Source organism: Chlamydiales bacterium (assembly GCA_016185065.1).
Classification (GTDB): domain Bacteria; phylum Chlamydiota; class Chlamydiia; order Chlamydiales; family Rhabdochlamydiaceae.
Map to the genome: position 1 here is coordinate 57,672 of JACPOL010000010.1, position 86,072 is coordinate 143,743.

The 86,072-nt window shown below is 48.7% G+C and carries 95 protein-coding genes, 1 tRNA gene, 1 other RNA gene and 1 pseudogene (1 of these 98 only partly in view); 72 read left to right on the forward strand and 26 right to left on the reverse strand.

What is annotated here, in order from left to right:
* The 4 genes from dnaE to HYX48_08070 form a co-directional block, all read left to right on the forward strand.
* Positions 1 to 2,431 carry the 3' portion of a DNA polymerase III subunit alpha gene (gene dnaE, locus HYX48_08055; protein MBI2743852.1) on the forward strand. The gene continues 1,283 nt to the left of window position 1, outside the view, so only the last 2,431 of its 3,714 coding nucleotides appear in the window; the start codon falls outside the window, past its left edge; the stop codon is at positions 2,429 to 2,431.
* 20 nt (positions 2,432 to 2,451) lie between these two features.
* A complete protein-coding gene (bamD, locus tag HYX48_08060; GenBank protein ID MBI2743853.1) occupies positions 2,452 to 3,429 on the forward strand; it encodes an outer membrane protein assembly factor BamD in 978 nt (325 codons plus the stop codon).
* Positions 3,426 to 4,016 (forward strand): hypothetical protein, encoded by a 591-nt coding sequence (locus HYX48_08065; GenBank protein MBI2743854.1) that lies wholly within the window; start codon positions 3,426 to 3,428, stop codon positions 4,014 to 4,016. Before bamD ends, HYX48_08065 begins: the two co-directional genes overlap by 4 nt.
* 164 nt (positions 4,017 to 4,180) lie before the next feature.
* Positions 4,181 to 4,597 (forward strand): ATP-binding protein, encoded by a 417-nt coding sequence (locus tag HYX48_08070; protein ID MBI2743855.1) that lies wholly within the window; start codon positions 4,181 to 4,183, stop codon positions 4,595 to 4,597.
* 24 nt (positions 4,598 to 4,621) lie between these two features.
* Here HYX48_08070 and HYX48_08075 read toward each other — a convergent pair whose 3' ends face one another.
* Entirely contained in the window at positions 4,622 to 4,909 is a 288-nt protein-coding gene (locus tag HYX48_08075; GenBank protein MBI2743856.1) for a hypothetical protein, read from the reverse strand.
* A gap of 83 nt (positions 4,910 to 4,992) precedes the next feature.
* On the opposite strand from HYX48_08075, the gene HYX48_08080 reads away from it, so the two are divergent.
* Positions 4,993 to 5,661, forward strand: a complete 669-nt coding sequence (locus HYX48_08080; GenBank protein ID MBI2743857.1) for a class I SAM-dependent methyltransferase — start codon at positions 4,993 to 4,995, stop codon at positions 5,659 to 5,661.
* Here the strand turns inward: HYX48_08080 and HYX48_08085 are convergent, their stop codons facing one another.
* On the reverse strand, positions 5,662 to 6,636 hold the full coding sequence (locus HYX48_08085) for a hypothetical protein (GenBank protein ID MBI2743858.1): 975 nt from the start codon (positions 6,634 to 6,636) through the stop codon (positions 5,662 to 5,664). It lies immediately after the preceding gene.
* A 313-nt stretch (positions 6,637 to 6,949) separates the two neighbouring features.
* Here HYX48_08085 and HYX48_08090 point away from each other — a divergent pair, with 313 nt between their 5' ends.
* The gene (locus HYX48_08090) at positions 6,950 to 8,245 is read left to right on the forward strand and encodes a DEAD/DEAH box helicase (protein ID MBI2743859.1); all 1,296 of its coding nucleotides are present in this window, start codon (positions 6,950 to 6,952) and stop codon (positions 8,243 to 8,245) included.
* A 646-nt stretch (positions 8,246 to 8,891) separates the two neighbouring features.
* Here the strand turns inward: HYX48_08090 and HYX48_08095 are convergent.
* Positions 8,892 to 9,323 (reverse strand): hypothetical protein, encoded by a 432-nt coding sequence (locus tag HYX48_08095; GenBank protein MBI2743860.1) that lies wholly within the window; start codon positions 9,321 to 9,323, stop codon positions 8,892 to 8,894.
* A gap of 191 nt (positions 9,324 to 9,514) precedes the next feature.
* Between HYX48_08095 and HYX48_08100 the strand changes: the two genes are divergently transcribed.
* Positions 9,515 to 10,846, forward strand: a complete 1,332-nt coding sequence (locus tag HYX48_08100; protein ID MBI2743861.1) for a D-alanyl-D-alanine carboxypeptidase — start codon at positions 9,515 to 9,517, stop codon at positions 10,844 to 10,846.
* Here the strand turns inward: HYX48_08100 and rsmA are convergent.
* Genes rsmA through HYX48_08115 form a run of 3 tightly spaced genes read right to left on the reverse strand, consistent with a single transcriptional unit; the run spans position 10,799 to position 13,894 of the window.
* Positions 10,799 to 11,662 (reverse strand): ribosomal RNA small subunit methyltransferase A, encoded by an 864-nt coding sequence (gene rsmA / locus HYX48_08105; GenBank protein MBI2743862.1) that lies wholly within the window; start codon positions 11,660 to 11,662, stop codon positions 10,799 to 10,801. The two genes, HYX48_08100 and rsmA, sit on opposite strands and share 48 nt — an antisense overlap.
* Complete coding sequence (locus HYX48_08110) at positions 11,659 to 12,720, reverse strand: SurA N-terminal domain-containing protein (GenBank protein MBI2743863.1); 1,062 nt, start codon at positions 12,718 to 12,720, stop codon at positions 11,659 to 11,661. The genes rsmA and HYX48_08110 overlap by 4 nt, the downstream gene beginning before the upstream one ends.
* A gap of 46 nt (positions 12,721 to 12,766) precedes the next feature.
* On the reverse strand, positions 12,767 to 13,894 hold the full coding sequence (locus HYX48_08115) for an RsmB/NOP family class I SAM-dependent RNA methyltransferase (protein ID MBI2743864.1): 1,128 nt from the start codon (positions 13,892 to 13,894) through the stop codon (positions 12,767 to 12,769).
* 268 nt (positions 13,895 to 14,162) lie between these two features.
* Here HYX48_08115 and HYX48_08120 point away from each other — a divergent pair, with 268 nt between their 5' ends.
* From HYX48_08120 to HYX48_08145, 6 genes are all read left to right on the forward strand, one after another.
* Positions 14,163 to 14,627 (forward strand): DoxX family protein, encoded by a 465-nt coding sequence (locus tag HYX48_08120; GenBank protein MBI2743865.1) that lies wholly within the window; start codon positions 14,163 to 14,165, stop codon positions 14,625 to 14,627.
* The gene (gene lnt, locus HYX48_08125) at positions 14,620 to 16,305 is read left to right on the forward strand and encodes an apolipoprotein N-acyltransferase (protein MBI2743866.1); all 1,686 of its coding nucleotides are present in this window, start codon (positions 14,620 to 14,622) and stop codon (positions 16,303 to 16,305) included. The genes HYX48_08120 and lnt overlap by 8 nt, the downstream gene beginning before the upstream one ends.
* A 136-nt stretch (positions 16,306 to 16,441) precedes the next feature.
* Entirely contained in the window at positions 16,442 to 17,317 is an 876-nt protein-coding gene (gene lpxC, locus HYX48_08130; GenBank protein MBI2743867.1) for a UDP-3-O-[3-hydroxymyristoyl] N-acetylglucosamine deacetylase, read from the forward strand.
* Complete coding sequence (fabZ, locus tag HYX48_08135; protein ID MBI2743868.1) at positions 17,317 to 17,784, forward strand: 3-hydroxyacyl-ACP dehydratase FabZ; 468 nt, start codon at positions 17,317 to 17,319, stop codon at positions 17,782 to 17,784. Before lpxC ends, fabZ begins: the two co-directional genes overlap by 1 nt.
* 24 nt (positions 17,785 to 17,808) lie before the next feature.
* Positions 17,809 to 18,654: an acyl-ACP--UDP-N-acetylglucosamine O-acyltransferase gene (gene lpxA, locus HYX48_08140; GenBank protein ID MBI2743869.1), complete on the forward strand. Its 846-nt coding sequence runs from the start codon at positions 17,809 to 17,811 to the stop codon at positions 18,652 to 18,654.
* A 7-nt stretch (positions 18,655 to 18,661) separates the two neighbouring features.
* Complete coding sequence (locus tag HYX48_08145; GenBank protein MBI2743870.1) at positions 18,662 to 19,603, forward strand: methionyl-tRNA formyltransferase; 942 nt, start codon at positions 18,662 to 18,664, stop codon at positions 19,601 to 19,603.
* A 442-nt stretch (positions 19,604 to 20,045) separates the two neighbouring features.
* Here HYX48_08145 and HYX48_08150 read toward each other — a convergent pair.
* A pseudogene (locus tag HYX48_08150) lies at positions 20,046 to 20,165 on the reverse strand (hypothetical protein).
* A 660-nt stretch (positions 20,166 to 20,825) separates the two neighbouring features.
* Here HYX48_08150 and HYX48_08155 point away from each other — a divergent pair.
* The 32 genes from HYX48_08155 to HYX48_08310 all read left to right on the forward strand — a co-directional run bounded on the left by HYX48_08155 (position 20,826) and on the right by HYX48_08310 (position 41,467).
* Positions 20,826 to 21,713 carry a hypothetical protein gene (locus HYX48_08155; protein MBI2743871.1) on the forward strand — a complete coding sequence of 296 codons (888 nt, stop codon included), beginning with the start codon at positions 20,826 to 20,828 and terminating at the stop codon, positions 21,711 to 21,713.
* 48 nt (positions 21,714 to 21,761) lie between these two features.
* Entirely contained in the window at positions 21,762 to 22,850 is a 1,089-nt protein-coding gene (locus tag HYX48_08160) for a hypothetical protein (protein MBI2743872.1), read from the forward strand.
* Positions 22,847 to 23,758: a hypothetical protein gene (locus tag HYX48_08165; GenBank protein ID MBI2743873.1), complete on the forward strand. Its 912-nt coding sequence runs from the start codon at positions 22,847 to 22,849 to the stop codon at positions 23,756 to 23,758. The genes HYX48_08160 and HYX48_08165 overlap by 4 nt, the downstream gene beginning before the upstream one ends.
* A 2-nt stretch (positions 23,759 to 23,760) precedes the next feature.
* Entirely contained in the window at positions 23,761 to 24,531 is a 771-nt protein-coding gene (locus HYX48_08170) for a hypothetical protein (protein ID MBI2743874.1), read from the forward strand.
* A 1-nt stretch (position 24,532) separates the two neighbouring features.
* On the forward strand, positions 24,533 to 25,162 hold the full coding sequence (locus tag HYX48_08175; protein MBI2743875.1) for a hypothetical protein: 630 nt from the start codon (positions 24,533 to 24,535) through the stop codon (positions 25,160 to 25,162).
* A gap of 596 nt (positions 25,163 to 25,758) precedes the next feature.
* Positions 25,759 to 26,397 (forward strand): 50S ribosomal protein L3, encoded by a 639-nt coding sequence (rplC, locus tag HYX48_08180; GenBank protein ID MBI2743876.1) that lies wholly within the window; start codon positions 25,759 to 25,761, stop codon positions 26,395 to 26,397.
* Positions 26,398 to 26,418: 21 nt separating this feature from the next.
* Positions 26,419 to 27,108 carry a 50S ribosomal protein L4 gene (gene rplD, locus HYX48_08185; protein ID MBI2743877.1) on the forward strand — a complete coding sequence of 230 codons (690 nt, stop codon included), beginning with the start codon at positions 26,419 to 26,421 and terminating at the stop codon, positions 27,106 to 27,108.
* Complete coding sequence (rplW, locus tag HYX48_08190; GenBank protein MBI2743878.1) at positions 27,101 to 27,439, forward strand: 50S ribosomal protein L23; 339 nt, start codon at positions 27,101 to 27,103, stop codon at positions 27,437 to 27,439. The genes rplD and rplW overlap by 8 nt, the downstream gene beginning before the upstream one ends.
* Before the next feature lie 18 nt (positions 27,440 to 27,457).
* Positions 27,458 to 28,294 carry a 50S ribosomal protein L2 gene (gene rplB / locus HYX48_08195; GenBank protein ID MBI2743879.1) on the forward strand — a complete coding sequence of 279 codons (837 nt, stop codon included), beginning with the start codon at positions 27,458 to 27,460 and terminating at the stop codon, positions 28,292 to 28,294.
* An 8-nt stretch (positions 28,295 to 28,302) separates the two neighbouring features.
* The gene (gene rpsS, locus HYX48_08200; protein MBI2743880.1) at positions 28,303 to 28,626 is read left to right on the forward strand and encodes a 30S ribosomal protein S19; all 324 of its coding nucleotides are present in this window, start codon (positions 28,303 to 28,305) and stop codon (positions 28,624 to 28,626) included.
* Between the two features lie 8 nt (positions 28,627 to 28,634).
* On the forward strand, positions 28,635 to 28,964 hold the full coding sequence (rplV, locus tag HYX48_08205) for a 50S ribosomal protein L22 (GenBank protein ID MBI2743881.1): 330 nt from the start codon (positions 28,635 to 28,637) through the stop codon (positions 28,962 to 28,964).
* An 8-nt stretch (positions 28,965 to 28,972) separates the two neighbouring features.
* Positions 28,973 to 29,617 carry a 30S ribosomal protein S3 gene (gene rpsC, locus HYX48_08210; GenBank protein MBI2743882.1) on the forward strand — a complete coding sequence of 215 codons (645 nt, stop codon included), beginning with the start codon at positions 28,973 to 28,975 and terminating at the stop codon, positions 29,615 to 29,617.
* Positions 29,618 to 29,623: 6 nt separating this feature from the next.
* Positions 29,624 to 30,043 carry a 50S ribosomal protein L16 gene (gene rplP, locus HYX48_08215; GenBank protein ID MBI2743883.1) on the forward strand — a complete coding sequence of 140 codons (420 nt, stop codon included), beginning with the start codon at positions 29,624 to 29,626 and terminating at the stop codon, positions 30,041 to 30,043.
* Between the two features lie 8 nt (positions 30,044 to 30,051).
* Complete coding sequence (gene rpmC / locus HYX48_08220; protein MBI2743884.1) at positions 30,052 to 30,264, forward strand: 50S ribosomal protein L29; 213 nt, start codon at positions 30,052 to 30,054, stop codon at positions 30,262 to 30,264.
* Complete coding sequence (gene rpsQ, locus HYX48_08225; protein ID MBI2743885.1) at positions 30,264 to 30,509, forward strand: 30S ribosomal protein S17; 246 nt, start codon at positions 30,264 to 30,266, stop codon at positions 30,507 to 30,509. The genes rpmC and rpsQ overlap by 1 nt, the downstream gene beginning before the upstream one ends.
* Before the next feature lie 25 nt (positions 30,510 to 30,534).
* Positions 30,535 to 30,903 carry a 50S ribosomal protein L14 gene (gene rplN, locus HYX48_08230; GenBank protein MBI2743886.1) on the forward strand — a complete coding sequence of 123 codons (369 nt, stop codon included), beginning with the start codon at positions 30,535 to 30,537 and terminating at the stop codon, positions 30,901 to 30,903.
* A gap of 12 nt (positions 30,904 to 30,915) precedes the next feature.
* Positions 30,916 to 31,254 carry a 50S ribosomal protein L24 gene (gene rplX, locus HYX48_08235; GenBank protein ID MBI2743887.1) on the forward strand — a complete coding sequence of 113 codons (339 nt, stop codon included), beginning with the start codon at positions 30,916 to 30,918 and terminating at the stop codon, positions 31,252 to 31,254.
* A gap of 11 nt (positions 31,255 to 31,265) precedes the next feature.
* The gene (gene rplE / locus HYX48_08240) at positions 31,266 to 31,808 is read left to right on the forward strand and encodes a 50S ribosomal protein L5 (GenBank protein ID MBI2743888.1); all 543 of its coding nucleotides are present in this window, start codon (positions 31,266 to 31,268) and stop codon (positions 31,806 to 31,808) included.
* 11 nt (positions 31,809 to 31,819) lie between these two features.
* Positions 31,820 to 32,212 (forward strand): 30S ribosomal protein S8, encoded by a 393-nt coding sequence (rpsH, locus tag HYX48_08245; protein ID MBI2743889.1) that lies wholly within the window; start codon positions 31,820 to 31,822, stop codon positions 32,210 to 32,212.
* Positions 32,213 to 32,236: 24 nt separating this feature from the next.
* On the forward strand, positions 32,237 to 32,791 hold the full coding sequence (rplF, locus tag HYX48_08250; protein MBI2743890.1) for a 50S ribosomal protein L6: 555 nt from the start codon (positions 32,237 to 32,239) through the stop codon (positions 32,789 to 32,791).
* 16 nt (positions 32,792 to 32,807) lie between these two features.
* Positions 32,808 to 33,182, forward strand: coding sequence for a 50S ribosomal protein L18 (locus tag HYX48_08255; protein ID MBI2743891.1), 375 nt, complete (start codon positions 32,808 to 32,810; stop codon positions 33,180 to 33,182).
* Between the two features lie 16 nt (positions 33,183 to 33,198).
* Positions 33,199 to 33,702 carry a 30S ribosomal protein S5 gene (rpsE, locus tag HYX48_08260; protein ID MBI2743892.1) on the forward strand — a complete coding sequence of 168 codons (504 nt, stop codon included), beginning with the start codon at positions 33,199 to 33,201 and terminating at the stop codon, positions 33,700 to 33,702.
* The gene (gene rplO / locus HYX48_08265; protein MBI2743893.1) at positions 33,699 to 34,178 is read left to right on the forward strand and encodes a 50S ribosomal protein L15; all 480 of its coding nucleotides are present in this window, start codon (positions 33,699 to 33,701) and stop codon (positions 34,176 to 34,178) included. Before rpsE ends, rplO begins: the two co-directional genes overlap by 4 nt.
* A gap of 92 nt (positions 34,179 to 34,270) precedes the next feature.
* Complete coding sequence (secY, locus tag HYX48_08270) at positions 34,271 to 35,644, forward strand: preprotein translocase subunit SecY (GenBank protein MBI2743894.1); 1,374 nt, start codon at positions 34,271 to 34,273, stop codon at positions 35,642 to 35,644.
* Positions 35,645 to 35,776: 132 nt separating this feature from the next.
* Positions 35,777 to 36,145, forward strand: a complete 369-nt coding sequence (rpsM, locus tag HYX48_08275) for a 30S ribosomal protein S13 (GenBank protein ID MBI2743895.1) — start codon at positions 35,777 to 35,779, stop codon at positions 36,143 to 36,145.
* A gap of 28 nt (positions 36,146 to 36,173) precedes the next feature.
* The gene (gene rpsK / locus HYX48_08280) at positions 36,174 to 36,593 is read left to right on the forward strand and encodes a 30S ribosomal protein S11 (protein MBI2743896.1); all 420 of its coding nucleotides are present in this window, start codon (positions 36,174 to 36,176) and stop codon (positions 36,591 to 36,593) included.
* 30 nt (positions 36,594 to 36,623) lie between these two features.
* The gene (locus HYX48_08285; GenBank protein MBI2743897.1) at positions 36,624 to 37,715 is read left to right on the forward strand and encodes a DNA-directed RNA polymerase subunit alpha; all 1,092 of its coding nucleotides are present in this window, start codon (positions 36,624 to 36,626) and stop codon (positions 37,713 to 37,715) included.
* Positions 37,712 to 38,140 (forward strand): 50S ribosomal protein L17, encoded by a 429-nt coding sequence (gene rplQ / locus HYX48_08290; GenBank protein MBI2743898.1) that lies wholly within the window; start codon positions 37,712 to 37,714, stop codon positions 38,138 to 38,140. Before HYX48_08285 ends, rplQ begins: the two co-directional genes overlap by 4 nt.
* A gap of 138 nt (positions 38,141 to 38,278) precedes the next feature.
* On the forward strand, positions 38,279 to 39,289 hold the full coding sequence (gap, locus tag HYX48_08295) for a type I glyceraldehyde-3-phosphate dehydrogenase (GenBank protein MBI2743899.1): 1,011 nt from the start codon (positions 38,279 to 38,281) through the stop codon (positions 39,287 to 39,289).
* 48 nt (positions 39,290 to 39,337) lie between these two features.
* A complete protein-coding gene (locus tag HYX48_08300; protein ID MBI2743900.1) occupies positions 39,338 to 40,204 on the forward strand; it encodes a hypothetical protein in 867 nt (288 codons plus the stop codon).
* 59 nt (positions 40,205 to 40,263) lie between these two features.
* A tRNA-Leu gene (locus tag HYX48_08305) sits at positions 40,264 to 40,346 on the forward strand.
* Between the two features lie 377 nt (positions 40,347 to 40,723).
* On the forward strand, positions 40,724 to 41,467 hold the full coding sequence (locus tag HYX48_08310; GenBank protein ID MBI2743901.1) for a hypothetical protein: 744 nt from the start codon (positions 40,724 to 40,726) through the stop codon (positions 41,465 to 41,467).
* Here the strand turns inward: HYX48_08310 and HYX48_08315 are convergent.
* Entirely contained in the window at positions 41,460 to 41,774 is a 315-nt protein-coding gene (locus HYX48_08315) for a hypothetical protein (GenBank protein ID MBI2743902.1), read from the reverse strand. The genes HYX48_08310 and HYX48_08315 overlap by 8 nt on opposite strands.
* Positions 41,775 to 41,886: 112 nt before the next feature.
* Between HYX48_08315 and HYX48_08320 the strand changes: the two genes are divergently transcribed.
* Entirely contained in the window at positions 41,887 to 43,254 is a 1,368-nt protein-coding gene (locus HYX48_08320) for a beta-propeller fold lactonase family protein (GenBank protein MBI2743903.1), read from the forward strand.
* Between the two features lie 203 nt (positions 43,255 to 43,457).
* Positions 43,458 to 43,946, forward strand: a complete 489-nt coding sequence (locus HYX48_08325; protein MBI2743904.1) for a DUF2127 domain-containing protein — start codon at positions 43,458 to 43,460, stop codon at positions 43,944 to 43,946.
* Here HYX48_08325 and HYX48_08330 read toward each other — a convergent pair.
* The gene (locus HYX48_08330; protein ID MBI2743905.1) at positions 43,920 to 44,450 is read right to left on the reverse strand and encodes a dihydrofolate reductase; all 531 of its coding nucleotides are present in this window, start codon (positions 44,448 to 44,450) and stop codon (positions 43,920 to 43,922) included. The two genes, HYX48_08325 and HYX48_08330, sit on opposite strands and share 27 nt — an antisense overlap.
* 167 nt (positions 44,451 to 44,617) lie before the next feature.
* Between HYX48_08330 and HYX48_08335 the strand changes: the two genes are divergently transcribed.
* From HYX48_08335 to sulP, 6 genes are all read left to right on the forward strand, one after another.
* The gene (locus HYX48_08335) at positions 44,618 to 45,241 is read left to right on the forward strand and encodes a hypothetical protein (GenBank protein ID MBI2743906.1); all 624 of its coding nucleotides are present in this window, start codon (positions 44,618 to 44,620) and stop codon (positions 45,239 to 45,241) included.
* Between the two features lie 65 nt (positions 45,242 to 45,306).
* The gene (locus HYX48_08340) at positions 45,307 to 45,945 is read left to right on the forward strand and encodes a CatB-related O-acetyltransferase (GenBank protein ID MBI2743907.1); all 639 of its coding nucleotides are present in this window, start codon (positions 45,307 to 45,309) and stop codon (positions 45,943 to 45,945) included.
* Positions 45,946 to 45,960: 15 nt separating this feature from the next.
* A complete protein-coding gene (locus tag HYX48_08345; GenBank protein ID MBI2743908.1) occupies positions 45,961 to 47,106 on the forward strand; it encodes a hypothetical protein in 1,146 nt (381 codons plus the stop codon).
* A complete protein-coding gene (locus tag HYX48_08350; protein ID MBI2743909.1) occupies positions 47,103 to 47,621 on the forward strand; it encodes a hypothetical protein in 519 nt (172 codons plus the stop codon). Before HYX48_08345 ends, HYX48_08350 begins: the two co-directional genes overlap by 4 nt.
* Positions 47,622 to 47,638: 17 nt before the next feature.
* Positions 47,639 to 48,301 (forward strand): hypothetical protein, encoded by a 663-nt coding sequence (locus HYX48_08355; GenBank protein ID MBI2743910.1) that lies wholly within the window; start codon positions 47,639 to 47,641, stop codon positions 48,299 to 48,301.
* 11 nt (positions 48,302 to 48,312) lie between these two features.
* Positions 48,313 to 50,007 carry a sulfate permease gene (gene sulP / locus HYX48_08360; protein ID MBI2743911.1) on the forward strand — a complete coding sequence of 565 codons (1,695 nt, stop codon included), beginning with the start codon at positions 48,313 to 48,315 and terminating at the stop codon, positions 50,005 to 50,007.
* Here the strand turns inward: sulP and msrA are convergent.
* A complete protein-coding gene (msrA, locus tag HYX48_08365; protein ID MBI2743912.1) occupies positions 50,004 to 50,594 on the reverse strand; it encodes a peptide-methionine (S)-S-oxide reductase MsrA in 591 nt (196 codons plus the stop codon). The genes sulP and msrA overlap by 4 nt on opposite strands.
* Before the next feature lie 55 nt (positions 50,595 to 50,649).
* Here msrA and msrB point away from each other — a divergent pair, with 55 nt between their 5' ends.
* Both msrB and HYX48_08375 read left to right on the forward strand, forming a co-directional pair.
* Positions 50,650 to 51,066: a peptide-methionine (R)-S-oxide reductase MsrB gene (gene msrB, locus HYX48_08370; protein MBI2743913.1), complete on the forward strand. Its 417-nt coding sequence runs from the start codon at positions 50,650 to 50,652 to the stop codon at positions 51,064 to 51,066.
* Complete coding sequence (locus HYX48_08375) at positions 51,063 to 52,175, forward strand: FAD-binding oxidoreductase (GenBank protein ID MBI2743914.1); 1,113 nt, start codon at positions 51,063 to 51,065, stop codon at positions 52,173 to 52,175. Before msrB ends, HYX48_08375 begins: the two co-directional genes overlap by 4 nt.
* 2 nt (positions 52,176 to 52,177) lie before the next feature.
* Here HYX48_08375 and HYX48_08380 read toward each other — a convergent pair whose 3' ends face one another.
* Positions 52,178 to 52,729, reverse strand: coding sequence for a hypothetical protein (locus tag HYX48_08380; protein MBI2743915.1), 552 nt, complete (start codon positions 52,727 to 52,729; stop codon positions 52,178 to 52,180).
* Positions 52,730 to 52,799: 70 nt separating this feature from the next.
* Here HYX48_08380 and HYX48_08385 point away from each other — a divergent pair, with 70 nt between their 5' ends.
* The 3 genes from HYX48_08385 to HYX48_08395 are packed head-to-tail and all read left to right on the forward strand — an operon-like array spanning position 52,800 to position 55,727.
* Positions 52,800 to 54,044: a glycosyltransferase gene (locus HYX48_08385; protein ID MBI2743916.1), complete on the forward strand. Its 1,245-nt coding sequence runs from the start codon at positions 52,800 to 52,802 to the stop codon at positions 54,042 to 54,044.
* The gene (locus HYX48_08390; protein MBI2743917.1) at positions 54,025 to 55,158 is read left to right on the forward strand and encodes a DegT/DnrJ/EryC1/StrS family aminotransferase; all 1,134 of its coding nucleotides are present in this window, start codon (positions 54,025 to 54,027) and stop codon (positions 55,156 to 55,158) included. The genes HYX48_08385 and HYX48_08390 overlap by 20 nt, the downstream gene beginning before the upstream one ends.
* Entirely contained in the window at positions 55,083 to 55,727 is a 645-nt protein-coding gene (locus HYX48_08395) for an acetyltransferase (protein ID MBI2743918.1), read from the forward strand. Before HYX48_08390 ends, HYX48_08395 begins: the two co-directional genes overlap by 76 nt.
* On the opposite strand, the gene HYX48_08400 is transcribed toward HYX48_08395, so the two are convergent.
* A complete protein-coding gene (locus HYX48_08400; protein MBI2743919.1) occupies positions 55,651 to 56,586 on the reverse strand; it encodes a hypothetical protein in 936 nt (311 codons plus the stop codon). The genes HYX48_08395 and HYX48_08400 overlap by 77 nt on opposite strands.
* Before the next feature lie 136 nt (positions 56,587 to 56,722).
* On the opposite strand from HYX48_08400, the gene HYX48_08405 reads away from it, so the two are divergent.
* Positions 56,723 to 58,504, forward strand: coding sequence for an ATP-binding cassette domain-containing protein (locus tag HYX48_08405; GenBank protein ID MBI2743920.1), 1,782 nt, complete (start codon positions 56,723 to 56,725; stop codon positions 58,502 to 58,504).
* On the opposite strand, the gene HYX48_08410 is transcribed toward HYX48_08405, so the two are convergent.
* Positions 58,501 to 59,109, reverse strand: coding sequence for a hypothetical protein (locus HYX48_08410; protein MBI2743921.1), 609 nt, complete (start codon positions 59,107 to 59,109; stop codon positions 58,501 to 58,503). The genes HYX48_08405 and HYX48_08410 overlap by 4 nt on opposite strands.
* 66 nt (positions 59,110 to 59,175) lie before the next feature.
* On the opposite strand from HYX48_08410, the gene HYX48_08415 reads away from it, so the two are divergent.
* Positions 59,176 to 59,856 carry a hypothetical protein gene (locus HYX48_08415; protein ID MBI2743922.1) on the forward strand — a complete coding sequence of 227 codons (681 nt, stop codon included), beginning with the start codon at positions 59,176 to 59,178 and terminating at the stop codon, positions 59,854 to 59,856.
* Here HYX48_08415 and HYX48_08420 read toward each other — a convergent pair.
* Positions 59,840 to 61,243 carry an FAD-dependent oxidoreductase gene (locus tag HYX48_08420; protein MBI2743923.1) on the reverse strand — a complete coding sequence of 468 codons (1,404 nt, stop codon included), beginning with the start codon at positions 61,241 to 61,243 and terminating at the stop codon, positions 59,840 to 59,842. The genes HYX48_08415 and HYX48_08420 overlap by 17 nt on opposite strands.
* A gap of 155 nt (positions 61,244 to 61,398) precedes the next feature.
* Here HYX48_08420 and HYX48_08425 point away from each other — a divergent pair, with 155 nt between their 5' ends.
* On the forward strand, positions 61,399 to 61,686 hold the full coding sequence (locus tag HYX48_08425; protein MBI2743924.1) for a hypothetical protein: 288 nt from the start codon (positions 61,399 to 61,401) through the stop codon (positions 61,684 to 61,686).
* Here the strand turns inward: HYX48_08425 and HYX48_08430 are convergent.
* Complete coding sequence (locus tag HYX48_08430) at positions 61,683 to 62,507, reverse strand: Fic family protein (protein ID MBI2743925.1); 825 nt, start codon at positions 62,505 to 62,507, stop codon at positions 61,683 to 61,685. The two genes, HYX48_08425 and HYX48_08430, sit on opposite strands and share 4 nt — an antisense overlap.
* Positions 62,508 to 62,671: 164 nt before the next feature.
* Here HYX48_08430 and HYX48_08435 point away from each other — a divergent pair, with 164 nt between their 5' ends.
* Entirely contained in the window at positions 62,672 to 63,571 is a 900-nt protein-coding gene (locus tag HYX48_08435; GenBank protein ID MBI2743926.1) for a DMT family transporter, read from the forward strand.
* Between the two features lie 175 nt (positions 63,572 to 63,746).
* Here HYX48_08435 and dnaJ read toward each other — a convergent pair whose 3' ends face one another.
* From dnaJ to tsaB, 3 genes are all read right to left on the reverse strand, one after another.
* Positions 63,747 to 64,898, reverse strand: a complete 1,152-nt coding sequence (gene dnaJ / locus HYX48_08440) for a molecular chaperone DnaJ (protein ID MBI2743927.1) — start codon at positions 64,896 to 64,898, stop codon at positions 63,747 to 63,749.
* A gap of 114 nt (positions 64,899 to 65,012) precedes the next feature.
* A complete protein-coding gene (locus HYX48_08445; protein ID MBI2743928.1) occupies positions 65,013 to 65,213 on the reverse strand; it encodes a 30S ribosomal protein S21 in 201 nt (66 codons plus the stop codon).
* 63 nt (positions 65,214 to 65,276) lie between these two features.
* Positions 65,277 to 65,897 (reverse strand): tRNA (adenosine(37)-N6)-threonylcarbamoyltransferase complex dimerization subunit type 1 TsaB, encoded by a 621-nt coding sequence (gene tsaB, locus HYX48_08450; GenBank protein ID MBI2743929.1) that lies wholly within the window; start codon positions 65,895 to 65,897, stop codon positions 65,277 to 65,279.
* 105 nt (positions 65,898 to 66,002) lie between these two features.
* Here tsaB and lon point away from each other — a divergent pair, with 105 nt between their 5' ends.
* From lon to HYX48_08470, 4 genes are read left to right on the forward strand one after another with little or no spacing between them, the layout of a single operon-like run.
* Entirely contained in the window at positions 66,003 to 68,468 is a 2,466-nt protein-coding gene (lon, locus tag HYX48_08455) for an endopeptidase La (protein MBI2743930.1), read from the forward strand.
* A 4-nt stretch (positions 68,469 to 68,472) separates the two neighbouring features.
* Positions 68,473 to 68,988, forward strand: a complete 516-nt coding sequence (locus HYX48_08460; GenBank protein ID MBI2743931.1) for an adenylyltransferase/cytidyltransferase family protein — start codon at positions 68,473 to 68,475, stop codon at positions 68,986 to 68,988.
* Positions 68,979 to 70,148: a rhomboid family intramembrane serine protease gene (locus HYX48_08465; GenBank protein MBI2743932.1), complete on the forward strand. Its 1,170-nt coding sequence runs from the start codon at positions 68,979 to 68,981 to the stop codon at positions 70,146 to 70,148. The genes HYX48_08460 and HYX48_08465 overlap by 10 nt, the downstream gene beginning before the upstream one ends.
* On the forward strand, positions 70,145 to 71,050 hold the full coding sequence (locus HYX48_08470; protein ID MBI2743933.1) for a ribonuclease Z: 906 nt from the start codon (positions 70,145 to 70,147) through the stop codon (positions 71,048 to 71,050). Before HYX48_08465 ends, HYX48_08470 begins: the two co-directional genes overlap by 4 nt.
* A 35-nt stretch (positions 71,051 to 71,085) precedes the next feature.
* Here the strand turns inward: HYX48_08470 and HYX48_08475 are convergent, their stop codons facing one another.
* Positions 71,086 to 71,886: a winged helix-turn-helix transcriptional regulator gene (locus tag HYX48_08475; protein MBI2743934.1), complete on the reverse strand. Its 801-nt coding sequence runs from the start codon at positions 71,884 to 71,886 to the stop codon at positions 71,086 to 71,088.
* A gap of 179 nt (positions 71,887 to 72,065) precedes the next feature.
* Between HYX48_08475 and HYX48_08480 the strand changes: the two genes are divergently transcribed.
* The 3 genes from HYX48_08480 to HYX48_08490 are packed head-to-tail and all read left to right on the forward strand — an operon-like array spanning position 72,066 to position 73,204.
* Positions 72,066 to 72,608, forward strand: coding sequence for a biotin transporter BioY (locus HYX48_08480; protein ID MBI2743935.1), 543 nt, complete (start codon positions 72,066 to 72,068; stop codon positions 72,606 to 72,608).
* A gap of 4 nt (positions 72,609 to 72,612) precedes the next feature.
* Positions 72,613 to 72,906, forward strand: a complete 294-nt coding sequence (locus HYX48_08485) for a hypothetical protein (GenBank protein ID MBI2743936.1) — start codon at positions 72,613 to 72,615, stop codon at positions 72,904 to 72,906.
* The gene (locus tag HYX48_08490; protein MBI2743937.1) at positions 72,884 to 73,204 is read left to right on the forward strand and encodes a hypothetical protein; all 321 of its coding nucleotides are present in this window, start codon (positions 72,884 to 72,886) and stop codon (positions 73,202 to 73,204) included. The genes HYX48_08485 and HYX48_08490 overlap by 23 nt, the downstream gene beginning before the upstream one ends.
* Here the strand turns inward: HYX48_08490 and der are convergent.
* The 7 genes from der to HYX48_08525 form a co-directional block, all read right to left on the reverse strand.
* Positions 73,201 to 74,640 carry a ribosome biogenesis GTPase Der gene (gene der, locus HYX48_08495; GenBank protein MBI2743938.1) on the reverse strand — a complete coding sequence of 480 codons (1,440 nt, stop codon included), beginning with the start codon at positions 74,638 to 74,640 and terminating at the stop codon, positions 73,201 to 73,203. The two genes, HYX48_08490 and der, sit on opposite strands and share 4 nt — an antisense overlap.
* A 292-nt stretch (positions 74,641 to 74,932) precedes the next feature.
* A complete protein-coding gene (locus HYX48_08500) occupies positions 74,933 to 78,658 on the reverse strand; it encodes a DEAD/DEAH box helicase (GenBank protein ID MBI2743939.1) in 3,726 nt (1,241 codons plus the stop codon).
* Positions 78,659 to 78,700: 42 nt separating this feature from the next.
* A complete protein-coding gene (gene ald / locus HYX48_08505; protein MBI2743940.1) occupies positions 78,701 to 79,813 on the reverse strand; it encodes an alanine dehydrogenase in 1,113 nt (370 codons plus the stop codon).
* Complete coding sequence (locus tag HYX48_08510) at positions 79,810 to 80,607, reverse strand: diaminopimelate epimerase (protein MBI2743941.1); 798 nt, start codon at positions 80,605 to 80,607, stop codon at positions 79,810 to 79,812. The genes ald and HYX48_08510 overlap by 4 nt, the downstream gene beginning before the upstream one ends.
* 5 nt (positions 80,608 to 80,612) lie before the next feature.
* Positions 80,613 to 81,215 (reverse strand): ATP-dependent Clp protease proteolytic subunit, encoded by a 603-nt coding sequence (locus HYX48_08515; GenBank protein MBI2743942.1) that lies wholly within the window; start codon positions 81,213 to 81,215, stop codon positions 80,613 to 80,615.
* A gap of 43 nt (positions 81,216 to 81,258) precedes the next feature.
* On the reverse strand, positions 81,259 to 82,740 hold the full coding sequence (locus tag HYX48_08520) for a glycine hydroxymethyltransferase (GenBank protein MBI2743943.1): 1,482 nt from the start codon (positions 82,738 to 82,740) through the stop codon (positions 81,259 to 81,261).
* 279 nt (positions 82,741 to 83,019) lie between these two features.
* Positions 83,020 to 83,328 carry a hypothetical protein gene (locus tag HYX48_08525; GenBank protein MBI2743944.1) on the reverse strand — a complete coding sequence of 103 codons (309 nt, stop codon included), beginning with the start codon at positions 83,326 to 83,328 and terminating at the stop codon, positions 83,020 to 83,022.
* A gap of 167 nt (positions 83,329 to 83,495) precedes the next feature.
* Here HYX48_08525 and HYX48_08530 point away from each other — a divergent pair, with 167 nt between their 5' ends.
* The 3 genes from HYX48_08530 (at position 83,496) to HYX48_08540 (ending at position 85,872) form a co-directional block, all read left to right on the forward strand.
* A complete protein-coding gene (locus HYX48_08530) occupies positions 83,496 to 84,263 on the forward strand; it encodes a zinc ribbon domain-containing protein (GenBank protein MBI2743945.1) in 768 nt (255 codons plus the stop codon).
* 11 nt (positions 84,264 to 84,274) lie between these two features.
* Positions 84,275 to 84,642: RNase P RNA component class A (rnpB, locus tag HYX48_08535), an RNA gene on the forward strand.
* A gap of 39 nt (positions 84,643 to 84,681) precedes the next feature.
* Positions 84,682 to 85,872, forward strand: coding sequence for a cyclic nucleotide-binding domain-containing protein (locus HYX48_08540; protein ID MBI2743946.1), 1,191 nt, complete (start codon positions 84,682 to 84,684; stop codon positions 85,870 to 85,872).
* Positions 85,873 to 86,072 lie beyond the last annotated feature (200 nt).

Consider the following 86,072-nt stretch of genomic DNA (forward strand, 5'->3'; position numbering starts at 1 on the left):
CGTCCTCTACTTGATCGAAATTACAGACATCGAACCTCTCCGTTTCAGCCTCTTCTTTGAGCGCTTCATCAACCCTGAACGACTCTCCTATCCCGATATCGACGTCGACATCTGCATGGACAGACGGGGCGAGGTGATCGACTACACCATTCGCAAGTATGGAAAAGATAAGGTCGCTCAGATCATGACCTTTGGCACGATGAAGGCCAAGATGGCGATCAAAGACGTCGGACGAGTTTTAAGCATCCCGCTTGCCAAGGTCAATGCGATTGCGAAGCTCGTGCCAGAAGATCCCAACATGACGCTGGAGAAAGCCTTCGAGCTCGATCCCCTACTTAGGCAGCAGTATGAGACAGATGAGGAGGTGCGCCGCTGCATCGACCTCGCGAAGATTTTAGAAGGATCGGTGCGCAATACGGGCATCCACGCCGCAGGGCTTATCATCTCTGCGGATCCGATCATGGAGCGCATCCCAGTCTGCGTCGCCAAAGATACCGACATCGTCGTGACCCAGTTTTCCATGAAGCCAGTAGAAACTGTCGGCATGCTTAAAATCGACTTTTTAGGATTAAAGACCCTGACATCGATCCAGATAGCTGTGGATTCGATTAAAGCGAACCATGGAATTTCAATCGACTGGGTCGATCTGCCGCTTGAAGATAAGAAGACCTTTGCTCTGCTCAACCAGGGTAAAACACTTGGGATCTTCCAGGTAGAGTCGGCTGGCATGCAAGACCTTGCAAAACAGCTGCATATCGACTGCTTTGAAGAGATTATTGCTGTCGGCGCTCTCTACCGTCCAGGTCCGATGGAGATGATCCCCTCTTTCGTGCAGCGCAAGCACGGAAAGGAGCAGATTGAGATCGATCACCCCCTCATGAAAGGGATCCTATCAGAAACTTATGGGATCATGGTCTATCAAGAGCAGGTGATGCAGATCGCCAGCCTTCTGGCCGGATACACACTCGGAGAGGGTGATGTTCTTAGAAGGGCGATGGGTAAAAAGGATAGAGAGGAGATGATGCGCCAGCGAGAGAAGTTCCGCTTGGGAGCTCTCAAGAATGGTATCGATGAGCAGACCTCTATGCGCATCTTCGATAAGGTCGAAAAGTTCGCCTCATACGGCTTTAACAAGTCGCACGCGGCAGCCTACGGCTTCTTAACCTACGTGACCAGCTACCTAAAGGCTAACTATCCGCGCGAGTGGATGGCGGCTCTTATGACTTCTGATCGCGATGATCTCACCAAAGTTGCGAAGGTTATAGGAGAGTGTCAGACGATGGGAATTGCGATACTCCCTCCGGATGTAAATATATCTGGAAAAGAGTTTGTCGCTACTGAAGAGGGGATTCGCTTTGCAATAACAGCTATTAAGGGAATAGGAGAAGGGGTTGTAGAGTCGATCGTGGAAGAGAGGAAGCAGAGAGGCAGTTTCAAATCTCTCGCTGACTTTTTTAAGCGCGTCGACACAAAAAAGGTGGGAAAAAAAGCCGTTGAACATCTCATCGAAGCCGGCTGTTTTGATTTCACAGGATGGTCTAGACAGTCGCTTATTGCAGCAGTAGATCCTCTTTTTGCTACTTCATCACGCGACCAGAAAGAGGCTGAGCGGGGAGTGATTAGTCTCTTTTCTCTAGTGGAGGAGGAGTCTGTCGATCTTCCGCCTGAGATTGAGGAGAGAGAGGATAAGCAGAAAATTCTTAGAAGAGAGAAAGAGCTCCTTGGATTCTACCTCACTGGGCATCCAATGGATGAGTTTAAGCCGCTTCTCCAGAGGCTCTCCTGTGTCCCGTTAAGTCGCTTTAATACTCTGGATAAGGGCGCTGTGGTTCGCTCCGCCTTTATTTTGGAGACGGTGAATGTCAAATTGGGACAGAAGAACCAGAGAAAATTTGCCATTTTGACCATCTCCGATGGGGTTGAGCGGCTTGAACTGCCCATCTGGTCCGATCTGTATGAGCAGCAGCAGGCGCTACTGGTCGAAAACCAGCTGATCTATGCCGTTCTAGTCGTTGACCGAGAGGACCATGAGACGATAAAGCTCCAGTGTCGCTGGATGGGTGATCTTACCCAAGCAAGTGAAGAGATGATATACGCTTGCGATCAGGCCTATGATCGCGCCAAAATGCAGGTAAAAATGACAGAGTTTCGCCAACGAGCTCCCGAGAAGACGCAACAAGCTGCAAAGAAAGAGGCGCCGAAGCCCCTGAAATTGACACTGAATGCCGACGCCGCACGACTCACTCACATTATCGAGCTAAAAAAACTCTTTAGAGCCCACTCGGGTTCAACCCCAGTTAAAATAGAATTTATAAGTGCAGACCGATCTGTGGGAAGGATAGAGATAGAGGCTGCCTGGGGGATCGAGCACGGTAAAACCTTGAACGAAGAGCTTAGAAAGATCAGTTGTGTCGTTGACATCTTTTCTTAAGTTATTAACAATACAAGCTCATGCGATTAACTACACTTCTCCTCATTCTTTTTCTGTTTCAGCCTTTTGCAGGCCACACCACCTATCTCTTAAAAGAGGGGAGGCTGGTTCCTGAAGAGGAAGCTGCAACCATGTCGGTTCAAGAGCACTACAGCGCTGCGATGACCGCTTACCAGAAGAAGAAGTGGGATGAGCTAGTTAAGCAAGCCATCATCGTTACTAAAAATTTTCCAGATAGTCCCTTTGCACAAGAAGCGCTCTTCTACCTTGGAGTGGGCTACTTCAATCAGAAAGAGTATGAGCTAGCAAATGAGGAGTTCTCCACCTATTTGAAGAAGCAGACCACCCCCAAGCACTTCGAAGAGGCGATCGAGTATAAGTTTGCCATTGCAGAGATGTTCCAGAAGGGTGCAAGAAAGCATCTTATGGGATGGAAGAGCATGCCCAAGTGGGTGCCTGCGCGTGAAGAGGCTCTTGCAATCTACGATGAGGTCATCACCGCCCTCCCCCATCACGACCTCGGCGCTAAAGCGCTTTATGGCAAAGCTAAGCTTCTGCTTAAGGATGAAGATTACAAAGTCTGTATTGAAACCTACCAGACTCTCATCCGCCGCTTTCCCAAAAATGCACTTGCAGCTCAGAGCTACCTAGGGATTGGCGAAGTCTATCTAACCCAATGTGAAAATCAATATCCCGATCCAGATTTTTTAGACCTGGCAGAGATCAACCTTCGCAAATTTAAACTCGACTTCCCTCAAAACGAGCAGGTTGAGCAAGCGGAAGAGATGCTCGCTAAGATGCAAGAGATCTATGCCAAAAACCTCTTCGAAACAGCTCAGTTTTTTGAGCGCACGAAAAAAATAGACGCTTCGATCATTTATTATAAAAAAATTGTAGCGAGCTATCCCAGCACGAGATGCGCAGAGCTCTCTCAGCAGCGTCTGCATAAATTACAGCCTAAGCCTCCGGTAGAGGCTCTTCAGGCAGAAGGCTCATGAGAGCCCCTCTCCTCTGCATCCTTCTCTTTCTAACAGCATGCGGGTATCGCTTTGAAGCAGACGAACCCGTTGCTAGCGTACGCACCATTACAGTTCCCTATGTCAGAGGCGACGCTGAAGGAAAGCTCACTTCCGAGCTTATCCATCAGCTCACCTCTTCAGGCTATTTTGAGTGTCGGCAAGGCGGAGGGGATCTGCTTTTAAATGCAGTTATCGTCTCCAGTAATCTCGACCAGATCGGCTACCGCCACGAACGCCACGGACCTACGGGGCATCTAAGGCACCGTTTAATCGGCACTGAAAATAGGCGGGAGGTTGTTGTGGAGATCTCTCTCATCGACACCCGAACAAATACGATACTCATTGAGCCCACAAAAGTAGTTGCTCATGCAGAGTATGACTACATCGATCCAGATTCGATCCGTGAACTTCTCTTCATCAATAATGAGGGAGTTCCCGAACGCACTATCACATTTTCTTTGGGTCAGTTAGACTCGGTTGAAGGAGGCCAGGACGATTCTGCGACTCCGCTCTATCGCCACCTCTCGCAAAAAATTGTAGACGGCCTCATTAATTTGAACATCTAATGAACCTATCTCACTATTTCCAAAATGTGCTTTTTGAGTCTTTTTCCGCATCTTTTAGAGTCACTTCTTGTCCTGCTTATTTAAGTATGTCCTGCGAAGTGACTCTAAAATCTGCGAAAAAAATCCTTAAAAAAATCATCATTTTAAAATAATGGGATAGGTTCATGAAGATAGAAGAGATCTGCTTTACTGCCTCTTTTGAACAGCTCTCTTCCATCCTCACATGGATTCAGACGCGGTGTGTAGAGGCTGGTTTCTCTTCATCAGAGGCAAGCAGGATACAGCTCGCTCTGGAAGAGGTTCTTGTGAATGTGATTCGCTATGCCTATCCCGAAAAAAAGGGAGAAGTGGTGCTTACTTGCAAGCTCTACCCAGAGGAAAAAATTCAATTTATCGTCCGGGATCAAGGTCGCGCTTTCAATCCTCTTCTTCAAAAACCAGCGGTTGATCTGCTTGAAGAGCTACATGAGAGAAAAGAGGGTGGGCTTGGAATCTTTTTCGCAGAACAGCTGATGGATGAGATTGCCTATGAGCGCCTCGAGCCCTTTAACCATCTCTTCCTCACAAAATTCTTAAATTAACCCCCTTTCGAAAGAGGTCTATTCTTAGCGGTGTCCACCGCCATGACCACCATGCCCGCCGCCGCCGCCGTGGCCGCCTTGTCTATGGTGCTCTCCGCCGTGATGTCCTTCGCCATGGTGTCCATCATGATGGTCATCGCCATGTCTGTTGTGACGATAGTTGTGGTAATAGTAGTCGTCATCATAGTCGTAGTAATAATACCTACCACCATATCCGCCATATCCCCCGCCGCACCCCGTAAGGAGCAGGCCTGAAAGAGCAGACACTAAGATTCCAAGAGATGCGAATCTAAAAAACACCCATAATAGCATAAAAATTCTGGGGTAAAAAGTTCTGTCTTCGTAAAGTTTTGTATTTAAAATCGAGGTATCACATGTTTGGCGTCAATTTGTCAATGTTCTCTCTGAGATCTGTCCTGAGTATCGCCCTACTTATGGCTCTCTTTGTTCCTTCGATAGAAGCAGCTCATAAACGGAAGCCACAAAAAAGCAGATCTGTTGAACACTTCTTAGCGGGGAGGATACCGATAGGAGATAAGAGACATGACACGCTTGCCTTTGCAATGCAGCTTATGCAGAGGAGAGGAGCCACAACGATTATTGAAACAGGAACATCGCGACTCGGAGCCAGCAATCCTTTGGGCGATGGCTGTTTTACAATCATTGTAGGAGACTATGTCAGAGAGATGGGAGGAGTGCTCTACTCTGTAGATATCGATCCACAAGCCATTGCCACTTGCGCCGCGGCACTCGGGCACTCTCGTAATTATGTACAGCTTTTCACTCAAGACTCTGTGGCATTTCTCGAAAATTTTAAAGATCCGATCGATTTTCTTTATTTGGACAGTTACGATTATGTCCTTGATAATCCCAATCCTTCGCAAGAGCATCATCTCAACGAGATCATCGCTGCTTATCCTAAACTTACTCGAAAGAGCGTCGTGATGATTGATGATTGCGGCCTGCCCGGTGGAGGCAAAGGAAAGCTTGCCATCGAGTTTCTTGTAAGCCGTGGATGGAAGATCTTGATGAATGGCTACCAAGTCATCCTTTCTCAAGAATGATCAAGTATGTCCTCGGTAATAGAAGAAGTGGATGGGCTGTTGAACTCCATTAGGAGGTTCAAAGGTTAGAACGTAGTCGTGACGCTTTTGTTTGCGTTTGTGTTTTTTAATGATTTTGTTGTGATGAACGTGGCCTTTCCAACCTTTAAAGGGATCCTGTCCAATGATCGCTGTAAGGACAAACTCTTCTGGAAAACAGGAGAGAAATGGTGTCCCCATAGAAACCAGCTCATAGTATGAGCGAATGAGCCTCTGTGCTAGCTCGGTATCCATCTTAAGGCCAAAAACGAGTGTGCGAACATAGGTTGTGTGGAAAACATCCACGCCTGTCTGTTCTTGTAGAACTTTTCGTGTAAATGGAAGAATATAGCGATTATTTTGAGAGATATCTTCTTCAAAAAGAAAGGCTCCATGGGATTCTATTATTTGAAATAGGAGATCTGGATTTCTTAGAGGTAGCATTGTGGAGTCGATCCATAGAACACTCGAAAAGCCTAGTTGATAGGCTTCTAACATAGTAAAAATTTTAAAGCAGTAGGGGACCCCAGCGTACTGAATCTCTTGTCCCGTGGGATTGGGGAATCCGCCTGCACGAAAATAGAAATATCCATTGAATCCGGTTTTTTCTAAGGCTTTAGCAAGTGACGTGACAAGGTTATAGTAGTTGCTGTCATAAGAAATACAACAGACGACACATCGACCCCCTCCTCGACCAATCTTAATGAGATCAGTAGTGGGTAAATGTCCCTGCTCGGGTTTAATCAGGGTCTGTCTCAATCCTTTGGTGCATCGATAGAAAAAATCTTGATAAGTAACATCTCCTTGAGACTTATACTCTTCATATAGCTCATCAATAAGCGGTTTTAAATCGATCGTTCTGAGCTGGGTTTGAACGTCTACGTAATCCTCGCGAGTTAATTCGAGCTTTGTTGGAAAATTTATTTGGAAAGGGCTCTCCGCGCCCAGGCTGGACAAGAGAGACAAAAGAAAAAGTAAAAAAGAAGATTTCATACGTTAATTTTTTACAGTTTTTCAAGATTTTTGACTACGAACCTATCTCAATAAAATATTCCTTCGATATTTCGGGGCTTTTGGACAGATTTTTAAAATTTTTCCTCGGCTGTAGTTTTTGCGACACTGCCTCGGAAAAATTAAAAAAATCTGTCTCAAAATCTCCCAAAATCTCATTGGGAATTTTATTGAGATAGGTTCATAGCTCCTAAATAGGGTGCTTTAATAGATGGGGTCTGATAAATTCTACCGATATTCATTACCCAAGAAGATACAAATGGAATTTAAAGATCTAGTTTCGAATTTAGAAGTTCTTAAAGCTATAGAAGAATTAGGGCATAAACAACCCACACCGATCCAGGAGCAGGCGATTCCTGAAATCATGAAAGGAACCGATATTCGCGGTTCCGCTCAAACTGGAACGGGAAAGACAGCAGCTTTTCTTCTTCCTGTACTTATGCGTCTGGCAGTTCCTTCGGCTCTTCCTGGGAAAGGACCCCGTGCGCTTATTCTGGTTCCAACACGCGAGCTCGCAGCGCAGGTGGCAAATGAAGCCAAAAAATATAGCAAGTACCTCTCTCGTGCAAAGACTGTCTGCATCTACGGCGGAACTCCCTATCCTCCCCAATATCGTGAACTCTCCCGCCCGTTCGATATTCTGATCGCAACGCCAGGTAGACTCATCGACCACTTTGAGCAAAAACGCATCGATTTCTCTCGCGTAGAGATGTTCATCTTAGATGAAGCTGACCGCATGTTAGACATGGGATTTATCGAACCGGTTGAGATGATCGCTGCAGCGCTCCCAGCTACTAGACAGACACTCCTCTTCTCTGCGACTCTTAAAGGAAGCGTAATGAACCTCTCCAGACGCCTTCTGAAAGATCCAGTTGAGATCTGCATTGAAGCTATGCAAGCCAATCACGAGAATATCGATCAAGTGATGCTAAGCGTCGACAGCCTCGACCACAAGTACCGCCTCCTAGAGCACATGTTAAAAGATCCTAAGGTGAGCCAAGCTGTCGTCTTTACAGCGACCAAACACCAAGCGGATCAGCTAGCGAATAAACTCTCTCAGACTGGTCTTCCAGTAGCCGCTCTCCATGGTGGCATGAAGCAGCGTCAGAGAACAAATACGATCATGCAACTCAGACGCAATCAAGTGAGCATTCTGATTGCTACAGACGTTGCAGCTAGAGGTATCGATATTCCTACAATTAGCCACGTCTTTAATTTCGACCTGCCGAATGGCATCGAAGATTACGTTCACCGTATTGGCAGAACAGGAAGAGCCGGCGCTTTAGGTACGGCATTCTCTTTTGTGAAGCCAAACGAGTTCTCTTTCATCAAGCGCGTTGAGCGTTACACGGGACAGAAGATCCGCACTCAGGTGACTCCAGGCTTTGAACCGCGCGAAAGACAACCTCAGCGCGAGCCATCGTCTGACAGGCCTAACTCTCCTTACCGCCAAAACAACAAGCGCCCCTTCAAACCGGCAGGAGCAGGTGGTCCCTTCAAGCCAGCAGGAGCAAGAAGAGACAACAACCGCTTCGCCCGCAAGCGCCCCCGCTAACCCCTCGCAGTTTTCCTCTCCAGGAAAACTGCATTTCATTTTTTATTGAAACTTTAGCGAAAGCTAACGATAGACATGTCGGTGGTCCAGGAGAAGTGCTTTTAGCCTTCTCTCGGGGACCCCCAGCTGCCCCTTTGGGCCTAACTATGGCTTTGATCAACGCTCACTGACGTGAGCTATCGCGTCTCGGGTTGCTCGCCGTGCGGAGCACTGCTCTTCGCAACTTCGACGCAATTGCTCTTTGCCCTAGCGGCCACGGCCTGCGCCTTACTGCGTGGCGCAGAAGTGATGCGGCTTCGCCGCAATGAAGAGAGAGACTGAAGAAAGAGGTTTTTACTCTTTTTAACTACAACTGCGACTGGACGCGAAAGGGACCCACGACGAAGGAAGTGGGATGAGCGCCTCGAGCAGCCGATCGATTCAGATCGCACAGCAAAATCGCACCCACAGGAGAAGCGCGGCGAGCGCGTCAGGGGTCGTACAGAGGTACGCCCCTTCTCCGAGGACGCGATTTGGCAAAGCGAGGTGAAGCGCAAGGTGGTCGCGGGAGGTGTGGCGCAAGCGCACACCATCCGACATGTCTATTCAACTAATCAGAAAACATTCAAAATACGCGGAGTTTTCCGTTAGGAAAACTCACTGAGGGTTACTGTTTTTTGCCGATGGCGGCGATGGTGGCTTCGGTGTCGATGACGTCGGTGAGGAAGTGCTGTAGAACTTTCAGGATGTATTTAGGGGAGTTGTAGACGCCTGTCGTCGAAAAAACGAGTTCTAGGTGGGGCTTATTTGCATTAAGAAGAGCAATAAAGGTAAGCGTCGAGGGAGCAGCCTCTTCCGATTTAGGAACGATCCAGATGGCGAACTGCTCATTGAAAAGGGTGATCTTGTCCGGCGTTTCGATTACATGAAAGAAGTTGCTTAAGTTTTCTGGGGTCCCCTGTTCAAGATGGTTGTTGTTCAACAGGCCCAGCTCGTTCAAAAGACCGATGTTTACAGAAATAATGCCATCCGGCACCCACTTCTGTAGATTTTGAGTAAACTCCAAGAATGACTCTTCTAACTTGATCGGATTGATCATTGTATACCCCTTGGCCGAGGAGAAAAATCCTCTCCCCCGGTTTTTTTAGTTTATCTTTCAAAAATCTACTTGTCAACCCCAATCGTCATGAACTGATTGCCTCTTTTCAGAACTTCAGCTATTTTTCTCTCTAGGTTGTGATAACTCGACCTCCGATGTAATATACTAATAGTCAACAACTTAGTTTAAAAATGAAACGCGTACGCCATCTCGCCTCCCTTTTTCTCCTAACCCCCTGCCTCCTCTTTTCCGAACAGCAGCCAGCTCAAGAGCTTCTAAAACCGAAAGTTCGGCTTTTAAAGTCCGATATTTCAGCTCCTTACGCCATATTAATGGATGCCGAGACGGGAAGGGTCTTGTACGCAAAAAACGCGCATACACCCGCATTTCCAGCGAGCACAACAAAGGTAGCAACAGCTATCTATGCGCTATCTAAGAAAGCTCAGGATTTAAATAAACTCATCACCGTATCTTCCGATGCCGTCGGCTGTGTTGCCCCCTCTGTTAGAAGAACGAAACATGCGCCCTATAGATTAGAGTATGGCGGCACACACATGGGCTTAAAAGTCGATGAGCAGGTACCACTCAGAGACCTGCTCTATGGGATGATGCTAATTTCAGGTAATGATGCTGCCAATGTCATTGCAGAATATGTCTCGGGGAGCATTCCCGCTTTCATAAGTGAGATGAATGCTTTTCTCCGTGCAAACGGCTGTCTTCAGACCACCTACTACAATCCTCACGGCCTTCCTACCAACGATCATAAAACAACGGCCTACGATCTTGCCAAGATGACTCAGGTTGGGATGAGAAATCCTCTTTTTAGGGAGATAGTAAAAACAGTCCGCTACACCAAGCCTGCGACCAATAAGCAGCCAGAAACGATCTTCGTGCAAACCAACGCCCTGCTTCGTTCGGGTGCTCATTTCTATCCCAAAGCAATTGGTGTAAAAACAGGATATACACAAAGCGCAGGCCACAATATTGTCGCCGCTGCCTCCGACGAGAATCGCTCTCTCATTGCCGTTCTAATGACATGCGAAGACTATCATCAGCGTTTTAAAGATGTGACCGCACTCTTTGAAGCCGCTTTTAATGAGAAGAAGGTCTCTAGAACAGTTTTTGCAAAAGGATTCGATCCTCTCACGATGAAGGTGAAGGGGGCAAGTACTCTTCTGAAGGCTGCGCTTGCAGAAGATTTTGTGCTCCAATACTACCCTTCCGAAGAGCCGAATATAAAAGCCTCTGTTCGATGGAAGGAGCTCTCTCTGCCCATCGAGAAGGGAGATGTGGTAGGGGAGATCCAGCTTATCGACAGCGAAGTGGGAAAGGTGTTGAAGAGCGCACCTATCTATGCTTCAGACGCGCTGAATAAAACGTTCGTCTATCAGATCATGGAGTGTCTGCAGGAGTGCAAGCAGATTCTAGGACACAAGATCTCAATCATCATTCTAGTTGCTCTCGCCTTCAGTTATCTAATCTGGCAGTTTACCCGTAGATCTAGAAAGTTCATTAAAGAGTAGAAGAAACTGATCTAGCGATAGCTCTTCGGGTCTCGCTTCTTCTATGTTGAGTTTTGCCAGGCAGGAGGCGATTACCTCTTTGCTGTAGAGCTCTTTAAGGGATGAGCGCAGCATCTTTCTTCTGTGCTGGAATGCTGTGCGCGTTATTTTAAAGAAGGCCTCCTCTTTTTCAAGGGGGAGGGGAGGCTCCTTTAAATTCATGGTAACGACAGCAGAATGAACCTTTGGCTGGGGAAAAAAGCAGGTGGGAGGAACGGTGAAACAGTAGTGAGGAGAGCAGTAGAACTGTGTAAAGAGGGAGAGGCTGCTGTAATCGGAAGAGCCCTGCTTAGCGCAAATTCGAAGAGCAACTTCGCGCTGGACCATGATTGTAATTGACTCGATCCAGGCGTGGAGAGGAAGCAGCTTTAGCGCGATAGGTGTGGTAATATGATAGGGGAGATTGGAGACAACTTTTACCTTTTTGCCCCCTTTACACTTCTCTTGTAGAAACTTCTCGATGGGAAAATCGAGAATATCCTCTTTAAATACAGAGAGAGTACCCGGCTCCTTTTCAAGGCGCATTAGAGCATCTGCAAACCCAGGATCTTTCTCCACTGCAGCAACGGAGCAGCCCTGAGCGAGAAGCGCCTCGGTGAGTGCCCCAGGACCGGGTCCAATTTCTAGGATGAGATCTCCCTTTTCAGCTCCTGCGGCATGCACGATTTTTCGTATGATGTTCCCATCAACCAGAAAATTCTGAGACCATTTTTTCTGAGGACGCATTCCCATCTCTTGGAGAAAATGCATCAGATAGGAGGGGCGGGAGAGGCTCATTTCAGGGCGAAAGGCTGAAAGTCAGCCGGAAGACTCTCTTGGAAGTGCTTCTCTTCAAAACTGAACTTCTGGCGCAGCTTTGCAAGATATTGAGCTGTCTCCCTATCAGCGGCTTTTCCGGCGAGCTCTTCAAAGAGGGTATCAGAGACCTTTTCAAAAGGAGGAGGCTCTTTTTTGATGTGATCTTTCAGGTGAAAAATTCTGTAGACAAGACTTCCATCCTTGCTGGGTTGGGCAAGAGGAGCGCTGATCGCTCCTGGAACAAGTTTAGAGAGGGTCTCTCTGTGGCTAGCCGATAGACTTTTATCAGCTACTTCATAAGGAGGAGAGAGTGTGAGAGTAATCGAAGGATCGACCCCTTCTTCTGTGGAGATTTTTTCGTAAACAGTTTGAAGCGAAGTGTCTGGGGTGTTCAGAAGCGCTTCTGCTTTTTGAGTGAGGGGAGCCAGGAGAGCGCTATCCACTGCGCGGATTGAAAGTACCTGATATTTCCACTCTTCGGCAGGAGGGTTTTTTTGACAGAACTCCTTATATGCCGCTTTAATGTCTTGAGGGCTGACGCTTAAGATCGCCTTCGAGTTAATTTTGAACCATTGCATCCGGCTTACAACTATTTCTGCATGGATCATTTCGCGAGCTTCTTCATATGTAATTCCGATGCTCTCTAAATTCGCCATGACGTTAGGCCCGAAGCGCTCTTGAAGGCTCTCACGCACCTCTCCATCGCTCACTTTTAGTTCAATTGTCTCGGCGTCTGCGAGCATCAGCTCATTATCAATCATCTGGGAGAGCGTGTTGCGCCACTGAGTAGTGTAGAACTGGTAGCGCGCTGCCTTTGAAGAGGCGTATTGTGGGTAAGCTCGATTTAAGAAGACATCCATCTTCTTGACGACATCGACGACCGAGATCGTCTTGCCGTTAATCTTTGCAAGGATTCTGTTGTTGATAACGAGATGCTGAGGCTCCTCGTAGGAGGTAGGCATTCCGAGCGGCTCAACCGCTTGGCTAGATAGCGACGCACCCAGAACAAATAGAGCGAGAAGAGATTTTTTCAACATGACAGCAAGATACCACAGACAGTTTTTTTGATCACATTTTGTTTGTTCACTTTCTTTTGAAGACGGCGCCGAAGAAGCCATCCATGCCGCCTCTCTCGGGATGGGAAGCGAAGACCGGCTTTTCAAGCTCAACGGGAAAGTGCTCTAGAAAAAAGGCGATCTGCTGCTCGTTTTCTTGGGGGAGGATGCTGCATGTCGAGTAGACGAGGCGCCCCTTCGGAGCTAAGAATTCAAGGGCTTCAGCGAAGATCTCTCTCTGCTCAAGGACGAGTCTCTCCACCTGCTCTGGGTCGAATCTCCACTTCATATCGGGGTTTCTGCGCAAAGTTCCCGTCCCGCTGCAAGGGACGTCGATGAGAACCCAGTCCATCTTTCCTTTTAACTTCTTCTTATAAGGATCGTCTGAAGGGAGGACCTGCGCATTCTGGATGCCAGCGCGTCTGAGTCTCTTTTTTGCTTCAAGAAGAGCGCGCGGACGAACATCATGGAGAAAGATCTGTCCCTTCGCCTTTGTTTGTGGCGCAAATGCGAGAGTCTTCCCGCCAGAGCCTGCACAGAAGTCGAGGATCTGCTCTCCTGGCGTTGGCTGCACGAGAGCGGCGATCAGCTGGCTCCCCTCATCCTGCACTTCAAATAGTCCCTCTTTGAACTCTTCCAATCCGAAAAAATTAATTTTTTTATGAAAGACGATTCCCGAAGGAGAAACTGGGCTTAAAGAGATGGAGTAGAGGCTTTTCCATTTTTCAAAAAGGGCGTCTCGCGAAATTTTTATCTCATTCACGCGCACAGTAGTGGGCGCAGTTGTATTGCTAATAAAGCAGAGCTCGTCGCATCTGGCATCTCCGTACGCTGCTCGAAAGATCTCATAGAGAGACTTTGGAAAACTAACCCGAATATGCGGGGGGATTTCACTCTTTCCTCGGAAGTCTAGCGGGTTGATCGAGTCAAAAAGAGAGAGGCGCGTCTGCCATGTGGCGGGCTTAGGAAGAAAGTGGTCGAGCAGTCCTCGCCAGCGGATCATTCCATAAATTGCTTCACAGATTGTGCGTCTATCATTTGCTCCCACGGCCTTATGCGCGCGGAAGTATCCAGACAGAAAGAGATCAAGAGGAAGCTGATGATCCTCAAACTTTTCTAAGATGGTAAAAAGATGGTGTCTCTGAAAGGTATTCATTAGATCTCTTGCGCAACCTCATTTATTTCACAAAATCGTTCTTTTTTCGCGGATTTTTATCGCTCTCTCTCGCCGACTCTTTAGAGTCGACTCGCTCGTTTGATCCGAAACTGCGAGCAGTTTCTAAAAATCGGCAAAAAAACCTCCGATTTTTTCAAACAAAGCAGGTTGCGCAAGAGATCTATCAGAGAAGAGTATATCCGCAAAGAAGGTTGATTTGTACGAAAAAAAACTTTATGACAGAGTGAAAAGAAACTTGGGAGTCGAGATGAAAACTTTATTTGCTGTTCTAGGTCGGATCTTGCTTAGTCTTATTTTTATACTATCGGGCATAGGTAAAATTTTTGACTGGCCGGGGACAGAGTCCTACCTAATTAATGCGCTATGCGACCTGCTCAACTACACGCAGAGCATCGTCTGGGCGCAAGATCTACTGCAGATGGCAATTCCGGTAACCCCTCAGCTGCTGATCGTCGCCACCATATTTGAACTCTTAGGCGGTGTTATGATGTTTTTTGGGATACAGGTTCGCTTCGCAGCTTTTCTGCTTTCAGCTTTCCTCATCCCCGTAACACTCACCTTCCACCACTTCTGGTTTTTAGAGGGCCCAGATCGCCAGCTTCAGATGATCATGTTCCTCAAGAATTTAAGTATCTTGGGAGGCCTCTTCTATATATTAGGAGTCGGTAAAGGCAGCTCTTCGTCCCCTAAAAAGGCGAAAGAAAGTGATTAGACCTTCTCAATGGGTTTTATCTTTTCTCAGCTTTCTGATCGTGGCATTTGGCCAGCCGAGCTGGATCCCCTGGCTTGCCCCTGTGGCAGCGGCAATCGGATTTGCTCTCTTCTGGAGAGTGTTAATCGGTTTCCAAACTAGGTTCGCCCGTTTTTGCGCGGCGTCGATCTGGTTCACTCTCGTCCAGTGCATCCAACTCTCTTGGATGACCTCTATCGATTTTCAGGGAGTCTACATCCTCTTCGCCTACTTCTGGCTCGCTACCTGGCTCGGTGTTCAGTTTGGCCTTCTCTCTCTCTTGATTCCTCGGGAAGGCCCAATCAGATCGATGAGGATTCTAGCAGTCGCCTCGCTCTGGGCTCTGATCGAATGGTCGCGCTTCTACTTCTTATGCGGCTTCTCGTGGAGCCCTTCCGGACTTGCTCTGACCTCTTGCCTCACCTCCCTGCAGTTTGCAACTGTTGGAGGCGTGTTGGGACTCTCTTTCTGGGTCATGCTCGTTAACGCGGCTGCGTATAATGTTCTAGATGCCTGTTTTAACAGGCGCCTACCTGCGCTAAAGGGCGCTGTTTTATGGATTGGACTCGCAGCTTTTCCCTATCTGTTTGGAGTGCTTCATCTGAATTATCACGAGGAGCAGCTCGCGGCACATCCCCCTGAAAAAGAGCTTACCGTGGCCCTCATTCAGACAGGTCTCTTGCCCCCAGAGAAGCTCGTTCTTCAAGAGCATCTCCACCACTTCATCTCTCCCTGGGAGCAGTGGAAGCGCATTCTCATTTTTTTAAAATCTGTTGAAAGCTCTTCACTAGACCTTATTGTCTTTCCGGAGGTCGCCGTTCCATTCCATTGCGATAAAACGATCTACCCCCTTGAAAGTGTGATTCAGATATTGAGGCAGGAGCTCGGAGAGGGGGTTCTCAAGACTCTCCCGCCCCTTCAATTTCCTTTTGCAGGGAAGAAGTGGATCGGGAGTGAAGAGAGGTGGATGGTTTCAAATAGCTACTGGACGCAGGCGATCTCTAACTACTTTGAGTCTGAGGTGGTGATCGGGTTAGAACATGAAGATCGGGATAGTAAAAAAAGTTATAATGCAGCCTTCTATTTCGCTCCCAATCAAACAGAGGTCGGACGTTATGAGAAGCAGATCCTCCTTCCTATGGCCGAATACCTGCCTTGCAGAAGTTTTCTTCCCTTCGTAGAGACCTATGGAATTAAAGATTTTTTTACAAAAGGAGAGGGGGCGAAGGTATTTGGAGAGGCTGCTGCTCTTTCTATTTCAATCTGTTATGAAGAGACCTTTCCAGATCTAATCCGTGAAAATCGTCTCAAGGGAGCAGAGATTCTAGTTAATGTCACCAATGACAACTGGTATCCCTCATCTAAGCTCCCTCAGCAGCACTACGATCTAGGCAGATTAAGAGCTGTCGAAAATGGGTTCCCTCTTTTTCGCGCGTGTAACACCGGGGTGAGCGCAGCGATCGACAGTCTTGGTCGTCCAGCCTGTATCATGTGCGAGCTGGGTGATGATAAGCAGTACCTCTCAGGACCCCTTGTTGCAACGCTTCCTATCTATCACTACAAGACCCTTTATACCTTCTCTGGCGACGGTGGCGTAGTAGGTCTTTCTCTTATTTTATTTGGGACTTTTTTGAGACTTAGAAAAAACCGTAATTGGTAATTTATTATTTTGAATATTTCAAAATCGCTTGCTGAAAATAGAGAGGTCGGATAAGTTTCTAGCGATTATATTGCTGTCATCGTAAATTAAGAAACTTGAGAGGTCTGGTTTGTCCTTTCCTTGTACGCTCCCTGAAATTCATAACACTCCGCATACATATACGCGGACCAAGCAGCGCACTCTGCAGCGCTCGGTCTCTATTTCTGGAGTTGGAGTTTTTACAGGAGAGAAGACCACCCTCCGCCTCTGCCCTGCAGAAGCCGATACAGGCATTCTTTTTCAGCGCCTAGATCTTCCTCACAAACCTTTTCTTCCTGCGACTTTAGACCATGTGCAAGGGACCCCGCGCTGCACAATGATTGGAATTCAAGGCGTGCTGGTTCAAACTGTCGAACACCTTCTCTCTGCTCTTAAAGCGTATCAGATCGATAACGTTTTAATTGAGATCAGAGGTCCCGAAGTGCCTATTCTAGATGGAAGCGCGCGCGGCTTTGTCGAGCTGATCGAGCAAGCTGGCGTCTGCGTATTAGGCGAAGAGCGGACTCAAGGCAAGCTCGAGGCTCCTGTCTTCTGGTCGCAAAAAGAGACTCACTTAGTAGCCATCCCTTCAGATGAGTATAGAGTTAGCTACACACTCCACTATCCGCACAGCGATTTTATCGGCTCTCAATTCTACTCCATAGTCGTCGATGAGACGCGTTACAAGGAGGAGATCGCCTCCTCTAGAACCTTCTCTCTGTACGAGGATGTCGCCCCGCTCATTGAAAAGGGCTTTTTAAAGGGTGGAAGTTTTGAAAGCGGAATTCTAATTAAAGACAACGCAGTGGCAAATCCAGGAGGGCTCCGTTTCAAAGATGAGATGGTGCGCCACAAGGTGCTCGATCTGATCGGAGATCTCTCTTTAATGGCTATCTCGTTTTCAGCCCATATTATCGCCATCCGCTCGGGTCATACGTCGAATATCGCCTTTGCAAAAGAGTTAGCAAAATATATCAAGATGGAGAACGCCTAATGTCTGTACGTACTTCACCTCGACCATTCGTTTTCGATGTGAAGCAGATCGCTCGTATTCTGCCCCATCGCTATCCGTTTCTTCTCGTCGATAGAATTCTCGAGATGAATCTCGAAGAGAATTTCATCATCGGACAGAAAAACGTCACCTCAAACGAGCAGTTTTTTCAGGGACACTTCCCCGGGGCCCCCATTATGCCCGGCGTGCTTGTATTAGAGGCTCTAGCTCAGACAGGTGGTATCCTCGTACACCAGAAGGGCAAGAGCGATAAGATCGCGGTTCTTTTAAATGTAAATAACGCCAAATTTAGACGTCCTGTCATGCCCGGAGATGTGCTTATCCTGCACGCTCAGGGGCTCCACGTGAGCAGCAAGGGCGGAAGAATCATGGCAAAGGCGCTAGTAAACGACCAGTTAGCGGTAGAAGCAGAAATAGGATTTGCTCTCATTGGTATAGAGCAGCTCTAAAAACTCAATAAAGATTGGATTCGCATGTCAAATATTCATCCTTACGCGGTCATTGAGCCAGGTGCAATCATCGGCGAGAATGTCACAGTCGAGGCCTATGCAGTGGTGAAAGGAACAGTTACTCTACACGACAATGTCGTGATTAAATCTCACGCCTACATCGATGGCAACACCACAATTGGCGAAGGAACTGTGATCTGGCCCTCTGCGAGCATCGGCACAAAAACTCAAGATCTGAAATTCCGCGGTGAGAAGACCTACGTCACCATTGGAAAAAACTGCGAAATCCGCGAGTTTGCGACAATCAACTCCTCTTGCCAAGAGGGCTCTGTTGTTAAGCTCGGCGATGGATGCCTCATCATGGCCTACTGCCACGTCGCACACAACTGCGAGATCGGCAACCGCGTTATCATGGCAAACAACGCCATGCTGGCGGGTCACGTTGTCGTAGAAGATTTTGCGATCATTGGTGGCATGACACCAGTCCACCAGTTCTCCCGCATCGGCTGCTACTCGATGGTCGGCGGGTTTAGCCGCATCACACACGACGTTCCTCCTTATACGCTAGGAGCTGGCGCTCCATATAAGCTCGGCGGATTAAATCTAATCGGTTTAAAACGCCACGGATTCCCCATCGAGGTGCGCAGAGCTCTAACAAAAGCGTTCAAGCTCACCTACCGCTCCGGTTTAAGAATTTCAGCAGCTCTCGAGATCATTGAAGATGAAGTGGAGATCAACTCGCACGTTCGTCACTGGATCGACTTCTGCCGCAATTCAAAACGCGGACTTATCGGCCTCCAAGGAAGCTCTAGCGAAGAAGAGTTTGAGTCGCTCGAAGAGCTCTTAGAGGAAGAGGAAGCTCAGGTTTAAATTCTAGATGCGTATTGTCTTTCTAGGAACAAGCTCCTTTGCGGCAAGTGTTCTAGAATATCTATTTCAAGAAAAAATTTCTGTTGTCGCTGTCGTCACAAGGCCCGATCGCCCGTTTGGTAGATCGCAGCGCGTCTCCTCTCCTCCCGTTAAAGAGTGTGTGCAGAGGCTCAAGCCCGAGATTCCTCTGTTTCAACCCGAAAAGGCCTCTACTCCCGAGTTTGCAGAGATTCTTGCCGCTTTTCAAGCCGACCTCTTTGTCGTTGTGGCCTACGGAGAGATTCTCAAAAAGAACATTCTCGACCTCCCGAAGATGGGAGCGATCAATATCCACACTAGCCTCCTGCCAAAGTACCGTGGAGCCGCTCCCATGCAGCGCTGTCTGATGGATGGATGCGCGGAAACTGGAGTGAGCATCATGGAGATGGTTCTGCAGATGGATGCTGGGGATCTTATCGAAGTTGTTAAGCTCCCTATCCCTGAAGAGATGACCCATGGAGAACTCGAAAAAAAACTTTGCGACCTCGCACGCCCTGCTCTCACCAAAGTCATCGAAGATTTTGAGAAGGGGAGAGTTAAAAAAACTCCTCAAGACCCCTCCCTAGTTACATTCGCTCCGAAAATCACCCCTGAAGAGGAGCAGATTCACTGGAATCTGCCAGCTAAAAAAATTCATAACCTCGTTCGAGCCCTCTCTCCCTTCCCTGGCGCCTGGTGCTTTGTGAAGATTGGAGAGGAGAAGAAGCGATTAAAAATTAAACGCGCACGTCTAATTACAGAAAAGAGTGGACAGCCAGGCGAGCTTCTCTCCTCGGGTAAAGAGGGGCTTATCGTCGCTTGTGGAGAGCAGGCTCTCCATCTCCTAGAAGTCCAACTGGAAGGTAAAAAACTGCTCTCTTCCCAAGAATTTCTACGCGGTCTACACACGCTTCCCTCCTTCCAATTCTAATATTTTTTCTTTAACTGCGCAGAGCAAAATCCCCGTCCAAGAGTAAAAAACAGTTTATTTGGCGTGCTTTTTAATTTCTGTTTATTTGGATTTTGTGTGTTTTTTTGTTTTTAATTTTATTAATAAACTAACGATTAATTATGCGTGTATTAAAGAGTTGAGTCGCTTTACTTAATTCCGCTCCTGGCGTATGCTATCCGCGAATCTTTAAAGTTTCTTAATAACGTACGCAAAATTGGAGGAATTTATGACTACAGCAGGAGCTACATTTGACGCCAGAAGCTCTCTTGGAACACAAGGGTGCGGATATGACTTTGGCCTTTGTGGTAAAGTTATGTGGTTAGGAGCGCAAGCTAACAACTACTTTACAGACAGCAACGCTGGCGTAAAGGATGCTGCAAAGCTTTTGAGAACTGGCCCTCAATGGGTTCAAGTATTTGATTCAAATGCAAGCCCAAGCTGGCACGCAGCGGATAAACTCTTTAAAGGTATAAAAAACTTTGCTGGCGGTACTCTTGAGCTCCCAGGAAAGATCTGGAACCTCATAGAAAGAGTTGTGCGACTTGAATCAAACCCGAGCCTTGAAACTGGCTATGAGATGGTTGCGGGAGTGAGAAATATGGTCTCTCCGATCCACGATACTGTTGAGCTCTTGCACGACAATCGCGTGATCAACTTCCCAGGCATGAAGGCTCTTGGCAACCTCAATGCAGCAGCTCTCTTCTGGACAATGACCGATCTCCTCGTCAGAGACACTAGCCTTTTGATGGGCAAGGTGGAGATCTACATGCAAGCTCCTGCGCCAGGTCAGACTAATGCTAACGATAGAGCCGAGTGGTCGCTCAGACAGATCGGCCTGATCACTGTCGACATGTTAAAAGAGATCTCCTACGTTGCGCTTGCAGCGTTTGCACTGATCTCCGCATTTTTCTTGACCATTCCACATGTTGGAACCTGGATTCTCGCTTGCGCGACAAGCGCTCTCTTCTTCACTCTTCTTGGAGAGTTCGCAGGAAGATCCTTTAAGGAGTATGCAGAACGCGTAGATGGAGCGCTCGTAGCGGCAAATCAGAACGCAGCTGCGAAGAAGCTTCCTGTTCCTGTCGCTGTTTAATAATTTCTTGCTGACTGTGCCAGCTGCAAGCTGGCACAGCTTTACTTAATTAGGGCTCTTCTTCTAAAATTTTTTGCTGAAAACTAATAAACTTCATTTCGAGGACATATGGGAACACCGACCCCTTCTACAGGCTGCTACGATCCGCTTTTCGACCTTATCGGCTATACAAGCGGCTTTGCTGCAACCCTTCCTGGAATAGAGGCTGGTGGAGAGGCTGCACGGCTTACACCTCTTCTCATGGCGCATTTCGGTGCGAAAGTTGCCCCTGAAGTCACAGCTCTTGGTGCGTTGGGAAAGAACGTGAGAGAGATCTCGAGCTTCCTTTCAAGCCCTGCCAAGATTCGCGCGATTGCGAAAAATGTGGAGACGCTTGTCGAAAAATCTGACGAAGATTGGGATGTTGTGGCGGGCGAGGCTTGGGATACTCTGGTCAGCGGCGCACGCCTGCTTCCCCCTCTCTGCGACGGAGCTCAAGTCCTTCATAATAACAAGATCTTTCAGTTCACTGCCCCTACGATGACCCTCTTTAGCCGCATTCATTCTGCGGCAACGGCCTTCTTCGCCTTGGACTGGATGCGCAGGGACGTTGTCGAATTTTGCAAAGGGTACTCTATGTGGATGAAAGAGGAGTATTCTCACCCTTTTAGCTCTGGTCAACATTATGAGTTAAGACAAGAGTGGGCGTTTCGTAAGATGGGCCTTGCCCTTGCAGACCTTGCAAAAGCGATCTCCTACGTTGCCATGGCAGCAATTACTCTTCTTGCGACCTTCTTTACTATGCCTAGCGCTCCTCTCTGGATTCTCGCCGCATCGACTAGCGCTCTCTTTTTCACGCTGATCACCGAGTTTGCAGAGAGATCTCTTATTGAGTATCTGCAGCCCGCTCTGGAGATAAATAATCATTATAACACCGCTAGAGACCAGGTTAAACAGGGTCTTCCCACGGTCTGCTTAAATGTCATAGGCGCAGACCGCTCTGGCTGGGCTCATTAAACCTCCAAAATTTTTATAGGAAATTAACAAACTTCATTTTAGGGAAATATGGCAACAGCAGCAGCTCCTACCAGCATCTTCGACTTTCCATTTGCGGTAACAAGATATGCAAGTGACTTCGCCACGACTACGTTTGGAGTGGAGACCTATGCAGAAGCTGCAAGGCTCACGCCGCTCTTGATGAAACACTTCAACCCAACAGCAAAAGTTGCTCCAGAGATTGAAACCATCGGCGGATTGGGAGAGAGCACCAGAAGGATCGCAAGCGCCCTCGCAATTCCAAGTAGGGTCGTCTCCATTGCAGGCAGAGTCCAGGAGTTTGCTAGAGCGCCTAATGGCGAGACAACTTGGGATCTCATGGTGAGCGGCGCGCGCCTCTTGCCTCCTCTCTACGATGGAGCTCAACTCATGCAGATGAACAAGATCTTCCAATTCTCTGCTCCCACGCTGGCTCTCTTTAGTCGTATCCAATCGGCAGCAATGGCCTTCTTTGCCTTCGACTGGATCCTTAGAGATTTCGTCGAAATCGGCAAAGGGCTCGATGCCATTGCAACAGAAGCAAAAGACATAAAGTGGGTCAAGCAAGAAACAGAGTATGTGAAGAAAGAGTGGACTGTGTGGAAAGAAGGAGCGACTAAATCTTGGGGAGGCGGAAAAACTTACGACCGAGTAAAAGATGTGCAAATCATGCATCTTGACCCGGTCGCAAACACAGTTGCGTCTCCAGCAGAAGGAGATCTGTTGACCAGGGTTATCAACACAAAATCTTTGGTCCCTGGAAACAAAGGTAACGAGATGAGAGAGGGGTGGGCCCTTAGAAAGATCGGGCTTGCGCTTGTCGATCTCTGTAAAGCTGTCTCCTACGTCGCGCTCGCCATGTTCGCGCTTCTCTCTGCTTCTGCTTTCTGGATTCTAGCTGCCTCTACAAGCGCCCTCTTTTTCACTCTCATTGGCGAATTTGCGGGTAGATCTTTTATAGAATATGCGAAAGATGTGCAGAAACTTTTGGAAGACCACACAAAAAAATCCGTAGTACAGCTTCAAAATGGAGTTTCTCCTATCTGCTTAAATATTCCTTACACAAATGCAGATGGTTGGACCGCGATCGATAACAATTATAAACCTGGAGTTTTATGACATCCTCTTCTTGCTGCGGCTATCTTGACGCTCCTCTATGGCTTGCTGATCAGGCAGTCGATTATGGAACTACCGCTTTAGGGATCGAACAGTATGCAAAAATTCCACAGCTCGTTGTGGAGTGTATGAAGTATGCGAATCCCAAGATTTCGGCCGAGGCCGCTACGGTCGGCGGGTTGGGAAAGAGCATCGGACAGACTGCAAGTCTCTTCCAAGGTCCTGCTAGAGCAGTTGGACTTATCAAGAATGTTCAAACTTTTCTCATTCAACCCGATGGAGAAAAGCTCTATCAGATCGCAGCTGGCGGCGCACGCTTTCTTCCCTCTTTCTGCGATGGGGTTGAGCTTCTCAATAGCTCTCGCATCATCCAGCTTCCAGCTGCCACCATGACGCTTTTTAGCCGCATCTACTCGGCTGCGACTGTTTTCTTTGCATTCGACTGGATATGCAGAGATGTTGTGGAGCTCTCCAAAGCGATCAGCGCTTATAGGAAGGAAGACACAGCGATAAGTTGGAAAGATGATAATGATGGTTCGATATATCACCCCAGTGATGAGGGTTACGCGATACAGCAGGAATTTGCACTGAAAAAGATTGGCCTTGTTCTTATCGACCTCTGCAAAGCCATCTCTTACGTCGCCATGGCAGCAATCGCCCTCCTTTCGGCCTTCTATGTAGTGCCCAATGCTGCTCTCTGGATTCTTGCCGCGTCTACAAGCGCTCTCTTTTTCACCCTGATTAGCGAGTTTGCAAGCAGGTCTTTCGTCCAGTATGCGCCAACTATACTTGGAGAGCTCTATGTGCAAGGCAAAGGGGAGCTTGAGAAGCAGCTTAAATCTGGGGTTCCTGCTGTTTCTCTGAATGTGCCCTACACGGACGTGAATGGCTGGAGCTTGGAGAGCAAATAAAAATGAGCTCTCCACCAGCTGCAGCGCCGCAAGGTTTTTTTTACCACCTCCCCACCTACTTTTCTACGCTGGAAGGTGGGACAGATTTTTTTGATGGGCTTGAGATCGGCTGCAGGTATGGCAGCTATCTGCCTCTAACCACAAGTCAGCACCAGCTGCTTGGCGAGGTAAGAGCTAGCGCTGCCGATGTCTGGGGGCTGCTCGCCATCCCTGCAACACTCATAGAGGCTGTGAAGTGGGGAGGGGAGCTGGGTAGATTTATCGAAGTAGCTGGCTCAGATTGTTCAAAAATTGAAGAAGCAACCAGAGGCCTCTTCCTTCAGAGCTCAAATCTCGTCTACTCCTCCACCAAGATGCTCTCCACCTTTCAGAACAAGCGCTGGATCGATCTCAGAAGCGCAACCCCTTGGGTAGGTGGAGGTAATTGCGTCGCTTCCCTGGCAGGTGATCTCGTCGATCTCTACGACCAGATCACTCGGATTGGAGAGATTGAACAGACAAAGAGAAGAGAGGGGGTTAATCTCGCCGAGGCAGGGGAGAGAGAGTGGCTTGCGATCGTAAAGATTGTAAAAGATTGCGCCTCAATTATCCTCTCTGCAATTCTTCTCGGGGCCCTTATCTTCGATATCGTCATCGAGAGCGTAGCGCTTCTTCCGCCTCTCCTTTTGGGTCTTTCAACGATCTTCCTCGTCTCTAAACTCTACGGCTATTTTTACGAGAGAATGCTCGACGATGCCAAAAACGCAGATCCGCACCTGCTAGGCGCGGTTTAAGATGACGCTCGCGCTTTCAGCCTCTCGGCCCATCTCTTTGATCGATTCCCAGCAGCTGGAGCCAGCGCATGAGGCAGATTCTTCTGGTGCAGGCCTCTCTGATTATCTGTTCGGAAGCATCTGGATCCTTCTCCTTGTAGATTCGCTTTTTAAGCTCATCAGCTCCCTTTACAGGGTGGCAAGTGGCGAAGAAGAGGTGGGAAGAGACCTCGCATTAACAGCAACGACATTCACCTGCATCTCAGCAAACTCCTTGCATTGGGCCGATTCGGTGCGGGTAATCTCTCTGGGTGCAGTAGCCCCTTTTGCAAGAGCGGTCGGTTATGGATCTTCTGCTCTTCTCTCTCTCTTTGCGATTTCAGACGCGTTATGCGTACTTTTAAGTGAGTCAAACGAGGCGAGAGAGCAAGAAAAAATTTTAGCACTATTTGATCTAGGCAACCGCATTTCGATGTTTGCCTGGTCGATCCTCGGGATCATCTCGCTCTTTGTCGAAGAGGCTCTACTCCCTTCGCTCTCGATCGCCCTCTTTCTAAGTAGCTTTCTTTTTTTGACCGCCTCATACATCTACCGCAATCAGTTCATGAGACCTGAAAGAGAGGCTCTCCCTGTCATCCCCCAGCCCGTCTAAACTTTATATTCGCGAATGGATCTCGATAGGCCTTGTAAGTGGGCTCATCCTGCTCCTGGCTCTCATTTCTTGGCCCTTTCAGCTCGCCAAAGAGGGAGATCTGAGAGCCCATCTGGCCGAGAGAGCTAGAGCTCCAAAAATTGAAATTTCTATTAAAGGCGCCGTCGAAAGGCCTGGTCTCTATCTTTTTTCTCCGGGAATCACCGCTAAGGAGGCACTAAAAGAGGCGGGCCTTCTAAAAACTGCAGACCGGAAGCAGATCTCTTTTAAAAAGGTTCTTCTCACCTCGCAAGATCTCGAAATCCCCTATAGGAATAGTGTCAAAAAGGGCTCGGGAAAAGGAAGGGGAAGCAGAAAAATCTTGAGGGAAATAGAGCAGACTCCTTAATCTATCCCATACTTCGTGCGAAGTCTGTCTTGAATTTTTGATTGTGAGAAAATCAAGAATTTTGCTAGCCTCTTCGCTTCAGTCCAGAAGACTGTCTTTAAATCGAAGCTGGCTAGGTTCGTGGGTCCTGAAAATGGCCCAGAGAAGGCCAGGGTAGTAAGCCGAAAATTTTTCTGAATAAGGCGTAATATTCGCCTCGGGAATCTGTATGACATTGAAAATGATGGGAAAGAAGATCGGGATGACCAGACTGTTCGACGCAGAGGGAAACCTCGTCGTCTGCAGCGTGATCTCCGCAGAGCCAAACGTTATTACGCAAGTTAAGACCAAAGAGACTGATGGCTACACTGCCGTTCAGCTCGGCGCGTTTAAACAGCACAAGAAGCAGAACGTCTCCAAGCCGCAGCAGGGCCACTTTGCGAAAGCAAATGTAGAGCCGCGCAAGCGCCTCAGAGAGACGCGCCTTGAAAGCGTCGACGGATACACAGTAGGTCAAGAGATCGATGTCAACCACTTTGCAGATGTGCGCTATGTCGACATCCGCGGCGTGTCAAAAGGAAAAGGGCACCAAGGGGTGATTAAGCGCCACCACTTTGCTGGCGGTCCAGCATCGCACGGTTCTGGCTTCCACAGACATGGCGGATCCACAGGTATGCGTACCTCTCCAGGACGCTGCTTGCCAGGTCAGAAAAAATCGGGGCACATGGGCGACGAGGTCGTTACAGTCCAGAATTTAGAAGTTGTCAAAGTCGATTCTGAGAAGCAGGTTATCATCGTTAAAGGCGCAATTCCTGGCGCACGCGGCGGACTGCTTTACATCATGAAAGCAAAAAAGATCACGAAGTAGAGACGGGTAAGGAGCAAGACAGTGGCGATTCTGAAAAAATATAATCTCGCGGGAGCCGAAATCGGAAAGGTGGAAATAGCAGACGATCTGCTTGAAACCTCCGCGAACTCGCAGATGGTCAAAGACTATCTTGTGGCTATCCGCAATAACGCAAGACAGTGGTCTGCGCATACAAAGACAAGATCGGAAGTAAACCATAGCGGTAAGAAGCCCCATCCTCAAAAGGGTACCGGTCGCGCAAGACAGGGTTATCTAGGCGCTCCTCAGTACAAGGGCGGGGGCAGAGTCCACGCACCACGCGCAAAGTTTGACCAGCACGTCAGCATTAATAAGAAAGAGAGAAGAGCAGCGATCCGCCAGCTCATTCAAGAAAAAATCCTCGATAACAAGCTTCATGTCCTCCAAGTTGCTCCCCTAAAAGAGCCTAAGACAAAAACTGTCGCTCAATTTCTTGAGACTTGCAAGTTCGAAGGAAAGCGCGTTCTCTTTCTCGCAGAGGGCTTCTTAGATGCAGCTCCAAAGAATGAGAAAGCAGTAGCTCCTTCAGAAAAATACGAGCTCTTCTTAAAAAGTCTGCGCAATATTCCTAAAGTAAATATGATGCTCTTCCCCAATGTAAGTGGGTATGACATTGCCGTGAACCACGAGCTAGTCATCTTAGAGCCTGCAATGGACGAACTAATGGTTATTCTCGGAGGAAGCGATGTCTAAGAGAAGTCCTTTCGATATCATCAAGTCGCGCTACGTCACAGAGAAAGCAAAAGTTCTCGAGCAGCTTAAGACAAACTCAAGCAATGCGTGCGTAAGAAAGTGCGAAACACCAAAGTATGTCTTCCTCGTCGACAAAAAAGCGAACAAGCAAGAAATTGCTGACGCTGTCGAAGAGATCTATGCTGAGAAAAAGATCAACGTCACCAAGGTTAACACGGTCACTGTAAAGCAGAAGCCAAGACGCATTAGAGGTCGTATCGGCCATAAAGCGGGCTTTAAGAAAGCGATCGTGTCTCTAAAACCTGGCGACTCACTAGACGAAAAAGTTTAAAGGGACAAGGGAAACGCAATGACAAAGAAGTTTCGTCCAAATACACCATCGCAGCGACACCTGGTGCTCACAAGCAACGCAGAGCTGACACGCGATGGAAGAGCCTCGATTGCACCAGAGAAGACTCTCTTGATGAGAGTCACTCGCACAAGCGGTCGTAACCACCATGGTCACATCACATGTCGCCACAAGGGAAGCGCTGCACACAAAAAAGTGATCCGCCTTGTCGATTTCAGAAGAGACAAAGAGAACGTCACTGCAAAGGTTGCCTCTGTTGAATACGATCCAAACAGAAGCGCGTTTATTGCACTTCTCCACTATGCTGACGGTGAGAAGCGCTACATTATCGCTACACAGGGCATGAAAGCAGGCGACACGGTCTCTACAAGCGATGAAGCTCCTTTTGATCCAGGCTACTGCATGCGCATGAAAGCGATGCCTCTTGGTTCTGTGATTCACAACATTGAACTCTACCCAGGTAGAGGTGGTAAATTAGTTCGCTCAGCAGGACTTTCGGCTCAGCTCATGGCGAGAAGCGGCGGTTACGTCACTCTCAAAATGCCATCTGGCGAGATCCGTATGGTTAACGAAGATTGCAGAGCGACATTCGGAGTTGTTTCTAACGCAGAGAGAAATCTTCGCGTAGAAGGTAAAGCGGGTCGTATGCGCTGGAAAGGCGTTCGCCCAACTGTTCGCGGAACTGCGATGAACCCAGTTGACCACCCACACGGCGGCGGCGAAGGAAAGCATAACGGCTACCTCCCACAGACCCCATGGGCTATGTGCACAAAGGGATACCGCACCCGTTCTAAACGTAAATCGAATAAGTGGATCGTTAAAGATCGAAGGAAATAGAGGCTAGTATGGGAAGATCGCTGAGAAAAGGTCCCTTTGTAGACCACCATCTCATGGACAAAGTAGTGAAGCTCAATGCTTCTGGGGCAAAAAAACCGATTAAAACATGGTCGCGTAGATCGATGATCATCCCAGACATGATCGGGCACACTTTTGAAGTGTACAACGGACGTAAATTTATCAACGTTTTTGTATCTGAGAATATGGTGGGACACCGCCTTGGCGAATTTTCACCAACGCGTATCTTTAAAGGCCACGGATCCAAGAAAATTGCCGAAGCTGGAGCTGCAGCTGCTGCTGCTCCCGCGGCCAAACCAGCTGAAGGAAAATAACTATGCAGATGGCTCGAGCAATCACAAAATACATAAGAATCCCTCCGAGAAAAGCGCGCCTAATGGCTGACGTAATCAGAGGAATGAAGGTTGATGCTGCGACAGTTCAGCTCACACTGAGCCCGATGAAAGCGGGTAAACTTCTTAAGAAGACTCTCGATAGCGCAGTTGCTAATGCTGAAACACAACTGAATGTTCAACGCAGAGACTTATTTGTTAAAGAGGTTAGAGTAGATGCGGGACCAGTCCTAAAGCGCGCTAAGTCAAAGAGCCGCGGCGGACGTGCACCCGTAATGAAACGAACAAGTCATTTTACCATCGTCGTGGCAGCTGAATAGGAGCAATAATGGGCCAAAAGACATCGCCGATAGGCTTTAGATTAATCCGCACCAAGAAGTGGCAGTCCGTCTGGTACGCAGACAAAGGTGAGTTTGGCAAACTCTTGGGCGAAGATAACATGATCCGCAAAATTCTTATGACTAAGGCGTGCTGCGCCGGAGCTTCCGAGCTCACAATCAAGAGAATGAGCGGTAAAATTGAAGTGACGATTCATACAGCTCGCCCTGGTCTTGTAATCGGGAAAAAAGGTGCTGAGATCGATGTGCTAAAACAGGATCTCAAAAGACTTACCGGCAAAGAGATCTGGATTGAAGTAGAAGAGATTAGGCGCCCAGACCTAGATGCGAAGCTCGTAGCGGATGGAGTTGCAAAACAACTAGAGCGAAGAGTTCCTTTTAGAAGGGTAATGAAAAAAGCGATTCAAGCTGCCCTGGCAGCTGGAGCTGCCGGTGTTAAGGTCCAAGTTTCTGGACGTATCGGCGGCGCAGAGATTGCACGCACAGAGTGGTATAAAGAGGGCCGAGTACCTCTTCACACGATCAGAGCTGACATTCGCTATGCGATGGGAAGAGCTGAAACCACATACGGTTCAATCGGTGTGAAAGTATGGATTAATATTGGTGAAGAGCAAACGAAGGCGGGAGGAGGCTAGTAATATATGTCGTTGATGCCCAAGCGTACTAAGTTTCGAAAGATGCAGAAAGGCAAGCATACTGGTTTAAGTAAGGCTGGCAACTTTCTCGATTTCGGCGAATTCGGAATGCAAGCCCTCGATCGCGGCCGTTTGACTAACCATCAGATTGAAGCCTGCAGGGTTGCAATTAACCGCTACTTCAACCGAAGAGGTAGAGTCTGGATCCGCGTTTTCCCAGACAAATCAGTAACTAAGAAGCCTGCTGAAACTCGTATGGGTAAAGGAAAAGGCGCCCCCGATCATTGGGTGGCTGTCATCAGACCCGGAAGAGTTTTATTTGAAGTAGGTGGCGTACCAAAAGAGATGGCTCAGAACGCTCTCCGAAGAGCAGCCGCAAAGATAGCGATCCGCACGCGTTTTGTCGAGCGGGTAGAGAGAGTTTAAGAGGACATATGTTGCAAGTAAAAGAATTGCGCGAAAAAGGCGAAAGCGAATTAAAGACACAGCTCGAAGAGCTCTCTAGAGAGATCTATCAGATGAACTGTGAGCTAAACATCTCAAGAAAGTTGGAAAAGCCCCATCTGGTCAAGCAGAAAAGACGCGACCGAGCAAAGCTTCTCACTATCCTTCGAGAGAAGAGCTCTTCTGACAACAGGAGACCCTAATGGAAAAGATGAAACAGAAAATTCGTGAAGGTGTTGTTGTCTCCAACAAGATGGCAAAGACAGTCACAGTGCAGGTAGTGAGAACATTCCGGCATCCCACTTTTAATAAAGTGATCACACGTGGAAAGAAGTATTACGCCCATGTTGAAGATCAGAAGATTGAAGTAGGGCAGGTAGTGAGGATTGTAGAGACAAGACCGCTATCTAAGCTGAAGAGATGGAGAGTTTTGAGCGTCGTATCTTAAACACAAGTAGTCGAGTAAACGGACCATGATTCAACAAGAAACCGACCTTTGGGTAGCTGATAATACTGGAGCCAAACGCGTGCGCTGCTTTAAAGTGCTAGGCGGCTCTAAGAGACGATATGCCCACGTAGGTGATGTGATTATCTGCTCGGTCAAAGAGGCCGATCCACAAGGAAGTGTAAAAAAAGGCGAAGTCGTACGCGCTGTGATCGTTAGAACGAAGAGTTATATCCGCAGAGGTGATGGCTCGTTCTTACGCTTCTACGACAATAGCTGCGTGATTATCGACGATAAAGATAATCCACGTGGTAGCCGTATATTTGGCCCAGTTGCAAGAGAGGTGCGTGAAAGCGGTTTCGTTAAAATTACCTCACTTGCCCCAGAAGTTATCTAAGCGAGATATAAGATGAATAAATGGATTAAAAAGGACGACACAGTAGTTGTCATCGCCGGAAACGAAAGAGGGAAGACAGGAAAAGTTCTCTCTAGAAAGGCCGAGCGAGTCGTTGTGCAAGGATTGAACATCCGTAAGAAGCACGTGAAGAGAAAGAGCAAGGTGCCAACTCCAGAAATCATGGAGTTCGAGATGTCTATGCATATCTCTAACGTCAGAATCTGCGGAGAAGATGGCAAGCCTCTCAAATTGAAAGCAAGAGTGTCATCGAAAGGAAAAAAAGAACTGATTTATTTAGATGGCAGCAAAGAGGTTGTCTATCGAGAAATTAGTGGAGCTGAGCAAAAATAATGCAAAAAACACTGCCTAGAGTGCTCAAGAAGTACAGAACAGAAGCCCGCAAAGGTCTGCAAGACAAGTTTTCGTATGAGAATGCGATGCTAGTTCCAGAGCTAAAGAAGATTGTCATTAGCATGGGGATTGCAGAGGCTACGAAAGATAAGAATGCGATGCAAGACTGCCTAAAGGAGATCGCTCTCCTTTCAGGACAGAAGCCGATTGTTACCAAAGCGAAGAAGTCGATTGCTAACTTCAAACTGCGCGAAGAGCAAGCGATTGGACTTAAAGTGACGCTACGCAGAAAGCGCATGTATGAGTTTCTCGACAGATTCTGCCACATTGTATCTCCTCGTATTCCCGACTTTCGCGGCTTTCCAATTAAGTGCGACGGTCAGGGGAACTACTCTATAGGTATACAAGAGCAGATCATCTTTCCTGAGATTAACTTAGATGACGTTAAGCGTACGCAAGGGATGAATATCACCTTTGTAACAACAGCTAAAAGTGATGAGGAGTGCCTGGAGCTCTTAAAAATGCTCGGCTTTCCTTTTAAAACGGAAGAATAGGGAACTAGAACATGGCAATTAACGACCCAATAGCTGATCTTTTAACAAGAATACGAAATGCGGCGCTAGCGCGTAACCGTTTCGTAGATCTCTATCATAGCCGCGAGAAGGCTAGCATTGTAAAAGTCTTGCAGGAGCAAGGTTTTGTCGACAATTTTCTCGTCGATGAAGCTGGCGGAAGAATGCGCATCTTCTTGAAATACGGCTTTGGAAGACAGCCTGTCATTCAAGGGTTGAAGAGAGTCTCTTCGCCTGGTCTGAGACGCTATGTAGGCTATCGCAATATCCCGAGAATCTTCGGAGGATTAGGCGTGGCTATTCTCTCTACTCCAAGCGGAATTTTAGATGGTAAAAAAGCCAGAGAGCAGAAAGTTGGCGGCGAGCTACTCTGCCTGGTTTGGTAATATAAGAATTAAGGGAATTTAATCATGTCAAGACTCGGCAAATCACCTATCGCTCTTCCAAAAGGCGTAGAGATTAAGACGGAAGGTGGCAAACTTCATGTAAAGGGGCCTAAAGGCGCAACTTCCTATCCACTAGAGCGTGGAATTACAGTTAAAGTTGAAGATTCTAAGGTCTTTGTTGAGAGAGATGAGAAAGTAGAGATGCCGCGCACAACACACGGTCTCTACCGCGCACTGATCAATAACATGATCATCGGTGTAAGCACAGGCTTTGAGAAGAAACTCTCCCTGATTGGCGTAGGATATAGAGCCGCTATCGCTGGCCATATGCTCGACCTTCAGCTCGGTTTTTCTCACCCAACAAAAATTGAGATCCCGAAGAGCGTAAAAGTAGAGATCGAAAAGAGTGTTGCGATCACAATTTCAGGAATCGACAAGCATGCTGTAGGGCAATTTGCAGCAGCCGTTCGTGCGATGAAGCCCCCAGAGCCTTATAAAGGCAAAGGGATCCGTTATGAAAATGAGTACGTTCGCAAGAAAGATGGCAAAGCAGCTAAAGGCAAGACAGCCGCAGCATAAGCGTTAGGAGCAGGTCATGGAAAGTAATTTAGTACAGCGCACTGAAAAGCGCATTAAACGCGTGATGAGAATCAGAAAACACCTAAGAGGTAGTTCTGTGAAACCGCGTTTTAGCGTTTATAAGAGCAATCAGCACATTGCAGCGCAGATCATTGACGATGAGACCGGAGTCACTCTGGCTGGAATCGGAACAATGAGCAAAGAGTTTAAGCAGAAAGGCAAGCAAGTTAGAAAGTCAAAAACAACTGCGAAAGAAGTTGGAACACGCATTGCGAAGCTCGCAAAAGAGAAGAACATCGATCGCGTGGTTTTTGATAGAGGTAGATTTAAATTTCATGGGCTTATCGCAGAGCTTGCAAATGCAGCTCGCGAAGCAGGACTTCAATTTTAAGCTATAGGACAACGTGATGTCGCGCGAGAGATACCAGTTTAAGCACGCAGATGACTTCGGAACAGAGTTCGAAGAGAAAGTTCTCTATATCAACCGCTGTTCAAAGGTTGTAAAGGGTGGACGTAAGTTTAGCTTTTCAGCTCTAGTGATTATTGGGGATGGGAACGGACACATCGGCTTTGGCTTTGCTAAAGCAAACGAGGTGTCTGATGCAATCCGCAAGGGCACAGAGGCGGCGCGAAAGAATGTGATGACCTTCGAGATGGAAGGCAGAACAATTCCTCACGAAGTTGATGTGATGTGGGATGGCTCAAGAGTTCTTCTGAAGCCCGCTCGTGAAGGAACAGGCGTTGTCGCTGGATCCAAAGTTAGATCAGTTTTAGAACTTGGCGGTTTAAAAGATATCGTAGCAAAGAGCTACGGATCTAACAACCCCTTGAACCAGGTAAGAGCAACAATCAGAGCTCTGCTTAGCCTGAAGAATAGAAAAGAGTGCTTATCAATAAGAGGCCTTGTATGAACTCCCTATCTCTATCTACACTCGCAAACACCGACAGACCACGACGAAAGGTCCAGCGCGTAGGACGCGGAATGGGCTCTAGAAGAGGTAAGACAAGCTGCCGTGGTATCAAAGGAGATAAGGCACGCAGAGGTTATGCCCGCAACTTCGGAAGAGAAGGGGGCGCAAGACCTCTCTATCGTATTCTTCCATGCCGCGGCTTTCCTAATGCACGCTTTCAGTCCGATGCATTCGAGCTCGATTTTGATCTTATCAACGAACACTTCAAAGATGGCGAAGTTGTGAATTATGAGACACTCAGAGCAAAAGGACTCATTCCTCGCAGACTTGGCGGAGGCATTAGAGTACTTTCAACAGGAGAGCTCACAAAGAAGTGCTCAATTGAAGCTCACCACTTTTCCAAAGCGGCAGTCGAGAAACTCGAAAAGAAATCAGTTTCTTACAAAGTTCTCACTTTAGGAAGAGCTGCAGAGTAACGACGCTTTAGAAAGCCTTTTAGGGCCTTCAGAGGTCTCTTTTTTAAATAAGAGCTCCGCGAAGGCCAAAAAAATAATGAGAATACAGGCGCATGATTGAGGGAATAAAACGGATTCTATCTGTTTCAGAGCTTAGAGCAAAGATTTTCTTTACGCTCTTGATGCTCGTCATCTGCCGAATTGGTGCACATATTCCCGTGCCCGGAATTAATGGCGATGCAGCCGTAGACCTCTTCCGCACAGCCACTGGGGGAGGGCAGAACCTCTTCCAACTTATGGACGTCTTTTCGGGTGGTGCATTCGCCCACATGACGATCATCGCACTTGGCGTTATGCCCTACATCTCTGCTTCGATCGTGATGCAAGTTCTCACTGCGGTTCTCCCTTCTATGCAGCGAGAGATGAAAGAGAATCAAGACTCAGGTCGCAGAAAGTTGGGAAAGTGGATTCGCATTGTGACCGTCTTTTTTGCTCTTTTTCAAGCATGTCTTTTTGCTAAGTACGCCTTCCAGTTAAACCTCCAGTCTCCTGGAATTATCGTCAGCGAGCTAGCAGATGTTCAAGCTTTTGGAATCCCTTGGCTCTTCTACCTGATCGTTATGACGACAATGACTGCTGGAACCATGTTCTTAATGTGGATTGGCGAGCAGATTTCAGAAAAGGGGATTGGTAATGGCATAAGCTTAATCATCACCATCGGTATCCTCTCCTCTCTTCCGACTACAATCGGATCGATCATTAAACAGCTAAATCTTGATTCACAAGAAGCTGGACAGCTCACATTCTCTTCTCTTGTCATTTTAAGCGCCGTCTTCGTGTCGATCATTGTAGGAACGATACTTATTATCCAAGGTCAGCGAAAAATTCCTTTACAGTATGCAAGACGCGTGATTGGAAAGCATGAAGCACAAGGGGGGAATGCTTTTATCCCTCTAAAGATTAACTATGCAGGTGTTGTTCCTGTTATTTTTGCTTCCTCGCTACTCATGTTTCCGGCGACTATTGGACAGTTCGTAGGGCAGGGCACATGGCTTGGCCGCATAACAATGGCTCTTGCTCCTGGCAACTGGATCTACACAACGCTCTATGTGCTGCTAATTCTTTTCTTTACCTATTTCTGGACCTCAACGCAGTTTCATCCCGAGCAGATCGCATCGGATATGAAAAAGAATGGCGCCTTTATTCCAGGAATCAGACAAGGAAAACCTACACAAGATTTTTTAGAAGAGACGATGAACCGCATCACCTTCGCCGGTGCGATCTTCCTCGCTCTCATCGCGATTCTGCCTACGATTATTGGAAAGCTGATCGGAGTAGACGCCAATATATCATATTTTTTTGGAGGAACCTCCCTGCTGATTTTGGTGGGAGTAGTCCTGGATACAACTAAGCAAATTGAGTCTCACCTCATTATGAAGCGCTACGAAGGCTTCATGAAGAGGGGAAGAAAAAATTTATTAACTTGATTTGCAGTGGAAAAAGTGAAGAAGAAGTGCTCGGGGCTTGTCATATTTTAAAACATATGGTAAAGTCGCTACATTTCTTCAACGACTAGCAACTTAAATGCGTAAACGCTCTCTTACATAAGGAATTTGTTCATGCCTCGTGTCATTGGAATAGACATCCCTGACAAAAAACGACTAGAAGTCAGCCTGACCTACATCTACGGAGTAGGCCGTCGTCTCTCTCTTGAGATTATTAACAAGCTGAAGTTGAACCCCAACATGAAGGCTAGCCAGCTGAGCGAAGAAGATATCGCTCGCTTGAACGCCACACTTCAGTCTGAGTACGCTGTAGAGGGAGATCTGCGCCGTCAGGTACAGAATAACATTAAGCGCCTCATTTCAATTCATGCCTATAGAGGTATGAGACACCGTTTGGGTCTGCCAGTACGTGGTCAAAGGACCCGCTCAAACTCTCGCACTAGAAAGGGCAAGAGAAAGACGGTTGCAGGAAAGAAAAAATAATTTCTAGAACTCTAAAGGAGATCGAGTCTTGGCTAAGCAAGAAGTTGAAAAGGCAGTCGTTAAAAAAGCTGCGACAAAAACTAAAAAGAAAGTGGCGAGAAACGTTCCAAGTGGGATTGTCTTTGTTAAATCCACTTTTAACAACACCATCGTCTCAATCACCGACCTCGCAGGCAACGTCGTCTCTTGGGCGTCCGCTGGAAAAGTTAACTTTTCTGGTTCGCGCAAATCTTCTGCTTACGCAGCTACCGTTGCAGCTCAAGATGCAGCAAAGACCGCGATGTCTCTTGGAATGAAAGAGGTAGAAGTGAATCTAAACGGACCTGGAGCAGGAAGAGAGTCTGCTGTAAGAGGTCTGCAAAGCACAGGGCTAATCATAACTGTGATTCGCGATACAACCCCTGTGCCGCATAACGGCTGTCGAGCACGTAAAAGACGCCGAGTATAACCTTCAAATATTCACGGGAGAGCAAGTAACATGGCAGTGAAGTATGGCAAGTTTGAATTGCCAACCAAGATTAAAGTCGATGAGGAAAAAGGGAATTTTGCACGTTTTATTGCAGAACCTTTTGAGCGTGGTTACGGGCACACAGTAGGGAATGCTCTACGACGCGTTCTCTTAACTTCGATGGAGTCGCCTGCTATCGTATCCGTACGGATCGAAGGCGTGCCCCATGAGTACATGGCTGTAGAAGGTATCATCGAAGATATGACGCACATCGTGCTTAATCTTAAAGGTGCTCTTCTCAGAAAACTCCCTTCAGATGATGAGCCTCGCTCAACTGATTATAAAGTCATTTCTAAAGTCATCGATATCGGCGGAGATCTCCTCGATAAAAATGGCGGCCAGTATTCCGTTACGTTGAAAGACCTAATGGGCGGCACAGACTACGATGTCGTCAACCCTGAGCTAGTGATCTTCACAGCGACGAAGCCGATGTCTCGTAAAGTCGACCTGAAAATCGGCATGGGCAGAGGTTACGTCTCTTCAGAGCGACACGGCCTAACTGAGAAGGGCGTAGATGAGATTATCGTCGATACAGCCTTCTCTCCTGTGAGACTGGTGAACTACTTTGTAGAGAACACACGTGTAGGCCAACATACAGACTACGACCGTCTCATTCTCGAAATCACTACAGATGGCAGAATCACTCCGCTCGAAGCTCTCTCGTTTGCTACGCAGATCAGCATCATGCACATGCAGGTGTTCGAACAGCTTCAGCAGAACCCGATCAGCTTCGAACAGAAGCGCGAAGAGCTCGATTCAGATCGCGATTCTCTTCTTGCGAAACTTGCGCTACGAATCAACGAGATTGAACTCTCTGTTCGTTCGACAAACTGTCTCGCAGGAGCTAACATCGATACGATTGCAGAACTCGTCATCATGCCAGAGTCTGAGATGCTCAAATTTAGAAACTTCGGCAAGAAGTCTCTGAATGAGATCAAATCTAAGCTGGAAGAGATGGGACTAAGCCTCGGGATGGATCTCTCGAGATTCGGCATCACACGCGATAACGTAAAACAGTACATTACCGACTATCTCAACTCCAAAGTCGAGGCAGAATCATGAGACACGGAAAACATACATTTAAAATTGGCAAGACCTCTTCTCACCGCAGATGTATGCTTGCCAATATGCTCAAGTCTCTTGTAGAGCACGAGCGCATTGAAACGACAGTTACTAAAGCGAAAGAGCTGAGACGTCATGCAGATCGTCTGATCAGTTTGGCGAAGAAGAATACACTGGCTAGCCGTCGCCAAGCGATTGCTGACCTGATGATTACCTTCAACACTCTCACTCCTAAAGAAGCGAAGCAAGCTAAGGCTGGCGACACTTCGGTATATAACGCCGACCGTCAAGTTATCCAGAAGCTCTTTGGAGACCTCTCCACACGCTTTGCGACAAGAAATGGCGGTTTTACTCGCATCATTAAGAAGTCTCAGCGTGTAGGCGATAATGCACACACCTGCCTGATCGAGTATCTACCTCAATAGTTTTTTCTTTTTTCACACCTCTAGCTCCTAGAGGTGTGTCTTTCTTTTTTTTGACCTCTTTACTTTCTTCAAAAACTCGTTTATGATGGACCTTCAACTAATGAAGGTTAGGCCCTTTTTGGGAGGCTAGACGTGCCGATTAGAGTAGCGATTAACGGATTTGGAAGAATAGGACGCTTAGTCTGTCGTATTGTAAGCGAAATATACAAAGATCTAGAGATCGTTGCCGTCAATGATGTCGTCCCCGCGAATAATCTCGCCTATCTTCTTAAACACGACTCCATCCATCGCAAAGCTAACCTTACAATCAAAGCCGAAGAGGACGCTATCGTCATCAACGGTAAGAGAGTACAGGTCTTTGCAGAGAAAGATCCAGCGAAGCTTCCGTGGAAGCAGCTGGGAATAGACTATGTTGTAGAATCCACCGGCCTATTTACAGAAAAGGCCGCTGCAAGAAAGCACATTGAAGCAGGCGCAAAAAGGGTGATCATCACAGCACCCGCAAAAGGAGAGGTGCCTACGTTTGTTATGGGAGTGAACGAAGAAAAGTACAATCCCAAGACAGACTTCATTGTCTCCAATGCTTCCTGCACCACTAACTGCCTAGCCCCTCTAACGAAAGTTCTATTGCAGAACTTTGGCATTGAAGAAGGTCTCATGACTACCGTCCACTCTCTCACAGCGACACAACCCAGTGTCGATGGTCCTTCTAAAAAGGACTGGAGAGGGGGAAGAGCCGCAAGTATCAATATCATCCCCTCTTCTACCGGAGCTGCCAAAGCAGTAGCCCAGTGTCTTCCTGAAGTGAAAGGTAAGCTCACTGGAATGGCTTTTCGAATTCCCACAACAGATGTCTCGGTGGTCGACCTCACCGTCAGGTTGAGCAAAGCCACCACCTATGAGGACATATGCAACGCCCTTCAAAAGGCTGCAGATGGTCCCATGAAGGGGATCATCGAATATTGTGATGAAGAAGTGGTCTCCTCGGATTTTATCGGCAATCCCGCCTCTTGTATTTTTGACAAGGGCGCTGGGATCGCTTTGAATCCACATTTTTATAAACTAATTGCTTGGTATGACAACGAAATGGGATATGCGCACCGTGTGGCTGACCTGTGTGAATACATGGCCTCAAAGGAGAATAAATGAGCCCCATTCGCATGCCAATAACTAAACGACTCAACCCTGGAATGATCAGTGAATTTTACAAGAGAACCCATCATAGAAACCATCATCACACCGAAGGAGGGGTTTAAGCTCCTCGTCCGCAATAGTAAGGGCGGTGGACAAGAAGAGTATCACGTCGATGCGATCGAAGTCGTCTCATTCGGCCACTCCTTTTTCTTTCGTTCGCTAGAGAAGCCGAAGAGCTTCCTGGTGCCGGTGAGTGATTATGAGATCGTAGAAGTGAAAGAGACACGCGTTGCGCTGAAAAATGTGAGCATCGAACGCGCCATTAAAATTGGCGGCGGAAGAGAAGCTCCTATGCGCAGCTCTCCAAAAGAGAGAGAGCATGTTGCCGAGAAACCCGAGGCTCTACCTGCTGCCCAAGAGGGCGAGGCTGCCGAAGAGGAGAGTTCGACAGCAGCAGGCCCTGGACGCACCGATAGACGCCGTGATCGACGCCGCCACCGCAGACGTCGAGGAGATCGCCCTGATAGCGCCGAAACCGCTGAGAAAGCCGGCAATGAGGGTGAACCCAGAGAGACAGCTCAGTCAGAAGCAGCTGTTCAAGGAGGTGGTGCAAATGATGAGACGCAAGTTTCATCATCGATGTTCACTACTCTATTTCCCCCCCCTCCCACACTCATCTCAGAAACCATTAGTCGTTATAAAGAAAAAGATTTCGAGCTTTCTGAAAGAGGTCTTCTTCCCAAGCCGGTAGAAGAGGAGAAAGACGAGACAGAAAAAGATGAGCAGAAGAGAGAGAAAGAGGACGATGATGATGAGAGCTCCTCCGACTCTTCTGGCGGCGAAAGCACACATCTCAGCCGTTCTTTTATGAATGAGACCTCCTTCAATACCAGCTTCACTCCTCCATTTTCAGGTGAAGAGTATCGCTAGAACTTGAAATCATTCTGCTTTGAACGCTAAACTCTCGTCTCCCCTGGCGAGAGTTTTTAGCTCGGATGGTGAAATGGTAGACACTGGAGACTTAAAATCTCCTCCCCGCAAGGGGGTGCAGGTTCGAGTCCTGTTCCGAGCAAGCAAAAGCCTGGCGTAAGCCAGGTTTTTTTTTGCTCGGAAGCAAGCTTCTTCAAGTCAATGATTTGCATGCTTTTTTTGATTCAATCTGTTCGGCAATTGCAAAATAGTAACAAGCTATGTTAAGATCTTTGCTGTGAAAACAATAAAATCGAAAAAACCTCTTTTTGAAGTGGTCAAGGACGCGGGGATCGCCTCTGCTCCTACGGCTTTTGTTTTCCGCAACATTTCTCTCTCTTCTGTGCTGCTGATCCGCCCCACGGCGGAATAATATTTAATCTTCTCACACTTTTTTGTTTCCGTAGCCCGACTTGAAAGTCGGTTATGTAAACACTCGTTTTATAAAAAATTTTTTAAATTATTTAAGGAGAAAAATATATGTCAGCAGCAACGTCTTCACCTGTCCAAAATGGACAGCCGTCAGGAGCGGTTTGGACAGCAGTAGCACCCTATGTAGTCCCCCCAATGGCAGCCTCAGCAGCAATTGTTCCTGTCTTCAGAGATATGATTGCTAAAAGCGCCCAGCAGAAGGGAGAGCCTATCCGTAAAATGTCACTTTATAGAGGAGTGATCGAGGGCATAAAGGCAGCGCCTACGGTTGGTGTCATTGTTGGAACGCAGATGATCGTTCAAAAAGCTGTAGAGAAGGCTCTTCTCGGAGATTCTGGCAAGGCGAGCTTCTCTTCGGCAATTGCGAGTTCAGCAATAGTTGGAGCAGTATCTGCACCGGTGCTTCTTGTATTTAATGGTCAAACGATGGGCTATAGCGTAACAGAGTCTATCCGAAGATTCTCTTTCAAGCAGTGCTTTGCAATCGTCCTTCAAGAAACAGCTTTTGTAGGGGGCTTAAGTGTTGCGGATCGGTTAGCAGTCGTAATGAAAAAGCAGTTTGGCGATAACAAAGGAGTCGAGTACGCCGCTGCTTTTACAACAGGGGCATTGGGTAGCCTTGCGGGGCATCCAGCAAACACTGTTGTGACTCGCGCCCAGAGTGGCATGAAGATCGATCACATCGGTCAGTTGATGTGGGGCGCTGCACGAAAAGCGCGTGCCATCGGATGTTTTTCGGTTTTTTACAAAGCTGGTAAAGAGCTCGGTCTTTACAGCGTGACCTTTAAATAGTAGATAACGGTTCACAGTCCATGCCTAAAACATGGACTGTGAATTTCACTTCAAGCCTCTTAAGAAAAATCTCCAAAAAGCACACAAGCGAATCTTGAGATACAACCTGTTGAGAACAAATGGCGAAGTAGTGTTGAGCTTGCGCAATCTCAGGCTTTCTCGGGTCGCCGTTTTGCGCGATGAGGTAGCAGGCAAAGCGCGAGAGGTAGTGAAATGGTAGACACTGGAGACTTAAAATCTCCTCCCCGCAAGGGGGTGCAGGTTCGAGTCCTGTTCCGAGCATCTTTTCAGTCAAAATGCTAGTCAAAAAGCTGCTTTATTGTTATTACGTAAAAAAGCGTTCCGCCTTACAAATAAATAGTGAAGGTTTTCGGTTGCGTTATTGATCCAGAATTTAACAAACAGAGGCCGAAGCGAAAATGAGAAGACTCTTTACGCTGATAGCGATCATAGCCCATTCGGCTGGCCTATTCGGAGCAACTGATAAGGCCTATGTTGCAAACTCGGGAAATAACAACGTAAGTGTAATCGACACGACGCTCAACACAGTTATCGCCACAGTGCCAGTAGGGAGCTTGCCTCTGTTTATCACGATCATTCCCGATGGCACAGAAGCTTACGTCTCAAACTTTAATGGTGCTAGCGTTTCTGTGATCGACACAGCTACGGATGCTGTCATTGCAACTGTCGGTGTGGGGAGTCATCCTGGTGCTATCGCAGCTTCTCCGAACAGCTCGACAGTTTATGTGATCAACCGCGGAAGTAACAGTGTGAGCGTAATTGACACGACGACACATGCGGTTGTGGCCACAGTGAATATCGTCCCATCCAATCCTCCAGGGGAGTGGATTGCTATTACTCCGAATGGTGACACTGTTTACGTGGCAGGTCCCAACGATAACGTCATCGATGCTATCGATACTACGACGAATACTGTTGTTGCAACGCCTACTCTGGGTGTAACGCCTGTTTTTTTCGCTATTACACCAAGCGGAAACAGAGTTTATGTAGCCAACGAGGATAGTGACAATGTCAGCGTGGTTTCTACTGTAAGCAATACGGTGATTGCAACTGTGGATGTAGGAACACTACCTATCTTTGTTAACGTCACGCCTCAGGGAAACAAGGTCTACGTTTCAAACCGTACCGACAGTAGCGTTAACGTCATTGATACCGCCACCAATCTGGTCATTGCAACAGTTGCCGTGGGTTCGGGGCCTGTTTATGGCGTGGTCACTCCAGATGGGACTAAACTCTTTATCCTAAATTCTTTTGGAACCACAGTGAGCGTAATCGATACAACACTCGATGCTGTTGGCGATACAGTTTCTATAGCTGGCAATCCTCAATATGGTGCTGTTACGCCCGATGGATCAAAAGTTCTTATCACTGCAAACGATGACAATACCTATGTCATCGATACGGCAACTGATGCAGTGATCGCGACGATCCCTGTTGGAAGCACCCCTCAGCAGGTTGCGATTATTCCCGCCTCTCAGAATACCGCTCCCGTTACACCAACGCTGATCAGTGCTAAGGCAAAAGCAAGCGTATTTCTCAGCGAGGCTGACTACTTTATCGTTCTTAAATGGAATCCTAGCGTGTCTGCTGGTGTTACGGAATATCGTATTTTAAGAGATGGAGTCCAGATTGGTACGGTCTCGAGCAGCGCGCCTCTGAAATTCGAAGACCATAACCGAAAAAAAGGAAAGAGCTATACGTATCAAGTCATCGCCGTCAGCAGCGGTGGAGAGAGCGCGCCTCTTTCGGTTACCATCAAAGCTTAGAAAAGCGCTTCCTTCTTTGACTGAACGAAGAGAGGTCCCTGGAGAGGTGATGGCAAAAATCCCGCTGGCCGCTTTTTTGCGCTTTAAAGAACTCCTTCCTAAAGAAAGGGGATTCTCTTCGGCTTAAGGATAAGAGAGAATAGGAATCCCGCTAAAGACTCGGCCCTGAAGAGCCGAGATTGTGGCGAGGGGCCGTTCAAAACATGGAAGTCTCATTGAAGCAGAATAGACGCCACCTCCTTTTTAATTTAGCAATCATACTCAAGGGGATAGATGGTCTTCTCGAATTTGTTGGAGGGCTTTTTTTTGTTTTCTTGAAAAAGCAGGGTGTCTTGGATTCTATCTCAAAAGTTCTTCACTATAACCTATTTAAAATATCGAACGAGAGTGTTTTGGATTTTGTTGATTACATGTCTCAAATGCTGTCGACAAGTACCTTCATTTTTATATCAGCTATTCTGATAGGAAATGGGGTTGTAAAAATGCTCGTTTCTGTTGGCCTGCTACTTCGAAAGTTTTTAGCTTTTATTGTAGCTATAGTGTTCTTAATGCTTCTATTGGTGTATCAAATCGTAGAGTGTTTTTATACCCCCTCTCTGGTCTTAGATATGTTTACACTCTTCGAAGCGCTAGTGATCTATGTAATTTGGAGAGAGTATCGCTACTTAAAGAGAACCAGAGGGTTTAGGTGATCGATAAGAGATTTTATATTTTGCTATCGATAGTTCTTCGAGGTGTTCACTGCTTTCTTGAAGTGCAGACTCTAAGAATTTGAGGGGAAAGAGGGTCTCTCCCGGATAGGACTTCTCCACATGCGTGATGAGGGCGTATTCGATCAGGCTCTCATTAAAGAAGAGATCGAATATCTCCGATCCGCCAATGACAAACTGAGTTTTTTCTAGGAGGTGCCTATTTTCAGAATAGGCCTTTGCAAGCTCCTCTAATCCCCCAACAGGTGTTGCGTGGGCTGGATCTACGCTGTTGCTTCTTGTGAATACAAAGCTCGTCCGCCCCTCAAAGGCGCGAGGGGGCATGGAGAGGTATGTCTTGTATCCCATGACCATCACATGACCCAGAGTCGACCTTCGGAAGTGGTGCAAATCCTCTGGGTAGTGCCACGGGAGGGTTCCGTCTCTCCCCATGATCCCATTTGGATCGCAGGCGGCAATGGCTGTAAATTTTGGCAACAAGGGCATGTGAAGTTTAGAGGGTGTCTGCAAAGGCAGCAACATGCTTTTTTAGTCTTTTCGGCAGACTTTAAATTGTCTTTCTTAGCCTACTTTCTCAAGTATGTCCTGCGAAAGACAATTTAAATTCTGCCAAAAACTCTTAAAAAATCAAAGTTTCTGACTTTGCAGCTGTGATGTATGTTGTCAGTTGCATACTCTCTGAGCCGATCAGCACTCTCAGAGCCTTCTTCGAATGGCTTATCTATGGCTGGGGAGGAGAGCCCCACTTCTCAGGGGTGAACCCAACAGCGATCACGGAAGAGCAGCGCCGCTTTAACCCGGTTCTCTGCCTGCATGGTAACTACAATAGTCCAGCGTCTTTCACGAGTATCGCTGCAGCTTTTCAAGAAGATCCCCACTACCATCCCGCTGTTTTTACGGTCAGCCTTCCGCATGGGGAAATAACCGCAGAAGATAGGAACATTATCAATACAAAAATGGCGCAGATTCGGGCTCTTTTTGGATCCCGGGTAGAGATAGACCTAATCGGCCACTCGCGTGGGGGTGCTCTTGCATACGAGAGAGATGGGCAGCTAGGAGTGGGCCGCGTGATACTTCTCGGCACTAGGGAGCATGGCAATTGGAATAGAGCTTTTTCCATTCACGGCACCTATGATAATCTCATTGGACAGCGAGATACACAGCTCCTTGCAAGAAGGGCGCTCTCAAATCCAGAACACATCCAGATGCTGCAGGTGGGCCACACAGGCCTGCTCTTCGCAGCTGGCCCTCAGATCATTAGGAATCTATCTAGTTAAATCCTCTTGTTGAAAATTTCCAAAAGAAGAAGACTATTTGTCTCTAAGTATAGGGCTGAAAAGAGATGGGTCCAGATCCTCGCACAATTTACCCCATAAAAGAGTACAAGGGCGCGGTGTTTTTAAAGCCTTTTGTGAAGGCTAGCAACATTCACGTCGGCGAATATACCTACTTCGACGATCGCAGGCATGGTCCTGAGAAGTTTGAGGAGTATAACGTCTTGTACAACTACGACTTTGCAAAAGTGAAGCTCGTCATCGGGAAGTTCTGTGCAATAGCTGCGGAGACGCGCTTCATCATGACAGGAGATCACAAGCTCGATGCGATCAGCACCTACCCATTTCCGATATTTGGAGAGGGTTGGGAGAGCGCCTTCAATGTCTACGATCTTCCTGTAAAAGGAGATATCTTGGTGGGCCACGACGTCTGGTTCGGTTACGATAGCCTAGTGAAAAATGGGGTGACAATTGGAAATGGGGCGATCATTGCAGCGCGCGCTGTCGTCGTTAAGGATGTGCCCGCCTACTCTATCGTCGCCGGAAACCCTGCGAAAGTTGTGAAGATGCGCTTTGATGAGAAGACGATCGCGCGCCTTCAAAAGATCGCCTGGTGGGATTGGGAGATCGAGAAGATTAATCAGAATTTAAAATTGATCTGCAATCTCGATGTAGATCGTTTAGAAGAAGCAAGTCTAAAAAAATAACACCCGCTTAAGTTTATGTTTCTCATTGCAACTGCTATTACTTTTATCGCCTGTCACGGCGGGCCGGCCGACCACTTCGCGACATTTGCGGAGAAGCTAAAAGAAGAGGGCCATCAGGTTCGGGTATACGCGTCGGGGCCTGCGTTAAAGAAGTTTGAGGAGCGTCATGTCGATGTTGCGCTCACCTTTAATGCCGAGGGGCTCTCAAAAGAAGAAGGGAGTCTTCTTGCAGCGCAGATCGCAAGAAGCTGCAATAAGACAGAGCTCGTCATTACCGATGTCGGCCACTCTTTTGATCTGACTCTTCAGAAGGCTCTAGCGGAAGAGGCTCCCAGTGCTACGCGCGCTGCCTACTATGACAATCCAGAGCCCTATGTACCGGGAGGCTATTCTAAAGTTGCGGCTGAAGTCGTGCTCGCTGCACAGAGAGTTCTATTTGCAAATGCGAATCTCGCATCTCAGCCTATCTACTCTGAGAGGGATCAAGAGGTGAAGCTGCCCCCGGAAAAGAGGATTGGCGTTGGCTACTATCCCACCGAGCAAGCTGAAAAGGTCGCGGCAAAACGTGCAGAGAGCGGGCGCAAAATGCGCGTTGAATTCTTTGCTCAAAATGCATTGAAAGAGAGGGGGCAGAAGCTGCTAGTCTACTTCGGAGGAAATAATGAGGAGTATTTTTCCCGCGCTCTTCCCGCACTTCTCCGTTTAATCGATGAAGGGATGGAGCAGAAAGACCTATCGAACATCGTGCTTGTACTTCAGCAGCACCCGGGAGCTAAGAGTAAAAATCTGGATAGGCGCGCATTTGAAGCTTGGATCGAACGGAGCGGCGCAAAGACGAGAGCTCCGAAGGTGATCATCTCCGATCGAAGCTCTGATGAGATGCAGCTGGTTGCAGATGCAGCACTCTACTATCAGACGAGCATGGGCCCCCTATTTGCGCTGGCTGGCATCCCCACAATTCAGGTGGGTCATGAGAGATACGAAGATATTCTTGTTCGAGGTGGAGTCTCTCCCTCAATTACAAATGCTGCAGAGCTAATCAAAGCCATTGCACAAGTAGATCCTCAGCCACTTTCAAATGAGAGGCGCAGAGGGCTTTTTGCAAGTTTAGGCATAAGAGATAACTGGAATGAAACAATCGCACTGGGAGAAGTGAGATGATAGGAGTAGGCGGAGTTACAGGAGCAGGTCAGCAGCCTTATGGATTTGGAGCTGGAGCAGGAGCAGGAGTCCAAGATGGCAAAGCAGCGGAAGGTAAAGATGATCTAAAAAACTATGTTTCCGTAAGCGATACCAACGATCTCCGTCTAGAAGATGGAGGCAGGTACAAGGGAGAGACTGAAATTGTTGGAGCAGCTCGTCTTCCTCACGGAAAAGGATTTTTAATCTATGCCAATGGAGATCAGTGTGATGGCGCTTTTATATATGGCAGAAAAGAGGGGTTTTGTAAATACACGTGGGTCATGACGGGGGATGTTTATGAGGGCCAGTTTTTTAATGATAAGCAGACCGAGGGAACCTTGACTTTTGAAGCAGGCAAGAAGAGGTTTGTAGGAACGTTCAAAAATGGAGACCCAGATGTAGGAGAGCTCTACCCAGATTTTAAAAATAAACCCACCCACAAAGTAAAATATGAGAAGAAGCCGCCAGAAGGCGCCGGCTGCATTCTGTGTTAACAAAAAAGGATACGAATATGAGAGCGATTTTTTTTCTGATTTCACTACTGATGGTTGGAAGCTCTTTTGCAGCGCCGGCTCCTCTTCCTACTTGGAGCGTTGTAAAAAGCACACATCCTTTTGGTTGGAGTGCAGAGTTTGAATGTACAGAGGGTGAGGTGCGCGTTGGGAAGGTGGTGCGATCTGGGCTTCTCTGCCCGCGCTACTACTATGACTTCTACAACTCGATGGGCGAACCAGAAGTTAGAGGAATCACAAGGGCCTTCTCTTGGGGGCTTCTCTTTCCTTGGGGCGTCGAGATCGATCTCTACGATGGAGATACGGGGATCGGGATGATTGGAGGCAAGTTTTATACGGGCTCTCGCGCCAAATTCGTCTTCTATAATGGTCAAGGAAGAGCGACAGCGGTGGCCTATCTAAATAGCGAAAAGCTGGAGTTTGTTATCAGCTCGGCAGAGAATGAGGGGATCATCTTGGCGGAACTCACCGGCAAGGCGTTTGGCGATGTCGGAGTATGGGAGATGAAGCCTTTGAAACCGATTCCGGGAGTCGATCCGCGTGCGCTTAGGATCTTTATCGCCTTCGCTTCCGACTTCCACAACTCTTTCATGCCGCCAAAACAGAACATTCAGTATAACAACAACAGCTACAACACCTACAACTCCGGCTCCTCTCGGTAGAATAGGGAAACATGAAACAGCACGCGGAAAATAAGAGCTCGTTTTGGGGGGAGTTTGTCCCTAAGTCCTGGCTCTTTTTGAATGGGAACTACTCCTGGAATCTATTCAGGAGCGATCTGCTCGCTGGCATCACTGTTGGAGTTGTTGCCCTTCCTCTTGCGATGGCATTTGCGATCGCCTCCGGCGTCTCTCCTGAAAAAGGCTTGTATACTGCGATCATCGCGGGTTTTTTGATTTCGCTGCTCGGAGGCAGCAGATTTCAGATTGGCGGGCCTACTGGTGCGTTCGTCGTGATTATTTATGGAATTATCGAGAGTAGCGGGTATGAGGGGCTTGTTATCGCCTCTCTCATCGCAGCCGTGATTCTTCTAATTGCGGCTTTTTCGCGTCTTGGGAGTCTAATTAAATACATCCCCTATCCGCTGGTTACAGGATTCACAACGGGGATTGCTGTCATCATCTTCTCGTCGCAGGTTAAGGATTTCTGCGGCCTTAAGATGGCTCAGGTGCCTGCTGATTTCATTCCCAAATGGCTTGCGATCTTCTCCGCTCTTCCGACGCTCGATTCTACCACCTTTTTAGTCGCATCGGGAACGCTTGCACTCATTGTTTTAATCAGGCGCCTCTTTCCAATTCTTCCCTGGGGAATCACGGCAGTAGCCATTGCGACCGCAGTTTCGATGGCTTTGAATCTTCCTCTTGAAACGATCGCTTCGCGCTTTGGAGAGATTAAACGCGCTCTTCCTCTTCCTGCACTGCCAGACTTTTCGCTACCTCTTTCGAACTGGCACACCCTCATTCCCGACGCCATTACGATCGCTTTTCTGGCCGGCATTGAATCTCTGCTCTCTGCAGTTGTCGCAGATGGGATGGCGGGCACAAGACACCGATCTAATTGCGAGCTGATGGCGCAGGGGGTAGCAAATATCGGCTCAATGCTTTTTGGTGGGATCCCCGCAACAGGAGCAATTGCGCGGACAGCAACAAATGTAAAAACAGGGGGTAAAACCCCCGTTGCGGGAATGATCCACGCGCTTACCTTGCTCGTGATCGTTCTACTCTTCGCACCGATCGTAAGCCAGATTCCTCTTGCAGCCCTTGCGGCCGTGCTGATGGTGGTTGCGTGGAATATGAGCGAGATCGAACACTTTCGTCACCTTTTCAAGGCTCCGGCGGGAGATGTCGCTGTCCTCTTAACAACATTTCTTTTAACTGTGCTGGTTGACTTGACCGTTGCGGTTGAAGCGGGGATGATTATAGCGCTTTTTCTTTTCATGCGTAGAATGGGAGAGGCCTCTCAGATCGTCTCTCTAACAGCTCTAGATAAAGAGTATTCTGCTACTAGTGAGAAGTATGATCTAGAAAAGCTGGAGAAAAAACACCTTCCCTCTGGTGTCGAAGTGTATGAGATCACCGGTCCATTTTTCTTTGGAGTGGCAGATAGCCTCAGAAATGTGCTTACAAACTTCGAGGCGCCACCAAAGGCTTTCATCTTACGCATGCGCAAAGTTCCTGCAATCGATGCATCTGGCATGCACGCCTTACGCGAATTCTACCACCATTGCAAACGCGACAACACAACTCTTCTCCTCTCCGGGATAAACCCCCGCCTGCTGAATAAACTTAAGAAGTTTGGCCTTCTAGATCTAATTGGCGAGCAGCATATTTTCTCGCACACCGCAGACGCTATCAAAAGCCTCCATTAAGTATCGTGGTTCCAGAGCTGCTTGAGCCTTTTTTCGCGCCCAGAGCCGCTGCTGTAGAACTTGTACTTTAGAGGGTCCTTCTTATAGTACTCCTGGTGGTACTTCTCTGCAGGATAGAAGGGTTTAGCAGGTAGAATCTCGACAAGGATGGGGCCCATCTTCTTCTCAGCGGTGAGCTTCTGCTTATAGTTTTCTGCAGCCTTCTGCTGATCTGAGTTTGCGTAGAAGATGACGGGGCGGTACTGGCTTCCAATGTCGCAGAACTGGCCATCATTTCGCGTCGGATCGATCTGGTGGAAGTAGATGTCTAGCAGCTTCTCGTAACTCACTTTTGCGGGATCGTAGACGAGTTGAATCGCCTCAACATGGCCCGTGTCGCCTGTTGAGACCTCTTCGTATGAGGGCTTAGCTTTTGATCCGCCGGTGTATCCCACCGTTGTCGAGATCACACCGGGAACAGAGTCGAAATCGTGCTGCGTGCACCAGAAGCAGCCGCCTGCAAAAATTGCCGTTTCGTGTTCTTCTTTCTTTTTGCTCATGCCTCTTCCTGATTTTTTTTTATTGATAGTTTTTTTAACGAGTCCCATATTCTGTAAAACTTTTGTATAAACCTATCTCGTATAAGGTTTCAAGGAGCCCCTTTTGGCAGAAGAGCGTTTTGATGGGAAAAAGGTGATCTTCACCGAGGCTGAATGGAAAGAGCGGCTCACGCCAGAGCAGTTCAAAGTGCTCAGAAAGGCGGGTACTGAGCGCGCCTACGATAACGCCTATTGCGATCAGAAGCAGAAAGGAACCTATGTGTGCGCCGGTTGTGGCCTTCCTCTTTACAGCTCTGAAGCGAAGTATGAGTCGGGAACTGGCTGGCCCAGTTTTTTCCGTCCTATCTATCCCGAGAATGTCTCCTACCGCGAAGATAGACACCTCTTTACCGTGCGCACAGAGGTGATCTGCAGCCGCTGCGACGGACATCTTGGGCACGTGTTTGATGATGGACCTCAACCAACTGGCAAGCGCTACTGCATGAACTCGGTCGCGCTGCGATTTTTACCCACGTTATGAGTATTGATTCAAAAAGCGAAACGCTTGTTCGATTAACCCCTCCAAAGCTCACAAGAGAGACTCTTTTTGGCGAGGTGAGATGCACGCGCCCGATGCGCGAAGGCTGCTTCAATCTCTCTACAGAAGTAAGCGCAGGTAAGAGAGTCGTCCACTGCTACGGCCATGGAGGGTCGGGATGGACTACTCTCTTCGGGTCGGTATCGCGCGCAATAGACCTGTTTATAAGAAGTGAGAAGAGATCTCTTCCTCTCCGCGTGGTGGGTGCGGGATGCATGGGCCTTGTTTCTGCAATTGAGCTGACAAGACGAGGGTATAAAGTCGCAGGCATCACTGCAAAGGAGCTCTACGATACCACCTCTTGGAAAGCTGCTGGATATTTCGCACTTGTTTCGGTCAAAACGTCTCCCGAAGAGCAGGAGAGTTTAAATGCGATCGGGATTGAAACTTTCAAAACATTTCAAGAGATTGCTTTAGGCAAGCACCCCTACCTCTCTTCCGACTGCGTTCGCTATCTTCCCGTCTACTGCAGCCAAGATACCGAGGCTGGAGTGGAGGAGCTCGAAATTCAAGGGCTCATCCCTCCGCGCGAAGAGGTGACGCTAGATTTTGGAGGCGGCGTGCGCCACCCTCGCTATCTGAAGTACATGACCTACTTCATGGATACAACAAAGCTCATGAAGCAGCTCTTTGCAGAGGTAAAAAGAGCTGGCATTCCGATTGAAACTAGAGAGCTCTCCTCGTTTGAAGAGGTGGAAGAAGAGGTCGTTTTTAACTGCAGCGGGCTTGGAGCGCGCCAGCTTGCAGGGGATCATAAACTTATTCCTGTGCGCGGACATTTTCTACTCTTGAATGAGCTCTCCGGTAGAGAGCACATGGAGTACATGATCTACACAGTAGTTGAGCAGGCAGGAAGAAAAGAGTATATCTACCTCTTTCCAAAAGCTGCCGCCGTCAGCGTCAGCGATCCCGAAGGAGCGCCCTGTTTTAGCGCGCTCGGCGGCACCTTCATCTCTCCTGTAGACCAGCTCTCTGAGCGAGAGCTTGCAGAGCTAGACGAGCGAGAGTTTGAGAAGCTACTCACCCGCAGCATTCGATTTTTTTACGGCTAGGGTTAGTGCATGCAGAAAATAAGAGCTCCTTTTCTAGGCATGGTTGCTGAAACGGCCGAATTGTTAAGTGGATCCAAATTCGTGCAATTAGCCTGCATGTCAGCTTCATCACCAAAATAAGATTCGATCGCCTTTTCAATATTTTTTACTGTTTTCTCGTCGTCCGTAGTGCAACTTCCTCCGCCGATAAGATAGAGATTCGCCTTTTTTAGGATCTTCTCGCCCGCTAAGAGCGCAGTTACTTGTCTTGTTGTTGTCCCTTGAGAAATACGGAAGGCGAAGAGGCGGTCCGTTTTGTCGGATACTCTTTCTAACCCAAAAAGAGTGATTGAGCGCTCCATTCCCTTCACCGTGATGGAGGGGCCCATGGTCGTGCCACTCGTTTCGATGATGCACACATCCTTATCGCCTTTTGCGTACGCCTTTTCAAACGCTTCGAAAGAGACTTCCTCGGCCATCGGTGTAGCCATATCGAATAGTGATAATCCTGCCCCAGCGGCGCCTGCTCCCGCGCCTGCTCCTGCGCCACCACCAACTCTGTATGTGGTCGTCATCTCGTTAACTCCATTTTGAGATTAAAAAAGGAAGAGAGTATATTGACCAGCTACAATAAGGGATAGGTTCATGAGAGTTGCGATTGTCGATCACGTCGTGAACTATGGCGGCGGAAGTAGAGTTTTGCGCTGCCTTCTACCCGCAATACGCGAGCTCCGCCCAGATTGGGAGCTCCACTTCTATGGAAATCGGGCGGCTCTCATGCGCGATGGCTTAGCAGAGGAGTTTGAAGCGCTAGGCATCAAGGTCAAGTTTTTAAAATCCGCAAAATTTGCCAACGCAAAGATCTTTTCAAAAGTTAGAGGAGGAAAGGCGCTTATTGCTCTCATGCAGAAGCGGTATGAGCGGGCGCTCTCTCTTCTTCCCCTATATTTTTCAGGGGCGATCCATAAAGAGTATGAGCAGATCGCAAAAGAGTATGATCTTCTCTTCTGTACATGGCCCTATTTTGCACGAGCTCCTCAGGTTAAAATCCCCGTAGTTGCGATCTTCCACGACTTCAACTTCCGCTACTACTTTAATGGCACCGCGCTGCACCCCTCGCATTTTAAGTTTCTTCAAGAGGAGATTCCGCGCTGGCTGAGGGTCGCAAATCCGGTTGTATCAACCCACTTCATGAAGGCGGAGCTCGAGAAGTTCTATCCTGAATTTAGTGGTAGAGCAGAGGTCATACACCTCTCTTCTCTGGGAGCTGAAACAGAGATCTCGCAGTCCGAGGCGGAAAAAGTGGTGAAAGAGATGGGAATCTCCGGTCCCTACCTGCTCTATCCAACAAATACCAGTCCGCACAAGAATCTCGGAAGCCTGATTGGCGCATTCCATCTTCTTCATCAGAAGCATCCCGAGCTAAAGCTCGTGTTTGCGGGCTATGGAACTGAGAGTGTAAACGGAAGAGCGGGCCTTCTGGGCTTAGAGGTGGGGGATGAGAATCGGAATGTGATCGGGTTTGGCTACGTCTCCAATCTGCAGATGGATGCGCTCATCCAGTGCGCAACTCTTGTGGTGTCGACCTCTCTTTATGAGGCGGGCTGCGGACCGGGTCTCGATGCGTGGCAGCGCGCAGTTCCCGTTGCGATGTCCGATATTCCTCCTTTTACGGAGCACATGGAGGTGCAGGGTGTAAAAGCCGCTCTCTTCAATCCCCGCTCCTCACCCGATATCGCAGAAAAGATAGACGCACTTCTCAGCAATCCCCAGAAGGCTGCAGAAGAGGCGCTTCTCTCGCAAGCTAGACTCTCAGCATACGACTGGAAGAGCGTTGCGCAGAAATACATCAATCTATTTGAGAAGTCCTATGCACATTCCCGTTTATAAGCCCTACTTCTGCGGGAGAGAGCGCGTCTACGTAAATGAGTGTTTAGATTCGACCTGGATCTCCTCAAAAGGGGTCTTTATCGAAAGGTTCGAAGAGCAGTTTCGTAAGTTTGTCGATGCGCGCTACGCCGCATCTGTTTGCAATGGAACGGTGGCTCTTCACCTCGCTCTCCTCGCTTTAGGAATAGGCCCAGGTGATGAGGTGATCGTCCCCACGCTTACTTATGTCGCTTCTGTCAATGCGATCTCCTACGTCGGAGCGACTCCCGTCTTTGTCGACTCACGCGCGAGCGACTGGCAGATCGACCCTGAAGATGTGAAGCGAAAGATCACCTCAAAGACGCGAGGGATCATCGCTGTTCACCTCTATGGCCATCCATGCGATCTCGATGCATTAAAAGAGATTGCAGATGAGCATGGTCTATTTCTGGTAGAGGATTGCGCAGAGGCATTTGGCACATTTTTTAAAGGATGCCACGTCGGCAGCCATGCGGACATGTCCACCTACAGCTTCTTTGGAAATAAGACGATTACAACCGGTGAAGGGGGAATGGTCACAACGAATGATGAGGCCCTCTTTCAGAAGATCGCAATGTTAAAGAATCAGGGAAATTCACGGGCTCGCACCTACTGGCACGAGATGGTTGGATACAACTACCGGATGACAAACCTCGCAGCTGCTGTGGGCCTTGCGCAGATTGAGAAGGCAGCAGAGATCCTTCGAAAGAAGAGAGCTCTTGCTGCAGCATATGCAGAGAAGCTAAAGGGCCTTCCTCTTCTCTTGCACGCAGAGAGTCCAGACTGCTTACACTCCTACTGGATGATCTCAATTCTAGTTGAAGAGCGGGGCCTTCGCGACCCTCTGCGCGATTTTCTCGCAGCTCAAGAGATAGAGACCCGCCCCTTCTTCCATCCCATTCACAAGCTTCCGATGTATGAGGGAGGCGGCAAGCAGTTTCCTGTTGCTGAAGATCTCTCTTCAAGAGGGATTAACCTACCCAGTTTCCCAGAACTTTCAACACAAGAGATGGAGTACATTTGCGCGCAGATCAAGAGTTTTTACTCCCAGACGAGATCCTCATTTTTGGTTGCGGCGGCCACGCACGAAGCGTAGCCGATATCATCCTGGCAGCTGCACCGCATACAAAAATTCTCTTCTTTGATGAGGGAGGAGAGCCCGGAGAGAGAGTCCTCGGTTTTCCCGTGCTCTCAACACTGCCCGGGGGAAGAGGAGCTTGTATTCTTGCACTTGGAGATAACAAGCGCCGGGAGGAGCTCTGGAAGAGCTTACAGGGAGAGTCGTGGATCCGTGTGATCGCACCATCCTCTCATAGAGGACACCTTTCAGAGATCGGCAGGGGATGTTTTGTTGGGAGCTTTGCGCATATCGGTCCCGAGGCCAGAATTGGCGAGAATACGATTATTAACACCGGAGCGATCATCGAGCATGAGGTTGTAATCGGCTCTCACTCGCACGTTGCGCCAAATGCCACAATTGCGGGGCGTTCGCAGATTGGCGACCGCGTTTTTATCGGAGCAGGAGCTACCGTAAGGGATTCTGTGAAGATAGGCTCCGATGTGATCATCGGAGCGGGAGCGGTTGTTGTTAAGAACCTGCTTGAGCCGGGGTGTTATGTAGGTCTTCCAGCACAAGCTCTGGAGAGGGTGCAGGTGCGACTGTAGTTGCAACTCTCTGTGAAGGAGAGGGAGAGCTGCCCGCACCGGCGCCCGCGCCTGCGAGTAGAGCTCGTCCATAGCCTGCTAGGCCTGTGAGCTCATTCACTGCATGAATGTAGCCAGATTTATCGATCGCGGCAGTCACCCTTTTTTCAAGAGGCATCTGCGCAGCTCCGGCGTCTCTTGTTCTTGCTACCCCTTTTGTCTGCATCTTTTGTCCGAAGCGAACCAGTTTGCCCTTGATAGAATCGAAACACTCTCTGCTTGCCCGTTTTAAGATGTAGCGCGGAACGCCGGTTACAGTTGTAGAAATTGCCGATGCAAGTGCGCACCCTGCGCTTTTTAACTGGTGGCCTCCAGCTACTGCAAGCCCTTCTGCAACTTGTCTACCTTTTTTGCTGTATCCTGCTCCTGTTCCCAAGACTGTAACAAGCGCCGCAGCTTCGAGCACGGCTGTATCGGCAACTGCGAGGCCGAGCCCCACGGGTTTCACGATGCCCACATCGACTACCCCTTCAACGAACCTAAATGCGGCTCCGCCGACCTTGCCGAGCTTTCCGCGCTTCTCTAATTTTGCCGCTGTTCTTTCTGTCCATGATTCGGCGCTTTTATTCAGTGCGGCTACAGATCTCGTGCGAAATAGTCTCTCTGGAGGCTTCTGACTCGCTACCCGTTCAGCTCGAGCTCTGATCATCTCTTCAGCGGTTCGAGAAGTCGTGCTGGAAGCTCCACTGGATACTGTGGTGAGATTCAGGCGAGGCACCTTCTCTGAAGTGGATCCAGCGCCGCCGCTGCTGCTGCCACTATCGCTAGATGGGCTTAATACTACCTCTGGAATTTTATAAACATCACTAACTGTTGTCATATAATCACCTTAATTTTATGTTTTATTATAATAAAAATTATATTATTAATCAATAAATTAGTTTAAAAAACAAGACTTTGTAACGCTCTAATTTTCAGTGGATTAAAGAAGGCAAAAAAAGTAAAATGTCGTCATGATTCAAGTCGACAATTTAAGCGTCTCCTTTGATGGAGAAACGGTGTTTGAACAGGCCTCTTTTACAATAGGCCCAGGGGAGAGGTGCGGCTTTGTAGGGCGAAATGGCTCTGGAAAGACCACTCTTTTGCGTATGCTTGTGGGTCAGGAGACCCCAGATCGAGGGAGCATCTCTCTATCTAAAGGCTACAGATTAGGCTACCTCGATCAGCACATCCGTTTTACAGCTCCTTCTGTGATCGAAGAGGCGTGCCTAGGCCTGCCTGAAGCGGAGAGGGATAGCGTCTATAAAGCTGAAAAGATGCTTCTGGGCCTTGGCTTTAATGAGGAGCAGCTAGACCTCTCCACATCGCTTCTTTCTGGCGGCTACCAGCTTCGCCTGCACCTCGTTAAGGTCCTCCTCTCCGAACCCGATTGCCTCCTTCTCGATGAACCTACAAACTACTTAGATATTCTCTCACTCCGCTTCCTGACCCGCTTCCTTCAGCGCTGGCAGGGAGAGCTAATCATCATCTCGCACGATCGCGAGTTCATGGATAGCATCGCAACACACACGCTTGGTATCCACCGTAATAAGGTGCGTAAAGTCGAGGGTGGTACAACCGAATTTTTCAACCTGATCATGATGCAGGAAGAGCAGCATGAGAAGACGCGCATGAATCAAGAGAAGAAGCGGGAGCATCTCGAATCATTTATCGAGCGTTTCGGAGCCAAAGCATCAAAGGCGACTCAAGCCCAATCGAAGCAGAAGATGCTCGATAGAATTCCCGTTTTAGAGCAGCTCAAAAACCTCTACCATCTCGATTTCAACTTCCACGAGAGCCCCTTTCACGGCAGAAAGATGATCGAAGCGAAAGATGTCAACTTTTCCTACGAGGAGAAGAAGCCCCTTATTCAAGAGCTCTCTCTTGCTGTGGAAAGGGGAGAGCGCGTTGCGATCATCGGTAAGAACGGATATGGCAAGTCGACGATCCTCCGACTGCTCATTCAAGAGCTCTCGCCAAAATCAGGCGAGGTGACACTTTCGGATCAAGCTCACATTGGCTATTTTGGACAGACGAATATCCAGAGACTTGAGGGCTCAAGAAGCATTGAAGAGGAGATCGGCTCCGCCAATTCGCGCCTCAGTTTTTCCGATGTTCGACGCATCTGCGGCCAGATGATGTTTAGCGGCGACAAGGCTAAAAAGAAGATCTCCGTCCTCTCTGGAGGAGAAAAGAGCCGTGTGCTGCTAGGAAAGATTCTCGCTAAGCCCTGCAATATCCTTCTTCTCGATGAACCGACCCACCACCTCGATATCGAATCGATCGAAGCGCTTATCGATGCCGTTGAGGAGTTCTCTGGCGCATGCATTCTCGTCACTCACAGCGAACTGATTTTGAAGCGCCTCAATCTGCATAAGATCCTCGTCTGCCATGAGGCGAAACAGGAGCTCTTTCTGGGAACTTATGAGGAGTTCCTGGAAACAGTGGGCTGGGAAGAAGAGGGCGGGCCAGCAAAGAAGAGCAAGAAGGCTCCTCCAAAAGATGCGCGCGCATCTAATCAGCAGGAGAGAGAGAATGCAATTCGGTCTCTAAAAAAAGAGATTCAGCGCCTTGAAAAAGAGCTTTCGGATTTAGAAGCTGAGCATGCGAAAGAGCATCTTCTGGCTAGTGAAGCCTCGCAAAGGGGAGAGACGCAGAAGCTCCAAGAGCTCTTAAAGAAGAGCGGCGTCCGGGAGAAAGAGATCGCACGCCGCTACCAGAAACTCATTCAACTCACTGAGCAGCTTGAGACGAGCTAGCCGTCGAGAGAAAACTCATCAACACTAGCTGCAGAACCTGCACTACCTGCGCCAGCACCAGCGGATGCTGTAGTTTTTGCAGCCTCGAGCTTTTCTTGAAGCTTTCTCTGCTCAGCGATAAAGCGCACATGGGATTCGGCTGACGAGAAGACAGATCTACCAGCTTGGATATTTTCATGCAGAGGAGCTGCAAGCGCAGCGGCTTTAGCTTGAGCGCTCTCTTCTAATACCGCTAGAAGCGCGGAAGGGGGAGCGGCTGAGATGGTCGAGTGGGAGTAGACTTGCCGTTGAGTAATCGATATTGATATTGCAGGCCCCTCTTCTTCCTTTTTTTCTTCTTTAACTTCTTGTGCTATAGAGCCTGGAGCCGCAGCTTGTGTCCCCATTTCAACTTGAACATAAGAGGGATCAGAAAAGCCTGGAATCTGATCTCCAGAAGGCTTACTTGCTGGCAAGGAAGGGATTGAAGGCATAGCTCTTTCATCACTTCTTATCGTAGCTCCTCTTGGCGCAGCAGGAGTCTGCGGCGGCAGCTGCTCCACAGGTTTTGAAGATGAACAGCAGGAAGAAAAACATGAAGATAGGCAAGACAAGATACAGCTCATAAGATAACACCTCTTAGTTTGTTTTGAGTACAATATTGTTAATTAAAAATAAAATTAACAGTCATTATGACATCTATTGCTGCATCTCCTCCTGTATCCACTGCTGGTAAAGGAGTTAAGCGAAAAAGAGAGGAAGAGGATGAAGGCTCCATGCCCTCCGCAAAGAGAGGCAGAGTCGAGGTGCGTCCGCTCTCTACAAAGAGTAAGAAAGAAACCCCAGAGCTTCTTTTAAAAACCTTTAAAACCTCTGCCACTGCTTCAAGGCTTTTTGAGGTCGCCTCTATGGTTCAAAAGAGGATCTCCTCTCTTCCGCTTATGGTCGAATTTATCCCCGATGGAGAGTTTCCATTCAGTGGAAGATACACTTTTAGCACGGGAACGATCGGGATTCTATCTTCAGAATCATTCGAGATGAAGCTTGGAGTTCTGCTTTTTGAGCTCGTCAATGTCTGCCAAAGAAGAGAGATTGAAGCACTCTATAACGAGATTGATCAGGGGCTGATCCTCGATGGCACTGCATTCGCGATGAAGGTAGAAGCTATCGAATATAATAATATCAAAATTGCTGCGGCTATTACTGAGATGTGCCGAAAAGAGGGGCTCTCGATTGGCTGGCTCTTTGGTGAGGAGCTCGTTCCGTTCGAAGAGCACTGGAAGACACAATGTGCTTCTGGCCATGCTCAGCTCTATATCGATATGTTTAACCGGCATCTAGCAGCTCAAAAGGCGGCTATCGAACCCGCTTGAAGTCGACGGTGTCAGCAGTGTTTAGCTCGCGCAGGCGCGATTCAATGTAAGCGATCTGCTTGGTTCCCTCTTCTTGACGCACCAGCTTTCCATTTTTATCTAAGATCACAAGGCTTGGAATCGCCATGATCTGGTAGCGGGAGTTGATGTCGTGCGCATCTAGAACGTTTACCTTTAAAAAGCGGACTTTTGTCCCATACGCTTTAGCCCATTTTTCATAGACCTGTCCGAATGTGCGGCAGGGAATGCAGCGAGGGGAGAAGAAGTAGACAAAAACAGTAGTTCCCGCTTTGTCTATCTCTTCCTGAAACTGTTTGGAAGATTTAACAAAAACAATGTCCGATTCTGGGGAGGCGATCTCTTCAGCTCCTTTGCGCATTGGAGAGTAGCGCGTCAGCCATTTTTGCGCTTGCAAGGCAGCTTTTGCGCCATCGCCTGCGGCTGTGACTGCTTGCTTGAACTCGCGATCTACGACATCGCCTAAGGCGAATATACCATCAACAGAGGTCTGCTGGTGCTGTTTTAGCTGGATGTAACCCTGTGGATCGAGGGCGAGCTGATCTGTAAAGAGAGAAGTATTTGGCTGAGAACCAATAGCTAGAAAGAGTGCGTCGACGGGTAGATCTACTTTCTCTTTTCCATCTTTTTGTAAAGTAAGCGAGGTCACTCTTTCTCCGTTGCCTTTCACCTCTTCCACTGTTGTCTTCATAAGAAGCTCAATGTTTGGACGAGCCAGGATTTCGCGCTTTCTCTGCTCTTCAACAGTCTTGAACTGCTCTTTGCGGACGATGAGGTAGACCTTTTTGGCAATATTGGAAAGATAGTGCGCTTCAGTCAGAGCGCTATCGCCTCCACCTACAATTGCCACAACCTTGTCTTTGTAAAAGCCGCCATCGCATACTGCGCAGTTGTAGACGCCTTTAAGCCAGTAAGTTTTTTCGCCACTCACCCCAAGCATGTTCGGCACTGCGCCAAGAGCGATAATCGCTGCCTGAGCGTGGATCCTTTTAATCTCGCCGCTTGGATCTCTTGTTGTAATCGTAAAGGGTCGCTTCGAGAAGTCGACGTGGATCACCTCGTCACCGCGCAGCTCCGCGCCATTTGTCTCTGCTTGGACCTGCATCTTTTCAACGAGATCTAAACCCGAGATATCGAGCTCTCCTGGCCAGTTCTGAACAGAGTGCGACTGTACCAGCGCGCCTCCAGGAAGTGGGCCAGTGAGCACAAGTGGAGGAATTCCGGCACGTGCGAGATAGGTAGCCGAGGTGAGTGCGCCCACTCCACCGCCAAGAACTACAACTGCACGCTCTTCAGATTTTTCTTCTGCATGCACATTTTGCAAGAGCGCGAGGCAGCTAAGAGTTAGAAGGCTCAAGAATTTTTTCATGACTCTCTCCATTGAAAGATCGGTAAATACACATTCTAACCCTTTTCCTTTTTCACAAACAGTATTGAATAAAATTTTTAATAATGAGAGTGTGTGCACATGAACAAGAGTTTCCCTATCCGAGGCTCTTAGATAAAACAAAAAACGGAGTGAACATGGCTAAGAAAGCAAAGAAGAAAAGAGCGCCAGCAAAGCGTAAAAAAACTGCAAGAAAAGCAGTTAGAAGAACAGTAAAACGCGCAAAGAAACGCGCTACAAAAAGAAGACCAGCGAGAAAAGCTGCAAAGCGCCGCGTTGCGAAGAGAAAGCCAGCTAAAAGAGCTGCAAAAAGAAAAGTTGCTAAGAAGAAAACTGCTAGAAGAAAAGCAAGACCTGCTGTGAAAGTGATGAAACAGAGCGCAACAGGTGGAGAGATGATGGGCTCGAGCGGAATTGCCGTTTAAGCTCTTTTGCGTAACTTGAGAAGAGGCGGAGAGATCCGCCTCTTTTCTTTTTTCACTAATAGCTGCTTGCAGCTCCACTCTCCTTGTTCAATTACTCCCTTTAAAAAGAATTCGATCCAGCCTCTCCAGTCTTTATTTTCAGAAACGGAGTAGAGAGTTTTAAAATAGGTAATGCGATTCATTTTTATGTAACGGCTCATGAAAAAAAGAGGCGAGGAGAGAAGCTTTTTCTTGTAGAAGAGAAGTGGAATGAGCACTCGAGCAACTCGCCCATTTCCATCCATGAAGGGGTGGACGATGAGAAGTTGCGCAGTAAAGATGGCGATCTGCAGGAGCTTATCATCCTTGGATATGCGCAGATAGTGGATCAGATTTTTCATCGAGGGAAGCAGGAGGTCGGGAGAGGGGGGTAAAAAGTAGGCGCTCTCGATTGTTTTACCGATAGGCCCGATCCAGTTCTGACGCGTGCGAAAGCGTCCGATATCGCGCGGCTCTCCGAGATCTTTTTTTACAATTCCGTGAATCTCACGCATGAGAGTTAGCGAGATCGTTCTGTGGCTGATCTGACGCATCGCTCTCGACAGAGCTTTTTCATAACTCTTCAACTGCATGACTTTTTTTTGGGCCGCATGTGAGTGGATGCTACCCAGCGCCTCCTCTCTAACGAGATGTGAGAGGATAATTTTTTTCGCCTCAGGAGTAGCAGAGAGAGCTTCGAACTTTCCAAGCGTAAGATAGGCCTCACCTAGGAGCTTATCCAGCCCCTTCCACTCAATCTTCCGCCGGAGCGGCAGCTTTTCTGGCCTGTTTGGTCTGATCATATTTCTGAGACATACTCTTTTTTCTCAGATTCTGCAAGACTGCAGAAAAAGACCTCTTTCGAAATTCGCTTTGCTTGGAAAAATTTTGCGGCAAAAATGCCAAAAAGGCCAATTTTAACAAGCAAATGGAGTTTCGAAAGAGGTCTAAAGGAAGAGTATTCAAAATGCGGCCTAAAACTGATCTTCGCTTTGCAATACCTTGTGTGCTGATCGCCTCGTTTTTTAGTGCAGCAACAGGAGCTGTGGCTAAATACGCCTCTCCGACCTTATCGATCGAGCTGATGGTCTTTGGAAGGATGCTGCTTTCGCTTATTGTCATAGGTCTATGGATCGAATTTTCAAGGCCTGTGAGCTGGAAGGAGAAGCTCAAGACGCGCGAGTGGCCTGTTCATACGGTGCGAGGGATCTTTGGGTTAGGGAGCGTCTTTTTCTACTACTACTCGCTGAAACACCTCTTCTTAACGGATGCAACGCTGCTCTTCAATGTCATGCCTATTTTTGTTCCCTTCGTCGCTTTTGTTTGGAGACGTATTCCGATGCCGCACCAGATCTTCTGGGGGATTGGAGTTGCATTTATCGGTTTGATCATTGTGTTAAAGCCTGGAGTTGGCGTTTTCCAGCCAGCTGCGGGATATGCGCTCCTTGCGGGTCTCTGCGGAGCTGTCGCCTCCGTTGCGCTGCGTTTTGCTCACTACACTGAGCCGTTTGAGCGCACACTCTTTTACTTCTTTCTAGTGGGTGCAATTGGCAGTGGAATCGGAGTCTTTTTGAATGCAGAGGCTAACTGGAAGGCTCTAGATCTGCAAGCTCTCTGGTATCTAGCACTTATCGGACTTTTTGGCGTCGCCTTCCAGATTCTCTACACGCTTGCAAGCAAGCATGCGCCTGTTCGACTGATTAGCGTCTTTCTCTATGCGGGTGTGATTTTTAGTATGATCTTCGACTGGTGGCTCTGGGGCAACCCTCTTTCTCTCTCGACGTTTGCAGGCTTTGCTCTGATCGTGCTAGGAGCCTGGCTCATGGTCTACCTCTTCCCCAAAGATCCCGATCCCGAAAAAAAATAGAAGAGAGGATCGGGCGCGGGCACGCACACGGGCACGTTCACGAAAGAGAGAAGAACGGGAAGAGGGAGAGGGAGGGGTTCTTTTTTTCCCTCCTTCGTGAACGTGCCCGTGTGCGTGCCCGCGCCCGATTCTTTTTCTATCTGTGTCGTAAACGCGCCCGTTCTTCTGCCCCTTCTTAGGAGAAGAAGCCGGTGATCTTGTCGAGGAAGCCCTGTTTTCGAGGAGAGTTGTTCTCCTTCTCGAGTTCGCCAAAAGTCTTCAGAAGGTCCTTCTGCTTTTCTGTAAGGCGGACGGGGGTTTCCACGATGATTTTGGTGAGCAGATCGCCTCTTCCCTGGCCGTGCACGTTGGGAATTCCCTCGTTTTTGACGCGGAGGACCTTCCCCGACTGAGTTCCTTCAGGAATGGTGATGCGGCAAGACTTTCCAAGAGGAGAGGGGATCTCCTTTTTGCAGCCGAGAGCTGCTTCTGTGAAGTTGATGGGCACTTCGAGGATGACATCGTCGCCCTCTCTCTCGAAGACCTCGTGCGGCTCAACAGTGATGAAAACATAGAGGTCGCCTGGAGGGCCGCCGCCTTCGCCTGCGTCTCCATATCCCGACATCCTGAGGCGCATCCCATTGTCGATGCCGGCAGGCACCTTAATTTTTACGCGCTGCTTCTCTTTTACCCTGCCTTCGCCCTGGCATGTTGAGCACGCTTCAGTGATCACTTTGCCGCGTCCGTAGCACTGAGAGCAGGTCGCTGCCATGCTGAAGAAGCCGCGAGACTGGTGGACTTGGCCCGACCCTTGGCAGCGAGGACATCTTTTGATCTTATCTGGGGAAGAAGCTCCATTACCATCGCAAGTCGTGCAGCTCTGGTAGGTAGTAAGTGAGACCTCTTTTTCGACGCCGCGAACGGCCTCTTCAAAAGAGATTGTTAAATTCATCTTCTTGCTAGCTCCTGCACGGCTTCCCGAATCGGGACTATCAGAATCGAAGCCGAACATAGAACCGAAGATATTGTCCGATCCGGCAGAGCCTCCAAAAGCTCCCATGAAAGTGCGAAGAGCCTCTTCCATAGAAGAGAAGCCGCCGTGACCTCCGCCGCCCATGCCAGCTGCACCTTTCAATGCATCTGCGCCGTACTGGTCGTAGATCTGACGCTTCTTCTCGTCGCTTAGTACTTCGTAAGCTTCCGAGATCTCTTTAAATTTGGCTTCAGCCTTGGGATCGTCAGGATTCTTGTCGGGGTGGTATTTGAGTGCGTTTTTACGGTAAGCTTTTTTGATCTCGTCTGGAGTTGCACCGCGCTGGACACCTAAAGTTTGATAGAAATCTGTCATAAAATCTCTCTATAAGTGTACCGAATTTAGCATGCCCAGCGAGTTTTTTTCAATAGAACATTTAGCACAAGAAAAAGGTGAGTGCTAACGCCGAAAGAGTAGCCCGAATTAGGGCTACATCATGCGAGGAGGACCGGACTTGATCTTCTTATACTTAAGAGCAGCTTTTGACTTAGCACGGCTTTTTACCGAAGGCTTGTCGTAGAAGCGATGAGCTTTAGCAGCTTTCATCACGCCTTCTTTATCAAGTTTTTTCTTGAGAACGCGAAGGGCTTTGTCGAGTGGTTCGCCTGGACGTAGTTTGACACTTGTCATGAGTCGTAAAACCTAACTGTTATAAAATTGCTCTACCATCCTAACTCAGCCCAAGGATATCGATCAATTAAAAATCAGAGGATTGAAATAGAGTAGATCGGTCCCTTCTTCGGAGTCATACTCTTTTTTTTGCCATTTTGCATGGATGTAGGGGGCAAGAGAGGCGAGGTGAAGGGTGGGTTTAATGTGTTTTGCGCACAGGTTTAAATCGCTTTCGCAGATGACAAAGGAGACCCCTTCGAGTTCGGAGGCGAGCGCAGAAGCAGGGACATACTTGTGGGGAAAGATCGAATAAAGAGAGCCGCCCCTCTTTTCTCCCAAGATGGTGAAGTAGTCTCCGCCTTTTCTTTCGAGAAGGCTGGCAAAGGTCCCCTCTTCAAAAGAGAGGAAGGCGAGAGGAGAAGAGAAGCTGATGATTGGAATGTTAAGAGCGAAACTTAAAGTTTTTGCAATCGTTGCGCCCACGCGCGTTCCGGTGTAGGAGCCGGGTCCAATCCCCAGTCCGATATAGGTCAGCTGGCGCAGATCGAGATCGCATTCGCGAATGAGATCTTGGATGGAGAGAAAAATAATTTTTGAGAGAGTGCTATCTCCTGCAAGAGGGCGCTGAGCGATGAGCTCTCCATTTTTGCAGAGGGCAATACCTGCGGATTTTGAGCTTGTTTCAATGAGAATAGCTGTCATAAGTTTGCATAGGATAGCAGAGAGAGGGAAAAATCGGAAGAAGCGATCCTTGCGGCTTTTTGAATAAGGTGGTAAATTTTTACGCCTATACTAGTGGGGAAAAATATTTTGAACTACGAAGAGAACAAAGACTCGTTCAACGAAGAGGAGTCTATCGTCGAGACTGTCAAAGAGTCGATCAAAGAAGATCAGCAGCGAGAGAAGGCGGAATCCGACTCTCCCGAGCAGGTCTTTGTCATTCCTCTGAATAGGCGCCCTTTTTTCCCTGGCATGGCAGCGCCTCTTGTAATCGAACCCGGCGCCTACTATGAGATTCTCAAGACAGTAGCCAAATCTAAACACAAGTGCATGGGTCTCTTTCTAACGAAGAAAGAGGATGTAAACATCTACAAGATCGGTTTCGACGATCTCTACTCGGTGGGTGTGCTTGCGCGTATCCTGCGCATTATTCCAATGGAGCAGGGCGGAGCTCAAGTCGTTCTCAACATGGAGAAGCGGATCAGCATCGCAAAGCCGCTCAAGGGAAAGAATTTAAGAGCGCAGGTCTCCTATCACGAGGAGGTCTCTGGCAAGCTCTCGAAAGAGCTCAAGGCCTACTCGATCAGCATCATCACGACAATCAAAGAGCTTCTTAAACTCAACCCTCTCTTCAAAGAGGAGCTTCAGATCTTTCTCGGACACTCCGACTTCACCGAGCCCGGTAAGCTTGCAGATTTTGCAGTTGCACTCACAACAGCCAGCAGAGAGGAGCTGCAAGAGGTTCTTGAAACGTTCGATCTTCAAGGCAGAATTGATAAAGCGCTCGTTCTTCTGAAGAAGGAGCTCGACCTCAGCAAGCTGCAGAATAGCATCAACCAGAAGATCGAATCTTCGATTTCTAAGACGCAGCGCGAATTCTTTTTAAGAGAGCAGCTAAAGACGATTAAAAAGGAGCTGGGTCTAGAGAAGGATGATAAGACGTGCGACATCGAGAAGTTCGAAGGACGCTTGAAAAAGCGCACAGTTCCCACAGATGTCATGACGGTGATCAAGGATGAGCTTGAAAAGTTAAACGTTCTTGAAGTGCAATCGGCCGAGTATGCCGTCTGCAGAAACTATCTAGATTGGCTCACGATTATCCCTTGGGGCATCTATAGCGAAGAGCATCACAACCTGAGGATGGCGAAGAAGGTGCTTGAAGAGGACCATTACGGCCTCAACGACATCAAAGAGCGCATCCTCGAGTTCATCAGCGTAGGGAAGCTCAGCGGTGGAGTGAAGGGGAGTATCATTGGCCTTGTCGGACCTCCAGGGGTGGGAAAGACGAGCATTGGCAAGAGCATCGCACGCGCATTAAATCGCCAGTTCTACCGATTCTCGGTAGGAGGCATGCGCGACGAGGCGGAGATCAAAGGGCACCGACGTACCTACATCGGGGCGATGCCCGGAAAGCTCATTCAAGCGCTGAAGTTCACTCAAGCGATGAATCCGATCATCATGCTCGACGAGGTGGATAAGATGGGCTCAAGCTACCATGGAGATCCAGCCTCTGCACTTCTCGAAGTATTGGATCCGGAACAGAACAAGGACTTTTTAGACCACTACCTCGACGTCCGATGCGATCTTTCAAACGTCCTCTTTCTTGTGACAGCGAACGTTCTGGATACGATTCCAGATCCGCTGAGAGACCGCATGGATGTGCTCAGACTGTCCGGGTACATTCTTGAAGAGAAGGTTGAGATCGCTAAAAAATATCTCATTCCACGCAATCGTAAAGCGATGGGCTTAAAAGTATCTGACGCTGAGTTTACGAGAGGAGTTCTGAAGCAGATCATCAATGGATACGCACGCGAAGCTGGAGTGAGAAACTTAGAGAACAATCTCAAGAAGATCTTGCGCAAGGTCGCTGTAAAAATCGTTAAAGAGCTTGAGAGAAAGAAGTCAAAAACAGCCAAGAAAGTAGGTCATAACCATCAGATCACAGAAGGCAATCTCAAAGATTACCTCGGAAAACCGATCTTTACTTCTGATCGCTTTTATGCGAAGACTCCAGTAGGGGTCTGCATGGGACTCGCATGGACCTCTCATGGAGGTGCAACGCTCTATGTCGAAACGATAAAAGTCCCTGCCGAGAAGGTGGAGATGAAGCTGACGGGTCAAGCTGGAGATGTGATGAAAGAGTCTGCACAGATCGCCTGGTCCTATCTGAGTAGTCAGGTGAAAAAATATGCGCCTGAGGTCACCTTTTTTGAGAAGTGTCAGGTGCATGTGCACATTCCCGAAGGCGCAACACCAAAAGATGGGCCATCTGCGGGCATTACCATGGTAACGGCGCTCCTGTCGCTACTCAAAGGCGTTCCTGCAAGGCAGAACTTGGGGATGACTGGAGAGGTAACTTTGACTGGAAAGGTGCTTCCAATCGGCGGCTTGAAAGAGAAACTGATTGCAGCGCGAAGATCCCAGGTTGAAGTCCTGATCTTCCCAAAGGACAATGCGAGGGATTACGATGAGCTTCCAGCCTACTTGAAGAAGGGGCTCAAGGTCCACTTTGTTGAACATTATGATGAGGTCTTCCGTGTCGCATTCCCCTGATTCGATGACAGCTTCAACTCCTTATGCAGAGTTCTACTTAAGTAAAGTAATTGCTCCGGATGAGCTCTCTGCAAAGGCGGAGGAGATCAGAAGTAGTGGAAAGACCATTGCGACACTGAACGGCTCTTTTGATCTTCTGCATGCTGGCCACCTGGAGATGATCTTTCAAGCTTCTCAGCAAGCGGACGTTCTTATCGTCGCATTAAATAGCGATGCATCGATTAAGCAGTACAAGAGTCCCGACCGTCCTATCATTCCTCTTGAATACCGCCTGCGCATGATGGCAGCGCTCGGATTCGTAACTTACGTCACCTGGTTTGAAGAGACAGACCCTAGAGCTCTCCTCTCAAAAATCCGTCCGCACGTTCATGTGAATGGGGCCGAGTATGGCGCGCAGTGCATCGAAGCAGAGACTGTGCTCTCTCATGGCGGACGCGTGCACATCGTCGACCTGGTTCCGGGCCTTTCAACCTCTACGATCATTGCAAAGATTCTGAAGAAAGAGGCTCCATGCGCTTAATTGGCACTTTCGGTGAAGAGAAGGAGGCTCACCTCTTCTGCGACTTTTTAGCAAATAAAGAGGGGATCGCCTGCTCTTACGAGGCCTACTCAGATACCGAGAGTGGAAAGCACGCTGTGCGCGTCTGGATAGAAGATGATGAGCAGTTTGCCGCTGCAACCGCCTGGTATGAGCGGTTCAAAAAATCGCCTGAAGACTTTCTTATTGGCGAAGAGGCTCCCATTGCAGCAGTCCACCCGGTTGTTGAGGAGATCGCTCCCGAAGTGCCTCTCAAACAGAAGCGCTTCCACATTCGCGTCCTGTTGAGGCCAAAAGTGCCTTTTGCAATGAGTATGACCAACCTCTTTCTTTCAATCTGCGTCTTCTTCTTTTTCTGGAGTGGATTTCAAGCGCGCGTAATGGAGAAGGAGCAGGGGCCAATCCCTCTTGAAATCGGCGTCTTCACACCGATCTACCGCACGATGATGTTCGACTACCCTTGCGCTTTCCAGGCTCTTGAAGACGTATTAAAATCGATCCCCTTGCAATCTGTAAAGTCGCTAAAAGACCTGCCTGTGAGTGAGCAGAGAGAGATAAGAGAGGTTCAAAGGATTCCCTACTGGACAGGCTTTTATGATCTTCTCACAAAAAAGATACGAGGTGAAGAGATACCGGACTCCCTGCCTCCTCTTTTTGAGAAGATTCGCCAGGGAGAGTTCTGGCGCATGTTTTCTCCCTGTCTTCTCCACGGCGGATTTCTTCATATTTTATTTAACATGATCTGGCTCTGGATACTGGGCAGGCAGATTGAGGAGCGCACCGGCCGGTGGCATATGCTCATCCTTATTCTGATTACAGGGACCGTTTCAAATATCGCTCAATACCTCATGGGAGGACCCTTCTTTTTAGGCTTCTCGGGGGTCGTTGTGGGTCTTGCGGGCTTTATCTGGACGCGTCAGAAGATCGCCCCATGGGAGGGATACCCTCTTCAGAGAACCACCGTCTTCTTCTTGTTGATCTTTGTGATCGCAATGTGCGCGCTTGAGACCTTCTCTTTTGTCATGGAGCTCTTCCTCCACTCGCCCTTCTCTGCAAATATTGCCAACACGGCACACGTTGTGGGAGGAGCTGCGGGACTTCTTCTCGGCAGGCTGCCCTTTTTCTCTAGAGAGGCCGCATGAGTATTCGCGACCTAACAATTTTGGGCTGTTCAAGCCAGCAGCCGACGAGAAGGCGCAACCATGGAGCCTACCTCGTCAGATGGAATGATGAGGGTTTTCTATTCGACCCGGGCGAGGGGACTCAGAGGCAGTTCATTTTTGCCAATATTGCGCCTCCTACAGTCACGCGTATCTTCATCAGCCACTTTCATGGAGACCACTGCCTTGGCCTCGGTTCGATGCTCATGCGCCTAAATCTGGACAAGGTAACACACCCAATCCACTGCTACTATCCCGCTAGCGGGAAGGCCTACTTCGACAGGCTTCGCTACTGCTGCATCTACCACGAGATGATCACTGTGATCGAGCACCCTGTGAATGAAGAAGGGGTGGTTCATGACGATGGAAAGTTCTGCATCGAAGCTAAGTTTCTGCAGCACGGCGTCGAGAGCATTGGATGGAGAGTCACCGAGCGCAATACACGTAAGTTTGACAGAGAGAAGTTAGAAGCGCTTGGAGTGCACGGACCTCTCGTTAGAGAGATAGAGAGAGAAGGAAAAGTAACTATTGGTGGAAGCCTTGTTACCCTCGATGAGGTTAGCCAGGTGCGTAAGGGCGACTCTATTGCTGTTGTGATCGACACAGCATTCTGCCAAGAGGCGATCGACATCGCAAAAGGCGCCAAAATTCTTCTGTGCGAGAGCACCTACCTCGAGAGCCACCACGACCTCGCCGCCAAGCACAACCACCTCACAGCCAAACAGGCCGCTGAGATCGCAAAGAAAGCCGGTGTGAATCAGCTGATTCTCACCCACTTTTCCGCTCGCTACCAGGAGCTCGACGCATTCGCCTCCGAAGCGCGCACCATCTTCCCCAACACCTTCGTCGCCGAAGACTTCAAAAACTTCCCCTTCCCCAAATAATCAAAAGAGAGAAGATCCGCCCGGGCGGGCTCTTCTTAGGAGTAGTGGTAGGTGAGCTCGTCGTTCTTGTGGGGGCCGATGATTCTCCAGTGGAGCTGGATGGCATTTGGGCTCCAGACGATATTTCCGAGGTAGCAGTCGCCTGAGCAGAGGTGCGCATCGACCGACTCGAGCAGGAAGGGCTCTGTGGGAGCAAGGTGGAGCAGAAATACGGGGTGGGTGGCTCCATAGCGGAGGTGTTCTAGGGTGATGAGTGAGGCGCTCAGGTCGAGCGTCCAGCGGAAGCTGCTGCTGAAAGCCGTGGTAGGAATCTGATCGACGAGCCAGTATCCCTTCTCCTGAAAAACGAGGGTATTTGACGTGGGAGAGTTTACAACCACCTCCGCCTTGCCGACCTTTACCGACTGCTCCTCTCCATGGCGAGCTTTTGCTGAAAATGAGAGCAGATGCACAGATGTTAGCTTTTGCCAGAAGGCTGAGAGCTCGCTTCGTCTATCCCTCTCTCTCTTTCCCTCCTCTTCAAGGCGAAGTCTCGGCTTATGAATGAAGCAGTACCTCTTCTTTTCGAGGGAGGGGAGCAGCGTGTACGCCTTTTTAAGTAGCATCTCAAGTTCAGGGCGGATGGGGCAGGCTGCATTTAACTGGAAGATGCGCGTCTTTCCCTCATAGTAGCTGCTGACGATTCCCTCTTTTTCTAAACGGAGAAGCGCCTTCTGAATCGGTGTGAGTGGAACTCCCAAAAGAGATTGTAGCTGGGTGCCATAACACCTCTCATTCACGAAGAGAAATAGAAGAATTCTCTCGACGTTTCGGTTTCCAAAGAGGGCTTTAAGCATAAAAATCACCTCGTTTTAAGGTTATAAAACCCCATCCATTTGCGCTTGCTTCCACAAGAAACAGCTTCTGTTTTCTTCTTTATAAACTAGAAAGTAGTTTAAAAAGCGTGTTTTGTCCAGTTGCAACAGTAGCAGTCGGGGGTATAATGGCTGAAAATGATTAAAAAGTGGTGGTTTTTATGGAATTTTTGGCAATAAAGCAGAAAAAAGAGGTGTTTTTTCAACTTGTTAAACATCCTCTTCTGCAGATTTTTTATGGTTCATGTCTCATCGGCATCTGCGCTCAGATCTCTATTCCGCTCTACTTTACTCCCGTTCCGTTTACCGGACAGACTTGCGGGGTGATTCTCGTTGCTACACTTCTCGGTAGATCTAAGGGAGCACTTGCTGCGCTCCTCTATCTGATGGAGGGTGCGGCTGGAGTGCCGGTATTTGCGGGAGGTCGTGCGGGCATCCAGATCTTTTTTGGCACAACGGGCGGCTACCTGCTCGCCTACCCTGTGCAAGCCTATCTCATCGGGTGGGTGGTGCAAAGATATCAGAGTGGATTTGTGCGAGTTACCGGAGTCTCTCTCATCTGCCTTATGCAGCTTGCAGTCGGCTCTCTCTGGCTCGCGGGTTTTGTGGGCTTGAGTAGCGCGCTTGCCATGGGATTCTACCCATTTATATCAGTGGAACTAGCAAAAGTATTTCTCATTATCGGTCTAAAAAAAGGAGAGTAGGAAGATGACGATTGAAGTGACATACCCCCTAATCATGAAGGCGCAGGTGACCTCAACCATTACCATTGCAAAGGGTGCAACATTAAGCGACGTGCAAGATCAGATTTTAGAGTGCTTCTGGAGTGATTTTTTAAAAATATTTGCCTCATCGATTGGAAAGCACGGCTCTAAAGAGGATGTGATTTTAAAGGATAAAGATCTTGTGATCGATTCGGATAAGGTGCTTCAAGAGCGGCTTGCGCTTTCCACCTCTTTTCAAGCGACCTTTAAAGAACATGCGCTCTCAAAGAAGCAGTAAACAGGAGCACCCAACTGGGTGCGTGCACTACCACGGCCCATTAGATGTCATAGCGATTAAGTTTAAATGCTGTCTGCGCTACTGGGCCTGCTTCTACTGCCATGAGGCGGGTGCAGATCACCCAGCAGAGAGGTGGGACGCCAGCGAGTATGAGACTCTGGCGATTTTATGCACCTGCTGTGGCGCCGAGCTTACAATCCGCGAGTATCTCTCTTGTAATATGGAGTGTCCGAAGTGCAGCGCGGGCTTCAATCCCGGCTGCAAAGAGCACTACCACTTATATTGGGCGGTTAACTAGAGGATGTCGGCTTCTTCAAACTCGAGCTCTAGATCGCCATCCAGCTCCTCGTCGAGGTCGAGATCGAGAGGTGCAGCGGGGAGAGAGCTTTTTGGAGGAAGAGTGGTGGTGCTCTCCTCTTCGCGCTCGCGCTTGCCGCGCAGTGTGAAGACGAGGGGCACTCCATTGAATCCGTAGGTCTTGCGGAACTGGTTAATGAGGTACTGCTTGTAGGTCTCAAGCATGAGCGCTGAGCTGTTTACAAACATGACAAAGTGCGGTGGCGAGATGCCAACCTGAGCGAGGTAGTAGATGCGGAGGCGCTTGCCTTTGAGCATCGGTGGGTGGTAGGCCTGGATCGACTTCTCGAGGAAGCGGTTGAGCTCGCCTGTTGTGACGCGTCTCTTCTGAGAGGCCGCGATCTCCTCAATAAGAGGAATGATCTTTTCGAGATTTCTTCCCGATTTAGCAGAGATGAAGAGGGTCGGACAGTGGCTCGCGAAGCTGGTTTCGATCTCGAGGCTTTTTAGGCAGTGCTCCATGCGGAATCCTTTAACTAGATCCCACTTATTAAACACGAGGAGGCACCCCTTGCCTGCCTCTTCTAACATGGAGAGGAGTCTCTTCTCTTGGGTCGTAATGCCGGTTACGGCATCGAGCATGAGGATGCAGACGTCTGCGCGCTCAATTGCGCGCTCGGTGCGCACGGCAGCAAACTTATCGACAGCATCGTGCTCTGCGCGCTTGCGGCGTATCCCTGCTGTATCGATTAAGGTAAAGGGTCTTCCTTCGAAGGTGAAGTGGACGTCGATGCTATCGCGCGTTGTTCCTGGGATAGGGCTGACGACGCAGCGCTCCTCTTCCATGAAGGCGTTGAGTAGTGTGGATTTGCCGACGTTGGGACGGCCGATGATGGCAACCTTAATTCCAAATCCCTCATCTTCCTGCTCTTCCGGGAAGGTGACATCCTTGAAGGCGTGCTCTAAGAGTTCGGCGATTTGGAAGCGCTGCACTGCAGAGACGGGAACAATTTTTGAGATGCCCAAGCCGTGGAACTCGTGAATCAGACCGAGCTGAGCGTGGCTGTCGACCTTGTTCACTGCTAAGCAGATAGGCTTCTTAGTTTTTAAAAGAGTTCTTGCAACTCTATCATCGATTTCAGTCAGCCCGACTGTGCCATCGACGACCATGATGATCACATCAGCTTCATGGATGGCGACTTCTGCTTGGCGGCGGACCTCTTCTTGAAAGGGGATCGGTGAGGAGGGGTCGATTCCGCCTGTATCGATAATCTCAAATGGCTGTCCAAAGAAATCGGCCTCGGCGTAGAGGCGGTCGCGTGTGACTCCCTCGGCTTCATCGACAATGGCAATTCTCTTTCCAACGATCGCATTGAAAAGGGCAGACTTGCCAACGTTTGGCCGTCCAACAATCGCAACTCTTATTAAGTGTGACATTTAAACAATCCGGGCTAAAGAGCTGCAATGATACCCGAACCCCCCAATCTTTTAAAGCAGTCAAAAGAAGGTGCGAAAAAAATATTTATTATAGGCGCGCGGAAGAAGAATGGACGAAAATGGACAGGAAACGGACGAAAATGGACAGGAAATGGACGCGCGCCAAAGAAAGAATTCTTTTCCTCTCTCTTGCCCGCCTGTCCGTTCCCGTCCATTAATGTCCGTTTCCTGTCCATTTTCGTCCATTTTCTTGAACGGGCGGGCCGAGCGCTTATCATCCGAGCGCTCTTCCCTAATGGGTGGGTTCCATGAGGCGGAGGAGCTCTTGGAGCTCTTCCCGGTCGAGTCCTTTGATCTGGTCGTGCTCGTCGAAGCCGACCACGCCTTCCATGAGGGTGAGCTTTCTTTCGATGAGCTGGTGGATGTGCTCTTCGATCGTGCCCTTGGTGACCATCTTGAAGACTTGAACGCCCCGCTTCTGCCCGATGCGGTGGACGCGGTCGGTCGCCTGATTTTCGCGAGCGGGGTTCCACCAGCGGTCGTAGTGGATCACGACAGAGGCGGAGACGAGGTCGACGCCGACGCCTGCTGCTTGTAGCGAAGCGACGAAGACCTCGCACTTGGGATCGTCGCGGAAGCGGTCGAGCTGCTCCTTGCGGTTTCTCGTGCTTCCTCGGATGCCAGCAAAGCCGATCTTCTTCTCTTTGAGGTAGGCCTCGATCATGTCGAGCATGCCGAGGTACTGCGAAAAGACGACGACCTTCTGGCCGCTGTCGCGAATCTCATCTAAGAGCTCGACGAAGAGGGCCCATTTGCCAGAACTATGCTTATGATACTCAGCAACGTTATCCGCAAAAAGTGCGGGATGGTCGCAGATCTGTTTGAGAGAGGAGATGAGGGAAAAGATGTGAACGAGAGGAACGGGTTTCGAAGACTCGCTGAGCTCTTTTTCAATCGCGGCTTTTCTTGCGGCAACAGTCTCTCGGTAGAGCTTGCGCTGCTCATCTGAGAGCGGGCAGTAGGCGATCTCTTCTATCTTCTCTGGCAGCTCGAGAAGCACTTCCGATTTTTTTCGACGCATGATGAAGGGTTTAATGAGGCGCGCAAGAACGAACTTCTTCTCGGGATCCTGACTCTTTTCGATGGGGCTAATGAACTGCTCTTTAAAGATCGCCTCTCCGGGCAGATAGTGGGGAACAACTAGATCGAAAAGGGCTTTGAGTTCAAGTAGGCGGTTTTCGATAGGCGTTCCAGTGAGGCCTAGGCGCATCTGAGAGGAGATCTCTTTCAACGCGCGGTGTGTCTGAGATTGGGGGTTTTTTGCGCTCTGGATCTCATCGAACACGGCAACTTCAAAATCGATCTTAGCCAGCGGTTTTTTTTCGCTGCGCAAAGTTCCATAGGAGGTGAGGAGGAGATCGTATCCATTTTCAAGCTTGCGACCCTGTCCGTGGTAGACGCTGACGCGGAAGTGGGGTAGGAAGCGTTTTAGGAGATCTTCCCAGTGGTAGATCACAGATGTCGGACAGACGACGAGATGTTTTTTCCGGTCTTTCTCATCTTTTACTTCCGCATTGTAGATCGCGGCGAGAAGCCCCATCGCTTGGTGCGTCTTACCGAGGCCCATCTCGTCGCAGAGGAGGCCAGAGAGTCCATGGCAGTAGAGGAACCAGAGCCAGCGGACGCCGATCTCTTGGTAGGGGCGTAGTCTGCTCTGAAATCCCTCTAAATTGACGAGCTCGTGAGTCTGGAAGGAGCGAAACTCTTCGAGTACTTTGCGGCTCGATTTTGCCTCTTTGCTTGTTCCTTCAGGGTCGCGGATCTCTTCGGAAACAGAGAGCTTAAGCCATTCGAGGGTCGAGATTTTTAGCCGCTCCCCTCCCTTTAACCAGCGCTTTTTCGGAAGTCCTTTAAGCCAGGCAAAACGGAGCTGCCTTAGAAAGATGAGTCCTGCGCCGGTAAAGATGTAGCGCTTGTTCTCTGCAATCCCATTCCAGACCTCGTAGACCGAAGTCATTCCGATATCCGACTCATAGACGAAGTCGACGAGCCAGTGAGAGCTTTTATCTTTTGTGCCGGGTTTAATCTGGAGGATGCGCAAGAAGAGAGTTTTAGGTTTGCGCAGACGTGGATCGCTTGAGAGGATGAATGGCGCGAGTAGATCCAGTTCATACGAGACAAAATAGGGTTCGCTCGCCTCGTCAATTACGCGTTCTGCCTGGTAGACATCCGGAAGCTTGCAATCGGGGGGCACCTCGTAGAATCCCTCGTCTTTTACGTAGGTGTAATCTCCAAAAATTTGGACAAGATCCTGGGTATACCCCTTTTTAAAGACGCTTTCTGGTTTTACGAGGATCTGATTCTTCTCATTGAAAGAGATTTTGAGTCCGAGCTTCTCCAGGGGAGTGTCATCACTAAAAAAGTTGGGGATCTGTTCGAGTTCTTCTACGTGGGTTGTGATAAAAGTGGAGATCTCTGGAGCGGGGACGCGCAGTCCGGCTCTAAGTCTTGCCCCTGTCCGGCCCGTGCGTTTTGCATAGAATCCTTTTCCTTTGATGTAGATCCACTCGCCGAAATCGGAGAGCTCTCCCTGCTCTTCGCCAAACTCCACACGTGTATCGAAGCGGAGGCTCTTGTCGGGCATGAGCGCATAGGATAGGTGAGACTCAAGGCTTGAGGGGTGGGTTTGAAAGCCCTCAAATGCTGCGAGCCAGTGGCGGTGGCGGCTGACAAAATCGGCGACGAGGGGTTTAGAAACAACTTTTTCCGCTCCCTCGAAAAAGAGGTTTTGAAGGAGGAAAAAGCCCTTGTTTTCTATGTAAACCCAAGGGCCAAAATAGACCGATGTTCTCTTCTGAAGATCGCCCGGCTCAAAGACGTAGCAGCGGATGTGCAGAGCGAGCTTATCGTCGAAGGAGAGCTCATACTGGGCATCGAGCTCTTCCAGAACGATTGAAGTGCCCACGAGGTGCTTCTTAACCAGCTTCGCGTGGCGCTGCAAAAAAATGGCGAGCCTCTGCTTGGGAACGATGCGCTCTTTAAGAAGAGGGTCGAGCTTTCCTGGATAGAAGCCTTTACGAGGGATGAAGAGCCACTCTCCCATTTCGATCCCCTCTCTTACCGACTCTTCTCCAGTAACCTCTTGATTCTCTCCTTTAAAATCTAAGATCATCTCCTGCTTTGCAGGATCGTAGGTCATCTTCTGAATGGTGCGATAGGAGTGCTCTGAGACGGTGAGCGGAGAGGTGACGGTAGCGAGGGCGGGAATGAGTTTTGGCCAGTTCATCTCTGCCAAGTAGAAGCCGAAGGTGAACTCTTTAAACTGGATTTCAATCCACTTTGGCAGGGTCTCATCGTCGTAAGTAAAATCGATCTTGTAGGGAGCTCCAGCGTCTTGCAGAAGCATCCACCATTTCGCTAGATCTGCCCAGAAGGAGAGCTCGTAGCGCAGCTTGGGAGTGGGTCTGCCCTGTTTCCACAGAGTGAGTTCAGTATGAGGAAGATTGGAAAATTTAAGGGAGGTCTCTTCCGTTTCAAGCGGGCGGTGAAAGAAGAGATCCTGCAGCTTCTTCTTTATCTTCTCGTTCGATGCTTTGATAAAAAAGAGCCTTTTCCCCGAGACTGAGTGCGCCTCAAAGCTCCCATTTTCAACTTTTAAGCAGTTGGACTCATACCCGTGCCGTTGACTTGCGATAAGAGCGAGCTGGTTCCAGAGGCTATCGCGAAAGCGCACGTGGAGGGGATCTGTATGGCCGCGAAAAATCAGCTCAGATGCGGCTGCAAGGTGCGCGCACGACTTCTTTTTTTCGGCTGCTTTGCATGTGCAAAAGCAGTCTAAAATTTTGCCGCTGTCATTGATGTGAAGAAATGGGGAGAAGGAGCCCTTCGTCTTGGGGCTAACCATCTCGATCTGATAGGTGCCGTCGGAAAAAAGAAAGCTGCGGATGCTCTTCTCATCGAGGAACTCCTTCGCCGCTTTAATCTCTGCCGCAGAAAACTGTGGGGCTTTAGCACTCATATTCACAAAATGCCTCGCCCCATCAATGATTTCAAATTGTTATTAGTCTAAGAATTTGCGAGGATCATGGTACTCATACCCTAGATCTTGCGCAACATAGGGATTGGTCACACGCCCTAAGCAGACATTTAACCCGAGCATCAGACCTGGATCTTCCTGAATCGCTTTTTTATACCCTTTAGAGGCGATCTTTAGCGCATAGGGAAGAGTTGCATTTGTAAGAGCTTGAGTTGCGGTTCTTGCGCAGCCGCCTGGCATGTTGGTCACGCAGTAGTGCACAACGCCATCTACCACATATGTAGGCTCCGAGTGGGTCGTAGGTCTTGCTGTCTCAACGCAGCCGCCCTGATCGATCGCCACGTCGACGATCACAGAGCCTGGCATCATCTTCTTTAACATCGCTTTGGTGACCAGTCTAGGAGCCAGTTTTCCTGGGACAAGAACCGCGCCGACAACGAGGTCTGCTTGGCTTATCGCCTCTTCGATCACTACTGGAGTAGAGTAGAGAGTTTTAAGAGCTGGGCCATAGATAGAGTCGAGTTCGCGCAGACGGTTTAAGTTCACATCGATGATCGAAACATCAGCGCCGAGGCCGAGGGCCATTCTCGCTGCCTGAGTTCCGACAATACCGCCGCCTAAAACGACGACTTTTCCTGGGGCCACACCTGGTACGCCGCCGAGGAGAACGCCTCTGCCGCCGCCAGCCATCTGTAGGGTTGTTGCGCCGACTTGAATTGCAATTCTTCCCGCGATCTCACTCATGGGGATGAGAAGAGGGAGGCGCTGCTGAGCGTCGGTTACTGTTTCGTAAGCGATTGCCACCACTTTTCTCTCAAGGAGGGCTTTTGTCTGTTCTGGATCAGGAGCGAGGTGGAGGTAACAGAAGAGGAGCTGTCCTTCTTTCAGGAGGGGGAATTCGCTCTGCTGAGGCTCTTTCACTTTGATGATCATTTCGGCGGTATAGAGCTCTTTTGCGCTGGATACGATCTTTGCACCAGCTTTCTTATACATCTCATCGGTGAAGCCGATCGCATTACCAGCCTGTGTTTGCACCCAGACTTCATGGCCTGCTCCGATGAGGATCTTCACCATTTCTGGAGTTGCGCCTACTCGGTACTCGTGATTCTTAATCTCTTTTGGGATCCCAATAATCATGGATAGCTCCTTCCAGTTTCAAATTTTCCCTCAAAGATTAGCTCAGCTGGCCCCTTCAGTTCCACGCCTTTTTCTTTTAGCTCTGTTTCAAAAATGACTTTTGACAGAGTTTGGACTTTTAATTTACGCGGGGCTGAAAGCTTTTTGGATGCGATAAATGCTGCTGCGACTGCGGCCGTTCCGCAAGCCTGCGTCTCCCCTTCAACGCCTCGCTCATAGGTGCGCACAAGGAGCAGCCCCTTTTCTAGGTGAGGCTGAACGAAGGTCACATTGGTTCCGCCTGGGAAGAATTGAGGATCGTGGCGGACCCTTCTCCCAACTCCATCGACTTCAACTTCATGAATGTCTTTGACAAGATGCAGGGCGTGCGGAACTCCGCTATCTACCAGATCAAAGAGCCTCTCTTGAACAAGGAGGTCGCGTGAGATGAGTTGTGGAATCGGGTGGAGGACCGAGATTAACTCTCCCTCCTCTTGAGTGCACAAAAGGGTTGAGGCCATGGTTTCGATTTCGGCTCTCTTTTCACAAGCGTTTATGCTGCGAGCGAAGTGAAAAAGACAGCGGATACCATTGCCGCACATCTCAGCCTCTCCGCCGTCGGCGTTGAAGATGCGCATCCTGATCTGGGCTTTTTGAGAGGGTTGGAGAAGGATGAGACCATCGGCTCCGATGCCAGTGTGCCGATTGCAGAGGCGCGAAATCAGCTCTTTTTCGAGCAGAGGAAACCTCTGCTCGCGATCATCCACGACGATAAAGTCATTTCCCGCTCCATGATATTTGGAAAAGGAAATCATCGTGGTTAGATTTCTTTATACGAGAGGACGATCTTGTCTAAGAGGCCGAATTTTAATGCCTCTTCTGCGCTCATCCAAGTGTCTCTATCGAGCGCTTTTTCGATCGTCTTAGCGTCTTTGCCGGTTGCATCGACATAGACATCGACAATTGCCGCGCGTGTTTTAAGTAGTTCTTTTGCCTGGATATCGAGATCTGTTGCCTGCCCTCTTACAACAGCGTGAATAGAAGGCTGGTGAATCATGATGCGCGAGTTTGGCGTTGCAAAACGTCTTCCTGGTGCAGCGCAGAGGCTCAGGATCGAACCCATGGAAGCTGCAAGGCCGGTTACAAGCGTTGTAACAGGGGAGGTGATCATCTTCACCTGATCCCAGACAGCAAAGCCCGCATCGATCGACCCGCCTGGAGAGTTGATGACGAAAAGAATAGGCTTGCCTGGATCGATGAGTTCTAGATACCAGAGGCGTCGAATCGCATTATTTGCGCTCTTCTCATCCACCGCTTCGCAGAAAAAGATGCGGCGCTCTTTAAGCAGAGCCTCATCGATCTTATCCTCGACGGAAGAGGGCTTCTTTAGATTTACTTCTGATTCTTCGTGTGCTCTTGGCATGGTTCCACCCTAAAATTGAAATATTATCTGTTCTATTTTCTTTTTACTCAATGACAAGTTCGGGGTAAAGAGGAAAGCGCGCGAGGAGCTCCGATACTTGATTTTTCACTTTTGAAAGCACTCCAGGATCGATATTGACCTTCGCTCGGCTCACTCCTCCATCTTTTTCTGAGAGAGCGGGCTTGGTTCCCTGGAGGAGGGAGACCAGCATCTCAGCAACCTGCTTCATCTCGCTCTCTCTCATTCCGAGCGTTGTAAGCGCTGGCGTGCCGATGCGAACGCCAGAGGTGTACCAGGCCCCCTGCTTATCAAAAGGCACCGCGTTGCGGTTAACTGTAAAGTGCGCCTCCCTGAGAGCGAGCTCCGCTTGTCTTCCTGTGAGCCCGAAACTCGAGTAGACGTCGAATACCATCAGGTGGTTGTCTGTTCCGCCCGTCGAGACCTTCACTCCCTTAGCTGAGAGGTGCGCTGCAAGCGCCTGAGCGTTTTTGATGATCTGCTTGGCGTAGTTCTGGAAGTTTGGCGTGTTGGCCTCTTTGAAAGCGATCGCCTTCGCCGCCAGGACGTGAGGAAGTGGTCCGCCGAGCACGATTGGGCACCCCTTGTCGATCACTTCGCGGTACTCTTCTGTGCTCAGAACGAGTCCTCCGCGCGGTCCGCGAAGAGTTTTGTGAGTTGTCGATGTGACCACATGAGCAAATGGAATTGGGTTGAAGTTCCCCGTCATCGCTTTTCCGGCGACTAGACCCGCAAAGTGGGCCATGTCGACCATGAATGTGGCGCCCACGCTATCTGCAATCTCGCGCATCTTCGCAAAGTCGATCAGGCGAGGATATGCGGAATAGCCAGCTACCAGAATTGCTGGCTTCTCCCTCTTTACCTGCTCCGAAAGAGCTGCGTAGTCGATGAGCCCGGTCTTTGCGTCGACATCATAGGTGACCGCTTGCATCATTTTTGCAGAGATGTTGTGTCTATACCCGTGAGTTAGGTGGCCTCCCGAATTCAGAGAGAGTCCCATCATCTTCTGGCCGACTAGAAGCTGCCGGACTCGTTCATACTCTTGAGGAGAGAGCTCATCGATGCTCTTTTTCCCGAGAGCGGTAAGCTCTTTGTTCTGCACGCGCTGCACGAGAATCGCCCAGTAGGCCACCATGTTTGCATCGGCGCCCGAGTGGGGCTGAACGTAGGCGTGGTCGCAGCCGAATAATTTTTTTGCCTCGCCGATCGCTGCATCTTCAATTGAATCGACGTTATCGCATCCCGCATAAAATCTATGGTGGGGATATCCCTCAGCATACTTATCTGTGAGTAGGTTGCCCATCGAGAGCTGGACAGCGTATGAGGAGTAGTTTTCCGACGCGATCAGCTTTAAATAGGAGCGTTGATCCTTTAATTCCTGGATAATCTTGTCGGTGATGAGAGGAAATTCTCCCTTGATCTGATCGAGGGAGGCCATGTAGGCGATCGCGGCAGAGCTTCTGCTCTTTTCGGGAACTCTCTGGAAATATTTTTCAAGAAACGACATGCCATCCTCCTAATCTCAAAGATCGGGATTGTGGCAAAAACCCACAAATTACGCTACAGCGAAGAAGAAGATCGGGCGCGGGCACGCACACGGGCACGTTCACGAAAGAGAAGAGAGGGGAGAAGATCGGACACCGGGAAGAAGAAGAGAAGATCGGGCTCGGGCACGCACACGGGCACGTTCACGAAAGGGAAGGGAGAGGGGAAAGTTCTCTTTTTTCTTTCGTGAACGTGTGCGTGCCCGTGCCGGTGCCCGATCTTCTCTTCTTTCGCTCTTCTTTTAGGCGGCTTTTACGAAGCGGGGAGTGTACTGAGTAGTCTTGCCGTACGCGAGGCGGTGGTTTTCGCCATCTTCGTAGGCCTGATCGTTCACGAGTACTTTGAATTCGCACTCTTTAAATTCAGCATCGGTCTCCCAAACCCAGGTATCTGCGCCCATATTCTTCATGAGCTTTCCTTTCGTCCAGCTCAGCCCGGCACCATTCCCACGGATGTATAGAGAATTTTTAAAGCCCACATCATACTTCACGGTAATGCGCGATGTGTGCTGCTTGTTTGAGGCTTCGCGCCCCGGATGTTTATGTTTCATAGCTGCTCCTCGGTCTCGTGATTCTTCGACCTTATTTCACTCTGCCTCCGTTACAGAGAAATGTCAAATAAAAATTTTACATACACAAGACCTCTTTTCCCTTGAGGATTATTGGCGCAAATCGATAATGTACTGTCACTAAAAGAACTTACTTTGAGAGAAAGCTAATGCAACAGCGGCTTCGTCCAGTCCTGGACATTCAAGAATTAGACATGAAAATGATCCGCCTCATGCGCGTGAAGAAAGAGCGTCAGAAAGAGCTCACTCAGATCGAGGCGATCCGCAAAGAACTCCATCAGCAGCTGAATGAAAAACAGCTAGAGATCGCAGAGCTTAACAAAACGATCCAAGCCTTTGAGCAGAAGATCCAAGATGTTAATGCGAAAGTGAAAAAGCTGGACACTCAACAGAATAGCATCAAAAAGGTCGATGAGTTCAATGCACTAACTCAAGAGATGACCGCTGCAGAGAGAGAGCGTATCGCCCTCGAGCAGAAGGTCTCAGACATCGTCGACAAGAAGAATGCAGAGGAAGAGTTATTCGAAAAGATCAAAGAGAGCCTGAAGACCTCTGAAGAGAGCAGTATGGCTCTTGCAAACGAGATCGAAGCGAGCATTAAACTCATCAATGAAGAGGGCAAGCAGCTTAAGTCTCAACGCGATGCACTTGCTGCAAAAGCGGATCCTGAAACTCTTCAGATCTACGAAAGACTACTCCGCAATAAGAAAGACCGCGTCATTGTACCGATCGACAACCGCACATGCAGCGGCTGCCATATCGTTCTGACAGCGCAGCATGAGAATCTCGTCCGCAAGGGAGAGAACCTCGTATTCTGCGAGCACTGCTCTAGAATCCACTACTGGCAAGAGAGCGAAGCTCTCGAAGGCTCAACTGTTGCGACCAAGCGTCGCAGAAGAAGAGTTGCTGCTAGCTAAATCATCGTTTGAGGGAAGGCGAAGCAATCGCCTCTGTATTAAACAGAGGAGGAAAGTCTGGACTTCACAGGAGAGGATACCAGCGAAACGCTGGGGGCTGTAAGGCCACGGAAAGTGTAACAGAAAACATACCGCTAGAGATGCAGAAGCCCTTCGGGGCCAATGTTCGATAGACAGGCTGAAAATGCAAGCTTCATGAGCTTGCCACACTCGCAGAAATGCGGGGTGCTGTAAACCCTATCTGAAGCAAGACGAATTGAGAGCCATATACCGTTCTCCGCGGGGCTCGAAATAACAGGTCGCTTGAGGATCTTGGCGACAAGGTCCCTAGAAGAATGATTGCTCAACGACAAAATCCGGCTTAATGCCTTCCCCCTTTTTCTTCCATTTAAAAGTCAAAAGATCTATTGAGAAGGATATGGAATCCTCTTCAAAGCTTTTGCACTTTTTAAAATCGAGCAAACTATTCAGAAGTCTCTCTGATGAAGAGCTCTCTTTGCTCATTCCCTTGATAGAAGTACAGGTGTTCGAAAAGGGAAGCTGGATTATTCAAGAAGGAAAACCCGGAGAGCACCTCTTTCTAATAAAAAGTGGTCAAGCAGAAATTCTAAAGGGAGAAGCTGCAAATAAAGAGCACCCTCGTCTTGCTCTAATCGGACCAGGAGAGTGGTTTGGAGAGATGGCTTTTTTTGAAGCAGAAGGAAGGTCCGCTTCAGTAAGAGCAGTTGAGAAAATAGAGCTGGTTACTCTCTCTTTAAGTGAATTAAAAAGCTTGAAAGTGGGAGAGGTTGCAAGCGCTAAAATCGCGCTCAATTTAAGTCAGCGCCTTAGCAGCCGTCTGCGCGAGACTAACGAGACTCTTCTGAGATCCTTGAAGCAGGAGATCAAGCTCACTCAATCTCATGAGCAGATCGGGAATTTGATCATCCATCTTTTCATCCTGCTTACCTTCTATTTTTTCATTTTCAAAGCGCTCGATCGCTATGGTGCTGATACTATTACAACAGCTACAGTTACGCCTATTTTGATGTTGGGATTTGCCGTAAGCTCTATATTCATTATCAAAAAAGCAAAATACCCTCTAGAGTTCTATGGAATCACACTAAAGAACTGGAAGCGCAATGTTTTTGAAGGAGTTGTTTTTACACTCCCGCTACTTCTAGGGATTCTTCTCCTAAAGTGGTATTTAATCCACTTTGTGCAGGGATTTGAGAAGGTATCTCTATTTGAATTTGGTCCTGAAAAACAGACCTATCTCTACTTCTTTGACCGACATACACCGGAAAAGCACTTTTTTATCTTTTCCCTTCTCTATCTTCTATTTGTTCCTCTTCAAGAGTTTCTATCTCGCGGCTGCTTACAAAGCTGCTTTCAGAATTTTTTCCACGGACCTAGGAGTACGCTGCTTGCAATCCTCACATCAAACTTGCTCTTCGGGATGTTTCATAGTCACAACACACTCTCTCTTGCGCTAGTTGCAATGTGCTTTGGAGTTTTTTGGGGGTGGCTCTATGCCAGGCAGAAGTCTCTTGTCGGTCCTATCATCTCGCACATCCTAGTTGGCGGCTGGGCCTTCACCATCCTCAATTTCGAACACATCCTCACGTGATCCCATTCCACATCTAATAAATTTTGGTCATGGTTGGCTTTAGAGACATGTCGGGTAGGCCAGGAGAAAGCTTTGCTTTCGCTCGGGGCCTCCCTGCGACCCTCTTGCGCTGCATGCGAAAGAAGGGGATCGGGCGCGGGCACGCACACGGGCACGTTCACGAAAGGAAGACGGGAGAGGAGAATCGGACACGCTCTTCC

Bases quoted from the DNA above. Each gene is read 5' to 3' on its own strand.
- bamD (MBI2743853.1), top strand. From the start codon at position 2,452: ATGCGATTAACTACACTTCTCCTCATTCTTTTTCTGTTTCAGCCTTTT.
- HYX48_08065 (MBI2743854.1), top strand. From the start codon at position 3,426: ATGAGAGCCCCTCTCCTCTGCATCCTTCTCTTTCTAACAGCATGCGGG.
- HYX48_08070 (MBI2743855.1), top strand. From the start codon at position 4,181: ATGAAGATAGAAGAGATCTGCTTTACTGCCTCTTTTGAACAGCTCTCT.
- HYX48_08075 (MBI2743856.1), bottom strand. From the start codon at position 4,909: ATGCTATTATGGGTGTTTTTTAGATTCGCATCTCTTGGAATCTTAGTG.
- HYX48_08080 (MBI2743857.1), top strand. From the start codon at position 4,993: ATGTTCTCTCTGAGATCTGTCCTGAGTATCGCCCTACTTATGGCTCTC.
- HYX48_08090 (MBI2743859.1), top strand. From the start codon at position 6,950: ATGGAATTTAAAGATCTAGTTTCGAATTTAGAAGTTCTTAAAGCTATA.
- HYX48_08095 (MBI2743860.1), bottom strand. From the start codon at position 9,323: ATGATCAATCCGATCAAGTTAGAAGAGTCATTCTTGGAGTTTACTCAA.
- HYX48_08100 (MBI2743861.1), top strand. From the start codon at position 9,515: ATGAAACGCGTACGCCATCTCGCCTCCCTTTTTCTCCTAACCCCCTGC.
- rsmA (MBI2743862.1), bottom strand. From the start codon at position 11,662: ATGAGCCTCTCCCGCCCCTCCTATCTGATGCATTTTCTCCAAGAGATG.
- HYX48_08110 (MBI2743863.1), bottom strand. From the start codon at position 12,720: ATGTTGAAAAAATCTCTTCTCGCTCTATTTGTTCTGGGTGCGTCGCTA.
- HYX48_08115 (MBI2743864.1), bottom strand. From the start codon at position 13,894: ATGAATACCTTTCAGAGACACCATCTTTTTACCATCTTAGAAAAGTTT.
- HYX48_08120 (MBI2743865.1), top strand. From the start codon at position 14,163: ATGAAAACTTTATTTGCTGTTCTAGGTCGGATCTTGCTTAGTCTTATT.
- fabZ (MBI2743868.1), top strand. From the start codon at position 17,317: ATGTCTGTACGTACTTCACCTCGACCATTCGTTTTCGATGTGAAGCAG.
- lpxA (MBI2743869.1), top strand. From the start codon at position 17,809: ATGTCAAATATTCATCCTTACGCGGTCATTGAGCCAGGTGCAATCATC.
- HYX48_08145 (MBI2743870.1), top strand. From the start codon at position 18,662: ATGCGTATTGTCTTTCTAGGAACAAGCTCCTTTGCGGCAAGTGTTCTA.
- HYX48_08155 (MBI2743871.1), top strand. From the start codon at position 20,826: ATGGGAACACCGACCCCTTCTACAGGCTGCTACGATCCGCTTTTCGAC.
- HYX48_08160 (MBI2743872.1), top strand. From the start codon at position 21,762: ATGGCAACAGCAGCAGCTCCTACCAGCATCTTCGACTTTCCATTTGCG.
- HYX48_08165 (MBI2743873.1), top strand. From the start codon at position 22,847: ATGACATCCTCTTCTTGCTGCGGCTATCTTGACGCTCCTCTATGGCTT.
- HYX48_08170 (MBI2743874.1), top strand. From the start codon at position 23,761: ATGAGCTCTCCACCAGCTGCAGCGCCGCAAGGTTTTTTTTACCACCTC.
- HYX48_08175 (MBI2743875.1), top strand. From the start codon at position 24,533: ATGACGCTCGCGCTTTCAGCCTCTCGGCCCATCTCTTTGATCGATTCC.
- rplC (MBI2743876.1), top strand. From the start codon at position 25,759: ATGACATTGAAAATGATGGGAAAGAAGATCGGGATGACCAGACTGTTC.
- rplW (MBI2743878.1), top strand. From the start codon at position 27,101: ATGTCTAAGAGAAGTCCTTTCGATATCATCAAGTCGCGCTACGTCACA.
- rplB (MBI2743879.1), top strand. From the start codon at position 27,458: ATGACAAAGAAGTTTCGTCCAAATACACCATCGCAGCGACACCTGGTG.
- rpsS (MBI2743880.1), top strand. From the start codon at position 28,303: ATGGGAAGATCGCTGAGAAAAGGTCCCTTTGTAGACCACCATCTCATG.
- rplV (MBI2743881.1), top strand. From the start codon at position 28,635: ATGGCTCGAGCAATCACAAAATACATAAGAATCCCTCCGAGAAAAGCG.
- rpsC (MBI2743882.1), top strand. From the start codon at position 28,973: ATGGGCCAAAAGACATCGCCGATAGGCTTTAGATTAATCCGCACCAAG.
- rplP (MBI2743883.1), top strand. From the start codon at position 29,624: ATGTCGTTGATGCCCAAGCGTACTAAGTTTCGAAAGATGCAGAAAGGC.
- rpmC (MBI2743884.1), top strand. From the start codon at position 30,052: ATGTTGCAAGTAAAAGAATTGCGCGAAAAAGGCGAAAGCGAATTAAAG.
- rpsQ (MBI2743885.1), top strand. From the start codon at position 30,264: ATGGAAAAGATGAAACAGAAAATTCGTGAAGGTGTTGTTGTCTCCAAC.
- rplN (MBI2743886.1), top strand. From the start codon at position 30,535: ATGATTCAACAAGAAACCGACCTTTGGGTAGCTGATAATACTGGAGCC.
- rplX (MBI2743887.1), top strand. From the start codon at position 30,916: ATGAATAAATGGATTAAAAAGGACGACACAGTAGTTGTCATCGCCGGA.
- rpsH (MBI2743889.1), top strand. From the start codon at position 31,820: ATGGCAATTAACGACCCAATAGCTGATCTTTTAACAAGAATACGAAAT.
- rplF (MBI2743890.1), top strand. From the start codon at position 32,237: ATGTCAAGACTCGGCAAATCACCTATCGCTCTTCCAAAAGGCGTAGAG.
- HYX48_08255 (MBI2743891.1), top strand. From the start codon at position 32,808: ATGGAAAGTAATTTAGTACAGCGCACTGAAAAGCGCATTAAACGCGTG.
- rpsE (MBI2743892.1), top strand. From the start codon at position 33,199: ATGTCGCGCGAGAGATACCAGTTTAAGCACGCAGATGACTTCGGAACA.
- rplO (MBI2743893.1), top strand. From the start codon at position 33,699: ATGAACTCCCTATCTCTATCTACACTCGCAAACACCGACAGACCACGA.
- secY (MBI2743894.1), top strand. From the start codon at position 34,271: ATGATTGAGGGAATAAAACGGATTCTATCTGTTTCAGAGCTTAGAGCA.
- rpsM (MBI2743895.1), top strand. From the start codon at position 35,777: ATGCCTCGTGTCATTGGAATAGACATCCCTGACAAAAAACGACTAGAA.
- HYX48_08285 (MBI2743897.1), top strand. From the start codon at position 36,624: ATGGCAGTGAAGTATGGCAAGTTTGAATTGCCAACCAAGATTAAAGTC.
- rplQ (MBI2743898.1), top strand. From the start codon at position 37,712: ATGAGACACGGAAAACATACATTTAAAATTGGCAAGACCTCTTCTCAC.
- HYX48_08310 (MBI2743901.1), top strand. From the start codon at position 40,724: ATGTCAGCAGCAACGTCTTCACCTGTCCAAAATGGACAGCCGTCAGGA.
- HYX48_08320 (MBI2743903.1), top strand. From the start codon at position 41,887: ATGAGAAGACTCTTTACGCTGATAGCGATCATAGCCCATTCGGCTGGC.
- HYX48_08325 (MBI2743904.1), top strand. From the start codon at position 43,458: ATGGAAGTCTCATTGAAGCAGAATAGACGCCACCTCCTTTTTAATTTA.
- HYX48_08330 (MBI2743905.1), bottom strand. From the start codon at position 44,450: ATGCCCTTGTTGCCAAAATTTACAGCCATTGCCGCCTGCGATCCAAAT.
- HYX48_08335 (MBI2743906.1), top strand. From the start codon at position 44,618: ATGTATGTTGTCAGTTGCATACTCTCTGAGCCGATCAGCACTCTCAGA.
- HYX48_08340 (MBI2743907.1), top strand. From the start codon at position 45,307: ATGGGTCCAGATCCTCGCACAATTTACCCCATAAAAGAGTACAAGGGC.
- HYX48_08345 (MBI2743908.1), top strand. From the start codon at position 45,961: ATGTTTCTCATTGCAACTGCTATTACTTTTATCGCCTGTCACGGCGGG.
- HYX48_08350 (MBI2743909.1), top strand. From the start codon at position 47,103: ATGATAGGAGTAGGCGGAGTTACAGGAGCAGGTCAGCAGCCTTATGGA.
- HYX48_08355 (MBI2743910.1), top strand. From the start codon at position 47,639: ATGAGAGCGATTTTTTTTCTGATTTCACTACTGATGGTTGGAAGCTCT.
- sulP (MBI2743911.1), top strand. From the start codon at position 48,313: ATGAAACAGCACGCGGAAAATAAGAGCTCGTTTTGGGGGGAGTTTGTC.
- msrA (MBI2743912.1), bottom strand. From the start codon at position 50,594: ATGGGACTCGTTAAAAAAACTATCAATAAAAAAAAATCAGGAAGAGGC.
- HYX48_08375 (MBI2743914.1), top strand. From the start codon at position 51,063: ATGAGTATTGATTCAAAAAGCGAAACGCTTGTTCGATTAACCCCTCCA.
- HYX48_08380 (MBI2743915.1), bottom strand. From the start codon at position 52,729: ATGACGACCACATACAGAGTTGGTGGTGGCGCAGGAGCAGGCGCGGGA.
- HYX48_08385 (MBI2743916.1), top strand. From the start codon at position 52,800: ATGAGAGTTGCGATTGTCGATCACGTCGTGAACTATGGCGGCGGAAGT.
- HYX48_08390 (MBI2743917.1), top strand. From the start codon at position 54,025: ATGCACATTCCCGTTTATAAGCCCTACTTCTGCGGGAGAGAGCGCGTC.
- HYX48_08400 (MBI2743919.1), bottom strand. From the start codon at position 56,586: ATGACAACAGTTAGTGATGTTTATAAAATTCCAGAGGTAGTATTAAGC.
- HYX48_08410 (MBI2743921.1), bottom strand. From the start codon at position 59,109: ATGAGCTGTATCTTGTCTTGCCTATCTTCATGTTTTTCTTCCTGCTGT.
- HYX48_08415 (MBI2743922.1), top strand. From the start codon at position 59,176: ATGACATCTATTGCTGCATCTCCTCCTGTATCCACTGCTGGTAAAGGA.
- HYX48_08420 (MBI2743923.1), bottom strand. From the start codon at position 61,243: ATGAAAAAATTCTTGAGCCTTCTAACTCTTAGCTGCCTCGCGCTCTTG.
- HYX48_08425 (MBI2743924.1), top strand. From the start codon at position 61,399: ATGGCTAAGAAAGCAAAGAAGAAAAGAGCGCCAGCAAAGCGTAAAAAA.
- HYX48_08430 (MBI2743925.1), bottom strand. From the start codon at position 62,507: ATGATCAGACCAAACAGGCCAGAAAAGCTGCCGCTCCGGCGGAAGATT.
- HYX48_08435 (MBI2743926.1), top strand. From the start codon at position 62,672: ATGCGGCCTAAAACTGATCTTCGCTTTGCAATACCTTGTGTGCTGATC.
- dnaJ (MBI2743927.1), bottom strand. From the start codon at position 64,898: ATGACAGATTTCTATCAAACTTTAGGTGTCCAGCGCGGTGCAACTCCA.
- HYX48_08445 (MBI2743928.1), bottom strand. From the start codon at position 65,213: ATGACAAGTGTCAAACTACGTCCAGGCGAACCACTCGACAAAGCCCTT.
- tsaB (MBI2743929.1), bottom strand. From the start codon at position 65,897: ATGACAGCTATTCTCATTGAAACAAGCTCAAAATCCGCAGGTATTGCC.
- HYX48_08460 (MBI2743931.1), top strand. From the start codon at position 68,473: ATGACAGCTTCAACTCCTTATGCAGAGTTCTACTTAAGTAAAGTAATT.
- HYX48_08465 (MBI2743932.1), top strand. From the start codon at position 68,979: ATGCGCTTAATTGGCACTTTCGGTGAAGAGAAGGAGGCTCACCTCTTC.
- HYX48_08470 (MBI2743933.1), top strand. From the start codon at position 70,145: ATGAGTATTCGCGACCTAACAATTTTGGGCTGTTCAAGCCAGCAGCCG.
- HYX48_08475 (MBI2743934.1), bottom strand. From the start codon at position 71,886: ATGCTTAAAGCCCTCTTTGGAAACCGAAACGTCGAGAGAATTCTTCTA.
- HYX48_08480 (MBI2743935.1), top strand. From the start codon at position 72,066: ATGGAATTTTTGGCAATAAAGCAGAAAAAAGAGGTGTTTTTTCAACTT.
- HYX48_08485 (MBI2743936.1), top strand. From the start codon at position 72,613: ATGACGATTGAAGTGACATACCCCCTAATCATGAAGGCGCAGGTGACC.
- HYX48_08490 (MBI2743937.1), top strand. From the start codon at position 72,884: ATGCGCTCTCAAAGAAGCAGTAAACAGGAGCACCCAACTGGGTGCGTG.
- der (MBI2743938.1), bottom strand. From the start codon at position 74,640: ATGTCACACTTAATAAGAGTTGCGATTGTTGGACGGCCAAACGTTGGC.
- HYX48_08500 (MBI2743939.1), bottom strand. From the start codon at position 78,658: ATGAGTGCTAAAGCCCCACAGTTTTCTGCGGCAGAGATTAAAGCGGCG.
- ald (MBI2743940.1), bottom strand. From the start codon at position 79,813: ATGATTATTGGGATCCCAAAAGAGATTAAGAATCACGAGTACCGAGTA.
- HYX48_08510 (MBI2743941.1), bottom strand. From the start codon at position 80,607: ATGATTTCCTTTTCCAAATATCATGGAGCGGGAAATGACTTTATCGTC.
- HYX48_08515 (MBI2743942.1), bottom strand. From the start codon at position 81,215: ATGCCAAGAGCACACGAAGAATCAGAAGTAAATCTAAAGAAGCCCTCT.
- HYX48_08520 (MBI2743943.1), bottom strand. From the start codon at position 82,740: ATGTCGTTTCTTGAAAAATATTTCCAGAGAGTTCCCGAAAAGAGCAGA.
- HYX48_08525 (MBI2743944.1), bottom strand. From the start codon at position 83,328: ATGAAACATAAACATCCGGGGCGCGAAGCCTCAAACAAGCAGCACACA.
- HYX48_08530 (MBI2743945.1), top strand. From the start codon at position 83,496: ATGCAACAGCGGCTTCGTCCAGTCCTGGACATTCAAGAATTAGACATG.
- HYX48_08540 (MBI2743946.1), top strand. From the start codon at position 84,682: ATGGAATCCTCTTCAAAGCTTTTGCACTTTTTAAAATCGAGCAAACTA.